At 68.6% G+C, this 97,891-nt stretch carries 103 protein-coding genes and 2 pseudogenes; 30 read left to right on the plus strand and 75 right to left on the minus strand.

Annotated features, from left to right (window positions below):
• Positions 1–613 (minus strand): annotated as a pseudogene (locus tag DQP57_RS08860) (type VII secretion-associated protein); the annotation flags it as partial.
• On the minus strand, positions 610–4,281 hold the full coding sequence (gene eccCa, locus DQP57_RS08865; RefSeq protein WP_112632703.1) for a type VII secretion protein EccCa: 3,672 nt from the start codon (positions 4,279–4,281) through the stop codon (positions 610–612). The pseudogene DQP57_RS08860 and the gene eccCa, both read right to left, overlap by 4 nt.
• A gap of 128 nt (positions 4,282–4,409) precedes the next feature.
• Here eccCa and eccD point away from each other — a divergent pair, with 128 nt between their 5' ends.
• Positions 4,410–5,795 (plus strand): type VII secretion integral membrane protein EccD, encoded by a 1,386-nt coding sequence (gene eccD, locus DQP57_RS08870; RefSeq protein WP_165821783.1) that lies wholly within the window; start codon positions 4,410–4,412, stop codon positions 5,793–5,795.
• Positions 5,789–7,102 carry a type VII secretion-associated serine protease mycosin gene (gene mycP, locus DQP57_RS08875; protein WP_112632627.1) on the plus strand — a complete coding sequence of 438 codons (1,314 nt, stop codon included), beginning with the start codon at positions 5,789–5,791 and terminating at the stop codon, positions 7,100–7,102. The genes eccD and mycP overlap by 7 nt, the downstream gene beginning before the upstream one ends.
• Here the strand turns inward: mycP and eccB are convergent.
• Positions 7,067–8,455, minus strand: coding sequence for a type VII secretion protein EccB (gene eccB / locus DQP57_RS08880; RefSeq protein WP_112632628.1), 1,389 nt, complete (start codon positions 8,453–8,455; stop codon positions 7,067–7,069). The genes mycP and eccB overlap by 36 nt on opposite strands.
• A 181-nt stretch (positions 8,456–8,636) precedes the next feature.
• Here eccB and DQP57_RS08885 point away from each other — a divergent pair, with 181 nt between their 5' ends.
• Both DQP57_RS08885 and DQP57_RS08890 read left to right on the plus strand, forming a co-directional pair.
• On the plus strand, positions 8,637–9,476 hold the full coding sequence (locus DQP57_RS08885) for a cutinase family protein (RefSeq protein ID WP_205869077.1): 840 nt from the start codon (positions 8,637–8,639) through the stop codon (positions 9,474–9,476).
• 42 nt (positions 9,477–9,518) lie between these two features.
• A complete protein-coding gene (locus DQP57_RS08890) occupies positions 9,519–10,154 on the plus strand; it encodes a cutinase family protein (protein ID WP_112632630.1) in 636 nt (211 codons plus the stop codon).
• On the opposite strand, the gene truA is transcribed toward DQP57_RS08890, so the two are convergent.
• The 8 genes from truA to infA form a co-directional block, all read right to left on the minus strand.
• Positions 10,151–11,020 (minus strand): tRNA pseudouridine(38-40) synthase TruA, encoded by an 870-nt coding sequence (truA, locus tag DQP57_RS08895; protein ID WP_112632631.1) that lies wholly within the window; start codon positions 11,018–11,020, stop codon positions 10,151–10,153. The two genes, DQP57_RS08890 and truA, sit on opposite strands and share 4 nt — an antisense overlap.
• Positions 10,998–11,633 (minus strand): 50S ribosomal protein L17, encoded by a 636-nt coding sequence (gene rplQ / locus DQP57_RS08900; RefSeq protein ID WP_112632632.1) that lies wholly within the window; start codon positions 11,631–11,633, stop codon positions 10,998–11,000. Before rplQ ends, truA begins: the two co-directional genes overlap by 23 nt.
• A 119-nt stretch (positions 11,634–11,752) precedes the next feature.
• Complete coding sequence (locus DQP57_RS08905) at positions 11,753–12,796, minus strand: DNA-directed RNA polymerase subunit alpha (protein WP_112632633.1); 1,044 nt, start codon at positions 12,794–12,796, stop codon at positions 11,753–11,755.
• A 129-nt stretch (positions 12,797–12,925) separates the two neighbouring features.
• Positions 12,926–13,531 carry a 30S ribosomal protein S4 gene (gene rpsD, locus DQP57_RS08910; RefSeq protein ID WP_008260255.1) on the minus strand — a complete coding sequence of 202 codons (606 nt, stop codon included), beginning with the start codon at positions 13,529–13,531 and terminating at the stop codon, positions 12,926–12,928.
• Between the two features lie 15 nt (positions 13,532–13,546).
• Positions 13,547–13,963, minus strand: a complete 417-nt coding sequence (rpsK, locus tag DQP57_RS08915) for a 30S ribosomal protein S11 (RefSeq protein WP_007773475.1) — start codon at positions 13,961–13,963, stop codon at positions 13,547–13,549.
• A 6-nt stretch (positions 13,964–13,969) separates the two neighbouring features.
• Positions 13,970–14,344 carry a 30S ribosomal protein S13 gene (gene rpsM, locus DQP57_RS08920; RefSeq protein WP_066880444.1) on the minus strand — a complete coding sequence of 125 codons (375 nt, stop codon included), beginning with the start codon at positions 14,342–14,344 and terminating at the stop codon, positions 13,970–13,972.
• 194 nt (positions 14,345–14,538) lie between these two features.
• On the minus strand, positions 14,539–14,652 hold the full coding sequence (gene rpmJ / locus DQP57_RS08925) for a 50S ribosomal protein L36 (RefSeq protein ID WP_003879483.1): 114 nt from the start codon (positions 14,650–14,652) through the stop codon (positions 14,539–14,541).
• A gap of 52 nt (positions 14,653–14,704) precedes the next feature.
• Positions 14,705–14,926, minus strand: coding sequence for a translation initiation factor IF-1 (gene infA / locus DQP57_RS08930; protein ID WP_003418601.1), 222 nt, complete (start codon positions 14,924–14,926; stop codon positions 14,705–14,707).
• Between the two features lie 252 nt (positions 14,927–15,178).
• Here infA and DQP57_RS08935 point away from each other — a divergent pair, with 252 nt between their 5' ends.
• The 8 genes from DQP57_RS08935 (at position 15,179) to DQP57_RS08970 (ending at position 24,382) form a co-directional block, all read left to right on the plus strand.
• On the plus strand, positions 15,179–16,873 hold the full coding sequence (locus DQP57_RS08935) for an FAD-dependent oxidoreductase (RefSeq protein ID WP_112632634.1): 1,695 nt from the start codon (positions 15,179–15,181) through the stop codon (positions 16,871–16,873).
• A 7-nt stretch (positions 16,874–16,880) separates the two neighbouring features.
• Complete coding sequence (locus DQP57_RS08940; RefSeq protein WP_112632635.1) at positions 16,881–18,419, plus strand: ATP-binding protein; 1,539 nt, start codon at positions 16,881–16,883, stop codon at positions 18,417–18,419.
• A 29-nt stretch (positions 18,420–18,448) separates the two neighbouring features.
• Complete coding sequence (locus DQP57_RS08945) at positions 18,449–19,297, plus strand: LLM class F420-dependent oxidoreductase (RefSeq protein WP_112632636.1); 849 nt, start codon at positions 18,449–18,451, stop codon at positions 19,295–19,297.
• 23 nt (positions 19,298–19,320) lie between these two features.
• Complete coding sequence (locus DQP57_RS08950; protein ID WP_112632637.1) at positions 19,321–20,187, plus strand: LLM class F420-dependent oxidoreductase; 867 nt, start codon at positions 19,321–19,323, stop codon at positions 20,185–20,187.
• Between the two features lie 26 nt (positions 20,188–20,213).
• Positions 20,214–21,209, plus strand: coding sequence for a dTDP-glucose 4,6-dehydratase (gene rfbB, locus DQP57_RS08955; protein ID WP_112632638.1), 996 nt, complete (start codon positions 20,214–20,216; stop codon positions 21,207–21,209).
• A gap of 1 nt (position 21,210) precedes the next feature.
• Positions 21,211–21,816 carry a dTDP-4-dehydrorhamnose 3,5-epimerase gene (gene rfbC / locus DQP57_RS08960; protein WP_112632639.1) on the plus strand — a complete coding sequence of 202 codons (606 nt, stop codon included), beginning with the start codon at positions 21,211–21,213 and terminating at the stop codon, positions 21,814–21,816.
• 146 nt (positions 21,817–21,962) lie between these two features.
• Positions 21,963–23,087, plus strand: a complete 1,125-nt coding sequence (locus DQP57_RS08965) for an acyltransferase family protein (protein WP_112632640.1) — start codon at positions 21,963–21,965, stop codon at positions 23,085–23,087.
• Positions 23,088–23,245: 158 nt separating this feature from the next.
• Positions 23,246–24,382 (plus strand): acyltransferase family protein, encoded by a 1,137-nt coding sequence (locus DQP57_RS08970; protein ID WP_112632641.1) that lies wholly within the window; start codon positions 23,246–23,248, stop codon positions 24,380–24,382.
• 40 nt (positions 24,383–24,422) lie between these two features.
• Here the strand turns inward: DQP57_RS08970 and DQP57_RS08975 are convergent, their stop codons facing one another.
• The 8 genes and pseudogenes from DQP57_RS08975 to DQP57_RS09010 form a co-directional block, all read right to left on the minus strand.
• Positions 24,423–24,815 (minus strand): hypothetical protein, encoded by a 393-nt coding sequence (locus tag DQP57_RS08975; protein WP_112632642.1) that lies wholly within the window; start codon positions 24,813–24,815, stop codon positions 24,423–24,425.
• Entirely contained in the window at positions 24,812–25,741 is a 930-nt protein-coding gene (locus DQP57_RS08980; RefSeq protein WP_112632643.1) for a metallophosphoesterase family protein, read from the minus strand. Before DQP57_RS08980 ends, DQP57_RS08975 begins: the two co-directional genes overlap by 4 nt.
• Positions 25,738–26,124 (minus strand): cupredoxin domain-containing protein, encoded by a 387-nt coding sequence (locus tag DQP57_RS08985; RefSeq protein ID WP_112632705.1) that lies wholly within the window; start codon positions 26,122–26,124, stop codon positions 25,738–25,740. Before DQP57_RS08985 ends, DQP57_RS08980 begins: the two co-directional genes overlap by 4 nt.
• A gap of 42 nt (positions 26,125–26,166) precedes the next feature.
• Positions 26,167–26,874: a ubiquinol-cytochrome c reductase iron-sulfur subunit gene (locus DQP57_RS08990; RefSeq protein ID WP_112632644.1), complete on the minus strand. Its 708-nt coding sequence runs from the start codon at positions 26,872–26,874 to the stop codon at positions 26,167–26,169.
• Positions 26,871–27,422, minus strand: coding sequence for an RNA polymerase sigma factor (locus tag DQP57_RS08995; RefSeq protein WP_112632645.1), 552 nt, complete (start codon positions 27,420–27,422; stop codon positions 26,871–26,873). Before DQP57_RS08995 ends, DQP57_RS08990 begins: the two co-directional genes overlap by 4 nt.
• Before the next feature lie 42 nt (positions 27,423–27,464).
• A complete protein-coding gene (locus tag DQP57_RS09000) occupies positions 27,465–28,880 on the minus strand; it encodes an NAD(P)-binding protein (RefSeq protein WP_112632646.1) in 1,416 nt (471 codons plus the stop codon).
• A gap of 53 nt (positions 28,881–28,933) precedes the next feature.
• Positions 28,934–29,077, minus strand: a pseudogene (locus DQP57_RS27135) (hypothetical protein); the annotation flags it as partial.
• Between the two features lie 413 nt (positions 29,078–29,490).
• Positions 29,491–30,321, minus strand: a complete 831-nt coding sequence (locus DQP57_RS09010) for a DUF4226 domain-containing protein (protein ID WP_112632648.1) — start codon at positions 30,319–30,321, stop codon at positions 29,491–29,493.
• 118 nt (positions 30,322–30,439) lie between these two features.
• Between DQP57_RS09010 and DQP57_RS09015 the strand changes: the two genes are divergently transcribed.
• From DQP57_RS09015 to mmsB, 3 genes are read left to right on the plus strand one after another with little or no spacing between them, the layout of a single operon-like run.
• Positions 30,440–31,972 carry a CoA-acylating methylmalonate-semialdehyde dehydrogenase gene (locus DQP57_RS09015; protein ID WP_112632649.1) on the plus strand — a complete coding sequence of 511 codons (1,533 nt, stop codon included), beginning with the start codon at positions 30,440–30,442 and terminating at the stop codon, positions 31,970–31,972.
• 7 nt (positions 31,973–31,979) lie between these two features.
• Entirely contained in the window at positions 31,980–33,152 is a 1,173-nt protein-coding gene (locus tag DQP57_RS09020) for an acyl-CoA dehydrogenase family protein (protein WP_112632650.1), read from the plus strand.
• Between the two features lie 13 nt (positions 33,153–33,165).
• On the plus strand, positions 33,166–34,053 hold the full coding sequence (gene mmsB / locus DQP57_RS09025; RefSeq protein WP_112632706.1) for a 3-hydroxyisobutyrate dehydrogenase: 888 nt from the start codon (positions 33,166–33,168) through the stop codon (positions 34,051–34,053).
• Between the two features lie 75 nt (positions 34,054–34,128).
• On the opposite strand, the gene DQP57_RS09030 is transcribed toward mmsB, so the two are convergent.
• The 5 genes from DQP57_RS09030 to DQP57_RS09050 are packed head-to-tail and all read right to left on the minus strand — an operon-like array spanning position 34,129 to position 39,090.
• Entirely contained in the window at positions 34,129–34,635 is a 507-nt protein-coding gene (locus DQP57_RS09030; protein ID WP_112632651.1) for a MarR family winged helix-turn-helix transcriptional regulator, read from the minus strand.
• 17 nt (positions 34,636–34,652) lie between these two features.
• Complete coding sequence (locus DQP57_RS09035; RefSeq protein WP_112632652.1) at positions 34,653–35,705, minus strand: pyridoxal phosphate-dependent aminotransferase; 1,053 nt, start codon at positions 35,703–35,705, stop codon at positions 34,653–34,655.
• Positions 35,705–36,715 (minus strand): 3-oxoacyl-ACP synthase III family protein, encoded by a 1,011-nt coding sequence (locus DQP57_RS09040; RefSeq protein WP_112632653.1) that lies wholly within the window; start codon positions 36,713–36,715, stop codon positions 35,705–35,707. Before DQP57_RS09040 ends, DQP57_RS09035 begins: the two co-directional genes overlap by 1 nt.
• A gap of 4 nt (positions 36,716–36,719) precedes the next feature.
• On the minus strand, positions 36,720–37,367 hold the full coding sequence (locus DQP57_RS09045; RefSeq protein ID WP_112632654.1) for an SRPBCC family protein: 648 nt from the start codon (positions 37,365–37,367) through the stop codon (positions 36,720–36,722).
• On the minus strand, positions 37,348–39,090 hold the full coding sequence (locus DQP57_RS09050; RefSeq protein WP_112632655.1) for a thiamine pyrophosphate-binding protein: 1,743 nt from the start codon (positions 39,088–39,090) through the stop codon (positions 37,348–37,350). Before DQP57_RS09050 ends, DQP57_RS09045 begins: the two co-directional genes overlap by 20 nt.
• A gap of 125 nt (positions 39,091–39,215) precedes the next feature.
• Between DQP57_RS09050 and DQP57_RS09055 the strand changes: the two genes are divergently transcribed.
• Entirely contained in the window at positions 39,216–39,911 is a 696-nt protein-coding gene (locus DQP57_RS09055; protein WP_112632656.1) for an ABC transporter ATP-binding protein, read from the plus strand.
• On the plus strand, positions 39,908–42,424 hold the full coding sequence (locus tag DQP57_RS09060) for an ABC transporter permease (protein WP_112632657.1): 2,517 nt from the start codon (positions 39,908–39,910) through the stop codon (positions 42,422–42,424). The genes DQP57_RS09055 and DQP57_RS09060 overlap by 4 nt, the downstream gene beginning before the upstream one ends.
• On the opposite strand, the gene DQP57_RS09065 is transcribed toward DQP57_RS09060, so the two are convergent.
• The 8 genes from DQP57_RS09065 to secY form a co-directional block, all read right to left on the minus strand.
• Complete coding sequence (locus tag DQP57_RS09065; protein ID WP_112632658.1) at positions 42,411–43,037, minus strand: class I SAM-dependent methyltransferase; 627 nt, start codon at positions 43,035–43,037, stop codon at positions 42,411–42,413. The genes DQP57_RS09060 and DQP57_RS09065 overlap by 14 nt on opposite strands.
• Positions 43,034–43,600, minus strand: coding sequence for a DUF4389 domain-containing protein (locus tag DQP57_RS09070; RefSeq protein WP_112632707.1), 567 nt, complete (start codon positions 43,598–43,600; stop codon positions 43,034–43,036). The genes DQP57_RS09065 and DQP57_RS09070 overlap by 4 nt, the downstream gene beginning before the upstream one ends.
• 23 nt (positions 43,601–43,623) lie before the next feature.
• Positions 43,624–44,841, minus strand: coding sequence for an FAD-dependent oxidoreductase (locus DQP57_RS09075; RefSeq protein ID WP_112632659.1), 1,218 nt, complete (start codon positions 44,839–44,841; stop codon positions 43,624–43,626).
• An 8-nt stretch (positions 44,842–44,849) separates the two neighbouring features.
• Positions 44,850–45,569, minus strand: coding sequence for an anti-sigma factor family protein (locus tag DQP57_RS09080; RefSeq protein WP_112632660.1), 720 nt, complete (start codon positions 45,567–45,569; stop codon positions 44,850–44,852).
• A gap of 30 nt (positions 45,570–45,599) precedes the next feature.
• Positions 45,600–46,145, minus strand: a complete 546-nt coding sequence (locus tag DQP57_RS09085; RefSeq protein ID WP_112632661.1) for a sigma-70 family RNA polymerase sigma factor — start codon at positions 46,143–46,145, stop codon at positions 45,600–45,602.
• A 99-nt stretch (positions 46,146–46,244) separates the two neighbouring features.
• Positions 46,245–47,045: a type I methionyl aminopeptidase gene (map, locus tag DQP57_RS09090; RefSeq protein ID WP_112632662.1), complete on the minus strand. Its 801-nt coding sequence runs from the start codon at positions 47,043–47,045 to the stop codon at positions 46,245–46,247.
• Between the two features lie 2 nt (positions 47,046–47,047).
• Positions 47,048–47,593: an adenylate kinase gene (locus DQP57_RS09095; protein WP_112632663.1), complete on the minus strand. Its 546-nt coding sequence runs from the start codon at positions 47,591–47,593 to the stop codon at positions 47,048–47,050.
• Complete coding sequence (gene secY / locus DQP57_RS09100) at positions 47,590–48,915, minus strand: preprotein translocase subunit SecY (protein WP_112632664.1); 1,326 nt, start codon at positions 48,913–48,915, stop codon at positions 47,590–47,592. The genes DQP57_RS09095 and secY overlap by 4 nt, the downstream gene beginning before the upstream one ends.
• Positions 48,916–49,205: 290 nt before the next feature.
• Between secY and DQP57_RS09105 the strand changes: the two genes are divergently transcribed.
• Complete coding sequence (locus DQP57_RS09105; protein ID WP_112632665.1) at positions 49,206–50,114, plus strand: class I SAM-dependent methyltransferase; 909 nt, start codon at positions 49,206–49,208, stop codon at positions 50,112–50,114.
• A gap of 2 nt (positions 50,115–50,116) precedes the next feature.
• Positions 50,117–51,064, plus strand: a complete 948-nt coding sequence (locus DQP57_RS09110; protein WP_112632666.1) for a class I SAM-dependent methyltransferase — start codon at positions 50,117–50,119, stop codon at positions 51,062–51,064.
• Between the two features lie 3 nt (positions 51,065–51,067).
• On the opposite strand, the gene DQP57_RS09115 is transcribed toward DQP57_RS09110, so the two are convergent.
• Together DQP57_RS09115 and DQP57_RS09120 are read right to left on the minus strand one after the other, a co-directional pair.
• Entirely contained in the window at positions 51,068–51,736 is a 669-nt protein-coding gene (locus tag DQP57_RS09115; RefSeq protein WP_112632667.1) for a GNAT family N-acetyltransferase, read from the minus strand.
• A 9-nt stretch (positions 51,737–51,745) separates the two neighbouring features.
• Positions 51,746–53,107 carry a xylulokinase gene (locus DQP57_RS09120; RefSeq protein ID WP_112632708.1) on the minus strand — a complete coding sequence of 454 codons (1,362 nt, stop codon included), beginning with the start codon at positions 53,105–53,107 and terminating at the stop codon, positions 51,746–51,748.
• 30 nt (positions 53,108–53,137) lie between these two features.
• On the opposite strand from DQP57_RS09120, the gene DQP57_RS09125 reads away from it, so the two are divergent.
• Both DQP57_RS09125 and DQP57_RS09130 read left to right on the plus strand, forming a co-directional pair.
• Positions 53,138–54,118, plus strand: coding sequence for an NAD(P)-dependent oxidoreductase (locus tag DQP57_RS09125; protein ID WP_112632668.1), 981 nt, complete (start codon positions 53,138–53,140; stop codon positions 54,116–54,118).
• Positions 54,115–54,768: an L-fuculose-phosphate aldolase gene (locus tag DQP57_RS09130; protein ID WP_112632669.1), complete on the plus strand. Its 654-nt coding sequence runs from the start codon at positions 54,115–54,117 to the stop codon at positions 54,766–54,768. The genes DQP57_RS09125 and DQP57_RS09130 overlap by 4 nt, the downstream gene beginning before the upstream one ends.
• Here DQP57_RS09130 and DQP57_RS09135 read toward each other — a convergent pair.
• Entirely contained in the window at positions 54,765–55,997 is a 1,233-nt protein-coding gene (locus DQP57_RS09135) for a zinc-dependent alcohol dehydrogenase (RefSeq protein WP_112632670.1), read from the minus strand. The genes DQP57_RS09130 and DQP57_RS09135 overlap by 4 nt on opposite strands.
• A gap of 130 nt (positions 55,998–56,127) precedes the next feature.
• Between DQP57_RS09135 and DQP57_RS09140 the strand changes: the two genes are divergently transcribed.
• The 3 genes from DQP57_RS09140 to DQP57_RS09150 are packed head-to-tail and all read left to right on the plus strand — an operon-like array spanning position 56,128 to position 58,925.
• Positions 56,128–57,078 (plus strand): class I SAM-dependent methyltransferase, encoded by a 951-nt coding sequence (locus DQP57_RS09140; protein WP_112632671.1) that lies wholly within the window; start codon positions 56,128–56,130, stop codon positions 57,076–57,078.
• Positions 57,079–57,089: 11 nt separating this feature from the next.
• Positions 57,090–58,001 carry a class I SAM-dependent methyltransferase gene (locus tag DQP57_RS09145; RefSeq protein WP_112632672.1) on the plus strand — a complete coding sequence of 304 codons (912 nt, stop codon included), beginning with the start codon at positions 57,090–57,092 and terminating at the stop codon, positions 57,999–58,001.
• 9 nt (positions 58,002–58,010) lie between these two features.
• Positions 58,011–58,925, plus strand: coding sequence for a class I SAM-dependent methyltransferase (locus DQP57_RS09150; protein ID WP_112632673.1), 915 nt, complete (start codon positions 58,011–58,013; stop codon positions 58,923–58,925).
• Positions 58,926–58,938: 13 nt separating this feature from the next.
• On the opposite strand, the gene sppA is transcribed toward DQP57_RS09150, so the two are convergent.
• The gene (sppA, locus tag DQP57_RS09155) at positions 58,939–60,714 is read right to left on the minus strand and encodes a signal peptide peptidase SppA (protein WP_112632674.1); all 1,776 of its coding nucleotides are present in this window, start codon (positions 60,712–60,714) and stop codon (positions 58,939–58,941) included.
• Between the two features lie 38 nt (positions 60,715–60,752).
• Between sppA and DQP57_RS09160 the strand changes: the two genes are divergently transcribed.
• Complete coding sequence (locus tag DQP57_RS09160; protein ID WP_112632675.1) at positions 60,753–61,679, plus strand: LLM class flavin-dependent oxidoreductase; 927 nt, start codon at positions 60,753–60,755, stop codon at positions 61,677–61,679.
• On the opposite strand, the gene rplO is transcribed toward DQP57_RS09160, so the two are convergent.
• From rplO to DQP57_RS09230, 14 genes are all read right to left on the minus strand, one after another.
• Positions 61,680–62,123, minus strand: coding sequence for a 50S ribosomal protein L15 (gene rplO, locus DQP57_RS09165; protein WP_066869416.1), 444 nt, complete (start codon positions 62,121–62,123; stop codon positions 61,680–61,682).
• The gene (gene rpmD, locus DQP57_RS09170) at positions 62,120–62,338 is read right to left on the minus strand and encodes a 50S ribosomal protein L30 (protein ID WP_112632676.1); all 219 of its coding nucleotides are present in this window, start codon (positions 62,336–62,338) and stop codon (positions 62,120–62,122) included. Before rpmD ends, rplO begins: the two co-directional genes overlap by 4 nt.
• Positions 62,335–63,018 (minus strand): 30S ribosomal protein S5, encoded by a 684-nt coding sequence (gene rpsE / locus DQP57_RS09175; protein WP_112632677.1) that lies wholly within the window; start codon positions 63,016–63,018, stop codon positions 62,335–62,337. Before rpsE ends, rpmD begins: the two co-directional genes overlap by 4 nt.
• A 37-nt stretch (positions 63,019–63,055) precedes the next feature.
• Positions 63,056–63,424: a 50S ribosomal protein L18 gene (gene rplR, locus DQP57_RS09180; RefSeq protein ID WP_112632709.1), complete on the minus strand. Its 369-nt coding sequence runs from the start codon at positions 63,422–63,424 to the stop codon at positions 63,056–63,058.
• A gap of 41 nt (positions 63,425–63,465) precedes the next feature.
• Positions 63,466–64,005 (minus strand): 50S ribosomal protein L6, encoded by a 540-nt coding sequence (gene rplF, locus DQP57_RS09185; RefSeq protein ID WP_112632678.1) that lies wholly within the window; start codon positions 64,003–64,005, stop codon positions 63,466–63,468.
• A 21-nt stretch (positions 64,006–64,026) separates the two neighbouring features.
• A complete protein-coding gene (gene rpsH / locus DQP57_RS09190) occupies positions 64,027–64,425 on the minus strand; it encodes a 30S ribosomal protein S8 (protein WP_065056829.1) in 399 nt (132 codons plus the stop codon).
• Positions 64,426–64,510: 85 nt separating this feature from the next.
• Positions 64,511–64,696, minus strand: a complete 186-nt coding sequence (locus DQP57_RS09195; protein WP_003873499.1) for a type Z 30S ribosomal protein S14 — start codon at positions 64,694–64,696, stop codon at positions 64,511–64,513.
• Positions 64,697–64,699: 3 nt separating this feature from the next.
• Positions 64,700–65,278: a 50S ribosomal protein L5 gene (gene rplE / locus DQP57_RS09200; protein WP_112632679.1), complete on the minus strand. Its 579-nt coding sequence runs from the start codon at positions 65,276–65,278 to the stop codon at positions 64,700–64,702.
• On the minus strand, positions 65,278–65,595 hold the full coding sequence (gene rplX / locus DQP57_RS09205) for a 50S ribosomal protein L24 (protein ID WP_066999320.1): 318 nt from the start codon (positions 65,593–65,595) through the stop codon (positions 65,278–65,280). The genes rplE and rplX overlap by 1 nt, the downstream gene beginning before the upstream one ends.
• Complete coding sequence (rplN, locus tag DQP57_RS09210; protein WP_003403649.1) at positions 65,596–65,964, minus strand: 50S ribosomal protein L14; 369 nt, start codon at positions 65,962–65,964, stop codon at positions 65,596–65,598.
• Between the two features lie 230 nt (positions 65,965–66,194).
• Positions 66,195–67,655, minus strand: coding sequence for an HNH endonuclease signature motif containing protein (locus tag DQP57_RS09215; RefSeq protein ID WP_112632680.1), 1,461 nt, complete (start codon positions 67,653–67,655; stop codon positions 66,195–66,197).
• A gap of 36 nt (positions 67,656–67,691) precedes the next feature.
• Positions 67,692–68,594: a DUF4436 domain-containing protein gene (locus tag DQP57_RS09220; RefSeq protein ID WP_112632681.1), complete on the minus strand. Its 903-nt coding sequence runs from the start codon at positions 68,592–68,594 to the stop codon at positions 67,692–67,694.
• A gap of 253 nt (positions 68,595–68,847) precedes the next feature.
• On the minus strand, positions 68,848–69,738 hold the full coding sequence (locus DQP57_RS09225; protein WP_112632682.1) for a formylglycine-generating enzyme family protein: 891 nt from the start codon (positions 69,736–69,738) through the stop codon (positions 68,848–68,850).
• A gap of 27 nt (positions 69,739–69,765) precedes the next feature.
• Positions 69,766–70,710 carry a DUF4436 domain-containing protein gene (locus DQP57_RS09230; RefSeq protein ID WP_112632683.1) on the minus strand — a complete coding sequence of 315 codons (945 nt, stop codon included), beginning with the start codon at positions 70,708–70,710 and terminating at the stop codon, positions 69,766–69,768.
• A 257-nt stretch (positions 70,711–70,967) separates the two neighbouring features.
• Between DQP57_RS09230 and pstS the strand changes: the two genes are divergently transcribed.
• On the plus strand, positions 70,968–72,101 hold the full coding sequence (pstS, locus tag DQP57_RS09235) for a phosphate ABC transporter substrate-binding protein PstS (protein ID WP_112632684.1): 1,134 nt from the start codon (positions 70,968–70,970) through the stop codon (positions 72,099–72,101).
• Positions 72,102–72,107: 6 nt separating this feature from the next.
• Here the strand turns inward: pstS and DQP57_RS09240 are convergent, their stop codons facing one another.
• The 14 genes from DQP57_RS09240 to DQP57_RS09310 all read right to left on the minus strand — a co-directional run bounded on the left by DQP57_RS09240 (position 72,108) and on the right by DQP57_RS09310 (position 82,010).
• On the minus strand, positions 72,108–73,034 hold the full coding sequence (locus DQP57_RS09240; RefSeq protein WP_112632710.1) for a DUF4436 domain-containing protein: 927 nt from the start codon (positions 73,032–73,034) through the stop codon (positions 72,108–72,110).
• Positions 73,035–73,045: 11 nt separating this feature from the next.
• On the minus strand, positions 73,046–75,397 hold the full coding sequence (locus tag DQP57_RS09245) for an arylsulfatase (protein WP_112632685.1): 2,352 nt from the start codon (positions 75,395–75,397) through the stop codon (positions 73,046–73,048).
• Between the two features lie 83 nt (positions 75,398–75,480).
• Positions 75,481–75,828, minus strand: coding sequence for a 30S ribosomal protein S17 (gene rpsQ / locus DQP57_RS09250; protein WP_112632686.1), 348 nt, complete (start codon positions 75,826–75,828; stop codon positions 75,481–75,483).
• Positions 75,828–76,061: a 50S ribosomal protein L29 gene (rpmC, locus tag DQP57_RS09255; RefSeq protein WP_055401869.1), complete on the minus strand. Its 234-nt coding sequence runs from the start codon at positions 76,059–76,061 to the stop codon at positions 75,828–75,830. The genes rpsQ and rpmC overlap by 1 nt, the downstream gene beginning before the upstream one ends.
• Positions 76,061–76,477, minus strand: coding sequence for a 50S ribosomal protein L16 (gene rplP, locus DQP57_RS09260; protein WP_007773582.1), 417 nt, complete (start codon positions 76,475–76,477; stop codon positions 76,061–76,063). Before rplP ends, rpmC begins: the two co-directional genes overlap by 1 nt.
• A 3-nt stretch (positions 76,478–76,480) precedes the next feature.
• Positions 76,481–77,320: a 30S ribosomal protein S3 gene (gene rpsC, locus DQP57_RS09265; protein ID WP_112632687.1), complete on the minus strand. Its 840-nt coding sequence runs from the start codon at positions 77,318–77,320 to the stop codon at positions 76,481–76,483.
• The gene (rplV, locus tag DQP57_RS09270) at positions 77,320–77,886 is read right to left on the minus strand and encodes a 50S ribosomal protein L22 (protein WP_112632688.1); all 567 of its coding nucleotides are present in this window, start codon (positions 77,884–77,886) and stop codon (positions 77,320–77,322) included. Before rplV ends, rpsC begins: the two co-directional genes overlap by 1 nt.
• A complete protein-coding gene (rpsS, locus tag DQP57_RS09275; protein WP_007773585.1) occupies positions 77,883–78,164 on the minus strand; it encodes a 30S ribosomal protein S19 in 282 nt (93 codons plus the stop codon). The genes rplV and rpsS overlap by 4 nt, the downstream gene beginning before the upstream one ends.
• Positions 78,165–78,181: 17 nt before the next feature.
• Positions 78,182–79,024, minus strand: coding sequence for a 50S ribosomal protein L2 (gene rplB, locus DQP57_RS09280; protein ID WP_007773586.1), 843 nt, complete (start codon positions 79,022–79,024; stop codon positions 78,182–78,184).
• A gap of 28 nt (positions 79,025–79,052) precedes the next feature.
• Complete coding sequence (gene rplW, locus DQP57_RS09285) at positions 79,053–79,355, minus strand: 50S ribosomal protein L23 (RefSeq protein WP_007773589.1); 303 nt, start codon at positions 79,353–79,355, stop codon at positions 79,053–79,055.
• Complete coding sequence (rplD, locus tag DQP57_RS09290) at positions 79,356–80,021, minus strand: 50S ribosomal protein L4 (protein WP_112632689.1); 666 nt, start codon at positions 80,019–80,021, stop codon at positions 79,356–79,358. It abuts the gene before it with no gap.
• Positions 80,021–80,674, minus strand: coding sequence for a 50S ribosomal protein L3 (gene rplC, locus DQP57_RS09295; RefSeq protein ID WP_066869357.1), 654 nt, complete (start codon positions 80,672–80,674; stop codon positions 80,021–80,023). The genes rplD and rplC overlap by 1 nt, the downstream gene beginning before the upstream one ends.
• A gap of 13 nt (positions 80,675–80,687) precedes the next feature.
• Positions 80,688–80,993: a 30S ribosomal protein S10 gene (rpsJ, locus tag DQP57_RS09300; protein WP_003873519.1), complete on the minus strand. Its 306-nt coding sequence runs from the start codon at positions 80,991–80,993 to the stop codon at positions 80,688–80,690.
• 417 nt (positions 80,994–81,410) lie between these two features.
• Positions 81,411–82,010, minus strand: a complete 600-nt coding sequence (locus tag DQP57_RS09310) for a TetR/AcrR family transcriptional regulator (RefSeq protein WP_205869080.1) — start codon at positions 82,008–82,010, stop codon at positions 81,411–81,413.
• Between the two features lie 140 nt (positions 82,011–82,150).
• On the opposite strand from DQP57_RS09310, the gene DQP57_RS09315 reads away from it, so the two are divergent.
• Positions 82,151–83,740: an MFS transporter gene (locus DQP57_RS09315; RefSeq protein ID WP_112632691.1), complete on the plus strand. Its 1,590-nt coding sequence runs from the start codon at positions 82,151–82,153 to the stop codon at positions 83,738–83,740.
• A 679-nt stretch (positions 83,741–84,419) separates the two neighbouring features.
• On the opposite strand, the gene mftG is transcribed toward DQP57_RS09315, so the two are convergent.
• The 7 genes from mftG to mftA all read right to left on the minus strand — a co-directional run bounded on the left by mftG (position 84,420) and on the right by mftA (position 90,984).
• Positions 84,420–85,859, minus strand: coding sequence for a mycofactocin dehydrogenase MftG (gene mftG, locus DQP57_RS09320; RefSeq protein WP_112632692.1), 1,440 nt, complete (start codon positions 85,857–85,859; stop codon positions 84,420–84,422).
• Between the two features lie 18 nt (positions 85,860–85,877).
• Positions 85,878–87,290 carry a mycofactocin biosynthesis glycosyltransferase MftF gene (gene mftF / locus DQP57_RS09325; protein ID WP_112632693.1) on the minus strand — a complete coding sequence of 471 codons (1,413 nt, stop codon included), beginning with the start codon at positions 87,288–87,290 and terminating at the stop codon, positions 85,878–85,880.
• Entirely contained in the window at positions 87,287–88,018 is a 732-nt protein-coding gene (gene mftE / locus DQP57_RS09330) for a mycofactocin biosynthesis peptidyl-dipeptidase MftE (RefSeq protein ID WP_112632694.1), read from the minus strand. Before mftE ends, mftF begins: the two co-directional genes overlap by 4 nt.
• 164 nt (positions 88,019–88,182) lie before the next feature.
• Complete coding sequence (gene mftD / locus DQP57_RS09335) at positions 88,183–89,373, minus strand: pre-mycofactocin synthase MftD (protein ID WP_067180967.1); 1,191 nt, start codon at positions 89,371–89,373, stop codon at positions 88,183–88,185.
• A 2-nt stretch (positions 89,374–89,375) separates the two neighbouring features.
• Positions 89,376–90,587, minus strand: a complete 1,212-nt coding sequence (gene mftC / locus DQP57_RS09340; protein WP_112632695.1) for a mycofactocin radical SAM maturase — start codon at positions 90,585–90,587, stop codon at positions 89,376–89,378.
• Positions 90,584–90,910 (minus strand): mycofactocin biosynthesis chaperone MftB, encoded by a 327-nt coding sequence (gene mftB, locus DQP57_RS09345; protein ID WP_205869075.1) that lies wholly within the window; start codon positions 90,908–90,910, stop codon positions 90,584–90,586. The genes mftC and mftB overlap by 4 nt, the downstream gene beginning before the upstream one ends.
• Positions 90,895–90,984: a mycofactocin precursor MftA gene (mftA, locus tag DQP57_RS09350; protein WP_007773607.1), complete on the minus strand. Its 90-nt coding sequence runs from the start codon at positions 90,982–90,984 to the stop codon at positions 90,895–90,897. The genes mftB and mftA overlap by 16 nt, the downstream gene beginning before the upstream one ends.
• 99 nt (positions 90,985–91,083) lie before the next feature.
• Here mftA and mftR point away from each other — a divergent pair, with 99 nt between their 5' ends.
• Both mftR and DQP57_RS09360 read left to right on the plus strand, forming a co-directional pair.
• On the plus strand, positions 91,084–91,680 hold the full coding sequence (mftR, locus tag DQP57_RS09355; protein ID WP_165821786.1) for a mycofactocin system transcriptional regulator: 597 nt from the start codon (positions 91,084–91,086) through the stop codon (positions 91,678–91,680).
• A complete protein-coding gene (locus tag DQP57_RS09360) occupies positions 91,677–92,657 on the plus strand; it encodes a DUF2332 domain-containing protein (RefSeq protein WP_112632697.1) in 981 nt (326 codons plus the stop codon). Before mftR ends, DQP57_RS09360 begins: the two co-directional genes overlap by 4 nt.
• Here DQP57_RS09360 and DQP57_RS09365 read toward each other — a convergent pair.
• Positions 92,644–93,504 (minus strand): aldo/keto reductase, encoded by an 861-nt coding sequence (locus tag DQP57_RS09365; RefSeq protein WP_205869076.1) that lies wholly within the window; start codon positions 93,502–93,504, stop codon positions 92,644–92,646. The genes DQP57_RS09360 and DQP57_RS09365 overlap by 14 nt on opposite strands.
• A gap of 460 nt (positions 93,505–93,964) precedes the next feature.
• Between DQP57_RS09365 and DQP57_RS09370 the strand changes: the two genes are divergently transcribed.
• Positions 93,965–94,792, plus strand: a complete 828-nt coding sequence (locus tag DQP57_RS09370) for an inositol monophosphatase family protein (RefSeq protein ID WP_112632699.1) — start codon at positions 93,965–93,967, stop codon at positions 94,790–94,792.
• A gap of 7 nt (positions 94,793–94,799) precedes the next feature.
• Here the strand turns inward: DQP57_RS09370 and DQP57_RS09375 are convergent, their stop codons facing one another.
• The 3 genes from DQP57_RS09375 to DQP57_RS09385 form a co-directional block, all read right to left on the minus strand.
• Positions 94,800–95,987: an NAD(P)/FAD-dependent oxidoreductase gene (locus tag DQP57_RS09375; RefSeq protein ID WP_112632700.1), complete on the minus strand. Its 1,188-nt coding sequence runs from the start codon at positions 95,985–95,987 to the stop codon at positions 94,800–94,802.
• 25 nt (positions 95,988–96,012) lie between these two features.
• Positions 96,013–96,840, minus strand: coding sequence for a mycofactocin-coupled SDR family oxidoreductase (locus DQP57_RS09380; protein WP_112632701.1), 828 nt, complete (start codon positions 96,838–96,840; stop codon positions 96,013–96,015).
• 90 nt (positions 96,841–96,930) lie between these two features.
• Complete coding sequence (locus tag DQP57_RS09385; protein ID WP_112632702.1) at positions 96,931–97,770, minus strand: SHOCT domain-containing protein; 840 nt, start codon at positions 97,768–97,770, stop codon at positions 96,931–96,933.
• Positions 97,771–97,891: the final 121 nt, after the last annotated feature.

Below are 97,891 nucleotides of genomic sequence, written 5' to 3' on the forward strand. Positions count from 1 at the left end.
GGATGTCGTTGAGCTCGAGCGTATTTGGGCTGCTCTGTCCGCAGCCGCGCACCGCGGCGGCGATCAGCGTCGCCAGCGCCGACGCGCCGGGGACGGTGCTCGGCGTGTCGATCAGCACCGAGGCGGGAGACATCCCGGCGACGATGCCCGCGACGTCGCGGGCCACGGATCGCGGTTCGGCGTTACGCGGCACGGCGGTGACCTCGCCCGTGGTGATCGCCACCAGTCGCTCGGCGATTTCAATCACCGCGGTCGCGTCCCGTGCGGCACTGGACGCCCGCATCAGCAGCGCCGTTCGCGTCCGCGTCCGCACCTCGCCCGCGACGGCGGCACCGGCCGCGCGCAGCACAGCCACGCGCGCGGCCGACCACCACGACGGATGAACGACGACCAACGCCCCGCAGTGCCCGCGGATTGCCGATCGCAGCGCCGTTTCCCACAGCGCCTCGACGGCTACCGGGCGCTCCCCCACCAGCGCCACCTGGTCGTCTATCGCATCCAGCGCGGCCTGGACGGTGTCGGCCAGCTCAGTGTCGGCGACCGTGTTTGTGGCGCAACACAATCGGCGGATCACTCCGGGGCCGGCTTCGACGATTGCTGCGTGCCCGCTCACGGTGGGGTCCAGGCAACCTGGATGAGCTCTTCGTCACCGGCCCGCGTGGTCAGCACGCCGCGGCCCGGCGGCAATCGCAGCGGCTGGGTGGAACCGAACGATCCACCGTCCGCCGGGCATCCGCTCATCATCAGCGACATGCAGCCGAGGTCGCGTAGGGTCGCCAGTAGCGGCTCGAACATCGCGCGCTCGACGCCACCGCTGCGGCGGGCAATGACCAGATGCAATCCCAGATCTGCTGCGTAGGGCAAGAATTCGACGATCGGCCCGAGGAGATTGCCCGCCGGCGTGGCGACCAGGTCGTAGTCGTCGACGACGACGTAGAGGTCCGGTCCCGACCACCAGGCGCCACTGCGCAATTGGGCCTGGCTGGCGCCGGGCGGCGGCATCCGCGCCTGCAGCGACTCGAGCAACTCGGGCAGCACCACGGCCAGGGCGGCGGGCGACATGGCATAGCCGCTGAGATGCTCCGACTCGACGACACCAAGCAGGGTACGGCGAAAGTCGACGACCAATAGCCGGGCTTGCGTGGGCGTCGTCGTTCGCACGATTTCTCGGCACAACGTCCGAAGCGTCGCGGTCTTGCCGCACTCGTTGTCGCCGAGCACGAGCAGATGCAGTCGCTGCGCGAAATCCATTGGCACTGGGTCCAATCCCCGCTCCCGCAGGCCGAGCAGCATGGGCATCCCCGACTCGGGATTCGATCCGCGCACCATATCCTCGTAATTCACGCCCTGGGGCAGCAGCGGAATGGACGGGGCGGCCGATTCACCGGCGGGAACCTCGGCAACAGGCGTGGCTATCACCATGTGCAGGCCCTCCGGGGAAAGGCCACGACCGGGCCTGTCGCGCGGCACATGCTGCGCGGCCTTGCGATCGATTTCGGAGTCCGCCGGGTCGCCCAGCCGTAGCTCGATGCGAGTGCCGATCTGGTCCCGCAACGAAGGCCGCAGTTCCGCCCACCGCGTCGCCGACAACACCAGGTGCACCCCGAACGACAGCCCTTGAGCCGCAATCGCGGTGATCGACTCCTCGAGCGCGTCGAATTCTTGGCGCGCGCTCCCCCAGCCGTCGATGACGAGGAACACGTCACCGAACCGATCTTCGTTCATTCGCCCCTGGCGGTATTGGGCGATCGAGGCGATGCCATCCTCCCGGAACACCGCTTCCCGGTGACGAATGACCGCCTCGCATTCGGCGACGATCCGGCCGGCCAGACGGGGTTCCGCGCGTCCGGCGACCGCGCCCACATGCGCCAGGGTATGCACCGTCGACAGCGCCCCCCCACCGAAATCCAGGCAGTAGAACTGCACCTGGCCGGGGTCGTGCGTGGCCGCGAGGGCCGTGATGAGGGTGCGCAGCGCCGTCGACTTTCCGGCCTGGGGCGCGCCGACGACCGCCACATGGCCTGCGGCCCCGGACAAGTCGACCATCAGCGGTGTCCGGCATTGATCGAAGGGACGGTCGACGGTGCCGATGGGCACCGTCAGGCCTGCAGGGAGGCACTCGGCGTCGGCCAGCACGGTCTGCAGCGCCGGTGCCGGTCCCAGCGGGGGCAGCCAAACCCGGTGGGCGAGCGGACCGCGGCCGGACAGCCGGTCCAGGACGGCGTGCGAGACGCTCCGCTCGGGCCTCCCGGGTGTCTCGACGTTCCGGCTGACGGCACCGGTGACCCTGGTGCTGAACACGCGCACCGTGCCGGCCGCGGCGGGAATGCGGGATGGCCTGTGCGCGGGCAGCGGCGCCGAAACCGAGGCGGCCTGGAAGCGAACCGGTTCGCCGCCGCCTGCCCGTAAAAAGCCGCCGCCGGGGTCGCTCGGCAACCGGTATGCGTCGAGATTGCCCAGCAGGGTTTGGGATTCGGCGGCCGACAGCGTCTTGAGGCAGAGTCGATACGAGAGGTGGGCGTCCAGTCCGCGTAGCCGGCCCTCATCGAGGCGCTGGCTGGCCAGCAGCAGGTGTATGCCCAGCGACCGGCCGACACGGCCGATCGCGACGAACGTGTCGGCGAAATCGGGTTGTTGGCTGAGCAATTCGGAGAACTCGTCGACGATGATGAACAGTGCGGGCAGCGGGGTCAACGCCGCGCCGGCCGCCCGCGCGCGTTCGTATGTCGTGACGCTGTCGCAGCCCGCGGCGCGCAGCGATTGCTGACGACGGTTCATCTCACCGGCCAGGGCGTCGCGCATCCGGGCCACCAGCGGCGCGTCGTCGGCCAGGTTGGTGATCACCGCCGACACGTGGGGGGCGTTCGCATAGTCGAGAAAGGTTGCGCCGCCCTTGAAGTCGACGAGCAGTAGGTTGAGCGCCTCCGGCGAATTGTGGGCCATCATGCCCAGCGCGATGGTGCGCAACAGCTCCGACTTGCCCGACCCGGTGGCGCCGATGCACAGCCCGTGTGGGCCCATCCCACCTTCGGCCGGTTCCTTGATGTCCAGCTCGATGGCGGCGCCCTGCACAGTGGTTCCGATCGGTACGCGAAGGCGGTCGCGGTGTCGCTGGCGGCGCCACAGCGCGGCCGGGTCGAAACGGTCAAGGTCCGAAAGCCCCGCCAGCTCCGCCCATGTGGGGTGCGAACCCCTCGTCCCGGCCGTGCTCGGGTGGTATCCGGCCAGCCGGCGGGCGCAAACCAGCGCCTCGATGGGCGACATTTGGTCGGGGCACAGTCCCGGAGGGGCTGGCGTCGAGATGACTAGCGGTGCGCCCTCGCAGGTGTTGCCCACGCCGAGGGTGGTCGCGCCGCTGATCGGGTCGATGGCGTCGGCCAGATCGGTGACCACCACCACGTTGGGGCCCTGCACCGCGGCCAGCGCGCGCCGCGCCGATGCCGGGTCGGGATAGACCATCCGCACCGGACCCAGCGCATCGGCATCAACCGGATGCCGGTTGTGCGGCAGCCATTTCAACCACTCCCACTGATCGCGGTTCTGCTCGTCGACGGCGGCGGCGATCAGCACTTGATCGGGTGCATGCAGCACCGCGAGCTGGCAGACCATGGCTCGCAGGAGCCCGCGTACTTCGCCCTGGTCGCCGTCGATCCGCAGGGGTGACCCGCCCAGCAGGTCGATCGTGGCAGGCGCCCGGATGGTCGCGTGCGCATCCAGGAAGCGCCGAAGTGCGACGGCGGTGACCGGATCGCGGCGATCCTGCGGGGGCAGGGGCGGGGCGACCAATCGGCGAGCGAGTGGCTGAGGGCCGACGCCCACCCGCACGAGGCCGAAGCCGGCGCCGGCCGGGCGGCGTTCCCACATGCGCGGACCGCCGATCAAGGTCCACAGCGTGTCGGGGTCCGGATGGTCCCGAATGGCCGAATTGTGCTGCGCCAGGGCGACTTCGAACAGGTCCTGACTCAGACCGCTCAGGTAGTCGAGGTAGTGGTCGCGGTCGGCGTCGATCCCACCGCCGCGCCGGCGGGCGCCACCGGTCAGCCCGGTCACCACGGTCGAAACCAGCATCATCGCGGGAAATGCCAGAAACATGGGGTTGCGCGCCAGCCCATTCCCGGCGCCGGACACCGCGGCCATGAGACCGATGCACACCAGCGAGAGCACCACCGGAATCAGCCGCAGCGCCAGGCCCGACGATGGCGGGGACGGCAGGTCCGGCGGCGCGTCGACAACGATCTGCGCACCGGGCGGCTGTGGCACCGCCGCCAAACTCTGGGCCATCTCGTCCCCTTCCGGTGCGACGACGGTAGGTAGCACGGACATCGACGACAAGTCACCTGTGGACAGCCGCACACCGGTCCCTTCGAATCTGGTTATGTTCTCCGTCAATCCGACCGAAGGGTCCGCTGTTGCCTGCAATCGATACCGGGCTGCGGCGCGTCCGCGTGCACTGGGACACCACCGCCGTCGACGTCGCCCTGCCCGCCGGAATCCCTGTCGCCGTGTTGCTTCCGTCGGTCGTCGACATCCTCGGTGTCGGCTGCCCCGACGGTGACGGCGCGCGCTACCGGCTGTCGGCGCCCGGCGCGTCCGCGTTGGATCCGTCGATGACGCTGGCCCAGCATGGCATCGGTGACGGCGCGATCCTGGTGCTGACCCGCAGCGCCTCGCCGTTGCCCGGCCCCCGTTACGTCGACGTCGCGGACGCGGTCGCGGCCACACTCGACGCGGCCACCGAGCCGCGCGGGGGGACTTCGCGCCGGCGCGCGGTCCGGTCGATCGGCGCGGCGGGGGCAATGCTCTCAACGGGAGTCGGAGCGTTGACAATCCTGCGTAATGCGTTCGGCACGAACGTGCCCCGGGATTCGGCCACCACCGTCGCGTTGCTGTCGTCGGGCGCGCTCGCCCTGGGACTGGCGGCCCTCGCGCACCGCGGCTATGGAGACCGGACCGCCGGACTGGTGCTGAGCGCGATCGCGACCGCGTTCGCCGGGATCGCCGGCTTTGTGGCGGTGCCGGGCGCACCCGGCATTCCCAATGTCTTGCTGGCCGCAGCGGCGGCCGGGGTCGTCTCTGTTGTGGCGATGCGTGTATCGGGTTGCGGTGCGGTCACTTTGACGTCGGTCTCGTGCTGCGCCGTAATGATCGCGGTGGCGGCATTGGCGGGTGTGATCAGCGGGGTGCCATTGGGCGCCGTCGCTTCGGCGGCGGGGCTGGTGTCCCTCGGCCTGCTTCCGGTGGCGCCGCGCGCAGCGATCGCAGTGGCGGGGTTATCGCCGCGGCTGGGGACATCGGAGGAGACACAGGCCGATCCGAGCCGAGCCGCGGTCCATCGCCAAGCGGTTCGCGCCGATACCTGGCTGACGGGCCTGCTGGCCGGATTGTCGGTATCGGCCGCCGCCGCCGCGGTCGTCACCGTGCTTGCCGGGCCGCCGCGCCCATCGTGCACCGCGTTCGGCGCGCTCACCGCCGCGCTGTTGCTGTCCCGCTCGCGGTCCACCGACATCGGAAGGATGCTCGTCTTTGCGATCAGCGGACTAGTCGTTGCCGCAACGACCTTCGGTATGGCCGCCGCGCGCGCAGCGGTGCACGGCCCCTGGCTCACGACCGCAACGACGGCCTCCGTCGTCGCGGCGATGTATGTCGGTTTCGTCGGGCCCAGGCGGCCCGCCTCGCCCATCCTGCGCCGGAGTGCCGCCCTAGCGGAATGGCTGGGAATGGCCGCGATGGTTCCGTTGACCTGTTGGATATGTGGAATCTACGGCGCGGCCCGCGGTGTGAGCCTGCCATGGTGAGCCGCCGGGCCGGCCGCCTGGTTGCGGTGTCAGCCCTGACGCTGGCCATCGCGTGCGGAACCCCGACGGCGCAAGCCGTTTCGCCCCCCGACGTCGACGACAGGTGGTTGCCCAAGCCGGCGCGCCCGGCGTCTCCGTGGCCGACCACGCAACGCGAGGTTTGCGCCACGATGACCACCGACTCGGGACCGGCCCGCGACCGGCCATCCAATCTTGGCGACCTGTCGGCGGTGTGGCAGCTCAGCCGCGGCGCCGGACAGCGGATCGCGGTCATCGACACCGGGATCTCGCGACATCGGCGGCTGCCGGATGTGGTCCCCGGGGGTGATTACGTGTCCACCGGCGACGGCACCCAGGATTGCGACGCGCATGGCACACTGGTGGCCGGAATCATCGCGGCCACACCCGATTCCAAGTCCGACAGATTCAGCGGGGTGGCGCCCGAGGCCACATTGATCAGCATTCGGCAGTCCAGTGCGAAATTCGCCCCGACCGGTGACCGATCCCGAATCGGGGTGGGTGACGTCGACACCATGGCGAAGGCCGTCCGGACGGCCGCCGACCTGGGCGCCTCGGTGATCAACATCTCGTCCGTCGCATGCACACCGGCGGCGTCGGCACCCGACGACCGCGCGCTGGGTGCCGCACTGGCGTACGCCGTCGACGTCAAAAATGCCGTCGTCGTCGCCGCGGCGGGCAACACCGGTGGCGCCGGACAGTGCCCACCCCAACGTGGCGACGCCACCTGGCAGACGCTCACGGTCACCGTCAGCCCCGCCTGGTACGACGACTACGTGCTGACCGTCGGGTCGGTGAGTGCCGACGGAACCGCCTCGCCGTTCACCCTTGCCGGTCCCTGGGTCGATGTCGCCGCGCCGGGCGAGGCGGTGGCGTCACTCGCTCCGGAGCCGGTGTCCGGCACCAGCTATGCCGCGCCGGTGGTCAGTGGGGTGGCCGCGCTGATCCGCGCCCGCTTTCCGGCGCTGACTGCGCGCCAGGTGATGCAGCGCATCAAGACGACGGCGCACCATCCGGCCGCCGGGTGGGATCCTCTCGTCGGTAACGGCACCGTTGACCCGCTCGCCGCGGTCACCGCCGGCACCGCTGCTCCCGCCGACGGTCCCCACCCATCCGCGGCGCCCGTGCCGATCACCGCGCGCCCGCCGCTCCCGCCGCGCGATTCCCGCGCCCGGGACACGGCGCTGCGTGGCGCCGCGATCTGCCTGGGCGCGCTGGCGGTCGCGGTGGCCGCCGGGGCCGCGAGGGCTCGCCTACGGCGAGCCCGTGACCGCGTCCCGGGCGATTGATGCGCTCTGTCGGCTCAGCTCCGGACCGGCCGGCAACAGCGTGAGCAGCGGCCACGGCGCCGGGGACGCGTCCGTGAGACCGAGGTCGCGGGCGGCGTCGTCGTCGTGAACGGCGAACCGGACTCCGGTGTCGGTGATCAGGTAGCGGGTGCCGGCGTTGCCGCCCGCCCGCACGTAGGCGCTTCGGACGGCCGGAACGTACGCGGCGTCCAGCGCGGGGCCGTTGCCGTCGGCCTGCGCCAAGGCCACCGGTGCCCGGCCGGTCGGGACCGGTAGCCGGCTTTCTGCCAGGAACATGACGTCGGCTTGGCCGGTCTTCGCCTCCTCCCAGCCGGCGCACAGCGTGCCGGCGGGTGCTGCGAGCGAGGGCGCCCGGTCGGGAAAGAGGGCAACCGGGAGCTCGGCGGCGACGGGAGCGGCCCGGATCGCGTCGGGGGCGACCGAGACGGCGTTGGTCGTTCCCTGTGGGTTGCCGAAGCGCAGCAGGTCGGCGGCGACCTGGCCGATGCGTTGCACCCCGGTGGCCAGCACCGCGTAGTACTCGTCGCCGTCGGCGCGTGTGATGCGAAGCACACTGCCGACGGGAAATCCGGGCATTCCGGGCGTCGCGGCGCCACCGCCGCGGATTCGCGGAAGCGTGATCGGGGGCGCTTCGGGCACGGCGTTCAGCAACGCTTGCGAGACGATCACCGGCGCCCGCCGCTCGAGGCGCAGCGCGCGCAAAACAGCAGCGTCGTCGAGGTCCACCAACGCGCGGTGGCCGTGGTAGAGCAAGTAGGCCGGCGAATCCGCAGCGGCAGCCACCAGGAGGGCATCTCCGCCGGGCACCCGATGCACCGGCGGCGCCTGGGAGCGCAGCGTGATGACGACGGTCGTGGCGGTGCTAGCGCCGGTGCTAGCGCAGATCAACCAATCCGTATCGTCCGGGGACAGCGGCCTGCCGAGAAATTGCGGCGCGCCCGGAATGCCCAGCAGCGGACCGCGTTTGGTGGCGCTCAGGTCGGATTCGGTAACCGGCCGGGGGTCGGCGGCCGTCGCCGCGATGAGCCGGGCCGAGGCCAGGTTGAGCACCGGATGCCAGACGTCGCCCACACGGACAAACAGCGCCCCGGATTCTCGGCTCACCACGATCTGTTCGCGGTCGAGCGCGATGTGTGGTCGCAGGACGGCCAGCAGCGCGCAGCCGGCCACGGCGACGGCGGTCACCACGCAACCGGACAGCAGCGAGGCCCGGTACGCGCGAGAGCCGGACCCGGCCGCCGCAATGTCCTCGCCCACCAACGCGCTTTCGACGCGACGCAGCAAATACCGGTAAGCGCTGACGTGTAGCCACGTGGCGGGCGGACGCGGCACGAGTTCTCCTCATCCTGGGAATCGGTCGACGCCCACGCTAGGCCGCCGTTTCCCGCCGTCAGCGCGGTTATCCACAGGTCGCCGGGGTTTCGACGCACCAGAAATTGGGTAAAATCGCCCGGTGAAAACTCGCCGCACACGTACCCCTCGGGCGGGCACCGCGCGGTCAGCGGGCCGGTTGATCGGCCTGGGCGCGTCCGCCCTGGTTATCGCCGCTGGCCTGCTCGCAAACCCCGCCGTGGCGCCTAAGGCCGCCGCCTTCGACTGCCCTGACGTCGAAGTCATCTTCGCCCGGGGCACCAACGAACCCACCGGCCTGGGCCGGGTCGGCGACGCCTTGGTGGACTCGCTGCGCCAGCAGACGGGCTTGAACATCCTGCCCTATGGGGTGAACTACGCCGCCAGCAAGCTGCAGCTGCACGGCGGCGACGGCGCCAACGACACCATCGATCGCGTCAAGAAGAGCGTGGAAACCTGCCCGAACACCAAGATCGTGCTGGGCGGCTACTCCCAAGGCGCGTCGGTGATGGACATCGTGGCCGGCGTCCCGATCGGCGGCATCAGCTGGGGCAGCACCCTGCCCGCGCAATACGCCAACAACGTCGCCGCCGTCGTGACCTTCGGTGACGTGGCCGACCGCGCCGGAGGGTCGCTGCCCACCAAGAGCGCGCTGCTGGGCTCCAAGGCCGCCGACTACTGCAACCCCAACGACCCGATCTGTCACGCGGGCGAGGGCAACGAGTGGAGCGGGCACACCGAGGGCTACGTCCCCGTCTACACCACGCAGGCGGCGTCGTTCGTCGCGCAGAAGCTGGCGGCCGCCGGCCTCGGCCAGCAGTCGCCCGCCTTCGGTCCGCCGCTCGGCCCCGGCTACGGCCCGCAGCAGCCGGGCTACGGCCAGCAGTCACCGGTTAACGGGCAGACCCCCGGTTCGGGCCCGTCGATTCACGACGGTGGTCCGGGGCCCGCAACCGGTCCGGTCGTCCCGACCACGACCGCACCGCAAGCACCTCTCGTCTAAATCGTTACCGTCGGGTTATCAACGCCCCCTTAACATCGCTGTGTGAAGCTTATCCCGTTAGGGCTGGGCATCGGAATTGGCGCGACGGGCGCGTTATTGATTGCCCCCCAATTGATTCCGCATGCGTCGGCGTCATGCCCCGGCGTTGAAGTGGTGTTCGCCCGCGGCACCGATGAACCGCCCGGTGTGGGCAAGGTAGGCGGTGCGTTCGTCAGCTCGTTGCGCGAGCAGACTCGCAAAAGCGTTGGTGCATATGGGGTGAACTACCCGGCAAGCAAGGACTTTCTGGCCGCCGCCAACGGCGCCAATGACGCCAGCACCCACATCCAGCAGATGGCCGCCAACTGTCCCGGCACCAAACTGGTGCTGGGCGGGTACTCGCAGGGCGCCGCCGTCGTCGACATCGTCACGGCGGCACCGGTGTCCGGCCTCGGCTACCGCCAGCCGCTGCCGCCCGCGGCCGCCGATCACGTCGCCGCGGTCGCCCTGTTCGGCAATCCGTCCGGCCGGGCGGGCCAACTGATGAGCGCCCTGTCCCCCAACTTCGAGGGCAAGACCATCGACCTGTGCAACCCCGGCGACCCGATCTGCTCGTCGGGCCTGCAGTGGAGCTCGCACCTGAGCTACGTGCCCGGATTGACCAACAAGGCGGCGACTTTCGTGGCGGCCCGGGTCTAGCGCGAACGAATGTCGCGGGTGATCAGATTGCGCGCCGCCAGCTGGTCATCCGGCGGGTAGTCGACGGCGACCAGCGACAACCCGTGCGCGGGCGCGGCGGCGAAGTCGCTGGATCGCTCTGTCGCGCTCAGCAATTCGCGGCAATACGAAACGGGCCGGCGGTGCTCGCCGACGGCCAGCAACGCACCGACCAGCGAGCGCACCATCGACCAGCAGAACGCGTCGGCGCTGACCTGCGCGGTGATCAGGTCGCCGTCGCGGGTCCACTCCAGGCGCTGCAGTTCGCGAATGGTGGTGGCGTTCTCGCGATGACGGCAGAACGCGGCAAAGTCGTGTAGCCCCAGCAGGTCTCGTGACGCGGTCGCCATCGCCTCGACGTCCAGCGGACGCGGCCAGGCGGTGACGTAGCGGGCCTGCAGCGGCTGCACGCCCCAGGGCGCCGTCGAGAGCCGGTACACGTAGTGCCGGCGCAGCGCCGAGAACCGGGCGTCGAAACCCGCCGGGGCGCGGGTGATGTCGACGACGCGGACGTCGGTCGGCAGGAACCGGCCCAGCCGGCGCAGCAGCGGCAAAAACTCGGGCTCACCGATCTGCGGTGCGCGCGCGTAGGCGTTGGGCAGCGCGGCCAGCGGCACGTCGACGTGGGCCACCTGCCCGGTGGCATGCACGCCGGCGTCGGTGCGTCCCGCCGCGCGCAGGCGCACCGGCGTGCGAAACACCGTCGTCAGCGCCTCGTCGAGGATCCCAGCCACGGTCCGCTGGCCGGCCTGAGTGGCCCAGCCCGCGAAACCTGTTCCGTCGTAGGCGATATCGAGCCGCAGACGGACCTGAGAGTCCGGGTCGCTAACTCTCGTCAGCCTCGTCAGCCTCTTCGGCCTTCTCGGCCTCGGCCCGCGCCTCGATGGCCTCGTCGTGCTTTTCCTCGGCGGCGGCCTCGGCCTCCGTGGCCTCCGAAACCTCGGGTGTCTCCGTGGCCTCGGTCTCGGTCGCCTCCTCGGCCGTCGGGCCGACGGCTTCCTCGGGTTCGACGGCCGCCTGAGGCGCCGCCGCGGCGGCGACCGGGGCGTCGGACTTCTTGGAAGCCTTCACCCGACGGGCCCGGTCGGCCTCGGAGGTGACGGTCTTCTCCCGCACCAGCTCGATCACGGCCATGGGCGCGTTGTCGCCCCTGCGCGGCTCGACCTTGATGATGCGGGTGTAGCCGCCGTTGCGGTCGGCGTAGAACGGGCCGATCTCCGCGAACAGGGCGTGCACCACGTCCTTGTCGCGGATCTTCTTCATCACCTCACGACGGTTGTGCAGCGCACCCTTTTTCGCGTGCGTGATCAGCTTCTCCGCGTAGGGCCGCAGCGCCCGCGCCTTGGGCTCGGTCGTCTTGATCCGGCCGTGCTCGAACAGGGAGGTGGCCAGGTTGGCGAGAAGCGCCTTCTGGTGCGAAGACGACCCGCCGAGGCGAGGTCCCTTGGTGGGCTTGGGCATTGCGACTATCTCCTCATCGGGGGCCGGCCCCCGTATCAGGTAGGGCCGGGACGGACTTTCGTCGGTTGTGTCCGGTTCCTCAGCGGCCGCTGCACGGCCGCATTGTCACCGGACGGCTCTTAGAGCTGTTCGGTTTCGGCGTAGTCCTGGTCGTCGTAGGACGCCTCGGACGACCAGGTGCCGGTGGCGACGTCGTAACCCGCGACCTGCGAGGGGTCGAAGCTCGGCGGGCTGTCCTTGAGCGACAGGCCCAGCTGGTGCAGCTTGACCTTCACCTCGTCGATGGACTTCTGCCCGAAGTTACGGATGTCGAGCAGGTCGGACTCGGTGCGGCTGACCAGCTCGCCGACGGTGTGCACACCCTCGCGCTTGAGGCAGTTGTAGGACCGCACGGTCAGGTCCAGGTCGTCGATCGGCAGGGCGAACGACGCGATGTGGTCGGCCTCGGCCGGCGACGGCCCGATCTCGATGCCCTCGGCTTCGACGTTGAGTTCGCGTGCCAGACCGAACAATTCGACCAGGGTCTTACCCGCCGACGCCAGCGCGTCGCGGGGGTTGATCGAGCTCTTGGTCTCGACGTCCAGGATCAGCTTGTCGAAGTCGGTGCGCTGCTCGACACGGGTGGCGTCCACCTTGTAGGTGACCTTGAGCACCGGCGAGTAGATGGAATCGACTGGGATACGGCCGATTTCGGCACCCGAGGCGCGGTTCTGCACGGCCGGCACGTAGCCACGGCCGCGCTCGACGACCAGCTCGACCTCGAGCTTGCCCTTGTCGTTCAGCGTCGCGATGTGCAGGTCGGGGTTGTGCACGGTGACACCGGCGGGCGGCACGATGTCTCCCGCGGTGACCTCACCCGGGCCCTGCTTGCGCAGGTACATGGTGACCGGCTCGTCCTCCTCGGACGACACCACCAGGCCCTTGAGGTTCAAGATGATCGCGGTGACGTCTTCCTTGACGCCCGGCACGGTGGTGAACTCGTGCAGCACGCCGTCGATGCGGATGCTGGTGACGGCCGCACCCGGAATCGAGGACAGCAGCGTCCGGCGCAACGAATTGCCCAGGGTGTAACCGAATCCCGGCTCCAGCGGTTCGATGACGAACTGGGAGCGGCTGTCGGTGAGGACTTCCTCCGACAAGGTGGGTCGCTGAGAGATCAGCATGGTGTTTCTTCTTCTCCTTCTCGGCACCCGCTATTTGATGCCGCTGTGTTGTCCGCTCCGACCCGCTGCACCCGGCTTCGCCGCGCTTGCGATCGTCGCAGACCTGAACCAGGTTGGCCCAGGGGGTCTTTACTTCGAGTAGAACTCGACGATGAGCTGCTCGGTGAGCGGCACGTCGATCTGCGCCCGCTCGGGCAGCTGGTGGACGAGGATGCGCTGACGCTCCCCCACCACCTGCAGCCAGCTCGGGATCGGGCGGTCGCCCGCGGTCTCCCGCGCGATCTGGAACGGCACGGTGTTCAGCGAGCCGTCCCGCACGTCGATGATGTCGTACTGCGACACCCGGTAGCTGGGGACGTTGACGTGCACGCCGTTGACGCTGAAGTGTCCGTGGCTGACCAGCTGACGCGCCATCCGGCGGGTGCGGGCCAGGCCGGCGCGGTACACGACGTTGTCCAGCCGGCTTTCCAGGATGCGCAGCAGCTCTTCACCCGTCTTGCCGGGCTGGCGCACGGCCTCTTCGTAGTAGCGACGGAACTGCTTTTCCATCACGCCGTAGGTGAAGCGGGCCTTCTGCTTCTCCTGCAGCTGCAGCAGGTATTCGCTTTCCTTGATCCGCGCGCGGCCGTGCTGGCCGGGCGGGTAGGGGCGCTTCTCGAACGCCTGGTCGCCGCCGACGAGGTCGGTGCGCAGCCGGCGTGATTTGCGGGTGACGGGTCCGGTGTAACGAGCCATTGGGTTCTTTTCCTCCTAGACCCTGCGTCGCTTCGGGGGGCGAACGCCGTTGTGCGGCTGGGGGGTGACGTCGGAGATCGCACCGACCTCCAGACCGGCGGCCTGCAGCGACCGGATCGCCGTCTCCCGGCCCGAGCCCGGGCCCTTCACGAACACGTCGACCTTCTTCACGCCGTGTTCCTGCGCCTTGCGGGCCGCGTTCTCGGCGGCCAACTGCGCGGCGAACGGCGTCGACTTGCGCGAGCCCTTGAACCCGACGTGACCCGACGACGCCCAGGCGATGACGTTGCCCTGCGGGTCGGTGATGGTCACGATCGTGTTGTTGAACGTGCTCTTGATGTGGGCGGCACCGTGCGGGACGTTCTTCTTTTCCCGGCGACGGGTCTTCTGCCCCTTCTTGGGGGCAGCGGCTGCCTTCTTGGCTGGTGGCATGGGGGGTTACCTGGCCTTCTTCTTGCCGGCGATGGTGCGCTTGGGGCCCTTGCGGGTGCGCGCGTTGGTCTTCGTCCGCTGGCCGCGCACCGGCAGGCCGCGGCGGTGCCGCAGGCCCTGGTAGCAGCCGATCTCGATCTTGCGACGGATGTCGGCCTGAACCTCGCGGCGCAGGTCACCCTCCACCTTGAGGTTGGCTTCGATGTAGTCGCGTAGGTGGGTCAGCTGGTCATCGGTCAGGTCCCGGGTGCGCAGGTTCCGGTCGATGCCGGTGGCTTCCAGGATCTCGTTCGACCGGGTGCGGCCGACGCCGAAGATGTAGGTCAGGGCGATCTCCATCCGCTTGTCGCGCGGAAGGTCGACGCCTACTAGTCGAGCCATAGGTGGCGTTTCCTCTTTTTTCTAGGCGGAGGTCTGATCCCAGCCCGTTCCCGATCCCACGTGGGTGTTATCGGGGCCCGGCCTCCGACCGGGCGTGGATGAGCGACGCTGATTCGTCTTTTTTGGCGCTTGACGCGCCAGGCAGCTCAGTGGTGCTGGGAGGTCTGCATTCAGTTGTGTTGGTGCCGGGGCGATCAGCCCTGGCGCTGCTTGTGGCGCGGATCGGAGCAGATCACCATGACCCGCCCATGCCGACGGATCACCCTGCACTTGTCACAGATTGGCTTGACGCTCGGGTTCACCTTCACGGCTGTTCGATCCTGTTCTGTCTGTTCGTAGGTTGTTGGAGCTCAGGCGCTGCTACTTGTACCGGTACACGATGCGGCCACGGGACAGGTCGTAGGGAGACAACTCCACCACCACCCGGTCCTCCGGCAGGATGCGGATGTAGTGCTGCCGCATCTTGCCGCTGATGTGGGCAAGCACCTTGTGGCCGTTCTCCAGCTCAATGCGGAACATCGCATTGGGCAGCGGCTCGACCACCCGGCCTTCCACCTCGATGGCGCCGTCCTTCTTGGCCATAACTAGTTAAGAATCCTCGTCGTATAGTTTCGTTCTCGTCTGCGCCTAGTCGACGCGACAGTGCACCGACTTGGAACGTGAGCCGGTGACAGGAAATTCCTAGGGACTTGGCACACAAAAAGTCGGCGCGGATGCCGCACCGTTGTTCCACGATACCTGGTTGTTCCGCTGCACCAAAATCGCTGTCGGCGGAACGCGGCCGGCCTCCCTCGACCTCCCGCACGGCCGCTGACGAGCGCATACTTAACGCCGATGACTAATCCCTCGGCCCCCTCCGGCCCGCCCGAGGCCGCAGCGCACCAGCGCAAGCCCGTCATGCTGACCGTCGACGACGATCCCTCGGTGTCTCGCGCCGTCGCCCGCGACCTGCGCCGCCACTACGGCGAGGACCACCGGATCGTGCGCGCGGAATCCGGGCCCGACGCGCTGGGCACGCTCAAGGAGCTCAAGCTGCGCGGCGAGACCGTCGCGCTGCTCATCGCCGACTACCGGATGCCGCAGATGAGCGGCATCGACTTCCTCGAGCAGGCGATGGACTTGTATCCCGCGGCGCGCCGGGTGCTGCTGACCGCCTACGCCGACACCCACGCCGCCATCGACGCGATCAACGTCGTCGACCTGGACCACTACCTGCTCAAGCCGTGGGATCCCCCGGAGGAGAAGTTCTACCCCGTCATCGACGGGCTGCTGGACGCCTGGCGGGCCGCACCCGAGCACCCCATCCCGCACACCAAGGTGATCGGTCACCGCTGGTCGGCGCGGTCATGGCAGGTCCGCGACTTCTTGGCCCGCAACGGCCTCTACTACACGTGGTTCATGGCCGACGAGCCCGCCGGCGAGCGGCTGCTCACCGCGGCCGGCGAGGACGGCCTGCGGCTGCCGGTGGTCATCACCCAGCGCGGCGACACCCTGGTCGAGCCCACCGATGCGCGGCTGGCCGAGACCCTGGGCCTGACCACCACGCCGTCGCAGGAGTTCTACGACCTGATCGTGGTCGGCGGTGGGCCCGCGGGCCTGGCCGCGGCCGTGTACGGCGCCTCCGAGGGGCTACGCACCGTGCTCATCGAGCACACCGCCACCGGCGGGCAGGCCGGGCAGAGCTCGCGCATCGAGAACTACCTGGGCTTCCCGGACGGGGTGTCCGGCGGCCAGTTGGCCGACCGGGCGCGGCGGCAGGCGGAGAAGTTCGGCGCCGAACTGATCACCGCCCGCAAGGCGATCGCCCTCGAGGTGAACGGGTCCAAGCGCACCGTGCGGTTCGCCGACGGCGGCTCGGTCGACGCGCACGCGGTCATCCTGGCCACCGGCGTCGCCTATCGCCAACTGCAGGCCGAGGGCTGCACCGAGCTCACCGGCTGCGGCATCTACTACGGCGCGGCCATCTCCGTGGCCTCGGAATGCGAGGGCGAAGAGGTCTACGTGATCGGCGGGGCCAACTCGGCCGGGCAGGCGGCCATGTACCTGTCGCGGACGGCCAAGACGGTCAACATCGTGGTGCGCGCCCCGTCGCTGGAGGCCTCGATGTCCTACTACCTCATCCAGCAGATCGAAGCGAACCCCAAGATCAACGTGCTGACCTGCACCGAGGTTCAGCGCGCCACCGGCGACGGCCACCTGGAGCAGCTGAGGCTGGTCAACAACCGCACCGGCCAGGTCGAGGACGTCACCTGCGGCCGGATGTTCATCTTCATCGGCGCCGCCCCGCGTACCGACTGGCTCGACGGGGTGCTGGCCCGCGACGACCACGGCTTCATCCTGACCGGGCCGGACCTGCGCAACGTGTGCGGCTGGACGCTGGAACGCCCGCCGCATCACCTGGAAACCAGCGTGCCCGGGGTGTTCGCCACCGGCGACGTCCGCTCGACCTCCGCCAAGCGGGTCGCCGCCGCCGTCGGTGAAGGGTCGATGGCCGTCATGCTGGTCCACCGCTACCTGGCCGAGAACTAGGAGAAGCATGACCGGCCCCGAATCGGCGAAGGTGCCCTGCCAACCCGACGAGCTGCGCAGCCTGTTCCTGTTCGAGGCGCTGACCGACGACCAGCTCGCGGTGCTGTGCGCCAACGGGCACATCCAGCAGTACGAACCGGGTCCCATCTGTGTCGAGGGCGAGCCGGCGACCTGCTTCTACGTCCTGCTCGACGGGGAGCTGACCATGACCAAGCTCTCCGGCGGCCAGGACATCGAGACCAACCGCACCTCGCAGCGCGGCGTGTACTGCGGGGCCTGGCGGGCGTTCACCGGCGGCAAGCAGAAGAGCTACGACGCCTCGGTGCACGTGACCAAGCCGTCGCGCTTCTTCGTGATGGACGCGCCGGTGTTCGCCCAGTTCATGAAGGACCAGTTCCCGATGGCGGTGCATCTGCTCGACGGCATCGCTGTCGGCACCGACCGGACCCGCCGGATCATCGACAACCGGGAGAAGCTGCTGGCGCTGGGCCGGTTGTCGGCCGGGCTGACCCACCAGCTGAACAACCCCGCGGCGGCGATCTCGCGGTCCGCGGCGGATCTGCGCGAACGGGTGGCCAACATGCGCCACAAGTTGGCGATGCTGGCCGACGGGACCATCACCCCGGAGGCGCTCAGCGCCCTGGTGCGGCTGCAGGAGAGGGTGGCCGAGCAGGTCGCCAAGTCGGCCTCGCAGCATTTGACCGCGCTGGAAACCTCCGACCGCGAGGACGCCGTCGGCGACTGGCTGGCAGAGCACGGCATCGACGGCGGGTGGGACATCGCGCCGACGTTCGTCGAGGGCGGTGTCGACACCGATTGGCTGGAGCGGATCTCCGCGGTCACCGAGGAGCTCGCGTCGACATCGCTGGAGCAGGCGATCCGATGGATCAACTACACCATCGAGAGCGAGCTGCTGATGAATCAGATCCTGGAAGCCAGCAAACGGATTTCGGCGCTGGTCGCCGACGCCAAGCAGTATTCGCAGATGGATCGGGCCCCGTTCCAGGTGACCAACGTGCACGATCTGCTGCGCAGCACGCTGGTGATGTTCGCCGACCGGCTGACCAAGGACGCGGCCAAGGGCGCCGAGGGCGACCGCGTCGTCACGGTGGTCAAGGACTTCGACCAAACCCTTCCCGAGATCCCTTGCTACCCAGGCGATCTCAATCAGGTGTGGACCAACATCATCGACAACGCGATCGCCGCGATGCGCGACACCGGGGGCACCCTGACCATCCGCACCTGCGCCGACGGCGACAACCTGGCCCGCATCGAAATCTGCGACACCGGACCGGGCATACCCGAGGACGTGCGCGAGCACATCTTCGAGCCGTTCTTCACCACCAAACCCTTCGGCGAGGGCACCGGGCTGGGCCTGGACCTGGCGTTCAACATCGTCGTGAAGAAGCATCGCGGCGACCTGCGGGTGGAGTCGGCGCCCGGCGACACCCGGTTCATCGTGCTGCTCCCGCTCACGGCGCCCGCCGCCGACGTCGCAGCCACCGATCTCGACGACGTCGACGAGGATCTGGCCGTTTCGGAATAGCTTTCGCGGGGCGCAGGTTGGGAACAACCATGACCGATGCAGCGAGCAAGCCCGACCTCGGCCGGTTCGGATCGTTCGGACGCGGCGTCACCCCCGAACAAGCCAAAGACATCGAGGCGCTGGGCTACGGCGCCGTCTGGGTCGGCGGTTCACCGCCCGCCGAGCTGTCCTGGGTCGAACCCCTCCTGGAAGCGACCACGACGTTGCAGGTGGGCACCGGCATCGTCAACATCTGGACCGCCCCCGCCAAGCCAGTGGCCGAATCGTTCCACCGCATCGAGGCGGCCTACCCGGGCCGGTTCCTGCTGGGCATCGGCGTCGGGCATCCCGAGGCGCACACCGAGTACCGCAAGCCCTACGACGCGCTGAGCGACTACCTCAAGCAGCTCGACGACTACGGCGTGCCCGCCCACCGGCGGGTGGTGGCGGCGCTGGGCCCGCGCGTCCTCAAGCTGTCCGCGGAGCGCTCGGCGGGAGCGCACCCGTACCTGACCACCCCCGAACACACCGCGCGGGCGCGGGAGATCATCGGGCCGTCGGCGTTTTTGGCGCCCGAGCACAAGGCGATCCTGACCACCGACGCCGAGAAGGCCCGGGCGGTCGGCCGCAAGGCGCTCGACGTCTATTTCAACCTCGCCAACTACCGAAACAACTGGAAGCGGCTGGGTTTCAGCGAGGACGAGGTCACCCGTCCGGGCAGCGACCGCCTGGTGGACGCGGTGGTGGCGTACGGCACGGTGGACCAGATCGCCGCGCGGCTCAAAGAACACCTCGACGCCGGCGCCGATCACGTCCCCGTGCAGGTCCTGACGAAGGATGAAAACCTGGTCTCGGCGCTGGCCGAACTGGCGGGGCCGCTGGGGTTGAAGCAGTCCTGACCGATCACCGAGGGGGAAGCCGGATGACCGAAGGAGTTCCACTCAAGCCCGAGCTTGGCAGGTTCGGCGTGTGGCTGCCCACCCGCTCCATCTCTCCCGAATTGGCCGCGGGCATCGAATCGCTGGGGTACGGCGCGGCCTGGATCGGTGGCTCACCGGACGCCGAGCTGTCCTGGGCCGAGCCGGCCCTGGCGCGCACGACGTCGCTGCAGCTGGCCACGGGGATCGTCAACATCTGGTCGGCGCCCGCCGGGGCCGTCGCGCAGTCCTTCCGGCGGATCGAAACCGCCCACCCCGGAAGGTTTTTGCTGGGCATCGGGGTGGGCCACCCCGAGCACACCGCGCAATACGTGAAACCGTACGACGCCCTGGTCTCCTACCTCGACGAACTCGATGCCGCCCCGGTGCCGACCAGCCGGAGGGTGCTCGCCGCGCTGGGCCCGCGAGTGCTGCGGCTCGCGGCGCAGCGCAGCGCCGGCGCGCATCCCTATCTGACGACGCCCGAACACACGGCCAAGGCGCGCGATTTGCTCGGCGGGGCAGTGTATTTGGCGCCCGAACACAAGGTGGTGCTCACCACCGACGCGGAGCGGGCGCGGGCGATCGGCCGCCAGACGGTCGAGTTCTACCTGGGCCTGAGCAACTACGTGAACAACTGGCTGCGGCTCGGGTTCACCGAGGCCGACGTGCGCAAGCCCGGCAGCGACAGGCTGATCGACGCGGTGGTCGCCTACGGGACACCGCAGGACATCGCGGCGCGGCTGGGTGAGCACCTCGAGGCCGGGGCCGACCACGTGGCGATCCAGGTGCTCGGCGCCCACGCCGAGGAAACGCTGCTACCTGCGCTAAGCGAATTGGCCGGAGCTCTGGGGCTAACTCGCGCAAACTGACCGATCGGCTCGGTTAGGGTTTGGGCATGCGGTTACTGGTCACCGGCGGCGCTGGATTCATCGGCGCCAACTTCGTGCACAGCACGGTCCGCGAACACCCCGAAGATTCCGTCACGGTGCTCGACGCCCTGACCTATGCGGGTCGGCGCGAGTCACTGGCCGACGTCGAGGACTCCATCGAGCTGGTGGTCGGCGACATCACCGACGCCGAGCTGGTGTCGCGGTTGGTCGCCGAATCCGACGCGGTCGTGCACTTCGCCGCGGAAAGCCACGTCGACAACGCGCTGGAGGGCCCCGAGCCGTTCCTGCACACCAACGTCGTCGGCACCTTCACCATCCTCGAGGCCGTGCGGCGTTACGGCGTGCGGCTGCACCACATCTCGACCGACGAGGTCTACGGCGACCTGGAGCTCGACGACCCCCAGCGCTTCACCGAGGCGACCCCCTACAACCCGTCCAGCCCGTATTCGGCGACCAAAGCCGCCGCCGACATGCTGGTGCGGGCCTGGGTGCGCTCCTATCGCGTGCGCGCGACGATCTCGAACTGCTCCAACAATTACGGGCCGTATCAGCACGTCGAGAAGTTCATCCCGCGCCAGATCACCAACGTGCTCACCGGCCGGCGGCCCAAGCTGTACGGCGCCGGCGCCAACGTCCGCGACTGGATCCACGTCGACGACCACAACAGCGCCGTCCGGCGGATCCTGGACAAGGGCGAGATCGGGCGCACCTACCTGATCAGTTCCGAAGGCGAGCGCGACAACCTGACCGTGCTGCGCACGCTGCTGCAGATGATGGGCCGCGAGCCCGACGACTTCGACCACGTCACCGACCGCGCCGGCCACGACTTGCGTTACGCCATCGACCCGTCCACCCTGTACGACGAATTATGTTGGGCGCCAAAGCATACCGACTTCGAGGAGGGTCTGCGTGCCACCATTGACTGGTATCGCGCGAACGAATCGTGGTGGCGCCCGTTGAAAGACGCCTCGGAGGCCCGCTACGAAGAGCGTGGGCAGTAGCGTGCAGATTCGCGAACTGAAGATCCCCGGCGCCTGGGAGATCACCCCGACCGTGCATGGCGATTCGCGCGGGCATTTCTTCGAATGGCTCACCGACAAGGGCTTCTGCGGCTTCGCCGGTCACCGCCTCGACGTCCGGCAGGCCAACTGCTCGGTGTCCTCGGCGGGCGTCTTGCGCGGATTGCACTACGCCCAGGTGCCGCCGAGCCAGGCCAAGTACGTGACCTGCGTGCGCGGTTCGGTGTTCGACGTGGTCGTCGACATCCGGGAGGGCTCGCCGACCTTCGGGCAGTGGGACTCCGTGCTGCTCGACGACACCGATCACCGGACGATCTACATTTCCGAAGGCCTCGGCCACGGCTTCCTGGCGCTGCAAGACAATTCGACGGTGATGTATTTGTGCTCGGCGGAATACAACCCGCAGCGCGAACACACCATTTGCGCGACGGATCCGGCGCTGGCCATCGACTGGCCGCTGGTGGATGGCGCGCCGCCCAATCTGTCCGACCGCGACGCCGCCGCGCCCAGCTTCGACGAGGCGCGCGCCTCCGGCCTGCTGCCCACCTGGGAAGAGACGAAGGCGTTCATCGACGGTCTGCGCGGCTGACCGCGCGGTGGCAGGGGCCTAAGCCCCTGAGGTTGCGGGCACCGAATCGGTGCGAGTACTTTCAACCGCCCATCATGTCTGGCCGGTGACGCTAAGATTGCGCCGATGATTCCGATGATGCCCAGTGCGCGCGCCGGGGGACGCCGATGAAGCTCGGGCAGGTATTCGATCCGCGCAGCAATGCACTGAACGCATGGCGGTTAGCGCTCGCGGCCGAAGTCATCTTCTGGCACACCTACCCGGTTCGCGGTCATCTGCCCTCGTTGCGGGCCGTTCTGCAGCTTCTCCTCTCGGTCGGGGTGGATGGCTTCTTTGCGATCTCGGGATTCCTGATCACGGCGAGCTGGCTGAGCAACCCGAAGCTGCGCGCCTACCTCGCTGCCAGGGCCCTGCGCATCCTGCCCGGCTTCTACGTCTGCATGATCGTGACCGCCTTCGTGTTCGCCCCGCTCAGCGTGGCGATCCAGGGCGGTTCGCCGGCCAAGCTGCTGTTTTCGTTCGCGCCGTTCGAGTACGTCCTGAAAAACATCGGTGTCTTGTGGCTCAAGCCCGACGTCGGTGGCACTCCGCACGACATTCCCAACGCGGGCATCTGGAACGCGTCGCTGTGGTCCCTGTTCTGGGAGATCATGTGCTACCTGGTCGTTGCCGCCATCGGCGTCGCTGGACTGGCCAATCGCCGGTGGGTGTCGCCGGTGATCTTGGTGGTGGCGGCAATCGGGGCGTCCATGATGCCGCCGGTCACCTTCCCCGAAGTGTTCAATCGGCCGACGGGGAACATGGGCATCGTCCTGGTCTTCATGGCGTGCCGGGCCGCGATCATGTTCGCGGCCGGGGCGCTGCTCTATCAGTGGCGGGACGTGATTCCCGCGCGCTGGTGGCTGGTCGCGGTGAGCGTCGTGATCGTCCTGGTGGCCGGCCAACTGCCGGATTACCGCGTGGTCGCCGCCGTTCCGCTGGCCTACGCCGTGATCGTCTCCGGGTCCTTGCTGCACAACCGGCGATTGCGCTTGCGCACGGACCTGTCCTACGGCATGTACATCTATGCGTATCCGACCCAGCAGCTGCTGGCGGTCCTCGGGTTGCTCAGCCTCAATCCGATCGTGTTCTGCCTGACCGTCGCCGTGGCCACCCTGCCGCTGGCCGCTGCGAGCTGGTTCCTGGTCGAAAAGCCGGCGAGGTCGCTCAAGGCGCGGCTCAAACGGAGATCCGTTGGCTCCCGCGAGCAAGCGGCCATGGCGATGCCGCCGGAGGTGCCGGGTGCCGTTTAGCCATCGTCGTTGCAATTCAAGGGCGCAAGCCGCGGCGCCGCGAGCAAAGAATCGCGGGACAACGACCTGATCAAGGCCACCGCGCGCGTCAGCGTCAAAATGTCTTCGGCCCGTACGATGGCGCCGACGGCGAGTGGTGTGGAGGGGGCGGAGGCTGGATGAAGCTAGGGCAGGTATTCGAGCCGCGAAGAAACGCGCTCAACGCACTTCGGTTGGCGTTGGCCGCCGAGGTGATGCTCTTCCACTCCTGGCCGTGCACCGGTCACATGCCCCCGAAGGCGACCCTGCAGCTGTTCTTCTCGGTCGGCGTTGACGGATTCTTCGCGATCTCCGGCTTTCTCATCACTCGCAGTTGGCTCACCGATCCCCGTCTGCGTGACTATCTCACCGCCCGCGCGCTTCGCATCCTGCCCGGCTTCTACGTGTGCTTGGTCGTGACCGCGTTCGTCTTCGCCCCGCTCAGCATGGTGATCCAGGGTGGTTCGGCCGCCAAGCTGCTCGGGTCCACCGCCCCGCTCGAGTACGTCCTGAAAAACAGTGCGATCGCGTACCTGCAGCCGACCATCGACGGAACACTGCATGGCGCGCCGGGTGGACCCGCCTGGAACGGTTCGATGTGGTCGCTGATCTGGGAACTGCTGTGCTACCTCTTCGTTGCCGCCATCGGCGTGGCGGGCCTGGCCAACCGTCGCTGGATTTCCCCCGCGGTTCTGGTACTGGCGACGCTGGCGGCGCTGGTGGTTCCGCCTCTGACGTTTCCCGGGGTGTGGACCATCCCGCAGCTTGCGGTGCGCGCGGCGATCATGTTCTCGGCCGGGGCCCTGCTGTATCAGTGGCGAGACGTCATCCCCGCCCGATGGTCGCTGGTCGCGGTCTGCGTCGTCATCGTGGTGGCGGCCGGATTCCTGCCCGACTACCGGGTGGTCGGCGCCCTGCCGCTGGCCTACGCCGTCGTCGTCACCGGCTCCTTGCTCAAGAGCGAACGGTTGAGGCTGCGCACCGACCTGTCCTACGGCGTCTATATCTACGCATTCCCGGCCCAGCAATTGCTGGCCGTCACCGGGCTCGCGACGCGCCTGCACCCCGTGCTGTTCTTCCTCGCCGCGGTGGCGGCCACCCTGCCGCTGGCCGCGGTGAGCTGGTTCCTCATCGAGAAACCCTCGATGTCCCTCAAGCGCCGGCTTCGGGTCAAATGGTCGGCTCCCGTCACGTCCAGCTCCGACGAGCCCGGACCCGTCGACGCGGCCGACGCCCTCGCCGACCAGCCGGCACCGGAGGCCCCGGGCGCCGCCTAGGCGCGAGCTCACCGGCCGTCGCTGTCACTCAAACGTCGGCTCAAACGGAAGTGGTCTGGCGCCCTCGACGCCACAGCAGGCCGCCAAACCCCCACAGCACCAGCGTGATCGCCTCGGCCGTGACGCTGACGGCCGCATAGGGCGCTGGGTCCCAGCCGCGTTCGGAGAAGCCGGACAGGCCGACGGTGCGCGACAATACGAACGCGACCAGCGAGCCGGCCGCCAGCGCGGCGCCCGCCCAGCGCAGCCAGGCGGGTCCGCCGACCAGGATCAGCAGCGCGAGCGCGAACGAAACGCTGGCCTGGGCCATGAATGCCGTGCCGATCCTCGGAATATGTTGGTAGCCATGGACATAGAGGTAGGCGTGTGCGGCGGCGGCGACGGCCAGCGACGCGGCGAGGCCGAGCCGAACCAGTGCGTGCGTGAAAGTCATTGCAGTGTGCGCTCCTTCAAGGCCAAGGCGGCCTCTCCCCTGGTGTAGCTGACCTCGCGGATGCCCAACGCGTCGCGCAGCTTGCCCGCGGGCAGCGTGACCGGCTTGGGCGCCGGCCCGTCACCCGGGCGTGGTAGCGGGTAAGCGGTGGTGGTTCCGCTGTAGAAGCTCACGTTGCCTTCGGTTTTGGAGAACAGTTGGTGGACATGGCCGTTGAGGCAGGTGACCGACGAAAAGCGGCGCAGGTAGCTCAACGCCTGGGTGGCGTCGTCGGTGCCCCAGCCCCATTGCGGGTACATGGCGAACAGCGGGATGTGGCTGAACACGACGATGGGCGTGTCGCTGGACAGGCGGGCGACGTCCTTCTTGACGAACTCCAATTGATCGGCGCCCAGGTGGCCGAGCTTATGCAGGTTCAGGGTATTCACGAGCGCGATCAGGTGCACGCCGGCGATATCGAGGCTGTACCATCCATCGCCAACAGAACCGGCGCCGAATGCGTTTCGGTACTTCTGCCCCGCGTCGTCGACCGAGTCATGCTCCCCGGGCACGGTGAGCACGTGTGGCGTCTTGAGGCCCGTCATCATCTGCTTGACCTGGTCGAACTGCTCCGGACTGGAGAGATGGGTGAGGTCCCCGGTGTGGATGACGAAATCCGGTGTGTACCCGAGGTTGTTGACCTGATCGATCGCGTGGCCAAACGTCGAGGTGACATCCGGGTTGGGTGCGCCGGTGAAACCGAGGTGGCTGTCGCTGATCTGGGCGAATCGCAGGGCGGGCCGGCCCGCCGTGTGCTGGGCCGCGGCGTCCCCGGCGACGTGGGAGATGACCTCGCCGCCGGCCACGGCGAACCCGACGGCCGCACCGAACCATGCCGTGTGCCGGATGAGCTGGCGGCGGGTCATGCCGTTCGCGTGGTCGCTCATCCCGTCACCACCACCGTGCCGCGCATCATCGGGTGAATCGAGCAGACATAGTCGAAATTCCCTGCGGTGGCAAAGGTATGGGTGAAGGTGGCTCCGGTGCCCATGCCGGGTGAGTGAAACGAGCCGTCGCTTGCGGCCACCGTATGGGGTTCTTCGTCGCGGTTGGTCCACGTGACGGTGGTTCCGGCGGTGACGGTCAGCGAGGCGGGTTGGAACGCAAAACCGTCGATGGTGACCTGGTTTCCGCGCACGGGAGCCGCCGGTGCGGTTATCGACGGCTCGGTCGTGGGCGCGGGGGTGGTCGCGACCGGCCGTGACTGGGAGCAACCGGCCAACAGCAGCGCGGCCACGGCGGGCACGACCACCGAACATCTTCGCAGCATGGGGATATCCATGCCCAGAGATATGGCGGTGGGTTACACCGCTTAGGCCGGCCGCTCGGGCCGCGGCGGGGCGAACACCTCGATGCTCCCGTTGGCCTCACGAACCATCAGGGACGGCAACGGCTTTGGTGCAATCGGCAATTGGTGGGTGAGCACCTGGCCGGCGGGCGAGAACGACGTGGTGTGGCAAGGGCAGCGCAACGTGTCGTCGGGCGCGTCGAACCACAGCTTGCAACCCTGATGCGTGCACACCCCCGAGACCGCCTGAACTTTGCCGTCGACGCGGCGGACGAATCCGGTCACCGAGCCGAGGTCGAAGGCGTGCATGACACCGTCGGGCACCTCCAAGCTGGCCGCCACCCGCTGCCAGCTGCCCTCGTTGGGGGTGAGTTGCCCGGCCGCGGCCTCGGGGGCGTGACCGTCGCCGGATTGGCCGCGGATCAGGGCGCGATCGACGGAAACCGCGGCGACCGCCGCCGTCGCGGCGGCCGACGTGCCGACGATGACCTGGCGGCGGGTGCTGCCGCGGCCCGGCGCCGTTTGCGTTGGCGCGCCGGACATCTGCTCGGCGAGGCGCCGGTGCAGGTCGGTCAGGAACTCTGGACGCGGCGCGTCACCACCCTCGCGCGCCGCGCGCAGCTCGATCGCCGTGCGCAGCTGCGCCGCCTCGAAATCGTCGGGCGCGAACGGCCTGGGCCGGCGCCCCCGCAACAGATCGTCGACATAGCGTCGCAACCCTCGCGCATTCATGGCTGGCCCCCATCATTGACCTGGGCCGCCAGCCGCAGGGCGCGGTGCTGGAGCACTTTGGCGTTGGCCACGCTGATCCCAAGTTCCGCGGCTGACTCCTTGATCGAATTGCCCTGCAGAAAGCGCGATTCCAATATCTGGCGGTAGCGGTCCGGCAGGCTGTCCAGAACGCGGGCAACCCGCTGCGGCGCGGTGCTGATCGCGTCCTGGCTGTCGGCTGGTTGTTCGACGTCCTCGATCGAGGTTATCTCGCGCCCCAGCGTCTCGCGCCAGTGCGCGGCCAGCACCGTCCTGGCCGTAGCCCGCAGATACGCCCGCACCTCGGCGACGCTCGCGGTCAGCCGCAGCGGCCGCAGCGCGGCCAGGAACACCTCGGCGGTGAGGTCCTCGGCGTCGGTGTGGTTTCCGACGCGCGCGAACAGCGTGCGGTACACCCAGGTCGCGTTGTCGGAGTACACGGCTTCCCAGCTCGGGTAGCCGGCGTCATTGCCGTCGTCGGGCACCGCGCGCAGGGGTCGCGGGCCGACGGGTTCATTTCTTGCCGCCACTTGCCTCCTTCACCCGATGAATATCGACTCGGGTTACACGGGTCAGGGCGCAGCGAGTGCGGCTTCGGCGGCCATGAGCTGGTCGAGCTTGGTGGCGGTGGCCGAGAACACGGATTTGGCGATGCTCAGTATCCGCTCGCGCACCCGCGGCTTCGCCGACGCCGCCGGCAGCAGGTGGCCGATCAGATGGCCGAACAGATCCAGGCGCGCCGCGGAGAGCCACGACATCAGCTCCGGGTCGTCGAACCAGCGCAATTGATTGGTGTAGTCGGCCAGCGCCAGCCGCAACCAGTCGAGGTCGGTGTCCGGATGCGGCAGCGGCACACACAGCTCGTTCTTCACCGCGTCGTCGCGGTACGCGGCCTCGACGTGCGCGATCAGCGCAGCGCTGAAGATCTGCTGACAGCCGCGCACGCTTTGCAACGTGATGCCTGCGGCGTCGAAAATGGGTGTGGCGGGACGCTTTTCGGCACCGTCCGCAGTGCAGTCGATGTACAGTTCGTCGCCGCTGACCGCCACGGTGCCGCCGTCGAGAATCAGCCTGCCCGCCTCGACGGCCACCAGGTGACCCATGCGCACCACGTCGGTGACGCGCCGCAGCTGCTCGAGTTCGAGCCGGGTGACGGTCGCGCAGCGATACATCGCGGGCCGGACCGCCGGGTCGACCCGCAACAGCACGCCCGCGTCTTCGAGACGCGCGAACAGATCCTGCGCCGAGGCCGCGTCGTTGATCGCGCGCAGCTGTGCGGTGAAACTGGCCTTGAGCTTGTCGGCGAACAACGTGCCGGGCTGCATCGTCTCGCGGTCCAACAGCCACGAATCCCGGGGCATGATCCAGGTCAGCCGATCCGGTTCGACGCCGTGACCGAGCAGCCACAGGCAGGTGTCGATTCCGGTCTTGCCGGCCCCGACGACGACGTAGCGCTCGTACGGGCCGAGGCGGGGCAGGTCGTTGGGCGGGACGCACGCGATGCCGTCGGCCACCTCGTACGGAGGGCGGCGCATCGCCGGAACCGTGACCCGCATGTAGGTGGCGTCGACGACGCGGCACGCCCCGCCGACGGTGTAATCGGCGCCGCCCAGCGTGCGGAACCGGCCGTCACCGAGGTATTCGCTCATCGGGAAGTAGCTGACCCGCCCGGTCGGCAACCACTCGCGGCGCATGATGCGGTCGTAGTACGCGCAGATTTCGCCGGCGGTTGCCAGTTCGTAAAGGCCCCGGTTCCAACCGACTTGGTCGATGGTGTCGCTGCCGAGCCTGGCGGAGTTGACGCCGTAGAACGCCGAGGGCTGATGCAGTCGCACAAACGGGTAGGCCATGGTCCAGTGCCCGCCGGGGGCGTGGTGGCGGTCGACCACCACGACGCGGGCCTCCGTCTCGGAGACCAGCGTGTCGGTGAACGCCATGCCCATGGCGCCCGCGCCGACCACCAGATAGTCGGCCTCGATGGTGTGCATCAGCTGTCAGGCTAGCCCGCTCCCGACGTTTAGGCAGGCCCGTCTTCCGCGCGCCAGCCGACCGACTGGTCGCGCCACTCGTCAGGAAACTCCGGCAGCGTGAAGTCGTTCTCGTACGGTGAACAGCCCACCGTGCGACCGATGTCGAGCGCCGGATCGGCCAATTCGCTCAACTCGACGCCGGTTCCCATCGGCATGATGTGCACAACGCAGTTGCCCACAACCGCGCGTACGTGTCCGAGGTAGTGGAGGATGAAGACGTACTCGCCGGGTTGTGGCCCGGAAATCTCGTACGCCTCGGGATTCGGCGTATGCAGATCCAAGACGGGTGGGCACTCCTGTCGCATCATGTCCCGGATTTCGCGCGCCCTCTGTTCACCGTCAGCGGCTCGGTATATCGAGATCGTAAGGCTGCGCGTGCGACCCGTTTCGCGGTCTGCCCAACTGCATAAAAGCGAGTTGTCCCAGAACTTTTCGACGCTTTCCGATGTCGGCCTCATGTTACTCGGAAGCATGTTGCTGATGTGGAAGTACGGTTCCAGCTTTTCGGCAATGAGATCGCGGCGCCCCGTGTAGGTGCGCGGCGGTTCAACGCTTTCAGTCAATCTGCCTATCCCCTCGTCTGCGGGAATGCCGTGATGATCTTCCCGTCACTCGCCGAGATGACGACACGGGTCGTAAAGACGTAGGTGCCGTCCGCACTCGAGATCTTGCGGTAGAGAGCGAAGGTGTCGTTGGTTTGGTTGTACTCCACCCGCTCTGGATAGGCCAACGTTTGAGCTATCGAGTAATCGGCGAGGTAGCGCCAATTGCCGGCTGTCGGCCACCGAGTGTTGGCGACTTGGTCCCACTGGTCTCCGTGTTCCTTTTCGATATGCAGCAACCCGTACTTGTCGTTGCCGCAGTACAGAACGGAGTCGCCTCCGGGTAGTGAACGGAATCCCGCGCTGATCGGCGCGCGATTGAAAGTCCGGACAACTTTGCCGGGATCCTGACCACGCAATCGGCACGCCGCCCACACCTTCGGTTGATATGGCGGGAATGGCACGGGTGGCGGAGGCGGCTCCGCCGGCTTGGGGCCATAGCCGACGGCCTGGTAGGACGGCGCGAGCGATCGCAGGGCGGACGCGCCGGTTTGAGAATCAGCGACCGTCCGGGCCACTACTCGGTTGATATCCCGTGTTTTGGCACCGAGGAATCTGGAGAAATTGGCCGCGCCTGCCGGAGTGTCCAAGGCCAGCCCCTGCTGATTGGCGACGGCCGTCTCGATATCCACCCCAATAGCGTCGAGCTGCTGACGCCCCCGTAGCGCGCTTTGATAAGCAGCACGCAGCGCGGGACCGACTGCTCGATCAGCCGCACCGGGGACTCGCGCAGCCTCGGCCAGCTCCGCCTCACGGCCGCGTGCCGCGTCGGCGCCACGTCCGGTCTCGTCCGCCACGTCGAAACGGTAATTACTGCAGGAAAAGGCGACAAGTCACCCACCTTGCCAACGCCCGAACCGAGTTACTAGGATATGCAAGTATCCGCTTAAGCGCTCAACCACACCCGAGGGCCTCATGACCACACAGATTCCGCACTTCATCGACGGGCAGCGCACCGCCGGCCAGTCCGGCCGCAGCGCCGACGTCTTCGACCCGAGCACCGGGAGCGTGCAGGCCACCGTGCCGATGGCCGGCCAGGCCGACATCGACGCCGCGGTGGCATCGGCAGTTGAGGCCCAAAAGGGTTGGGCGGCAACGAATCCGCAGCGGCGAGCCCGGGTGATGATGCGCTTCATCGAGCTGGTCAACCAGTCAGTCGACGAGCTGGCCGAGCTGCTGTCGCGCGAACACGGCAAGACGCTGGCCGACGCCAAGGGCGACATCCAGCGCGGCATCGAGGTCATCGAGTTCTGCATCGGCATCCCCCACCTGCTCAAGGGCGAGTACAGCGAGGGCGCCGGGCCGGGCATCGACGTCTACTCGCTGCGCCAGCCGCTGGGTGTGGTCGCCGGCATCACCCCGTTCAACTTCCCGGCGATGATCCCGCTGTGGAAGGCCGGCCCGGCGCTGGCCTGCGGCAACGCCTTCGTGCTCAAGCCCAGCGAGCGTGACCCGTCGGTCCCGGTCCGGCTCGCCGAGCTGTTCTTGGAGGCCGGGCTGCCGCCGGGCGTGTTCCAGGTCGTGCACGGCGACAAGGAGGCCGTCGACGCCATCCTGAACCACCCCGACATCCAGGCCGTCGGGTTCGTCGGCAGCTCCGACATCGCCCAGTACATCTACGCCGGGGCCGCGGCCACCGGCAAGCGCTCACAGTGCTTCGGTGGCGCCAAGAACCACATGATCGTGATGCCCGACGCCGACCTGGACCAGGCCGTCGACGCGCTGATCGGCGCCGGGTACGGCAGCGCCGGCGAGCGGTGCATGGCCATCAGCGTCGCGGTCCCGGTCGGTGACAAGACCGCCGACCGGCTGCGCGCCCGCCTTATCGAGCGGATCAACAACCTGCGCGTGGGCCACAGCCTGGACCCCAAGGCCGACTACGGCCCGCTGGTGACCGAAGCGGCCGTGGCGCGGGTGCGCGACTACATCTCCCAGGGCGTCGACGCGGGCGCCGAGCTGGTGATCGACGGCCGCGACCGCGCCAGCGACGAGCTGACTTTTGGGCTGACTGACGGCACTGCCAACCTCGAAGGCGGCTTCTTCATCGGCCCCACCCTGTTCGACCACGTGACCCCCGACATGTCGATCTACACCGACGAGATCTTCGGGCCCGTGCTGTGCATCGTGCGCGCGCATGATTACGAGGAGGCCCTGCGGCTGCCGTCGGAGCACGAATACGGCAACGGCGTGGCGGTTTTCACCCGCGACGGCGACGCCGCCCGCGACTTCGTCTCCCGCGTGCAGGTCGGCATGGTCGGTGTCAACGTGCCGATTCCGGTGCCGGTGGCCTACCACACCTTCGGCGGCTGGAAGCGGTCCGGGTTCGGCGACCTCAACCAGCACGGTCCCTCGTCGATCCTCTTCTACACCAAGACCAAGACCGTGACGTCGCGGTGGCCGTCGGGCATCAAGGATGGCGCCGAATTCGTCATTCCCACAATGGATTAGGGAAATCATGTTCACCCTGAACGACGACGAGCGGGTCATCACCGAGACGGCCGCGGCGTTCGCCGCTAAGCGCATCGCGCCGCACGCCCTGGAATGGGATGCGGCCAAACATTTTCCGGTCGATGTGCTGCGCGAGTCCGCCGAACTCGGCATGGCGGCGATCTACTGTCGTGACGACGTCGGCGGCAGCGGGCTGCGCCGGCTCGACGGGGTCCGCATCTTTGAGCAATTGGCCATCGCCGACCCGGTAACGGCCGCTTTTTTGTCCATTCACAACATGTGCGCGTGGATGATCGACAGCTTCGGCACCGAGGAACAACGCAAGGAATGGGTCCCGCGGCTGGCGTCGATGGACGTCATCGCCAGCTACTGCCTCACCGAGCCGGGCGCCGGGTCCGACGCCAGCGCGTTGAGCACCCGCGCCGTCAAACAGGGCCCCGAAAAAAATGCAGACTATGTGCTCGACGGCGTCAAGCAGTTCATCTCCGGCGCGGGCGCCTCGGACGTGTACGTGGTGATGGCCCGCACCGGCAATGAGGGCCCGCGCGGCATTTCCGCCTTCGTCATCGAAAAGGGCACCGCGGGACTGAGTTTCGGATCCCTTGAGGAGAAGATGGGCTGGCATGCCCAACCCACCGCCCAGGTGATCCTGGAGGGGGTCCGGGTGCCGGCCGACGCGATGCTGGGCGGCGCCGACGGCGAGGGCGCCGGGTTCGGCATCGCGATGAACGGGCTCAACGGCGGCCGGCTCAACATCGCCGCGTGTTCGCTCGGTGGCGCCCAAGCCGCCGCCGACAAGGCCGGAGCCTATGTGCGCGATCGGCAGGCGTTCGGGTCGTCCCTGCTCGACGAACCGACCATCCGGTTCACCCTGGCCGACATGGCCACCGGTCTCGAGACATCGCGAATGATGTTGTGGCGGGCGGCCAACGCGCTGGACACGAACGATCCCGACAAGGTCGAGTTGTGCGCGATGGCCAAGCGCTACGTTACCGACACCTGCTTCGAGGTCGCCGACAAAGCCCTGCAGCTGCACGGCGGCTACGGCTACCTGCGCGAGTATGGTCTGGAAAAGATCGTCCGCGACCTGCGGGTGCACCGAATCCTGGAAGGGACCAACGAGATCATGCGGGTGGTCATCGGCCGGGCCGAAGCCGCACGGGTCCGCGCATCCGTATAGAAAGGTCGTGGAGATGACCGAGCACCTGACGGTGGCCTTCCTGGGCCTGGGCCACATGGGCGGCCCCATGGCGGCGAATCTCGTTGCGGCCAAACATGCGGTGCGTGGATTCGATCCGGTGCCCGCGGCGTTGTCCGCGGCGACGGAGGCCGGCGTCACCGCATTCGGCAGCGCCACCGACGCGGTGGCCGGGGCTGACGTCGTCGTCACCATGCTGCCCAACGGGGAGCTGGTCAAGCGCTGCTACGCGGAGATCCTGCCGGCCGCGCGACCCGGCGCCCTGTTCATCGACAGCTCGACGATCTCGGTCAACGACGCCCGCGAGGTGAATGCGCTGGCGGAGTCGAACGGCGTCGCGCAGGTGGACGCGCCCGTCTCGGGCGGGGTCAAGGGTGCCGTCGCCGGGACGCTGGCGTTCATGGTCGGCGGTGACGAGGAGGCCCTGCAACGTGCGAGGCCGGTGCTGGAACCCATGGCGAGCAAGATTATTCACTGCGGCGCGGCCGGGGCCGGGCAGGCCGCGAAGGTGTGCAACAACATGGTGCTGGCGGTGCAGCAGATCGCGATCGGCGAGGCGTTCATCCTGGCGGAGAAGCTGGGGTTGTCCGCGCAGTCGCTGTTCGACGTCATCACCGGGGCCACCGGCAACTGTTGGGCCGTGCACACCAATTGCCCTGTGCCCGGCCCGGTTCCGACGTCGCCGGCCAACAACGACTTCAAGCCGGGTTTTGCCGCCGCGCTGATGAACAAGGACCTGGGCCTGGCGATGGATGCGGTGTCCTCCACCGGATCGGCGGCGCCGCTGGGCTCCCACGCCGCCGAGATCTACGCGAAATTCGCCGCCGCCCACGCCGACAAGGATTTCAGCGCGGTCATCGAGATGCTGCGGGCGCCTGAATAGCGTCCACCGTCGACTTGTTGCGAGAAGTCGGCCGATTCGGCGCAACAACGCGACGTTGGGCGCGGGGGGCTAGGGCTAGAAGTCACCGGCGTTGCGCCGCAACGTTTCAATGCTCGCCGCCAGGTTCTGCGATTCGGTGTCGGTCATCCCGATGTCGGCGAACACCTGCTTGTTGAGGGTGACGGTGGCGTCCTCGACCATGGAGCGGCCCAGGTCGGTGATCTGCACCAGCGTGGTGCGCCCGTCGGTGGGGTGCGGTACCCGTTGCACCAGTCCGTCGGCCTCCAGCCGCCGGATGGCGTGCGTCACGCTGGTGACATGGACCTGCAACCGGTCGGAGGCCTTGGTGATGGGCAGCGCCCCGGTCCGGCTGAACGCCAACAGCCGCAGCAGTTCGTACCGCGAGAAGCTCAGGTCGTAGGGGCGCAGCGCGGTCTCGACCCGCGCCAGCAGGATCTGGTGCGCGCGCATCACCGAGGTCACCGCCACCATGCCCGGTGCCACGTCACCCCACCCGGAGCGCTCCCAATTGGCTCGCGCCGCGGCGATCGGATCGCGCTTGTCCGGTTGTGATTGCGCCACGCCCCTTCTTACCGCACTTAGCGCCCGGGTGTGGCCTTTCCCAGCGCCGACAGCACCGCCGTCGTCGACGCTCGGCTGCCCACGGTGATCCGCGCACCACCGTCGGCGTAATACCGCACCCGGGGGCCGCTGTCGCCGAAAACCTCACGCCACGGCCGACACTGCCCACCGCGGCAGGGCAGATACATGAAATTCGCATGCGCGTCGGTGGTGTCGATCCCCATCGCGCTGAGGCGCTTCCGCAGATGGCGGCGTTCGGCGGTGATCAACCGGATGCGGCGCAGCAGTTCGTCTTCCGCGTGATAGGACGCCGCCACCGCAAGCAAACTGGTGATCGCGATGCCGAACGGCAACTGCTGGGACCACAGCATCCGGGCCAGCTCGGCCGACGCCACCGCGTAACCGATCCGCAGCCCCGCGAGGCCGTAGGCCTTGGAAAAGGTCCGCACCACCACCACGTTGGGAAAGCGCGCGACCAGCGCCGCCACGTCGAAACGGTGCTCGGCCGCGGTGAACTCGATATAGGCCTCGTCGAGCAGCACGACGGTGTCGCGCGGCACCCGGCGGAGAAACCGGAACACGGCGGCCGTGGGCTCGATGGTGCCAGTCGGGTTGTGCGGCCGGCACACCACCACCACCCGCGCCTGCCCGGCCGCGTCGGCCAGCGCGCCGAGGTCGTTGTGGCCGCGCTCGTCGAGCGGGACGAGCGACGGATTCAGCCGCGCCATCTGCGCGACGATCGGATAGCCGTCGAACGTCGGCGATGACATCGCCATCGTGTCACCCGGCGACGTCAGCGCACGCAACGCCTGCAACACGACACCCGTCGCCCCCGCACCCAGCACCACCCGGTCCGCGGACACACCGATGTGGGCGGCGATCACGTCGCGCAACCGTTCCGGCAGGAACTCCGGATACCGGTTCGCCGCGCCAACGGACCGGATCAGCGCCGAACGGACCGCCGGCAGCGGGGGAAACGGATTCTCGTTGAGCGACAGGGCAAACGGATCCACCGCGCTGGGCAGCGCTTCGCAGATCCCGCCGTCCATCAGGCCCGGGACGCGGTGCATCAGCCCCGCCCACCCCAGCGCACCGCGGCGGCGGCGGCGAAGTCGCCGGCATGCGCGAAGGCCGCCATCAGCACCACGTCCCCGGCCGCGAGCCGACCGTCGGATATGGCGCGGTCCAGATTGATCGGGATGCCGGCGCCGAACAGGTTGCCGCACTCATCGAAGGTGTCGAGGTGTCTCGACTGCGGCACCTCGAGCGCGTCGCGCCAGTTGCGCAGAAACGCCCGGTTCGGCTGGTTGGTGACCAGCAGGTCGATGTTCTTGGCGGCCAACCCGATTCGATCGCACACCGCCAGCGCCACCTCGGGGACCTGCCGGTTGCCGCGGGCCAGCACCTTGGTGATCTTGCTTTCGGTGAAGCCGATGCTGCCCTCGCCGGGCCCGGCCTGCCACCACTTGCGGGGCGGGTCGTAGGAGAGCGTCATCTCGCCCGCGTACTCGCCGTAGTTGCGGCACTCGATATCCAAGATGGGCGATTGGTCGCCCACCGTGACCAGTCCCACCGCGGCCCCGTCGCCGGGCACCGCGGACTGCGCCTTGCGCCGGATCGTGGGCTGGTCGAAGAATTGACCGGCCGCGTTCTGCGCGATCGCAATCAGCGCGGTGTGCCCTTCGCCCGCGGCCAGCAGTTTGCGGGCGACGTTGAGCGCCAAGACAAATGCGCCGCAGCCGCCGTTGTTCAGGTCGAGCACCCACGACGGTCGCATGCCCAGCCGGTGCGCGATGCCACCGCCTTGGCCGTAGAACGCCATGTCGGGCACCTGGGTGTGGGTGATCAGCACGTCGGCGCCTTCGATGACGTCGTGACCATGCCGCTCGATCAGGCCCTGGGTCGCACGTTCGATCATGTCGATGGAACTCTCGTCCGCGCCGACGTGATGGCGGAACTTGGGCGCGCGGAACATCACGTTCTCACGCAGGTCGTCGGATTCGGCGAACCGCGCATAGTAGTCGGCGGGGATCCGCTCGCCCGGCAGGTACGTGGAGACATCGATCAGGCTGACGCTCATGGTGTCACCTCATCCATACCGGCGTCACCGGCAGCCCGTTGCGGTGGCGGTACTCGGCGATCGCCTTGAGGTTGCGCAGCTCCAGGTAATGCCCGGCGCCGAACATGTCCCAGAAGTCGCCGACCCACACCGGGCGCTGGGCGGGCGCGGTCTCCGGATAGGGGTTGTGGTCGTAGAACGGGTGGTGGCAATTCGTCCACAGCACAACCGATCCCGGTTTATCGAGGACCACCGCCGCGTCGACGACGCGCATCAGATAGATCATCCACAGGTGCTTGCCCTGATCCCAGGCGCAGTGGTAGTCCACGGTCCGGGCCTGCGCGTTGGCGACCGTGCGGGTGTAGATCTCGGTCTCCGAGCCGAGCCGATCGTGGGCCAGCCACAGCCCGGGTTCGTCGGTGGGCGTGAATCCGCGCAGGCTGTAGGTCCACTCCTCGAGGCTGCGGGTGTCGGCCATGTACTCATACAACTCGTCGGGTGGACAGTCGACGTAATCGTTGACGGTGCAGTACTGCCCGAAGACCTGATCGTGCGGGTATACCGACCGCATCATGTCCATGATGATGGGCGTGGCCTTCTCCCTGGGACTGGTTTCGATGCGGGTGACCCCGTCGATCAGGTCGGGGATGTCCTCAAGCGCTGGCAGCGACATTGGTCTGGTTCTCCTTAGCAAGCGAAATATGGTTCGCGACAGCACCTTTGATGGGTGCCGCCGCGAGAAACGGCGCAAAAGGCGGGATCTCGTCAGCGTTGCACTCGACACTGACCACCGCCGGACCGTCGATGCCGAGGGCGGCGCCCATGGCCGCCGCGAACCCATCGACGTCGTTGACGTCCACCGACGTCAAGCCCGGGAACATCGCCGCCAGCCCGGCACCCAGCCGGCTGGGGCGAAAACGGTTGTAGCTGTACAGGTTGTCATAGAACAACTGCTCGCGGGTCACACACATCGCGTGCGCGTTGTTGTTGAACAGGACGAACGTCACCGGTAGCCGATACTGCACCGCGGTGTGCACCTCCATGCCGTGCATGAAGAACGCGCCGTCCCCGGCGATCACGACGGTGCGGCCGCCGGGCCGGCCACTGCTGGCACGCCCGAAAGTCATTCCGATCCCCGCCCCGAAGCTGTAGCCCATCCCGCCCATCCCGAGCGCGACGGCAAACCTGCCGCCGCGGCGCGCCGGCAGGTAGTGGATGGCGGCGGCGCCGGTGTTGCCGGCGTCGACCACGATGTCGGCCCCGTCGGGCAGGACGCCGTCCAGCACGGCCATGGCGTCGCGGTACCGCACGCCCGGCCCGGCGAAGGGCGGCGGCGCCAGCTCGTTGGGCCGCAGCGCGCCCGGCACCCGCACCTTCGCGGGCCGTCCCGGACCCGAGAGCGCCAGGGTCAGCATGCGCAGCGAGCCGCGCAGGTCGTCGGTGTGCACGTGCGGGCATGCGACATACGGCGGCGCAGACCCGAGCGACACCGTCGGCACCGCCGCCAGAGCGCCGTCCAACCCGGTGCGCGCGGTGACCGCCAGGCGCGTGCCCACGATCAGGCATACGGCGCTGCTGGCCACCGCTTCAGCCACACCCGGGTGGCCCATGACGCCCGTCACCCCGAGCGCGGACGACGATCCGAGGCCGGGTGTGCCGGCGACGTCTTTGGCGTCGGGCACGGTGGCCACCCGCGCGCGCAACACCGCGCGCAGGGCTTCGAGCTCGACGCGGGCGTCGTCGCGGGCGACCTGCTCACCGACGATGATGGTCACCGGGCCGCTGGCGTCGCGCAGCATTTCGGCGATCGAGTCCGGATTGCCGATGGGGCGCTGACCCTCGACCGGCCTGCCGCCCTGGCCGCACTCCAGGGTTGCTTGCTGAATGTCCTTGGGCAGCAACAGGACCGCGGGGCCGCCGGTGCGTGCCGCGGCGATCGCGCGAGGCAGCGACGCGACGATGTCGGCGGGTGTCCGCAGCCGCTGACAGAACAGCGACACCGCCGAGAACAGCGCCTCGGCGTTCAGCGATCCGTTTGCGCCGCTGGTGTCCTGGAAGCTGCCCTGGCCGTCCATGGCGGTGGCGGGCTGACCGACCAACGCCAGCACCGGCACCCGGCTGGCGAGCGACTCGCCCAGCCCGGCGACCAGGTTCAGCGCTCCCCCGCCCGAGGTCGCGGCCACCACACCCAGGCCGGCCCCGCCGCGGCTGTACCCGTCGGCCATGGTGGCCGCGGAGAACTCGTGCTTGGCCAGCACGGCGTCGATGCCGGGCCGGAAGTGGGCGGCGTCGTACACGTCCTCGATGTTGGCGCCGTCCACACCGAAGAGGTGGTCGACCCCGATTGCCGCGAGGTGCCCGACGATGTGGTCGGCCACCCGGTACCTGCCGAGCATGCGCTGACGTTCTCCTGACGCCGCAAAGGGCCGTGATATTTGCCCTTTTGCGAAGAAACGAGGTAGATGCCCGGCCGGTTCATTGCCGCCATGAACCGTTCGCCGGTCGCCATCGTGGTGTTGAGATGACCATCGAACTGCGCAACGTGGTGCGCGAGTACCGGGTCGGCGGTCACACGGTGCGGGCACTCGACGAGGTCAGCCTGCGGCTCGCGGACGGGCAGTTCGTGTCGATCGTCGGACCCTCGGGCGCCGGGAAAAGCACGCTGCTGCATCTGCTCGGGGCGCTGGATTCCCCCGATTCCGGGTCGATCACGTTCGACGGCGAAGAGATCGGGCGACTCGGCGACGAGCAACAGTCGCGGTTCCGCCACCACCGGGTGGGCTTCATCTTTCAGTTCTTCAACCTGCTGCCGACGCTGTCGGCGTGGGAGAACGTGGCCATTCCCAAACTGCTCGACGGTGTCCGGCTCGGCAGCGCCAAGCCGGAGGCGATCCGGTTGCTCGAGCGCGTCGGGCTCGGCGACCGGACCCGGCACCGGCCCGCCGAGCTGTCCGGCGGCCAGATGCAGCGGGTCGCGGTGGCGCGCGCGTTGATGATGAATCCCCCGCTGATTCTCGCCGACGAGCCGACGGGCAACCTGGACTCGGCGACGGGAGCGTCCATTTTGGCGCTGCTGGCCGAGGTGGCGCACGAGGACGCTCGCGACCGGCTGGTGGTGATGGTGACCCACAACGCCGACGCGGCCGCGGCCACCGACCGGGTGATCACCCTGCAGGACGGCCGGGTCGGTTCGGACGTGATGGCGGTCGCCGGGTGAAACCCGGAGCGCAGGACCACTTTAAGATCACCGCCACGGCGAGCAGGCTGTGGGTATTCAGCCTGCGCGAGCTCACCGTGCACAGGCGCCGCACGGTCGCATCGATCGCCGTAATGGCCGTGTCTGCAATGTATTTGGTGGCGGTATTCGGCATCTTCGGGTCGATCACCGGGTCGGTCAGCCGGCTGTCCGACGGGATCGCGGGCGTCGCGGCGCTCGAGGTGTCCGGCATTACCGACGCCGGATTCCCCGACAAGATCGCAGCCGAGGTGGCCGCCGTCCCGGGCGTGGCCACCGCGGCGCCGATGATTCGGACGTCGGCAACCACGCCGTCGGGGACCGTGCTGCTGCTGGGCGCGGATGCAAGGACCGCCGCCCTGGGCGGCGCGCTCAAGGACGCGGTCTCCCGGCCCGTGCAGGCGCTGTCCTCGACGCCGTCCGGCGTTCAGGTCGGGCCCGGCGTCGGCTATGCGAAAGGTCAGGAATTCCAACTGGGTTCGGCGTCGGTCACGGTCACCGACGTGCTCGCGGGCAAGCAGTACGCGAACCTCAACGGCGGGCACTACGTGCTGGCCCCACTTGCCTTGGCGCAGAACGCCACCGGCCGCACCGGTCAACTCGACTCGATACTGATCACCACCACCCCCGGCGCCGACCTCGGAGCCGTTCGCGCCGCGGTCACCGGCGCGGTGAACGGTCGCGCAATCGTGGCGGCCCCCAGCTTCCGGGCGGCCCGGGCCGGTGACGGGGTCAGGCTGATGAACTACATGGCCCTGCTGGGCGCCGCGGTCGCGTTGGTGGTCGGCGCGTTTTTGATCTACACCACGATGACGATGGCGATCACCCAGCGACGGCCCGTCATCTCGATGCTGCGGGCCATCGGCGGCCGGCGCGTCGCCATTGTCGGCGACATGCTCGCCGAGGCCGCGATTCTCGGGCTGATCGGCGGGGCCATCGGGTCCGCGATGGGAATCATGGCGGGCCGCATAGCGATTCGCCGACTGCCCCCCGCGATGACCCAAGGGCTCGAAGCCCGCGTCGAATACTGGTTGCCCGGTTATGCGCTGCCGCTGGCGCTGGCCGTGACCGTGCTCACCAGCGTGGCGGCCTCGACGATGGCGGCCCGTCAGGTGTACAAGGTTTCGCCCATCGAGGCGCTGGCGCCGGTCGGGGCTTCGGCGGCCGACGTCGTGCCCCGGTGGTTGCGCATCGGCTGTGGGGTCGGTGCCGTTGCGGTGATCGCGGCGGCGACGGTGCTCGTCACCGGTCAGCGCGGCAGCTACGCCGTCGTCGCGATGACCGCCTTGTTGGGCGCGCAGATCGCCCTGGGATTCGCGCTCACCAGGCCCATCGTCAACGCGGCGGCGGCGACGGCGCGCACGTTCGGATCGTTCGGGGCACTCGCGGCGGCGACGATTCAGCGGGCGCCGCGGCGCGTGTGGGCGACGGTGATGACCGTGCTCATCGGGGTGCTCACCACCGTCGTGATCACCGGTACGAACGCCGACATGATCCGATCCGCCCGGGCCATCTTCTCGCCGGTCGCCGACACCGACGTCTGGGTGAGCGCCGACCCCCCGGACAGTTACCCCACCGACGCGCTGCCACAAGGCCTTTCGGGCAAGATCACCGCCCTCCCGGGCGTGGCACGAGTGACCGAGGGCGCGTTCGGTTTCGCCGTCGTCGGCGGTACCCGGGTGCTGCTCGACGGGTTCTCCACCGGCAGTCACGATGCGCTGTTCCGCGCGCTCGATGAACGAGTGCGTTCCGAGGTGCTCGGTGGCCGGGGCGTGGTGCTCACGCAGAATCTGGGCGCGATCCTGCACGCCCGGGCCGGTGACCAGTTGCGGCTGCAGACGCCGCACGGCCCACGGGAGACGACCGTGCTGGCCCTGGTGCCGTTCTTCTCGACGGTCATCGGCACGGTCGGGATCGACCTGGATCACCTGCGGGCGTGGTTCGATCGCCCGGCGGCAACGACGCTGCAGGTCGACGCGGCGCCCGGCGTGAGCCGGCAGCGCTTGCTGGCCGGCGTTCGCGCGGCGGTGCCGGCGCCGGACCACGTGTACGACGGTGCCGCGGCGTTGGCGGGGCTGCAGGCCCCGCTGCACCAGAGCATGTTCATCGCCAACGCGGTGTGGATCATCGTCGTGGCGGTGGCCGCGGTCGCCCTGCTCAACACGTTGACCCTGTCGGTGATCGAACGCCGCCGCGAAATCGGCGTGCTGCGGGCGATGGGCTCGAGCCGGCGGTTCACCCTGCGGATGGTGCTGGCCGAGGCGGCCGGAATCGGCGTGGTGGGCGGCGTTTTGGGGCTTGCGCTCGGATTGACCGACCAGTGGCTGTTCAGCCGCATCAGCGGGGACATCATGAATTTCGCCGTCGACTTTCGGCTGAGCCCGCTCGCGCTCGCCTTCACCCTCGGGGCGTTGACGATCAGCCTGCTCGGCTCGGTGCCGCCGGCGCGCCGCGCGGCGCGCCTGTCCATCATCGAGGCGGTCACCGTCGAGTGAGGACGGCGAATCCCTGCAGATGGGGTTTGCACGGGAAGGGCACCGGCGTTCGCGGAATGCTGCGCAGCGCGGTGGTGTCGAACCCGGCCGCGGCAATCGCGTCGAGGGTTCGCCGGTTCGGCTCGCAGCCGCCGGCCAGCCACGACCAGGGCCTGGCGATCAGGTCTTGGAACCGGCCCGTCGCGCCGTCCCCGCGCACGTGCTCGAGGACCACCAGCCTGCCCCCGGGGACCAGGACCCGCCGGATCTCGCGGAGGGTGGCCGCCACATCGTCGACCGAGCACAACACCAGCCCGATGTGTACGGAATCGAAAGAGTTGTCCGGGAAGGGAATTGACTCACCCACCCCCTCTACGATGTCGACAGCGACGCCACAGCGTTCGGCGAGCCGGCGTGCCATCCGCCGAAACGGCGCGCCGGGTTCCACGGCGGCGACCGACGTCACCGCCGCGGGCAGAAACCTCAGGTCGTTTCCCGGCCCCAGGCCGAGCATCAACAGCCGACCGGTCGCGTTGCTCAGGGCGGCCCGCCGATACCGGTGGTAGAACAACCGGTCGAAAACCGGCTGGCCGAATCGATAGACGTATGGGAACAGACATCGCCGAAGCGTCATCGGCCACCCAGATCCATTCGGAACGGCGGATATTCGTCGCGCATCAACGACACGTACACCGCCACCCGATAGCGCCAGCGCACCATGCCCATCAGCAGATCGAAGATGCCCTGCGGGATCGTTCCGGTGCACAACAACGTCACCGCGCCGATGACGCAGAGCACCTGTAGCGGCGCCTCCATCGACCAGCACAGCAGAACCTGAGGGATCGCCAGCAGCCACTTCACCAGCACCGCCCAGTTTTTCAGGCGTTCCGGATAGTCGACCGCAAGATCACCCGGGTAGTCGGGCCGGGGCGCGAGCGTGAACGGCGGGTACCTGTCGGTGCTGTTCATCGGGAACCGGTAGTTCATCACGCGCCACGACCAGCGCAACACCCCGACGTTGAAGTCGAAGAGCGGCCGCGGATACCGCCCGGTGCACAGGATGACCACGCCCGCGGCGACGGTCGAGAACGGGTACACCAGGTAGAGCAGAATCAGGATGGGGTAGTGCGGCAGGGCCAGCACGCACCACTTGAACGACCAGAGCCAGCGCGAGGGCGCATCGAAATCGCCCCGCACCCTTACGGATTCGGCCTTTTCCGTCACGGGCTTGACGGGATCTTCGCCATTGCCCCCAAGTTTCGGCTGATGTGAGCGGACATCCGGCGATGACTCGTGCAGCGCAGAAACGTCGTCAGCGCCGAGGTCTGTAGCCGGTCCGAGATCAGTGCGGCCGGCCTGAGCACGCGCTCACCGTGCGACACCGGCAGCGACGCCGCCCACGACACGGCCATGACCCTGCGCCGCCGGGTCTTCTCGTAGCACCGCAGGGCGCGCGAAACATCGTCGCCGCGAAGATTTGTCGCACCTCGGAGGTCCGCCAGCGCGTTGCACAGCACCATGGTGTCGAGCAACGCCTGGTTGGTGCCCTGCGCCAGGGTGGGCGGCATCGTGTGCGCGGCGTCGCCGAGGAGCGTGACCGGGCCCTGACCCGCGTGCGGGATCGGATGCCGGAAATGCGGGAAGGGCGAGCGGGCCAGATCGTCGTCGGTCAGGGTGGCGAGCACCCGATCGACCGAGTCGGACCATCCGGAGAAGTGCGACCGCATCATCTCGATCGGACGCTGCGGCCTGACGAAGTCGGACGACCAGGGCAGGTCGAACCACCACTGCACGTCGGAGCCGCCGGCCGGCCACAGGCCGAGGTTCCCGCGCCCGCCGATGATCATCAGTGCGGCATCGGAATCCGCGATCTCCGGCAGCGTGGCCAGCCCCTGCCAACTGCACCAGCCGGTGGGCGTTGCGCCTTGGGCGCCAACATGTTCGCGCACCAGCGAGTGCAGACCGTCGGCACCGATCAGCACGTCCCCCTCGGCGACCGTGCCGTCGTCGAACTCGACGCTGACCCCGTCCACCGTCGTCGCCAACCCGATCGCGCGGGAGTCACACCGGATGCGCTCGACCGGAAACCCCTCGAGGAGCCGATCCAGCAGGACGCGACGCGGAACCATCCGGATGGGCGCACCCAGTCGCCGCACCATCGCGGTCACGTCGAGGGTGCCGACCCTGCGACCCGCGGGCGTCACCGCCCGCACGGTGGCCAGTGGCCGGCCGGCACCGTCCATGTCGACGCCCAGCTGACGCAGGACGGTCTCGCCGTGGGACCAGATCGTCACCGCACCGCCGGCCGCGCGCACATCGGGCCGCTGCTCGAAGACGGTGACGTCATGTCCGTCGCGCAGCAAGCCCCGGGCGACGGAGATGCCGGCGACACCGGCGCCCACCACGAGCACCCGTAGCGAACGCGCGGCGCCGAACACGCGATCCCCTATAGCGAGCGTTGCAGGAGCACTTGGCCGCTGTCGGCGGCAACCACCTGGACGGCGGCGATCTGGTCGACCGGGGTCGAGATGGCGCCCGCCGGTGACGCGGTATGGCCGGGCACGGCCACCCATGTCGCCAACCGCGTGTGGCTGCCGTCGCGACCCACCACGACCATGGCGAGCGTGTCGTGGTGCGCGTTGAGCGGTGCCAGGCACACGCAACGGAGGTTGATGGACGTCCCCCAGTGCTGGCTGCTGACCGCGACCGTCGACGTGAGCAGGGTGGTGCCCACCTGAGCCATCGGCTCCGACGAAGCGGTCACCTGCTGGGACGGAGTCGACGACCACCCCTCGAGACCGACGAACACCCCGATGGCCAGCACCGCGGCCGCCGCCGCCGACGCCACCCAGGTCACCACCCGGGTGCGGCGCCGCCGCCAACGAACCGTCGCCAGCAGGGACGGCAGCAACTGTGGAGACATCTCCGGGGCCGGACCGGATTCGTCGATCGCGGCCACCTCGGCACGGTCAAGCTGTGACAGCAGGGCCGGCACGCCACTGAGATCGGCGACGGCCTCCCGGCAAGCCGGGCAGCGCGCCATATGCGTCTCGAATTCGCGGCGTTCCGCGGCCGACAACGATCCCAACACGTATGCGGCATCCCACATCGCGTAGCGGTCTTCGGGAGGGCCGACATCCTGCACCGGCGTCCTCATTTCATCCATCTCCGTCACCCCTCAAGCATTCGGAGCCCCTCATCGGGTAACTCCAAGTTCCTGCAGAGTGAGTCGCAACGCCCGCACGGCATAGTGTAGTCGCGACTTCACTGTTCCCTCGGCGATGCCGAGGTCCGCAGCGATCTGCGTGGTGGTCCATCCGCGGTAGTAGGACCGTTCGATCACTGCTCGGTGCTCGGCGGACAACTGGGCCATCCCGTCCGCTATCAGCAACCGGTCCAGCGCCGCATTGACCTCATCCGGCGTGGACTGTTCGGGCGCACCCGATACGTCTGTGGAACCGACGACGTTGCGAAACCGCGCGCTGCGCCGGTCGTCGATGATCATGTTGCGGGCCACCGTGAACAACCAGGCCCGCGCCGAGCGCTCGGTGTCCCCGACGACCTCGGGGTGCTGCCATGCCCGCAGCAGCGTCTCCTGGACCACATCCTCGGACTGGCTCGCGTCCCCCGTCAGCCGCAGCGCATAACGCCACAGAACTGCGGCGTGTTCGTCATAGAGCGCCTTCATCAGGGCGGCCTCGGCAGCCCCGGAAGCGCGCCACGTGCCAGCCACACGAGCCACTCGATCACCTCCTGCCGGGGAAACGAGCGGAGCAGGGGCTCGGTTCAATGGCCCCGACCCGCCACGCCCGGCTTCGCCGCGCTGGCGATCGCGGCTAGTTCATGCGAGGGTCAGGATGCGCGGCCCCGCGTCGGTCACCGCGACGGTGTGTTCCCAGTGTGCCGCGCGCGACCCGTCGGTGGTGGTAACCGTCCACTGGTCGTCGAGCACCACCGTCTTGCCGGTCCCCAGCGTCAGCATCGGTTCGATGGCCAGCACCGACCCGGCCGCCAGCACCGGGCCCCGGCCGGGCGAACCCTCGTTGGGCAGAAACGGGTCCATGTGCATCTGCCGGCCGATCCCATGGCCGCCGTAGCCCTCGACGATCCCGAAGGCGCGCGAATACCGGGCCTCGGCGTCGCGCGTGCCCATCTCGATGGCGTGCGAGACGTCGGTCAGCCGGTTACCGGGGACCATCGCCGCGATCCCGGCCTCCAGCGATTCCCTGGTCGCCTGAGACAGCGCTTCGTCGGCGGCGTCCAGCGTCCCGACGCCGAAGGTGATCGCGGCGTCCCCGTGCCAGCCGTCGAGCACCGCGCCGCAGTCGATGGACACCAGGTCACCGGACGCCAGGATCTCGGCGGCCGACGGTATGCCGTGGACGACCCGCTCGTTGACCGAGGAGCAGATCGACGCGGGATAGCCGTGATAACCCAGGAACGACGGCACTGCGCCGGCGTCCCTGATCACCGATTCGGCGATCTCGTCCAGGCTCAGCGTGGAGACCCCGGCAACCGCTGCCGCCCGCACCGCCTGCAGCGCCGCCGCGACCACCGCGCCGGCCGCGGCCATGGCGTCGAGCTCACCGGCGCTGCGCTGCGGCACCACCTTGCGGCTGCGCAGCCGCGCCAGCGGGTTCATCCCTACTTGCCCAGCGCCTGCAGCGCGCGGGCGAACACTTCGTCCTGGGTGCCGACGGCGTCGACCGTCTTGAGCTCGTCGCTGTAGTACTCCAGCAGCGGTGCGGTCTCGTCGCGGTAGACCTTCATCCGGTTCAGGATGATGTCGTCGGTGTCGTCGGCCCGGCCACGCGCCTTGAGCCGTTCCAGCAACTCCTCCTGCGAGACCCGGAATTCCAGCACCGCGTCGATGTCGGTGCCCCGCCGCCCCAGCATGTCGTGCAGCGCTTTGGCCTGCTCGGTCGACCGCGGGAAGCCGTCCAGGATGAACCCTTTGGCCGCGTCGGGATCGCTCAGGCGGTCGTCGACGAGCTGGTTGGTCAACTCGGAGGGCACCAGGTCACCGGCGTCCAGGTAGCGCTTGGCCTCCAGGCCCAGTTTGGTTCCGTTCTCGATGTTGCTGCGGAACAGCTCACCGGTGGAGATGTGCGGGATTCCCAGCTTTTCGGAGAGCTTCTGGGCCTGCGTTCCCTTGCCCGCCCCCGGCGGTCCGAGCAAAACCACTCTCACTTGAGGAACCCTTCATAGTTGCGCTGCATGAGCTGACTCTCGATCTGCTTGACCGTATCCAAGCCCACGCCGATCATGATCAACACCGCGGTACCGCCGAACGGCAGATTCTGAACCGCTCCGCCGTTGCCGATCTGCAAGAACAAGTTGGGCAACACCGAGATTGCGCCGAGGTAGATCGAACCCGGCAGGGTGATGCGGCTCAGCACGAAACGCAGGTAATCGGCGGTCGGCTTGCCCGGCCGGATGCCGGGGATGAACCCGCCGAACTTCTTCATCTCGTCGGCACGCTCGTCGGGATTGAAGGTGATCGACACGTAGAAGTACGTGAAGAAGATGATGAGGCCGAAGTAGATGCCGATGTACACCGGGTCGCTGGGGTCGGACAGGTAGCTGCCGACGAACTTGTCCCACCAGCTGTTGCCCACACCGCCGCTGCCGCTGCGGATCAGCTGGGTGATCAGGTGCGGGATGTAGATCAGCGAGGACGCGAAGATCACCGGGATAACGCCGGCCTGGTTGACCTTGAGCGGCAGATATGTCGAGGTTCCGCCGTACATGCGCCGGCCGACCATGCGCTTGGCGTACTGGACCGGGATCCGGCGCTGCCCCTGCTCGACGAACACGACGCCGACGATGATGACCAGCGCAGCGACCAGGACGGCGGCGAAGATCATCCCGCCGCGGCTGTCCAGGATCGTCTTGCCCTCGGCGGGGATACGTGCCGCGATGCCGACGAAGATCAGCAGCGACATGCCGTTGCCGATGCCGCGCTCGGTGATCAGCTCACCCATCCACATGACCAGCGCCGCGCCGCTGGTCATCACGAGCACGATCACGACCAGCGTGAAGATGCTCTGGTCGGCGATGATGTCCAGCGAGCAGCCCTGCAGCAGCCCGCCGTTGGCGGCCAGGGCCACGATGCTGGTGGCCTGCAGGATGGCCAGCGCAATGGCCAGGTAACGCGTGTACTGCGTCATCTTGGCCTGGCCGGATTGGCCTTCCTTGCGCAGTTCCTCGAACCGCGGGATGACCACCGTGAGCAGCTGCACGATGATGCTGGCCGTGATGTAGGGCATCACCCCCACCGCGAACACGGTGAGTTTGAGCAGCGCACCACCGGAGAACAGGTTGATCAGCGAGTAGATCTGTCCGGCCGCGCCACCGCTGGCCTCTTTGATGCACTGCTGGACGTTCGGATAGTTGACGCCAGGGGACGGTAATGCGGCGCCGACCCGATACAAGACGACGATGCCAAGCGTGAAGAGGATCTTCCGTCTCAGGTCGACTGTCCGCAGCGATGAGATGAAAGCGGAAAGCAACTCTTCCTCCTGCGCAGCCGGGGGTTTCCTGCATCACGCGCCCAACACCCGCAGGCCAGGACGTACGGCCGACTAATCTACAGCGCGTCAAACCGTGTACGAGACTAACAGCTGGTACGGGCAGGTCTGGTCAGGGCCTTTACTGCGCCCCCCTGAACGACCGCTCGCGACGCGGTTAACCGGGCGTTTGCGCCGCCGCCGCCACGCGGGAGAAAAACACAGGAAGCCGTAAGCCGTGAGGCGTAGAGTTCCCCTGACTCGTTGCATTTGCTAAATAACTTGGGAGCAGCATGACACGCACTGACCAAGACAGCTGGGACTTGGCCTCGAGCGTCGGTGCCACGGCCACCATGGTCGCCGCGGCCCGCGCACTGGCCAGCGAGGGTTCCAATCCGATCATCAACGACCCCTTCGCCGCGCCCCTGGTGCGCGCGGTCGGGCTGGATTTCTTCCGGCGCCTGGTCGACGGCGAGCTCACCGCGTCCGAGGGCGACGAGGGCAAGGACCTGGGGCTCGAGACCGACTCGATCGCCGTGCGCACCCGCTTCTTCGACGACTTCTTCCTCGACGCCGCCCGCGACGGGGTCCGCCAGGCGGTGATCCTGGCCGCCGGCCTCGACTCCCGCGCCTACCGGCTGAGCTGGCCGTCCGGGAGCGTGGTCTACGAGGTCGATCAGCCTGCCGTCGTGCAGTTCAAGAGCACGACGATGGCCGAGCTGGGTGCCGCCCCGGCCGCGGAGCGGCGCACGGTCAGCATCGATCTGCGCGAGGACTGGCCGGCCGCGTTGCGCGACAACGGCTTTGACGTGACACAGCCGACGTCGTGGAGCGCCGAGGGACTGCTGATGTACCTGCCGCCCGACGCCCAGGACCGGCTCTTCGACAACATCACCGAGCTCAGCGCCCCCGGCAGCAGGCTGGCCACCGAATATCACCCGGACACCGCAGGCACGACGATGTCGCAACGCGCCCAAGAGTTCAACGACCGCTGGGCCAAGGTCGGCTGCGACATCGACCTGTCGGGACTGTTCTTCGACGGCGAGCGCAGCAACGTCGTCGACTACCTCACCGGTAAGGGCTGGGAGGTGACCGCCCGGCCGCGCCGCGAGCTGTTCGGCGACTACGGACTGAAATTCCGCGACGACGAGGCGATGGCGCAGTTCCGCAACATCGTCGCCGTGACCGCCACCCTGCGCTAGCGATGGCCGAGACCGACAGCAAGCGATCAGACGGCGACAGTTGGGATCTCGCGTCCAGCGTGGGCGCCACGGCCACCTGGGTCGCCGCTTGCCGGGCGTTGGCCGGTCGGCGGGCCGACGCGCTGATCGACGATCCGTTCGCCGACCCGCTGGTCCGCGCGGTGGGTGCGGAGTTCTTCATCCGGGTGCTCGACGGTGACATCACCGACGAGACCGGCGGTATCGACGCCGACGCCGACCTGGAGGCCGAATTCAACCTGGAACGCATGGTCAACATGATGGCCGTGCGCACCCGCCACTTCGACGACTTCTTCACCGACGCAACGGCTTCCGGCATCCGCCAGGCCGTCATCCTGGCTTCCGGCCTGGATTCCCGCCCGTACCGCCTGGCCTGGCCGGCGGGCACCGTCGTCTACGAAGTCGACCAGCCCGCCGTCATCGAGTTCAAGTCCACGACGCTGGCCGCATTGGGCGTCCGGCCCACCGCGGAACGGCGCACCGTGTCGGCCGACCTGCGCGAGGACTGGCTGAGCGCGTTGCGGGACAAGGGTTTCGACGAGTCACGGTCCAGCGCCTGGAGCGCCGAGGGGTTGTTGATGTATCTGCCGCCCCACGCGCAGGACAGCCTGTTCGACGCCATCACCACGCTCAGCGCGCCGGGCAGCCGGCTGGCGACCGAATACCACGACGGCGGCACACGGGACCTGCTGGAAAGGCGCGCGAAGGCGATGGCCAGGCGCTGGGGGCAATACGGCTTCGACGTCGACGTGTCGACGCTGGTCTACCGCGGCGAGCGCACCCCGGCGGCACAGTATCTGAGCGACCTCGGCTGGCGGGTGTCGACGCGCACCCGCGCCGACATGTTCGCCGAGGCCGGCCTGCCCGTCGCACCGGGCGACAGCCTCGAGTCGCTGCAGCACAGCATCGCGGTCGACGCCGTCCTGCCCTGACGCTCAGCCGGGGTTGGCCGCCGGTGCCCGCACCACCATCGGCACCGCCGGGAAACACCAGGCCATCTCCGAGCGCGACTTGCGCAGCGCGGCAGTGCCGTAACCCCGCTTGCGGTGATCCGGGTGAATCCAGATCCGCACGTCGACCTCGCCGCGGACCAGCTCGCCGAACACCATGCCGACCTTCTCGCCGTTGTCGATGGCCACGAACCAGGCGGCCTCTTCGTCGTCGACCCGGCGCAGCGCGGCACCGATCTCGTCGTCGAGGTTGCCCGCCTGCCCGCCGGATCCGTCACCCGAGGCACCACCCATGTCCTGGGTGCGGACGCCGAAGATGTCGCGGTCCTCGCTCGCGGAGAACGGCCGGAGTTCGAGGGTGTCCCCCGAGCTCGCCGGTCGCTCGCCCAGGGTGAAGCTCAGCTGCTTGTTCAGGTCCTCGAGTTCGGCCTGGATCGTCCTGCGCGAGTCCTTGGTGAGCCGGTCGAAGGACAAGCCAAATACCGCTTCGGCGCCCGTGTTCGACGTGCCGAGCAATCCGGCGATGGCCTTGACCGCCTCGGAGTTGTTGTCGGCCTCGACGATCAGGTCGAGTACTTCGTGCCGTCGTTCGAGGGCTTTCAACAATGCGTCGGCGATTTCGCGGCGGGCGGCTTTGCGGTCCTGGTCGGTCATTGCACCAGCCTAGATCGCCGGTGGTACCACCGCGCTACATCTTCGGTTTCCCAACTCCAGGAAGCGCTGGTAGCGATCCCCGACCGGGTCCGCCCAGGCGGGGTCGGGCTCGACGATGCGCTCGGTGCGCACCCATCGGGCGGCATCGGCGATCGTCGTCTCCAGGCCGGCCGCCATCCGCGCCAAGAAGGCCGCCCCCAGCGCGGCCCCTTCCGGCACCCCGGACACCTCGACCGGTCGCCCGGTGGCGTCGGCGATGGCCTGCAGCCACGCGCCCACCCGGGTGCCGCCGCCGGTGGCCACGATGCGCGCCACCGGCGCCCCGGACAGTTCGATGAGCTGGCGGACCACGAAGCCGGACGCCTCGTAGGCGGCCCGCCGCAGCGCGGCGGCGTCGTGGGTCAGATCGAGGGCCTCGAGCACGCCCCGGCGGTCCGGGTCGTGGAACGGGGTGCGCTCACCCCGCAGGTAGGGCGACCACACCGGGACGCGTCCGGGTTGCACGTCCGCCGGGTCGGCCGGCGCCACAATGCGATCCACCCAGCCCAGGAATAGCCCCCCGGCGTTGCTGGCCCCGCCGATCTGGCTCTTGCCGGGCGTGGTGTGCGGGATGGTCCACAGCCCGGGCATCTGGCGGGCCTCGGGAATGGTCGTCCAGACGATCAGCGTGGTGCCACACATCACCAGCACGTCGCCGTCGTGGTCGGCGCCGGCGACCATCTGTTCGCACAGCGCGTCGACGGCGCCGGTGGCCAGCGCGGAATCCGTGCCGTGCACCTGCCCGACGACGGCGCCCATGCTCTCCACCCGGGGCAGCTGCCCGACGTCCGCGCCCCGCTCGGCGCACGCCTGCCGATTCCAGCCGGTCCCGTCGAACAAGGGAAACGCCGTGGCGGCGGTGGCGATGTCGATGACCGCCTCGCCCGACAGCGCGTGGTTGGTCACCGCCGGCGCGGGCCAGTAGCCGGCGGCGCCCGGAGCCTGGGCGGCCGTCCAGCGCAAGAACTCGGCGGCCTCGCCGAGCGCGGGCAGCGGCTGCGCGGCACCGCCGGGCGCGCGGCCGCGTGCGTCGCCGTACAGCAGTCCCGGGGTGATCGGTGTGCCGGTGCCGTCGACGGCCGTCATCGACGGGACCATCGCCGAGACGGCCACCGCCGCGAGGTCGGGCTGGCCGACCAGTTCGTCCAGTGCCGCCGAGGGCCCACGCCGCCACGCCGCCTCGGCGTCGTGCTCGAGCCGGTCGGGTGCCGGTACCCGCAGCTCGTGCGGGATGCGCACGCGCGCCGTCACGTTGCCGTCGGCGTCGGCGGCTATCGCCTTGACCGCGGTGCTACCGACGTCGATGCCGATTGTGACGTCTTTGCGTGACACGGGCGTCACCGTACGCCAGCATTGGCACTCGTGACGTCCAAACCGCGCGCCTTGGTGACCGCCCCGATGCGGGGGCCGGGCTTCGCCACACTGCGCGAGCTGGCCGACGTCGTCTACGACCCCTGGATCGAGCAGACCCCGGTGCGCATCTACAGCGCCGAGCAGCTGGCCGAGCGGATCACCGACGAGGGCGCCGAAATCGTGGTGGTGGAAAGCGATTCGGTGCGCGGCCCGGTGTTCGACCTTGGTGTGCGGGTGATCGCGTCCACCCGCGGCGACCCCAACAATGTCGACATCGCCGGTGCCACCGCGGCCGGCATTCCCGTGCTGAACACCCCGGCCCGCAACGCCGATGCCGTCGCGGAGATGACGGTCGCCCTGTTGCTGGCCGTCACCCGCCATGTGCTCACCGCGGACGCGGATGTGCGCGGCGGCAACATCTTTCGCGACGGCAGCATCCCCTACCAACGCTTCCGCGCCGCGGAGATCGCCGGGCTCACCGCCGGGCTGGTGGGCCTGGGCGCCGTCGGCCGCGCCACGCAGTGGCGGCTGTCCGGACTGGGTCTGCGCGTCATCGCGCACGACCCCTACAACCCCGAGGCCCGGCACAGCCTCGACGAGTTGCTGGCGGAGGCCGACGTGGTGTCGCTACACGCCCCGGTCACCGACGACACGGCCGGCATGATCGGCGCGCGGGAGTTCGCGGCCATGCGCGACGGCGTGGTCTTCCTCAACACCGCCCGCGCCCAGCTGCACGACACCGATGCGCTGGTCGACGCCCTGATCGCGGGCAAGGTGGGCGCCGCGGGGCTCGACCACTTCGCCGGCGAATGGCTGCCCACCGATCACCCGTTGGTCGGCATGGGAAACGTCGTGCTGACGCCGCACATCGGGGGCGCCACCTTCGACACCGAGGCGCGGCAGGCGCAGATGGTGGCCGACGACCTCGAAGCGCTGCTGGCCGGCAACGCACCCACCCACATCGTCAACCCGGAGGTGCTGGGGGCATGAAGTTCGTCGACAATCCGGAAACCGCGGTGCTGGACGCCGCCAAAGACATGCTGCGCCGCGGCCTGGTCGAGGGGACGGCGGGCAACATCTCCGCGCGCCGCGCCGACGGCCACATCGTCATCACCCCGTCGTCGGTGGACTACCGCGACATGACCCTCGACGACCTGGTGCTGGTCGACGCGGACGGCTCGGTCCTGCAGGCGGCGCAGGGCCGCGCACCGTCGTCGGAGATGCAGCTGCACCTGGCCTGCTATCGCGCCTTCGACGACATCGGCAGCGTCATCCACAGCCATCCGGTGTGGGCCACGATGTTCGCAATCGCCCACGAGCCGATCCCGGCGTGTATCGACGAGTTCGCGGTGTATTGCGGCGGCGACGTCCGGTGCACCGACTACGCCGCGTCCGGCACGCCCGACGTCGGCGTCAACGCCGTGAAGGCGCTCGAGGGCCGCGGCGCAGCGTTGATCGCCAACCACGGCCTGGTGGCGGTGGGGCCGCGACCCGACAAGGCGTTGCATATCACCGCGCTGGTCGAACGCACGGCTCAAATCGTTTGGGGTGCAAGGGCTCTCGGCGGTCCGGTGGCTATCCCCGAGGACGTCAACCGCAATTTCGCGTCCGTGTACAGCTATCTGCGCGCCAACACCTAACGCTGATCGATCGCGACCTTCACCGCGCCGCTCTCGCCCTGGTTTGCGATCGCGTGGAAAGCCTCGCGCCACTGCCCCAACCCGAAGGTGTGGGTGAGCATGGGACGCAGGTCCACCCGCCCCGCGGCGGCCAGGGCGAGGTAGTGCGCGATGGCGTGCCTGCGGTGCCCGTCCACCTCCTCGACGCCGAAGGCGTTGGAGCCGACGAACGAGATCTCCTTGAAGTAAAGCGGGCTATCCTCCCAGCGGCCGGGGGCGTGGACGCCGGCCTTGACCAGCGTCCCGCGCGATCGCAGCACCCGGACCCCGACCTCGAACGTCTCGGGCTTGCCCACCGTGTCGTAGACGACGTCGACCGCGCCGGGGTGCGCCATCGGCAAACCCCGCAACGGCTGGCGTAGCCGGCCACCACCCCAGGCGGCGATCTCCTCGATGAGGACCGAACGCGGCTCGTGCGCAAGGACTTTCGCGGCACCGAACCGGCGCGCCAGTTCGGCCTGCGCGGCGAAGCGCGCCACCACCGCGATGGCCACGTCGGGATACAGCGTGCGCAGGATCGCGACCGCACACAATCCCAGCGAACCCGCCCCGTACACCAGCGCGGCGCCCGAGCGGGGTGGCGGGTGGCGGGTGATGGCGTGCAGCGAGACCGAGAACGGGTCGGCGAAGACGGCCATCTCGTCGGGAATCGAGTCCGGGACCGCGAACAGCATGCTGTCGTGGGCGGGCATCAATTCGGCGTAGCCGCCGGTCACGTCGGCCGAGACCCCGGTGTGGATGCCGGGCTTGATGTCGCCGTCGGCGAAGCTCCAGCACAGGCTGTAGTCGCCGGCTTCGCATGCGGGACAGGGCGGTTGGATGCCACGCGGCCCGCAGGACAACCACGGGTTGAGCACCACCCGCTGGCCGACCTGCAATCCCCGGGCCCCGGGGCCCAGCGCGACCACGTCGGCGACCACCTCGTGACCCATGACTTGCGGGAATGAGCAGAACACGGCCATGGCGTTGTCACCGTCGCCCTCGCCGAAATCCATCAGGATCTGCTTGGAGTCCGACCCACAGATCCCCGTCAGCCGCGGCCGGGTGATCACCCAGTCTTCGTGCGGCGGTCGGGGATCCGGCACGTCGCGCAGGGCCGTCGGGGTGCGGGCCAGGTTCTGGGTCAGCGGGTTGGCGTCACGGGGCACCTCGAAGGGCTCCGGTTCCACACCGTAGACGAGCGCCTTCATCGGGCCCGATGACCGGCCGCCGCGTACGTCATCGCTCAAGGTTGCCGCGAATCCGGGGAAGCGTACAGTGGGAGAAGCTTGTTATATCGGCTAAATATTAGATTGACTACCTCCGATAGGGGCACACAATATGACCTCCACCAGGTACGAAGGCGACACGTGGGATCTGGCGTCCAGCGTCGGCGTGACCGCGACCATGGTCGCGGCGGCCCGCGCCATGGCCACCCGCGCCGAGCGCCCGCTGATCAACGACCCCTTCGCCGAGCCACTGGTGAAGCTGGTCGGCGTGGACCTGCTCTCCCGGCTGGCCAGCGGCGAGCTGGACCCCGCCGAGTTGAACGACGTCCACGACGGCGCCGCCGGATCCGCCGGGGCGATGTCGCGGATGGCCGACAACATGGCCGTGCGCACCAAGTTCTTCGACGAGTTCTTCCTGGACGCGACGAACGCCGGCATCAAGCAGGCGGTGATCCTGGCGTCCGGGCTGGACGCGCGCCCGTACCGGTTGGCGTGGCCGGCCGGGACGGTGGTCTACGAGGTGGACCAGCCCCAGGTGATCGAATTCAAAACCCGCTCGCTGGCCGAGCTGGGCGCGCAGCCCACCGCCGAGCGGCGGGTGGTGGCCGTCGATCTGCGCGACGACTGGCCCACCGCGCTGCGCAACGCCGGATTCGACCCGGCCCAGCCGACCGCGTGGAGCGCCGAGGGCCTGCTCGGCTACCTGCCGCCCGAGGCGCAGGATCGCCTGCTGGACACCATCACCGAACTCAGCGCCCCGGGCAGCCGGCTGGCCACCGAGAGCGCGCCCAACCCCGAGCCCGGTCACGAAGAGAAGATGAAGGAACGCATGCAGACGATCTCCGAGCGTTGGCGTGCGCACGGTTTCGAGCTGGACATGGCGGGACTGGTGTACTTCGGCGACCGCAACGAGGCGGCCGGATACCTGGCCGACCGCGGCTGGCGGCTGAACAGCGCCAGCATCACGGAACTTTTCGCGGCCAACGGGCTCGACCCGCTCACCGACGACGACACGCGCATGGGCGAGATGCTGTACACCAGCGGCACGCTCGGCGAGAAATAGGAGGCGAGACGATGACCACCGACGCCGGAAGAACCGAGGGCGACAGCTGGGACCTGGCGTCCAGCGTGGGGGCGACGGCCACGATGGTCGCCGCTTCCCGCGCCGTGGCTTCGCAGGGGCCGAACCCCCTGCTCGACGATAAATTCGCCGATCCCCTGGTCCGCGCCGTCGGGCTCGACCCCTTCATCCGCATACTCGACGGAGACGTTGATTTCGCCGACGACCCGCTGATGAACCGCAAAACCAGGGCCGAGCAGATGACCGTGCGGACACGGTTTTTCGACGACTTCTTCATCAAATCCACCGAAGACGGTGTGCGCCAGGCGGTGATCCTGGCCTCCGGCCTGGACACCAGGGCATACCGCCTGCCGTGGCCCGCGGGCACCGTGGTCTACGAGATCGACCAGCCACAGGTCATCGCGTTCAAGACCGACACCCTGACAGGCCTCGGCGCGGTCCCCACCGCCGAGCGGCGAACCGTCGCCATCGACCTGCGCGAGGACTGGCCCGCAGCGTTGCGGCAGAGCGGATTTGACGTCACCCAACCGACCGCGTGGAGCGCCGAAGGGCTGCTGCCCTACCTGCCGCCCGAGGCGCAGGACCGGCTGTTCGACGACATCACCGAGCTCAGCGCGCCCGGCAGCCGGCTGGCGACCGAACACGTGCCTGACCCCAATGCGTTCACCGACGAACGCATGCAGCGCATCACCGAGCGATGGCGGCGCGCCGGGTTCGACCTCGACGCGGGTGACCTGTTCTACCGGGGTGAGCGCAGCGTCGTCGTCGACTACCTGACCGGGCACGGCTGGGATGTGACGGCCCACCCCGTCCGGGACCTCTACGCCCACAACGGCTTCGAGTTTCCCGAAGAGGTGGTCGCGGCCTTCGGCGACCTGAATTACGTCGCCGCCAGGCTCAAGTAGGCTGCTGCCATGTCACGCACTCACGATGACGAGTGGGATCTGGCCTCCAGCGTCGGCGCGACCGCGACCATGGTCGCGGCCGGGCGGGCCATGGCGTCCAAGGATCCCCGCGGTCTGATCAACGATCCGTTCGCCGAGCCGCTGGTGCGCGCGGTCGGGGTGGATTTCTTCACCAAGATGATGGACGGCGACCTCGACCTGGATGCGATCGAGAACGCCACGCCCGTGCGCTTCCAGTCCATGGTCGACGGAATGGCCGTACGCACCAAGTACTTTGACGATTACTTCGTCGACGCAACCGGCGGCGGAGTGCGTCAGGTGGTGATCTTGGCCTCCGGGTTGGACTCGCGCGCCTACCGGTTGCCCTGGCCGGCCGGCACGGTGGTCTACGAGATCGACCAGCCGAGGGTGATCGAATTCAAGAGCAGCACGCTGGCCGATGTGGGCGCCGAGCCGACCGCGCCCCGGCGCACCGTTCCCATCGATCTGCGCGCGGACTGGCCGACCGCGCTGAAGGCGGCGGGGTTCGACACCGCGGCGCCGACGGCCTGGCTGGCCGAGGGCCTGCTGATCTACCTGCCGCCCGACGCCCAGGACCGGCTGTTCGACAACATCACCGCGCTCAGCGCACCCGGCAGCACCATTGCCACCGAATTCGTGCCCGGCATCGTCGATTTCGATGCGGAACGGGTGCGGGAGATGTCCGGTTCGTTCCGGGAGCACGGCGTCGACATCGACATGGCGTCGCTGGTCTACGCCGGCGAGCGTAACCACGTCATCGACTATCTGTCCGGCATCGGATGGAAGGCCGAGGGCGTCACCCGGACGGAACTGTTCCGGCGCAACGGCATCGAACCGCCCGCGCCCGAGAACGACGATCCGCTCGGCGAGATCGTCTTCATCAGCGCCAGGCTGGCGGGCTAGACCGGCCCGACCTCTAGAGGCGCCAGGGACCCAGCCACAGCGCGCTGGCGCCGCTGCAGGACCGTTCCACGTTGTCCAGGATGCCGCCGATGGTGCGGCCCAGCAGCGCCCCCAGCGCGTCGGGCAGCGACGCGGCGGCCGGCTGCGAGGAGGCTCGCGGCCGCAGCATGTCCAGCAGCGAGCCGCCCGGGAAGGTGACCAGGCGCACGTCGGCGTCCTCGTCCAGTCCCGCAAGCACTTTCGCCCGGCGCAAAGCGGTTCGGAAACCGCCCAGTTCGTCGACCAGACCCCGCTCGCGCGCGTCGGCACCGGTCCACACCCGGCCCCGGGCCACGCGATCGACCGCCTCGGTGGTCAGATTGCGACCGTCGGCGACCCGCTCCAGGAAGTCGGCGTACACCAGGTCGGCCTCGGCCTCGCGGTGGGCGCGCTGCTCGGGGGTGAACGGCGTCTCGATCGACCAGGCATCGGCATTGGCGTTGGTGCGCACGGTATCCAGCCCGACGCCCAGGCGCTGCAGCAGATCGCGGATCACCAGCTTGCCGGTGATCACGCCGATCGAACCGGTGATGGTCGCGGGGCTGGCCACGATCGCGTCGGCGGCGGCCGCGATGTAGTAGCCGCCGGATGCGGCGACCGCACCCATCGACGCCACCACCGGCTTGCCGCGCTTGCGCGCCATTTTCACCTCTCGCCACAGCGTTTCCGACGCCGTGACCGAGCCGCCGGGGCTGTTCACCCGCAGCACGATCGCGGACACCGAATCGTCGGCGGCGGCTTCCCGCAGCGCCGGGGCGATGGTGTCGCTGCCCACGGTGGAGGCACCGAACGGCAGGAACTGCGGTCCCCCACGCCCGTCCACGATCGTGCCGTCCACGTTGATCACGGCGACCGTCGGTTTGGTGCGCCGCCCGGGAACCGGGGGGACCGGCGGCGTCAGCCGCGACCGGGCCGCGCCGGCGTAGCGCGACACGTACAGCCGCGGGGGCGCGTCGTCCTCCGAAACATCTTTCACGCCAACCATTTCCGCGATGCGGTCGTAGGCTTCGTCCCGGAAACCGATCCGGTCGACCAGGCCCGAGGACACGGCGTCCTCGCGCAACAGCGGGGCGCGGTCGGCCAGCGCGTCCAGCGCGGCGGCGTCGAGTTTGCGCGATTTGCCGACCGCTTCCCACACCTGCTCCTGCAGGCTCTCCAGCATCCGGGTGACGGCCTCGCGGTGGGCCTCGGTGAAGCCGTGCTCGGTGAAACGGTTTGCCGCCGACTTGTATTCGCCGCGGGCGACGAATTGTGCTTCGATGCCGGCCTTGTCCAACGCGTCGCGCAGGAAGGTGGCATTGCTGGCAAAGCCGATCAGCCCGACGCTCCCCGCCGGCTGCATCCACACCTCGCCGAACGCCGACGCCAGGTAGTACGACAGGGTGCCCGGGTAGGTCTCGGCCCAGGCCAGTGACGGCTTGGCGGCGGTGAAAGCGACGACGGCCTCGCGCAGTTCCTGCACCGCCGCCGCCGGCGACGCCGTCAGTTGCACACGGGCGATCAGCCCGGCCACCCGCGGATCCTCGGCCGCCCGGTAGATGGCGGCCACCACGTCGCGCAGCGCGACCTGCCGGCTGCCCCCGCTGATGAGGCCCAGCGGGTCGAAGCCCGACGTCTCCGGCGGCATCGAGCGCAGGTCCAATTCGAGCACGCAGCCGTTGGGCACGCCGTGATGGCGGGCGGTGTCGACCCGCCCGGCCAGCGCCCGAACATCGTCGACGCCGGGAATCGAAGGCAGGAAAGCGAACATGTCTGCAGACTACCGATGCGCGCCCGTACGGTGGTCGGGTGAGGTTTTCCATCGCGATTCCGCAGTTCGACTACGACGACTTCGACGCGGCGGGGCTGCGCGCTTTCCTGGCGCGCGCCGAGGACCTCGGGTTCGAGGGCGGTTGGCTGCTCGAACAGATCATCGGGCCCGCGCCGCTGCTGGCTCCGCTGGAACTGCTGGCCTACTGCGCCGCCTGCACCGAGCGGCTGCGCCTGGGCGTCGGCGTCCTGGTGACGTCGCTGAACGACCCGCTGCAGCTGGCCTCGGCCGCCACCGCGGTCGACCGACTCAGCCACGGCCGCTTGGACATTGGTGTCGCGCCCGGGGGTGGTCGACGGAAATTCGCAGCCTTCGGCGTCGACGGGGACACCTTCGTCTCGTATTTCACCGAGGGCCTGGAGCTGATGAAGGCGGCCTGGTCCGACGAGCCGCGGGTGACGTTTCACGGTCGGTTCCGCGACGTCGACGACCTGCCGATATCGCCCAAGCCGGTGCAGCGCCCGCACCCGCCGATCTGGTTCGGGGGCCTGGCGCCCAAGGCCCTGGCCCGCGCGGTGCGACACGGCGACTCATTTTTGGGCGCCGGCTCGTCGACCACCGAGGCGTTCGCCGGCGCCGTGAACGTCGTGCGGCGCGAACTCGACGAGCAACACAAGGACCCCGCGACCTTCACCATCGGCAAACGGGTCTATTTGATGATCGACGACGACGCCGCCACAGCCCGCGAACGCGTGCTCGCCGGCCTGGACCGCATCTATGGGCGGATGCCCGGCGTGGCGGACGTGCCGGTGTCCGGCACACCCGACGACGTGGTGCGCGGGCTGCGCGAGGTCATCGACGCCGGGGCGCAGATGGTGTTACTCAATCCCGTCGGCATCGACGCCGGCGAGAACCGCGAGCAGATGGAACGCCTTGCCGCAGAACTGATTCCGCAGCTGAGCTAGCTAGGACAGCTCGGTGGCCGAACCGCCCGCTGCGGTGATCTTCTCGCGCGCGCTGCCGCTGAACTTGTGCGCGGACACCTCGACCTTGACCGTCAGCTTGCCGTCGCCGAGGACCTTGACCAACGAGTTGCGGCGAACCGCGCCCTTGGCCACCAGCTCGTCCACGCCGATCGAACCACCCTGCGGGAAAAGCCGGTTGAGGTCGCCGACGTTGACGATCTCGTACTCGGTGCGGAACCGGTTGCGGAATCCCTTGAGCTTGGGCAGCCGCATGTGGATCGGCATCTGGCCACCCTCGAAGGTGGCCGGCACGTTCTTGCGTGCCTTGGTGCCCTTGGTACCGCGACCGGCGGTCTTGCCCTTGGAGCCCTCACCGCGACCGACCCGGGTGCGCGCGGTCTTCGACCCGCGCGCCGGCTTGAGATCGTGCAGCTTGATCGTCATTTCTTGCTACCTCCGGTACCCGCGGTCGACGCCTCGGCGGGCTCCACCTCGACGAGGTGGCTGACCACCGCGATCAGTCCGCGGGTCTGCGCGTTGTCCTCGCGGATCACCGAGTGGCGGATCCGCCGCAGGCCCAGGGTGCGCAGGGACTCACGCTGCTTCCAGCGGGCCCCGATGGTGCTGCGCACCTGGGTGATCTTCAGTTGACTGCTCATGGTTGTGCCCCCGAGGTCTGGGCCTCGCGAGCCGCCGCGCTGGCCATCGCGTCACTTTCCCGACGGGCTTTGAGCATTCCGGCCGGCGCAACGTCCTCGATGGGCAGGCCACGGCGAGCGGCGACCTCCTCGGGGCGCTGCAGCAGTTTGAGGGCGGTGACCGTCGCGTGAACTACGTTGATCGCGTTGTCGCTGCCCAGCGACTTGGCCAGGATGTCGTGTACGCCGGCGCATTCCAGCACCGCGCGCGCGGCGCCACCGGCGATCACCCCGGTACCCGGGCTGGCCGGGCGCAGCAGCACCACGCCGGCCGCCGCCTCACCCTGAACCGGGTGGGTGATGGTCCCGCGGATCAGCGGCACCCGGAAGAAGCCCTTGCGGGCCTCCTCGACGCCCTTGGCGATGGCCGCGGGAACTTCCTTGGCCTTGCCGTAGCCGACACCGACCATGCCGTTGCCGTCACCGACGATCACCAGTGCGGTGAAGCTGAATCGCCGTCCACCCTTGACCACCTTGGAGACGCGGTTGATCGCGACAACCCGCTCCAGGTAGTTGCTCTTGTCGCCGTCGCGGTCGCGGCCACCACGACCGCCGTCGCCGCGTCGACCGCGGCTGTCGCGGTCGCCGCGCGAGTCACGGCTGTCGCCGGCGCCTTGTCCGCCGGTCGGCTGCTCCGCCATTATGCGGTCCTTCCAATCGTGTTCAAGCTCTTCGTCATCAGAATTGCAATCCGTTCTCGCGTGCGGCATCGGCCAGCGCCGCGATCCGTCCGCCGTAGGTGTATCCGCCACGGTCGAAGACCACGCTGTCGATGCCGGCGGCCTTGGCGCGCTCGGCGATCAGCTGGCCCACCCGCACGCTGCGGGCTTTCTTGTCTCCCTGCAGGCTGCGCACGTCGTCCTCGATCGACGACGCGGCCGCCACCGTGGTGCCGTTCTCGTCGTTGACCAGTTGCACGTGAATGTGTCGCGAGGACCGGTTGATCACCAGCCGCGGCCGCTGGCCGGTGCCGGCGATCTTCTTGCGCAGCCGTGCGTGCCTGCGCAGCCGAGAGACGCGCCGAGTCGCGGATACGCTCTGCCCCACCGGCTTTCGCGCGGCGGTGCCAGCTTGTGTTTGCGCCATGATTACTTACCTGTCTTTCCGACCTTGCGGCGGATCTGCTCACCCTCGTAGCGCACGCCCTTGCCCTTGTACGGGTCGGGGCGGCGCAGACGGCGGATGTTCGCCGAGATCTGGCCGACCTTTTGCTTGTCGATCCCGGTGATGGTGAATTTCGTCGGCGACTGGACGGCGAACGTGATGCCGTCCGGAGCCTCGATCACCACGGGGTGGCTGTAGCCCAGCGCGAACTCGAGGTTGGCACCCTTGAGCTGCACGCGGTAACCCACACCGAAGATCTCCATCTTGGTGGTGTATCCCTGCGTCACGCCGGTGACCAGGTTGGACACCAGGGTCCGCGACAGGCCGTGCAACGAGCGGTTGCGCCGCTCGTCGTTGGGACGGGTGACCACGATCGCGCCATCGTCGTTGCGCGACACGGTGATCGGCTCGGCCACCGTCAGATCCAGGGCGCCCTTGGGCCCCTTCACCGACACCTTCTGGCCATCGATCGTCACGTCGACTCCCGACGGGACCGGAACCGGCTGCTTACCAATGCGAGACATAGTCTTTCGTTACCTCCGCCCTTACCAGACGTACGCGAGGACTTCGCCGCCCACGCCCTGTCGGGCTGCCTGGCGGTCGGTCAGCAGGCCCGAGGAGGTGGAGATGATCGCCACACCCAGGCCACCGAGCACGCGCGGCAGATTGGTGGATTTCGCATACACCCGCAAACCGGGCTTGGACACGCGGCGCAAGCCGGCGATGCTGCGCTCCCGGCTCGGCCCGTACTTGAGCTGAACGATCAGCGACTTGCCGACCCGAGCATCCTCGGTCCGGTAATCGGTGATGTAGCCCTCGCTCTTGAGGATCTGGGCGATGTTCGCCTTGATCTTGGAGTGCGGCAGCGTCACCTCGTCGTGATACGCCGAATTGGCGTTGCGCAGACGTGTCAAGAAGTCTGCGATCGGGTCCGTCATCGTCATGACAGCGTTGGTACCTTCCTCGCGATGGTTCCCGGTCCGGGCCTGTCGCGCACCTTTTCTGGGTTGGTCTTAGTGGTTGGGGCTGTTACCAGCTGCTCTTCTGCACGCCGGGCAGTTCGCCCGCGTGCGCCATCTCGCGCAGGCAGATCCGGCACAGGCCGAATTTGCGGAAGACCGCGCGCGGGCGGCCGCACTTGTTGCAACGGGTGTAGCCGCGCACCGCGAACTTCGGCTTGCGAGCGGCCTTGTTGACCAGTGCCTTCTTTGCCATCGCTCAATTTCCCCTTTGAGGTTCTTCCTTGAACGGAAAGCCGAGGGCCCGCAACAGCGCTCGTCCTTCGTCGTCGGTCGTCGCCGAGGTGACGACGTTGATGTCCATGCCGCGGACCCGGTCGATCTTGTCCACGTCGATCTCGTGGAACACCGACTGCTCGGCGAGCCCGAAGGTGTAGTTGCCGACACCGTCGAACTGCTTGGGCGACAGCCCACGGAAGTCGCGGATACGGGGCAGCGCGATCGAGGTGAGGCGGTCCAGGAACTCCCACATCCGGTCGCCGCGCAGGGTGACCCGCGCACCGATCGGCATGCCCTCACGCAGCTTGAACTGCGCGATGGACTTGCGCGCGCGACGAATCTCGGGGCGCTGCCCGGTGATCAGGCTCAGGTCGCTGACCGCGCCGTTGATCAGCTTCGCGTCGCGCGCCGCATCGCCGACGCCCATGTTGACGACGACCTTGGTCACCGTCGGGATCTGCATGACGTTGCCGTAGCCGAACTGCTGCTGCAGCGAATCGCGAATCTCGCTGCGGTAGCGCTCTTTCAGGCGCGGCTGAACCTTTTCTGCAGTACTCATCAGATGTCCTTGCCGTTGCGCTTGGAGATACGAACCCGCTTGCCGGTCTCCTCGTCGACCCGGTAACCGACGCGGGCGGGCTTACCGTCCGAGTCGACGACCATCACGTTGGAGACGTGGATGGGGGCTTCCTGCGTGACGATGCCGCCCGACTGCGCTCCGCGCTGGTTGGTCGAAATCGCGGTGTGCTTCTTGATCCGGTTGACGCCCTCGACCAGCACTCGGTCGCGTTCCGGGTAAGCCTGCAGCACCTTGCCTTTGGCGCCCTTGTCCTTGCCGGCGATGACCAGGACGGTGTCGCCTTTGCGGACCTTCATTTACAAAACCTCCGGGGCAAGCGAGATGATCTTCATGAACCGCTTCTCGCGCAGCTCGCGGCCCACCGGCCCGAAGATGCGCGTCCCGCGCGGGTCGTTGTCGGGCTTGATGATCACCGCGGCGTTCTCGTCGAACTTGATGTAGCTGCCGTCGGGACGGCGGCGCTCCTTGACCGTGCGCACCACGACGGCCTTGACGACGTCTCCGCGCTTGACGTTGCCGCCGGGGATGGCGTCCTTGACGGTGGCGACGATGACATCACCGATGCCGGCGTAGCGTCGCGACGAGCCGCCGAGCACACGGATGCACAAGATCTCCTTGGCGCCGGTGTTGTCGGCGACCTTCAGTCGCGATTCCTGCTGAATCACTCGATCTCCTGACCTGGTTGCGTGTGCACGGCAGGAGAACCCACCTGGGCGGGCATTCGGCGGGCATGACCCACCAAAAAACCTGACGTGCGCGGTCTTTGTCACCGAAGGGCACGCGGGGCCGATTCGCACCGGCCGAGGTCTGCCCAAGGCAACCCCTAGAGTCTAGGGGACGACCAGCTCAGAGCCAAATTCTGCGCCAAGGCGGTCGAGATGGGTCGATTCTGCACCTAAAAGGGTGGCGGGTCCTCGTCGAACCCGTGGGTGGTGGGCCAGGCGTGGCCGGCCGGCGGGGTGGTCCGGGCCAGGCGGGCGTCGCGGTTGTGCCGCCGTTCGGCGGCGACGCGATGGGCGCGGTCTTGGGCCCGGGTGCGGCAACGTCTGGGCATCATGGCGGCGCGTTCGGTGCAGTAGTCGGGCGGCGGTGCCGCCGTCACTCGAACGTCACCGGTGGGGGCGCACAGCTGGGGAAACAGCAGCGCGCTGCCCGGGGTGGTGACGTAGGTGTGCCCGCCGGGCAGCGTCCAGATGACCGTGCCGTCGGGCAGTTGGCGGTCGCGCCAGCCCCAAAACGTCTTCATCAAATGGTGGCCGCGGCACAGCGCCTTGAGGTTGGAGGCGTGCGTCGCGCCGCCGTCGGCGTACGGGACCGTATGGTCGAGATCGCACTCGCCGGCCGGCCGGTCGCAGCCCGGGGCCCGACACGTCAGATCCCGGCAGCGCACGAAATCGGCCAGCGCGGCCGAGGGGGTGTAACGGGTTTCGGCGCCGCTCGGGGCGATCAGCGGCATCAGCCGCGCCGAGGTGGCCAGCTGCGCGATTACTTCGGCCGGGATGAGCCCTTCCACCCCCGGCACCACCGCCGGCGTCGGCGCCGTGCCCTCGAGGCTGGCCTGCTCGGCGATCACGTGGATCACCACGTTGCTCTTGACCCCGTTCGGCGCAGCCGCCGCGCAGTCGGCACTCCCGCAACCACACATCAAACGCGAAGCGCCGGCGGCCAACGCCCCCAACGCATCCGCGCGCCGCTGCGTGACCGTGCGCGGATCCGCCTCACACACCGTGGCGGCCAGCGCATCGAGGCGCCGATCCAGGGCCAGCCCGTCGGTGGCCAGGACGCTGCCGGTCACATATGCCATCCCCGACTCGTTGGACAGCACATCCACGTAGCGATCGCGCAGTGCGTCCTTGGCCCGGCGCACCGCGTCGGCATCGACCACGGCGACCAGCCGGTCCACCGCGGCGCCCAGCGCTCCCCGGGTCAGCGACGGCCGCCGCGACACCAGTGCGGCAACCTGCGCGTCGACGCGGGCCAGCACCTCCTCATCGGTGATCAAGTCGGTGCGAAACACGACCGTCTGAAACGCCCGGTAATCGATGTGCCCGGCCCGAAAGACCGCACCGACCCGCGGCAACCGATCCCGCATCGCCATCGCATACCGCACATAGCTATGGCCCATCGCCACGCTGCACCCCAACGCCGCACCCACCTGCGCGGCCACCGCCTCCCACGCGTCCGCCGCCCAATCCGCGCGCTCCCCCGACTCGCGGCAGCGCAACACCAGCAGCTCACCGACGGCCACCAACCGCTCCGCGGCCGCCCGCGCCTCCGCGCACCCCGCCTCGCGCACCCGAGCCAGCAGCGCCGCCGACTCCGGCGTCTCCCGCGAGGCATACCACCACTCGAACATACGTTCGATTATGCCATCGGGCCCCGACACGTATGGTCAGTCGCCCTGCCGGATCCACGCGACGATGTACAGCGTCATGGCCGTGACCAGCGCGATGAGCACCCACTGCACGATCGCCTGGTCGGTCCACGACCCGGGCGGCGGCGCCCCGGGCAGGATGTTGCGCAGCGGGACGATGGCGAACAGGTTCGCGGCGTACCAGGTGGCGAACGGCGGCAGGAACTTCCTTCTCCCCAGCGCCATCGGAATGGCGACCAGCAGGGCCAGGGTGGGCAGGCTGACCAACACCAGGCAGATGCCCAGGTCGAAGATCAGCGGCCCCTTGGCCCGTTTCAGGGTGATCACCACGTTGCCGCTGTCGGTCGCGCGCGAGGTGGGCAGCGCGCTGGGGTCGTGCATGCGGTTGACGCTCACCTGCCAGCCGTCCAGCGCGCCGGTCACCTCGACGCGGGCGGGGACCTTCCTGCGGCCCTCGCCGGTGCCCACGAACGCGTCGGCGGCGATCGGCTCGGTCTGGTAGGAGTCGAACGGCCAGTTTCCGGGATCGCCGTGCGCCTCGATCGTGGTGCTCAGTTGGTCCGGCGCTTTGCCCTTGGGGTATTGCAGATCCCCCAGATCGCTTGTGGGATAAAGACGCACCGCGACGTCGTTGGCCAGTACGTCAAAGCGGTTGTCGTACTGGGCAACTCCGGGATAGGCGAGCACCTCGACGGACAGGCGGTTGGCCACCGGCTTCAGCTCTTCGAGGCGCAGCTGCACGATCGTGGCGTCCCCGCCGCCCTGGCTCAGGTCCAGTGGCGGCAGCGGCCCCTCGGATCGCTGCAAAAAATGCACGCCGAAAAGCGACAGGACATAGACGATGATGACGCCCGCGAGAATGCACACACCGATCGCGATCCGCGGCGCCTCGCGCTTCTTCGTGGGGGCCTCGGTGGTCATTGCCGGCCGCCGCGAGCAACACGACGGCGGACACCCCACGAGGCTTGCTGGCGCCGCGGCGACGCCGCGGGCGGCGTCCGGTCGGACATGGGCGACACGCCGTCAGATGCTAGCGGAATGATGCGGGCAACCGCGCGGCGAAAGCGCCTGTCCAGAAACGCATCAGGCGCCTGTCACCCCACGGCCACGCACCGTTCATTTCGCCCGTTGAGTGGGCCAGGCCGCGACCGGCCAACCAAGAGTTGCCGATTTGCTAACTAGGCGACGAGTCGGCCACGCAGCGAAACCCGATGTGCGTCGTCGCGGAGTCCTGCGATTGCGGTGACCGGGCGGCCGGACGGTACCGGTGGCAGTACTCCGGTGCGCACAGGTGGCTGCCGCCCTTCAGCGTCTGGTTGACGGACGGATCGGCGGGCCCCGACGGGGTGCAGCAGGACTTGGGCGGCAGGTCGAGCCGGTGATGCGCGGAGTATTCGGTGGCCGTCCACTCCCACACGTTGCCGATCATGTCGACGAGACCAAAAGCGTTGGGGGCGAAGGCCCCTACCGGTGACGTCCCCACCCAGCCGAGCGCCCCGTCGTTGCGGTACGGGAAGCTGCCCTGCCAGGTGTTGGCCATCAGCCGGCCCCCGCTGGTGGCCTCCTCACCCCACGAGTAGGTGGTCGCCGACCCGGCCCGGGCCGCGTACTCCCATTCGGCCTCGGTCGGCAGGCGCCGGCCGGCCCAGCGCGCATAGGCCGTCGCGTCCGGATACGCCACCTGCACCACCGGGTGATCGCCGCGGTCCGCGACATCGCTGTCGGGGCCGAACGGGTGACGCCAACTCGCCCCCGGCACCCACTGCCACCACTGCCGCCAGTCGCGCAGGTCGACCGGGCCAGCGGTGGGACGGAAAACCATTGCGCCCGGGACTAACTCGCCGGGGTCCGCTCCCGGATACAGCGCCGGGTCGATCGGCTGCTCGGCCACCGTCACATACCCGGTGGCGGCGACGAATTCGGCGAACTGCGCGTTGGTCACCGGGTGCCGTTCCACCGCGACGGGAGCCACCGTCACGGTGTGGATTGGCGCCTCTTCGGGGTAGAAGTTGGTCGATCCCATGCGGAATGACCCGCCCGGGAGGTCGACCAGCTCGGTGAGCACCCCGCCAGGCTACGCCGGCGAGGCGCGTCAGTCGGATTGCCGGTACCAGGTGAGCATGTAGAGGGCCATCGCCGCGACCAGCGCGATCAACACCCAGATCACCAGGACTTGGTCGATCCACGCTCCCGGCGGGGGCGCCCCCGGCAAGAAGTTGCGGATAGGTATGACGGCGAACAACATGGCGGCAAACCACGTGACGAACGGGGGCACGAATTTCCTTCTGCCCAAGGCGATCTGGATGACCACGGCGAACGCCAACGCGGGCAGCGCGAACAGGACCAGGCAGATGCCGAGGTCGAAGATCAGCGGCCCCTTGGCCCGATGCAGCGTGATGACGACGTTGTCGGCGCGATCGGAGTCCTGGCTGGCCTCGCCGACGCGCTGGACGATGACGTCCCAGCCGTCCAAGCCGCCGGTGACCTCCACCCGAGCGGGAATGTAGCGGCGCGCATCGCCCTGGCCGACAAGCACATCGGCGGACAGGGCGTCGGTGCGGTAGGAATCGAACGGCCAGTTGTTCGGGTCGCCGCGCGCCTCGATGGTGGTCGCCACCTGCGCCGGTGACTTGCCGGCCGGATACTGCAGGTCGCCGAGGTCGTTCGGGGGATCCATGCGCACCGCGGTGTCGGTCTTGAGCACCTCGAGGCGCTTGTCGAACATCGACTCCTCGGGGATCACCAGGACCTTCACCGTCAGTCGGTTCGCGGTGGTGTCCAGCTTTTCGAGGCGCACCAGCACGACGGTGTCATTGGTGGCGTTGAGGTCCGGGGGCTTGAGCGGGCCCCCCGATTTCGCGAGCAGGTGCACCCCGAACAGCGACAGCACGTAGACGGCGAGGAAGCCCGCGACGGCCGCCACGGCGACGATCCTGCGCCGCTTCCGCCGATCGGGCGCGGACGCCGGCGGGGGCGCCGCGGGTGGTTGCTCCGAGGGCGCCGGAGGCGGTGGCGAGGGCGGTGCGTGGTGGGTCATCGGTCAACACCTCCGTGGCGAATTCGGACACTCGAGGACGGATGCTAGCGAACTCGCGCTCGGCGCGGGGGAAGTTAGAAAATTCGTCACGTTTAGGTAATTTCCCCAAGCATCCGCGGCGGCGCGCACAGCTCAGCGAAACGGATGCGGGGGCCTCGGTGCTCGTCGCGGCCCGCACCGCGCCCACTAGCGGTACGCGGCCGGCCGGCGCACCAGTTCATCCGGAGTTTGTTTGCCTGTTAAGCCGGTGGCGGTAAATGTCGGGTGTGAAGCGCAAGCGTTGGGCACCGGCCACCGGTGTTCTGGTGGCCGCCACCGTGGTCGCGGCATGCAGCAACTCCCCCGCAAGCCTGCCGTCTACCGCCGGGGCCAAGGTCGACTGCGGCGGCAAGCAGGCCCTGGCGGCCAGCGGCTCGACCGCCCAAGCCAACGCGATGACCCGGTTCGTCGATGCCTATCGCCAGGCCTGCTCCGGGCAGACCCTGAACTACACCGCCAACGGATCGGGCAATGGGATCTCCGACTTCCTTTCCGGCAGAACGGATTTCGCTGGATCGGACACCCCGCTGTCGGGTGACCAGTACGCCGCCGCCAGACAGCGGTGCGGCGGTGCCGACGCCTGGAACCTGCCGGTGGTGTTCGGCCCGCTGGCCATCACCTACAACCTCGCCGCCGTCGACTCGCTGGTGCTCGACGCGCCCACGCTGGCCAAGATATTCAACGGCACCATCACGCGCTGGGACGACCCCGCCCTGACCTTGCTCAACGCCTCCATGCCGGCCGAGGACATCCACGTCATCTACCGCAGCGACGGTTCGGGCACCACCGACAACTTCCAGGCCTACCTGCAGTCCGCGTCCGGCGGGGTCTGGGCCAAGGGCGCGGGCAAGGCCTTCAACGGCGGCGTCGGCTCCGGCGCCGTCGGCAACACCGGCATCGCGGCCGCCGTGAAGAGCACCGAGGGGGCGATCGGCTACAACGAACTGTCGTTCGCGCTCCAGCAGGGGCTGTTCGCGGCCGAGATCAAGACGCCGGCCAGCCGCAGGTCGTTGCGCCCCGTCCGGATCGGCACCGACACCGTCGGCAAAACCATCAAGGGCGCCAAGATCACCGGCGCCGGCAACGATCTGGTGCTCGACCTGTCGTCGTTCTACAACCCCGCCCAGCCCGACGTCTACCCGATCGTGTTGGCGACCTACGAGATCGTCTGCTCCAAGTACCCCACCTTCGATGTGGCCAAGGCGGTCAAGGCTTTTCTGCAGGCGGCCATCGGACCCGGCCAGACCGAACTGGCCAAGAGCGGCTACATCCCGCTCTCGCCCGATTTCCAGGCGAGGGTGTCCGGCGCGGTCGACGCGATCACCTCGGTGGACGCACCCAGGCCCGAATGAGCGAAACTAGGTCCGGGTGGGCGTTTTTCGATCGCGCTGTCGCCACCAGCCGACCAGGAACAGCGTCAGCGCGGTGACCAGCCCGATCAATACCCACAGCACGATCGCCTGGTCCACCCACGAACCGTAGGGCGGGCTGCCGGGCAGGATGTTGCGCAGCGGGACGATCGCGAAAAGCATTGCGCCGTACCACGTGGTGAGCGGCGGCAGGAACGACGTCCGGCCCAGCGCCACCGGGATGGCGACCCACAACGCCAACACGGGCAACGAGATCAGGACCAGGCAGATCCCTACATCGAAGATCAGCTGCCCCTTGGCCCGGTGCAGCGTGATGACCACGTCATCCTTGAGATCCGGGTTGTTGTCTTCGGCGTCGTGGACGCGGGTGACGGTGGCATCCCACCCGTCCAACCCCCCGGTCGCTTCGACGCGCGCGGCGGTCTTCTCCTTGTTCGCGCCCGACCCGGTGAACACGTCGGCCGAGATGACCCCGGTCCGGTACGAGTCGAACGGCCAGTTCGCGGGATCGCCGTGCGCCTCGATGGTGGTGGTCACCTGCGCGGGCGCCTTGCCGACCGGGTACTGCAGGTCGCCGAGGTCGTTGTCGGGATACAGCCGCACCGCCGCGTCGGTCGTCAGCACCCCGAAGTTCTTGTCGTACAACGTGTCTTTGGGGTAGACCAGCACATTGACCGTCAGCCGGTTCGCGACGGTGTCCAGCTTCTCCAGCCGCACCTGCACGACGCTGTCCTCGGCCTCGACCTTGCTCAGGTCCACCGCGGGCAGCGCGGGCGCCGATTTGGCCAGCAGGTGCACGGCGATCAGCGAGAGCACATAGATGACGACGAGGGAGGCGACGATCCCGAACGCAATGGCGATTTGCCGTCCTCGGGCACCGGCCGGTGCCTGCGGCCCCGTCGGCCCGGCGGTCATCGGGGTACCCATCAGTCCCGCGAAAACGCAAGTGCGATTTCGGCTTCCACGTCCACGTAGGGCCGCCCCGACAGGTCGACGGTGACCTGGGTGATGGTGCCGCCGGTGAAGGTGAACGGCGCCTTGTAACGGCTGGACACTCCCGACCCGCCGTTGCGCCCGACCGTAATGCCGGCGCCCGCCAGCCCGAAGGTGCCCGGATGGGTGGTCACCCCGGGCAGCGTGCCGACGACATTGTCGTCGATGAACAAGGTGACATCGCCCAGCGGCGTATGACTGTTCTCGACCGTCCCGGTGCGTGAATAGCTGGCCCCGAACAGATGTCGGCCCAGCGGCACGGCGTCCGACGACGACACCTCCTGGTGGCGCTCGCCGAGGAAGTTGTACACGTAGTGCAGCCGGCCGTCCTGGATGAACAGCACGTGCCCGCCATGCGCGCCGCCCTGCTTGAACAGCACGCCCTCGGCGCCGGTGGTGTCGACGGTCACCTCGGCGAGCACCGAGAACGACCGCCCGCGGATTTCGGCGGCGGCACCGATGCCCACGTCGGCGCAGTCGGGATAGTAGATGTAGCTGTTGCGGTCGCTGACCAGGTACGGCCGCGAGCGCCCCAGCGTCTCGAGAATATTCAGATCCGCCAGCGGCAGCCCGTTGTATTTGTCCGCCTCCGAGAACCACAGCGCCTTGAGTTCTTCGAGTTTGTCCGGGTTTTCGGCGGCCAGATCGTGGCACTGGCTGCGGTCGGCCTCGATGTGGAACAGTTCCCAGCGGTCGGCGTCGAAATGCGACCAGCCCGCCGGCGTCGCCGCATGTATGGTGTTGGCGAACCAGCCCCGGTGCCAGATCCCGCGGGTGCCCAGCATGGTGTAGAACTGGGTGCTTTTGCCCGTGTCGGCGCCCGGATCGGCAAGGGCCGCCTTGAAACTCACGCCGTCCAGCGGTTTCTGGGCGATGCCCTTGACGGTCTGCGGCGGCGCCATGCCCAGCAGGTCGTAGACGGTCGGGGTGATGTCGCAGACGTTGACGTAGTTGTCGCGGACCTCTCCGTGCGCGGCAATTCCGTTGGGCCACGAGATGATTGCCGTGTCGGCGATGCCGCCCTCATGGGAGGCGTACCGCTTGTAGAGCTTGTAGGGGGTGTTGAAGGCCATCGCCCAGCCGATCGGGTAATGGTTGTAGGTCTCGGGGCCGCCGAGGTGGTCGAACAGCTTCATGCTCTCTTCGACCGTGTCGATGTAGCCGTTGAAGAACTTGCCCTCGTTGACCGACCCGTTCGGGCCACCTTCGCCGCTGGCGCCGTTGTCGGAGATGACCACGATGATGGTGTTGTCCAGCTGGCCCGAATCCTCGAGATAGTCCAGGATGCGGCCGATCTGGGCGTCGGTGTAGCTGAGGAACCCGGCGAACACCTCGGCCATCCGGGCGAACAGCTTCTTCTCTTCGTCATTCAGCGATTCCCAGGGCCGCACCGTGTCCTGCAGCGGCCACGGCTCACCGCCCGGCCCCTTCACGTCCAGATACGGGTTGACCGGTGACAGTTCGGTGTCTTGCGGCACGATTCCGAGCGCCTTCTGCCGCTCCAGCACGACCTCGCGGTAGCGCTCGTAGCCCATGTCGAAGCGGCCGGCGTAACGGTCCGCCCATTCTTTGAAGACGTGGTGCGGCGCATGCCCGGCGCCGGGGCACACGTAGGAGAACCAAGGCTTCTCGGGCGCAATCACTTTGGCGTCGCGGATGAATTCGATGGTCTTGTCGGCCAGGTCCTTGGAGAGGTGGTAGCCGTCCTCCGGGGTGCCCGGGGGGCTCACCGGGTGGTTGTCGTACACCAGGTCGGGATACCACTGGTCGGTTTCACCGCCGAGGAATCCGTAGAACCGTTCGAAGCCACGCGACGTCGGCCAGTGCCGCTTGGTCGCGGCGAGATTGGATTCCTCGAGCGGCGTCAGGTGCCACTTGCCCACGCAGTACGTGTTGTAGCCCTGCTCCGCGAGCGCCTCGGAGAGCAGCCCCGTCTCAAAGGGTATGCGGCCGTTGGCGTTGGGGAAGCCCTCGGTGAACTCCTCGATGGTGGCCATGCCGACGGTGGTGGCATTGCGCCCGGTGAGCAGCGACGCCCGGGTCGGCGAGCACAGCGCGGTGGTGTGGAACTGCGAGAGCCGGACGCCGCGCTCGGCGATGCGTGACATGGCCGGCATCTCCACCAGGCCGCCGAAGCAGTCCCAGGTCGCGATGCCCGTGTCGTCCCACACCAGGTACAGCACGTTGGGCGCGTCGGCCGGCGCCGTCGGAGCGGCGTAGGGCCCCCAGTCCGGTTCGGAATCCCGGATGTCGAGCTCGATCTTGCCGCTGAAGTCACCAGACATGCGCCGAGCGTAACGCCACTGCGAAAATTCCGGCGTTCTTTCGCAGTGAGGTTACGCTCGGCGAACGCGAATACGCCGGCGGGTTACTTAGCCTTTTCCAGAATTTCGACGAGACGCCAGCGCTTGGTCGCCGACGTCGGGCGCGTCTCCATCAACGAGACGCGGTCACCGATTCCGGCCGTGCTGTTCTCGTCGTGCGCCTTGACCTTCGTGGTGGTCCGGATGATCTTGCCGTACAGCGGGTGACGCACGCGGTCCTCGAGCTCGACCACGATGGTCTTCTGCATCTTGTCGCTCACCACGTAGCCGATGCGCACCTTGCGCCGTCCCCGCACCTTCGGGTTGGCCGGAGTGTGCTTGGGGCCCTTGTCCTTCGACGCGGCCTCGATTGCGGCGGCCTTCTTGGGGGCAGCCTTCTTGGCTTCTGCCATCACGATTCCTTACCGTCGGGCCCGGATGCCAGGCCCAGTTCTCGTTCGCGCAGCACGGTGTAGACGCGCGCGATCTCCTGACGCACCGTGCGGAGCCGGCGGTTGTTGGTGAGCTGTCCGGTCGCCATCTGGAAACGCAGATTGAACAGCTCTTCCTTGGATTCGCGCAACCGCTCGGTCAGCTCCTCTTCGGTGAGCTCACGCAGTTCGCCAGGCGAAATTCCCACTGCCATCAGAACTGATCCTCTCGAGTCACGATGCGGGCCTTGATCGGCAACTTGTGGATCGCGCGGGTCAGCGCCGCCCGGGCGGTCTGCTCGTTGGGGTAGCTGAGTTCGAACAGCACCCGGCCCGGCTTGACGTTGACGACCCACCACTCCGGCGAACCCTTACCCGAACCCATGCGGGTTTCGGCGGGCTTCTTGGTCAGCGGCCGGTCCGGGAAGACGTTGATCCACACCTTGCCGCCACGCTTGATGTGCCGGTTGATGGCGATACGAGCGGACTCGATCTGCCGGTTGGTGACGTAGGCGTGCTCGAGGGCCTGGATGCCGTAGTCACCGAAGTTCACCGCGGTGCCGCCACTGGCGATGCCGCGCTGGCGGGGGTGGTGCTGCTTGCGGTGTTTAACCCTGCGGGGAATCAACATGATTCAGCTCTCCGTGCTTTGTGGTTCTGCAGCGGGTGCGGACTGGGCCGCCGCGGCCGCAGTGCCCTCTTCGGCGCTGGCGGCCGCGCGGCCGGCCTCGGTGCTGGTCGCCGTGGTGCCCGAAGCGCCGCTGCGACGCGGACGGGTGCCCGACGGACGCTCGCGGCGCGAACGCTCGGCGCCTGCCGGAGCGGCCGCGGCCAATTCGCGCTTGCCACCGACGATGTCGCCCTTGTAGATCCACACCTTCACGCCGATCCGGCCGAAGGTGGTCTTGGCTTCGTACAGGCCGTAGTCGATGTCGGCGCGCAGCGTGTGCAGCGGCACCCGGCCCTCGCGGTAGAACTCCGAGCGGCTCATCTCGGCGCCGCCGAGACGGCCCGAGCACTGCACCCGGATGCCCTTGACGTTGGGCTGGCGCATCGCCGACTGGATCGCCTTACGCATCGCCCGGCGGAACGCCACGCGGTTGCTCAGCTGCTCGGCGACGCCCTGGGCCACCAGCTGCGCCTGCGACTCCGGGTTGCGCACCTCGAGGATGTTGAGCTGAACCTGCTTGCCGGTCAGCTTCTCCAGGTCGGCACGGATCCGGTCGGCCTCGGTGCCGCGGCGGCCGATGACGATGCCGGGGCGCGCGGTGTGGATGTCGACCCGGACCCGGTCGCGGGTGCGCTCGATCTCCACGTCGGCGATCCCGGCCCGCTCGAGGCCGGTCGAGAGCAGCCGCCGGATGGCGACGTCTTCCTTGACGTAGTCGGCGTACTGCTTGTCGGCGTACCAGCGCGACTTCCAGTCGGTGGTGATGCCCAGCCGGAAACCGTGCGGATTGATCTTCTGGCCCACTAGTCTGAGCCTCCCTTCGCGTCAGAGGTCTCAGACGTCTTGGCTTCGGCTTTCTCGGTGGCTTTCTTGGCGGCCTTCTTCGCGGGCGCTTTGGCGGCCGCCTTCTTGGCGGGTGCCTTGTTGGCCGGTGCTTTCTTGGCGGGGGCCTTCGCGGCGGCCTTGCTGGCCTCGGCGCGACGGGCCCGGGTCGACTTCGCCGACCCCTGGTCCTTGCCCGGCCGGCTTTCCACCACGACGGTGATGTGGCTGGTGCGCTTGCGGATCCGGAACGCACGGCCCTGGGCGCGCGGGCGGATGCGCTTGGCGGTGGGGCCCTCGTCGGCGTAGACGGTGGCGACCACCAGGGTCGCCGGGTCCAGCCCGTTGTTGTTCTGCGCGTTGGCCGCGGCACTGGCGATCACCTTGGCCACCGGCTCACTGGCCGCCTGCGGCGCCCAGCGCAAGATGTCCAGCGCGTCGGCCACCGAGCGGCCGCGCACCAGGTCGATCACCCGGCGCGCCTTTCTCGGCGACACCCGCACGAACCGTGCTTTGGCCACCGCCGATGGGAATTCCGTTGTGGTCATCGCCGTTTGGCCTTCCGGTCGTCCTTGATGTGTCCCTTGAAGGTGCGGGTGGGCGCGAATTCACCAAGCTTGTGGCCGACCATCGCCTCGGTGACGAACACCGGGACGTGCTTGCGTCCGTCGTGGACGGCGAAGGTGTGGCCGATGAAGTCAGGAATGATCGTCGAACGCCGCGACCATGTCTTGATCACCTGTTTGGTGTTCTTCTCGTTCTGCGTGTCCACCTTCTTGAGCAGGTGGCCATCGACGAACGGGCCCTTCTTCAGGCTGCGTGGCATGTGCTACTCCTGACTTCCTAGCGACCGTGCTTCTTGCCGGTGCGCCGGCGTCGGACAATGAGCTTGTTACTGGCCTTGTTCGGGTGACGGGTGCGGCCCTCGGGCTTGCCCCACGGGCTCACCGGGTGGCGACCACCGGAGGTCTTGCCCTCGCCACCACCGTGCGGGTGGTCCACCGGGTTCATGACCACACCACGGACGGAGGGGCGCTTGCCCTTCCACCGCATCCGGCCGGCCTTGCCCCAGTTGATGTTCGCCTGTTCGGCGTTGCCGACCTCGCCGACGGTGGCGCGGCAGCGCACGTCGACGCGGCGGATCTCGCCGCTGGGCATACGCAGCGACGCGTAGGTGCCCTCTTTACCGAGCAACTGGATGCTCGACCCGGCCGACCGCGCCAGCTTGGCACCGCCGCCCGGCCGCAGCTCCACGGCGTGGATGACGGTACCGGCCGGGATGTTGCGCAGCGGCAGGTTGTTGCCCGGCTTGATGTCGGCGTTCGGCCCGCACTCCACCACGTCGCCCTGCGAAAGGCCCTGCGGCGCAATGATGTAGCGCTTCTCGCCGTCCAGGAAGTGCAGCAACGCGATGTTGGCGGTGCGGTTGGGGTCGTACTCGATGTGCGCGACCTTGGCGTTCACGCCGTCTTTGTCGTTGCGGCGGAAGTCGATCACCCGGTAGGCGCGCTTGTGGCCGCCACCCTTGTGGCGGGTGGTGATGCGGCCGTGCGCGTTCCGGCCACCGTGACCGTGCAGCGGGCGCACCAGCGACTTCTCCGGGGTGGAACGAGTGACCTCGGAGAAATCGGACACGCTCGAGCCGCGGCGGCCTGGGCTCGTCGGCTTGTACTTACGAATTGCCATGTCTAATCCGGTCTTCCTCTCGCGGCGGCTACGCCGGTGCCCCGAACAGATCGATCGGCTTGCTACCCGGCGCCAGCGTGACGATGGCCCGCTTGGTGCTCTTGCGCTTGCCGAAGCCGGTCCTGGTGCGCTTGCGCTTACCTTGCCGGTTCGCGGTGTTCACCGATGCGACCTTGACGGAGAAGATCTTCTCGATAGCGATCTTGATCTGCGTCTTGTTCGAATCGGGGTGCACCACAAACGTGTACACGTTGTCGTCGAGCAACGAATAGGACTTCTCCGAGATGACCGGGCCCAGAATGATGTCGCGGGGGTCAGTGATGGTCGCCATCTACGCCGTTACCTCCACATCCTTGTCGGCACCGCCGGTGGCCCCGGCGATATAGGCGCGCAGCGCCTCAACGCTGAACACCACGTCGTCGGAGCGCAGCACGTCATAGGTGTTGAGCTGGTCGGGAGTCAGCAGGTGCACACCGGGCAGGTTGCGCACGCTCTTGGCGCCGGCCTCGTCGCTGCGGCCGATCACGACCAGCACCTGCTTGCGGTCGGTCAGCGTGCCCAGAAACGCCCTGGCGTTCTTGGTCGACGGCGTCTGACCCGACACCAGCTCGGTGATCGCGTGGATGCGGCCGTTGCGCGCCCGGTCGGACAGGGCGCCGCGCAACGCCGCGGCGATCATCTTCTTGGGCGTGCGCTGGCTGTAGTCGCGGGGCTTGGGGCCGTGCACGATGCCACCACCGGTGAACTGCGGGGCGCGCGTCGAACCCTGACGGGCCCTACCGGTTCCCTTCTGCCGGTACGGCTTACGGCCGCCGCCGCTGACGTCGCCGCGGGTCTTGGTCGAGTGCGTGCCCTGACGCGCCGCCGCCCGCTGTGCGGTGACGACCTGGTGCATCAGCGCGATGTTGGCGGGCGCATCGAACAATTCGGCCGGCAACTCCATCGAGCCCTCGACCTTGCCGTCCGGCGTCTTGACGTCAATCTTCAACGATGCCATTACTTCTCACCTCGCTTGACCGCGCTGCGGACCACCACGAGTCCACCGGTGCGGCCGGGGACCGCGCCCTTGATCAACAGCACGCCGTTCTCGGTATCGACCTTGTGCACCAACAGGTTCTGGACGGTCACCCGGTCGCTACCCATCCGGCCCGCCATCCGGGTGCCCTTGAACACCCGGGCGGGGGTGGCGCAGCCGCCGATGGAGCCGGGCCGCCGGTGCACCGCCTGGGCACCGTGGCTGGCGCCCTGACCGCGGAAGCCGTGGCGCTTCATGGTGCCGGCGAAGCCCTTGCCCTTGGAGGTGCCCGTAACGTCGACGTAGGCGCCGTCGGCGAAGATCTCCGCCGTCAGCTCCTGGCCGACTTCGTATTCGGCGGCCGCCTCGGGGTTTTCCAGTCGCAGCTCGGCCAAAAACCGGCGCGGGTTGACGCCAGCGGCGGCGTACTGACCGGTCACCGGCTTGTTGACCTTGCGGGGACTGATCTCGCCGTAGGCCAGCTGCACGGCGCTGTAGCCGTCGCGCTCGGGGGTACGGATCCGGGTCACCACGTTCGGGCCGGCCTTGACGACCGTCACCGGCACGACCCTGTTGTTCTCGTCGAACACCTGCGTCATGCCCAGCTTGGTACCCAGAATGCCTTTTCTTGCCATGAGTCTGGATCTCCTACTGGATGTTGACGTCGACACTGGCCGGAAGGTCGATGCGCATCAGCGCGTCGACGGTCTTCGGCGTCGGGTCGAGGATGTCGATCAGCCGCTTGTGCGTGCGCATCTCGAAGTGCTCCCGCGAGTCCTTGTACTTGTGCGGTGAGCGGATGACGCAATACACGTTCTTCTCAGTCGGCAGCGGCACCGGACCTACAACACTGGCACCCGTGCGGACGACGGTCTCGACGATCTTGCGCGCCGACGCGTCAATAGCCTCATGGTCGTAGGCCTTAAGCCTGATGCGGATCTTCTGTCCCGCCACGCTTCTCCTACCCTCACTCCTGTTGAGGCCCGAAACCCGGGCCTGGTGCCACCGGCGCGCCGATCGGGCCGGCCAACTCTGGGCCGATCGAGCGTTGCGCCGGATATTGCGCCGCTGTTTACCTGTCGTGGTCCACCGGCCCCCGCGGTCGGGCGTGTCACCCTCACGCAGCCTCATCCGCGACCGAAATTCGTCGCTCTCAAAGGATGGGACCGGACGCGCCCGTTTGGACGCTGGTCGTATGCCCGACCAGGCGCAAACCCGGCTCAAGGCAACCTGAACAGTATGCCTGAAGATCGGGCCCGAACAAAATTCGGCCGGGATCCCGGTCCGAATCCGCCGCACCCGCCTGGCAGACGGTAGCACCGTAGCATAAACGCACTGGTCAGAGGCGTTGAGCCGGCGGGACGCCGGGCCTCAGGCCCCCGCCGATTCGATGTTCGCCGCGCCGGATCGGGCGCACTGGACGTGCAGGAAGCCGTCGACGGCCTCCAGCGCGCATTGCCGGTAGTCGAAGTCGGGCAGGGTGGACAGCCGGCCCAGCACCAGCGGCCCGATCAGCAGGGCGATCGCCCGCGACCGGTCCACCTCCCCCAGTTGGGCGGCCTCGGGGCTGTCGAAGATGGCGTCGAAGGGCTCCGCGTACTGCTGGGCGATGCGCTCGCGCAGGGTGGTGATGGCCGCGCTGTCGGCGTTGTGGGCGCGCCGCGGCTCGGGCATGCCTTCCAGGTCGCGACCCAGCGCGAGCCAGGACATGGCGGTCATCATGGTGGGCGCCAGGGCAACGGCCTCGGCCTGGGCCAGCACCACCGCGACAAGCCGGTCGCGCAGCGAACCCTCGGCCGGTGGGGTGGGTGATGCCGGTATCAGGCTGTTGAAAGCCGCTGCCAGTAAATCGTTTCCGCTCGGGAAGTGACGATACAGGGTTGCCCGGGCCACGTTGGCGGTGCGGGTGACCGCGTCGACCGTCACCGCGCTGGGACCCCCGGCGCGCAGCAGCGCGACGGCGGCTTCCAGCAGCCTGGCTCGTGACCGAGCCGGGCGCGGATCGGACGTCCCGGTGGTAATTGCGGCCTCCTGTTTGAAAACAAGACTATCGGTCTATCTACAAGACTATTGGTCTCGAAACTTGGCCCACCCTTAAGGAGGCGCGCCGCATGGTCGAAACCCTCGTCCGGAATGACCAGCGTACTGACGGGATCGCCATCGGCGGTAGCTTCCGGGCCCGAAACTGGACGCTGGCCGTCGCCTGCATGGGTGTCGCCCTGGTCGTGGCGTCGATGACGGCCTTGAACACCGCGCTCGGCGACCTGGCGGTGGCCACGTCGGCCACCGCGTCGCAACTGAACTGGGTCGTCGACGGCTACACCGTGGCGCTGGCCTGCCTGCTGCTGCCGGCCGGCGCGATCGGTGACCGCTACGGCCGGCGCGGCGCGCTGCTGATCGGCCTGCTGGTGTTCTCGATCGGCTCGATGGCACCGGCGCTGCTGCACAACCCGTCCCAGATCATCGCGGGCCGGGCGGTGGCCGGGATCGGCGCCGCGTTCGTCATGCCTGCCACGCTGTCGCTGCTGACGGTGGCCTATCCAAAAGACGAGCGCACCAAGGCCGTTGGCATCTGGGCGGGGACGGCCGGTTCCGGTGGCGTGCTGGGCATGCTCGGTTCTGGCCTGCTGCTTCGCTTTTGGGACTGGCATGCCATCTTCTGGTCCCTGGGCATCGCCGGCCTGGTGATTTTCGCGCTGGCCTGGACCGTGGCATCGTCGCGCGACGCGGGGGCGCCCCGGGTCGACGCGCCGGGCGCGGTCCTGATCGGCGTGGCGGTCGCCGTCGCGGTAGCCGCCATCCTGGAGGCGCCCGGGCGCGGGTGGAGCGACCCACTGGTGTGGGGCGGGTTGGCCGTCGGCGCGGTCATGGCCGCGGCATTCGGCGCCCTTGAGTTGCGCCTGGCGGCCCGCGGCCGGCAACCACTGCTGGATGTCCGCTTGTTCGCCGACCCGAACTTCACCACCGGGGTGACCGCGATCGTCATCCTGTTCGGCGCCACCTTCGGGTTCTTCTACATCGGCATGCAGTACGTGCAGCAGATCATGGGTTACTCCGCGCTGGCGACGGCGACCGCGTTCGGGCCGTTCATGGCGCCGCTGGGCATCTTCTCGGCCCTGTCGTTCTGGTATGTGCCCAAGCTGGGTCTGCGGCTGGTGTTGTTCGTCGGCACCTTGCTGATGGCGGTCGGGTTCGGGTGCATGTACTGGCTGGACCTGCACTCCACCTACCTCGAATTCGCCTGGCCCACCCTCATTCTCGCGACCGGTATCGGAATCTGCACGGCACCGACGACCTCGGCGATCATGGGTGCGGTTCCCGACGAGAAGCAGGGCGTCGCCTCCGCGGTCAACGACACGTCCCGCGAGATGGGCGGCGCGCTGGGCATCGCGGTGGCCGGTTCCATCCTGGCCGGTCGCTACTCGCACGAGCTCGCACCGCGGCTGTCGGGGTTTCCCGCACCGGTCCGGGGTCAGGCCACCGACTCGCTGGCCAAGGCGGTCGAGATCGCCGGGCGGCTCGGACCGCAGGGCCGGCAGCTGGCCGACATCAGCAAGTCCGCGTTCCTGGCGGCCCTGCACGCCTCCACCATCACGATGGCCGCGATCGTCGCCGTCGCCGCGCTGGCGATCGGGGTGTGGGCTCCCGGCCGCGACGGCCGTCAGCTGCGGCCGGTGCGGCGATTGCTGTCACGTCACTGAGCCCCCTTTCGGGCACGGCCAATGCCGTTGTCCGACAGCGGTTTCAACGTGCGTGGCGGCGCCCCGAAAGCCTTGCAACGGCCCGCCGATTCTGGTATCAGGGATGTATATCGACAGATACAAGTCATCTCTGTACTCCCGAGGTGGATGTGGTGTTGATGGGCGTTACCAGCGGGGTCGAGCCGGCATGTGCGGCGATCCGTGAGGCGGCGGCGATCGTGGAGGCCGAATGGATGCGCCTGCGGCGACCGAGCGTGCCGGTTCGATACCGCAACTGCGAGTTGCCCGCGGCGCGCCGTGAGCGGCGCCGCACGTCCACCCTGGTCTCCATCGCGCCGACGCGCGTCAGGCGCTCGACGTGCCCGCGTGCCGCCGATGGCCGATGGCCGGCCTCCCCGGTGTGGGCGCGGCAGCGTTCCCCTCCGCCGTGCCAACGTCGTTCGCAGTCCGGCGAAAGGAGGTAACTGACAACAGACACGCACGGGCTATCGAAGAATGAGATGGCGGTCGTGCCGTCCACGAATATTGCGACGCATTGTTCGCGCGACGCACACCTGCGCGCGCACAGCCACTTGTCGTGGCCATCTACGTGGACCGCACGAGAGTCGCCGCCTCTTCGGGCGGGCCGCCGTGGTGCCGAGGATTCGGTTACCGCGTCGCGGCCCGCCCACCCGGGTCTTCACTGTACGAACTGCGCGGCCCGATGCCCGATCATCACGATCGTGGCGTGCGGCCCGCGGCTGGTGATCGCCGGCAGGATCGAGCCGTCGATCACCCACAGGTTGTCGATGCCGAGGACTCGGCACCGCGGGTCGACGACGGCCCGCGGGTCGCCGTCGGCACCCATCGGTGCGGTGCCGCAGAGATGTTGCGAGGTCGACCAGACCACCGCCGTGGCATCGACTGTGCCACCGGCCAATTCGCGGGCCAGCTCGCTGCCCCGGCGCAGCACCGCGACGTCGTCGGGCTCGCTGTCGTAGCGGTGTTCGATGCGCGGCGACACCTCGGGATCGGCCGAGACCAGCGTCATGCGCCCCCGCGCGCGTGGTTGCATCAGCGCCACGCCGAGGTGTGGCCAGTCGGCATGTCCGGCGGTGCCGTCACCGGTCATCGCCACGAATCCACCGGTGTACGGCCGGATCTCGAGACCGTCGGCGGTGCACAGCACCACCTCGAGCACCGGCCGGCCGGGGGCCACCGTCCAATCCGTGGGCAGCACCCATTCGGCGTGGTCGCTGAACGACGTCCCCACCGGCAGCGGCGCCAGCACCGGCACGCTGGCGGCGGTCAGCATGGCCTCGTCACCGATGCCCGAGAGCATCAGCAGGTGCGCCGTTTCGATCGCGCCCGCGCACAACACCACCCGGTCGGCGGTGAAGGTCACCCGGCCGTGCGGGCCGATCGCGTCCACGCCCACCGCGGCGGTGCCGGAAAAACGCAGGCGGGCCGCCCGGGTCCGCGCATGCACGGTCAGGTTCGGCCGGCGCAGCGCCGGGATGAGGTATTCCGACCCGGAACCCCGTCGCACGCCGTCGACGATGTTGAGCGGGACGGCGCCGATTCCCGAAACCCGTTCTGTTGCAGCGTCATTGAGGTCGGCGATCCAGCCGAACCCCCCGCGCTGGGCGGCGCCGATGAAACGCTCGGTGGTCCCGGTCATGTCGCGCGTGCGGCGCACCCGGATGGGGCCGCTGCGCCCATGCGCGGGACCGTCGAAGTCCAGGTCGGTCTCGATGGCGCGGAAGCTGTCCAGCACCTCGGGCCAGCCCCAGCCCGGTATGGCCATGCGCTCGAAGTCGCGCGGTAACCCCCGGCAGAAGTAGCCGCCGTTGATCGCGCCCGATCCGCCCACGGTCGCCCCGCGCACGATGGGGTGCTGGCGGGCGGGTTCGTCGGTGAGCCGGGTCTGGTACCGCCGGACCAGCGGGCTGCCGACGCCTATCGGCAATTGCAAGCCGTTGGTGGTCTGGGCGAGCAGCCCCGGGTCGTCGAGCGCCGGGCCCGCCTCCAGGACGCTCACCGAACATTGCGGATCGGCGGAAAGACGTTCCGCAACAACCGATCCTGCGCTGCCCGCGCCGACGATCAGCACATCGCTGTGCGAGACGGCGTTACTCAAGGGCGGGTCAAGGTGCGATTAATTCCGGATCTGGGGTTTTAGGGCTCGCACGTTGCGTTCCCGCAGCACACCCCACCACAATCCGAGCCCGTACGCGAGGTCGTCGACGCGCTTGAGCAACAGGTAGGTGGGCAGCCCGATCGGTTCGACATCGTCGCCGATGGCGTCGCGGCGGCGAAGCCAGTCGACCACCCCGTCCATGACGGCCGCGACCAGGACCACCCGCCGGAAATGACGCGACATGGTGGCGGCCACCAGTGCCAGTGGCCAGTAGTGCCGGCACAGCGCCGACGCCAGCTGCAGCGCCGCCGACCACAGGCCGCGGCCCGCGATCATCGCGACGTCGGTCATCGACGTCTCGGCGGTGCGCATCGCCCGCGCGATCCGCCGACCGGTCACCACGGCGAGCAGGATGGACGCCAGCCGCGACAGGGTGGACCCGAAGGCCATCAGGATCCAGGTCATCAGCGCCCAGCCGGAGATCACCACCGGCGCCGTCTTGTCCGGGTGGCGCACCGACAGCGGGGCCGCCGAGCCGCCGTAAAAGGCTTTGCGCGCCAGCCAATCCCGCAATTCGGTGCGGTGGTCGTGGGCGACCAGGGCGATCGGTTCGTAGCGCAGCCGAGCGCCCGCCTCGATGAGCCGCCAGCACAGGTCGACGTCCTCACCGGACTGCAGGGTCTCGTCGAACCCGCCGACCTCCCGGATCGCCGAGCACCGGCAGATGATCGCCGCGCTGGGCACATACGACACCGTGCTGTGCGGCAGCACGGGCGCTTCGCGCTCACCGAGGTCGAGCGAGGAGTGCACCGCCTCGTAGCGTGCCACCACGTTCTCGCTGTGCGACAGGCCGACGATGCGGGGCGCGACGAGGCCGACCGTGGGATCGCAGAAGTGCCCGAGCAGGGCCTCCAGCCAGCCCCGGCGCGGGGCGACGTCGGAGTCCAAGAAGGCGACGAAGTCCGTCCGGCACGCCCTGAGCCCGGTGTTGCGGGCCGCCGCCGGGCCCCTGCTGCGGTCGTGTCGCAGCACCTCGATGTCGCAATGCGCGCCGACGAAGTCGTCGGGGACAATCGGGGGAAACGAGCCGTCGTCCACCACGACGACGCGCAGGCCGCGCAGTGAACTCACCAGGCGTCGCACACCAGATGGGTTGTCCCGCACGGGAATTACCACCGTGACGTCATGGTGCGACGGGCCGCCCGCGGGCCGGGGATGCGCCACCGTCGCGTCCAGCAGGGTGCGGGCCAGCTGGGCGGACAGCTCATCGCGCACCTTCAGCCGGCCGTCCGAGAGCATGTCCTGGGCGGCGGGAGCGAGCTTGAGCAGCCGGGTGGGCGAACCGCCGAGCAGCGCCGAGCCGTCGCCGAGCACCCGCACCCGGCGATCGACCTGAACGGCGAACCCGTTGGGCAGCCGGGGCGCGGTCACGCCAGCATCCCGTCGGGCCCGGGGCGCCAGCGGGCGACTCGCCGGACACAGCCGTCGACCATCTCGGTGAGGATCCGCTCGCCCTCGGCGGCGGTGGCGGTGGTCGGGTCACCGAGGACGCCGACCGGGCTGACCGCCGCCACTCCCCCGCGGCGCATCGACCCGAGCAACTCGGGCAGCGGTGCGGTGTTGCCGGCCACCCGCCGATCGGTCCGGACATCGGCCGGCGAGATGTGCAGCAGCACCGATGTTTCGGTATGGCCGGCGTGGGCGTCGCCGCCGGTGGCCAGGCAGGGGCACCAGCCGGCGTCGCGGCCCTCGGTGCGCAACAGGGCCACCGCGCTGCGCAGCGCGGTGACATTGCCGCCGTGGCCGTTGACGAACACGATCCGCCGGGCCCATTCGGCCGCTGACCTGCCGTACTCGACCAGCAGGGTGGTCAGCGCCTCGGTGCCCAGCGAGATCGTTCCGGCGAAGCTCTGGTGCTCGCCGCTGGCTCCGTAGGCCAGGGGCGGCGCCACCAGCCACTCGTGGCCGAGACGGCCTCGAGCGCCGCGGGCGACCGCCGTTGCGATCCGGGTGTCGGTGTCCAGCGGCAGGTGGGGACCGTGTTGTTCGGTCGACCCCAGCGGAACCATTACCGAGGCCGCCTTGTCTGATAGCTGGCTCGACGTCGCGGTTCCCAAGTCGCCGAGTACGGGCACTCGGTGATGGTAGGACGAATTCACCTGGCGTGCACCGATTGTTGAAGCTTCAAAATGACTTTTTTTCTTCGGTCGTTCATCGGGCGTTCGAATCGTGGGCTCGTCCGTCACGGTTACCCCGCCCGTATCACGATTTGCGCGAGCGTCACTTAATCCGGATATATCCGCCCTGGATAACCGGGCTTCCGCTAAGCGCCGCCGCCCGAGGGCACGCCCAGCGCCCGGGTGAACCCGGGCGGGACCAGGATGTGGTCCGGTCCGAGGTCGTGCACCGAGGACAGGCCCAGACCCATCAGCGCCGAGTCGATGCCACCGCGCAGGATGTCGAGCACGTTCTCCACACCCGGTTGCCCGGCCGCGGCCAGCCCCCACAGGTAGGCCCGGCCGATCATCACCGCGCGCGCCCCCAGCGCCACCGCCTTGACGACGTCGCTGCCGCGCCGGATACCGCCGTCGAGAACCACCTCGATCTGGTCGCCGACGGCCGCGGCCACCGCGGGCAGGGCGCGAATCGAGGCCGGGGTGCCGTCCAGATTGTTGCCGCCGTGGTTCGACACCGAAATGGCCGAAACCCCCGCGTCCACCGCCCTTTTGGCGTCGTCGACGCGCATCACGCCCTTGAGCATGAAGGGCCCGCCCCACAGCTCCCGCAGCCAGGCGATGTCCTCCCAGGTCGGCGGCGGCGTACCCATCCATTCCCCGTAGGCCTGAAAGAACGGGGGGCCGGGCTCGCCGCGACGGCCCTGGTTGGGCACGCGCAGCTCCGGCGGTCGCATGGTCTTCGCCCACTGCAGCAGCCACCGCGGCTTGGTGATGACCTCCGGGCTCATCTTGACGATGGTCTTGAAGTCCATCTTCTCCGGGATCGACGGGCTGCCCCAGTCCCGGCCGTGCGAGAAGCTCCAGTCGGTGGTCACGATCAGTCCCACGGCCCCGGCCGCCCGGGCGCGCTCGACCCGCGCGGCGATCGCGTCGCGATCACCCAGCCAGTACACCTGGAAGAACACCTTGGGGTTCGCCGCGATGACCTCTTCGATCGGCTTGCTGGCGAACGAGGACAGCCCCATGGCGGTGCCGCGGGCGGCGGCGGCCCGCGCGACGGCGACCTCACCGTCGGGGTGCACCGCCTGCACGCCGGTCGGCGAGATCAGCACCGGCAGCGAAATGTCTTGTCCCATAACACTGGTCGACAGGTCGCGCTTCTCCTGCGCGCCGATGACGTGTGGGGCGAATCCGAGTTCGCTGAAGGCTGCCACGTTGTCGGAGACCGTGACTCCCTTTTCGCTGGCCGAGATCAACGACGAATACGCCGATTTCGGCAACCGGCGCTTGGCGCGTTGCTGCGCGATGGCGACGGTTTCAAACCATGCGTCGGCCATGGTTACACCGGACTTTCGTTACACATGCGGGCCGGCGGTGTCGCCGGCGTGATGGCCGGCGGCCGCAGCGACAGGGTGAGCGGCACCGGTTGGCGGATGCGCTTGCCGCGGGAGTGGTCGGCCCGGGGGCGCGGCGTCTCGCGGTCGTGCGCCAGCGCCGCCGCGCTGTGCCCCTGGACGCATTCGGGGTCCGGCCCGTCCAGCGGCAGCCCGGTGAAGAACTTGGCGGCCATGCATCCACCCCGGCAGCTGTCGTAGTGCCCGCAGCTGCCGCAGGCGCCGGCCGACTGCGGCTCGCGCAGCTCGCGGAACAACGGGGCGTTCTTCCAGACGTTGTCAAATCCCCCGTCGGACACCACGTTTCCGGCCAGGAAGCGGTCGTGGATGGCGAACGGGCAGGCGTAGACGTCGCCGACCGGGTCGATCAGGCACACGACGCGCCCGGCTCCGCACATGTTCAGGCCGGCCAGGGCGCCGGACCCGCCGAGCGGGGCCAGGTGGAAGAAGGAGTCGCCCGTGAGCACCCGCTCGCCCTTGGCGACCAGCCAGTCATACAGCTGGACCTGCTGGTCGGCGGTGGGGTGCAGTTCTTCCCAGACATCGGCGCCGCGCCCGGACGGGCGCAGCCGGGTGATCCGCAGCGTGGCGCCGTAACGGCTTGCCAGCGCGGCGAATTCGTCGAGCTGGTCGACGTTGTGCCGGGTGACGACCACGGAGATCTTGGCGTCGGAGAAACCGGCGTCGGCAAGGTTTTGCAGGGCCCGCACCGCCATGTCGAACGACCCGGGTCCGCGCACGGCGTCGTTGACCTCGGCGGTGGCACCGTCCAGCGAGATCTGGACGTCGACGTAGTCGCTGGCGGCCAGCCGCGCGGCCACCTCGGGTGTGATCCGCACGCCGTTGGTGGAGAACTTCACCCCGACGTGGTGGGCGGTCGCGTAGTCGACCAGCTCCCAAAAGTCCGGGCGCACAGTGGGTTCCCCGCCACCGATGTTGACGTAGAACACCTGCATGCGTTCCAGCTCATCGATGATGTCCATGCACTGACGGGTGGACAGCTCGCGCGGGTCCCGCTTGCCCGACGAGGACAGGCAGTGCACGCAGGCCAGGTTGCAGGCGTACGTGAGCTCCCAGGTGAGGCAGATGGGTGCGTCGAGCCCGTGCTCGAACTGCTCGATCAGTCGCGGCACGGGTGCCTGCGATGGCGCGGTCATTGGTTGTCCTCCCGGGGCACCAGCATGTTGGAATCGACGAGCACACCGAGCGCATGCAGGTACGGCGCCTGCGCGGCGTCCTGAACTCCCGCCGCGCGGCAGGCGGACCGGATGTCGGGGTGGTCGGCCAGCGACTGCACCACCGTGAGGATGGTGCGGTTCTTCAGGAACGACAGCTTGCGGGTACCGAAGTGGTAGAGCAGCGCGCCGAACGGTTCCGGCCGAACCGCCACCTGCGGGTGCAGTCGCCAGCCGCGATCAGGATCGAACGGGGGGGCCGTCCGGGCCTGCGCGGGCGCGGGCACGGTCAGTAGACCCCGCACATGCCGTCGATCGATACCTCTTCGACCAGGGTTTCGGTGACGAGCTGGGTGTCAGTTTCGGTCTCGTGGTCCACGGGGCCTTGCCTTTCGTGCGGTCTTGACAACGATGGGATCTGAGTCACACTCGCCGTCAGAATATGGCATCGAGTGCCGAAATGGAAGGGCGGGGTCCGATGATGCCGCAGCCGCGGGTGGGCAGGCGCCGCTCGACCACCCCGCACCACATCACCGACGTCGCCATCGACATGTTCAGCGCGCGCGGTTTCGCCGACGTGAGCGTCGACGATGTCGCCCAGGCCGCCGGCATCTCCCGCCGGACGCTGTTCCGGTATTACGCGTCCAAGAACGCCATCCCCTGGGGCGACTTCGACAACCACCTTGCGCACCTGCGTGATCTGCTCGACAACGTCGATTCCGACGTGCGCCTGGGCGATGCGCTACGCGCTGCGCTGTTGGCGTTCAACACCTTTGATGAATCCGAGACGGCCCGGCACCGCCAGCGCATGCGGGTGATCCTGCAAACCGCTGAGCTGCAAGCGTATTCGATGACGATGTACGCGGGCTGGCGAGAGGTGATCGCCGGGTTCGTGGCCCGCCGCCTGGATTGCAAGACGACCGATCTGCTGCCCCAGACCGTCGCCTGGACGATGCTCGGCGTGGCACTGTCGGCCTACGAGCACTGGCTGAGCGACGAATCCGTCCCGCTGCCGGTCGCCCTGGGCAACGCCTTCGACGCCGTCGGCGCCGGGCTGGACGGGCTGGACAGGTGACGGCCGAGCACCTGGTGCACACCTTGCGGTCTCAGGGCAAATTCTGCGCGTCGTCGGGTTCGAGGATGTACGGCGAGCTGTTCGAACTGGTGGCCGGCGACGTGGAAGCCGGCGGCGTGTTCGCGACCGTCCTGTCCGGGCGCGAGGACGCCCCGTCGCGCGACGCGGTGCCGCTGCGGTTGCTCGGCGGGTTGCACCGGTTGGTGCTCGACGGCCGGGCGGCGCGGTTGCGCCGCTTCTATCCCAGCACCGGCGGCGTGTGGGATGCCGACCGCGCGTGGCGTGAAATCCTGGACACCGCGGCCGGTCACGTCGCGGCGTTGCGCGCGGCGCTGGCCCACCCACCGCAGACCAACGAGGTGGGCAGATCAGCCGCGCTGATCGGCGGACTGCTGCGCATCAATCACGAATTCGGCTTACCGATAAGGCTTTTCGAGATCGGCTCGAGCGCGGGACTGAACCTGCGTGCCGACCGCTACCGCTACCTCTTCGCCGGCGGCCAGTGGGGACCGGCCGGCTCGCCGGTGACCATCGACGACGCGTGGCGCGGCGCGCTGCCGCCCCGCCGCGACGTGCCGATCGTGGCGCGCCATGGGTATGACATCGCGCCCATCGACGTCGCGACCACCGACGGGGAGATGACGGTGCTGAGCTACGTGTGGCCCGACCAGGACGCCCGACTGGCCCGGCTGCGCGGCGCCATCGACATCGCCCGCCGGGTCCCGGCGGCGCTCGAGCGCAAGACGGCGTCGGCCGCCGAGGAACGCGGCGCGGTGCGGGCCCACGTTCACGCCCTGGCCGCGCGGGCCGACGCGCGCGCGCCGTTCGCCCACCTCACGATGGAGCCCACGCGCGCCGGCCCGGGCGCACCGATCAAGTTCGTGGTGCGCGCCCGCGTCTGGCCGGACGGCGATCCGCAGCTGCTCGGCCAATGCCATCCGCACGGCCCGCCGGTGGACTGGCTCAGGTCCCCATGAAGGTCATCGGGTCGTGCAGCACGCGGGTGCCGTCGTGCAATCCCTCGATGGCCGCCATGTGCTCGGGGTCCAGGGTGAAGTCGAACACGTCCAGGTTCTGGGCGACGCGTTCGGGCCTGGACGACCGCGACACGACGACGTTGTCCAACTGCAGGTTCCAGCGCACCAGCACCTGCGCGGGGGTGCGGCCGTACTCGGCGGCGATGGACGTCACCACCGGCTCCTCGATCAGCCGGCCGACGCCCAGCGGGCTGTAGGACTGCGTCGTCACGTCGTGCTGGGCGTGCGCCTGGCGCAGCTCGGCCTGGTTGAGGCGCGGGTGCAGCTCGACCTGGTTCACCGCGGGCACCTCGTCGGTTTCCTCGATGACGGTTGCCAGCAGGTCCTCGGTGAAGTTGCATACGCCGATCGAGCGCACGTGTCCCTCGTCGCGGGCCACCTTCATGCCCTCGAAGCTCTCCACGTACTTGCCCAATTTCGGTGCCGGCCAGTGGATCAGGTAGAGGTCGAGGTAGTCCAGCCCGAGCCGGTCCAGGCTCTGCTTGCACGATTCCTGCGCGGTGTCGAAGCCCTGCCTGGAGGTGCCCAGCTTGGTGGCGACGAACAGCTCCTCGCGGGGAACGCCCGAGGCGGCTATCGCGCGCCCGACGGCTTCCTCGTTTCCGTAGGAGGCGGCGGTGTCGATGAGGCGGCAGCCGGCCTGAAGCGCCGCGAGCACCGAGCTTTCCGTCTCCTCGTCGGACAGCTTGGCTACCCCCAAGCCGAGCACGGGCATCTTCGCCTCGTCGTTGAGAGCGACGGTCGGAATCACGCTGGGCGAGCTGAATGTCTCATCAATCACTGTCACTTGCCAATCACCTGCCTGCCAATGTGGATTACTGGATTTACTGGTAAGGAACGACGATTCGGCGGCGGCCATCGAGCCGGGCGATTGCGCCGGCCCGCCGCATCGTGCGAGGCCGCCACATCGTTCGCCTGCAGACAGTAACCGAGCCCCGCAAGCGGTGCACCGCACACCGCGAGGCATGACGACACAGCAAAATTCGCGCCGCCGCGCAGTTACGTATTTCCAGCACAATGGCTTTGGTGCCGCCGTGATGGCAATTATGTGACACCGGCTACAGTGCCGCCGCAGCAACCATCGAAGTGCTGCAAACGGCGGTGATCAAGCCCAAAAACTCGATGTGCTAAGTGCTTTCGATTTCGCGTCGCGGCACCCGGGGTGCGCGCGACACGAAATCGCCGATCCCTTATGCTCGAAAAACGCCGACCGCACGCCAACACCGGAAGCGAGGCAGACCCGTCCCGTGAAGACAATGCAGGAGCTTTTCGAAATAGCCTGGCAGGCAACACAAATCGGTGCCGGAACGCTCAAGAAATCTCAGCCGAGTTCGGTGCAGCACAAGGGTGATCGCGACACGGTCACCGACGTCGACCTGACGATCCAGCGCGACATCGCCGCCTACCTTGCCCAGACCACACCCGACATCGCGCTGCTGGCCGAAGAGTCCGAACAACAACCGGACATCGAAAGTTCCGAGTGGCTTTGGGTTCTTGACCCCATCGACGGGACGTCGAACTTCGCTCACGGACTGCCGTTGTGCGCAGTCTCGCTGGCCCTGCTGCGCGCCGGGCGCACCGTGGTGGCGGTCACCCACGCTCCCCTGATCGGCAAGACCTACCACGCCGTCGAGGGCAAGGGCGCGTTCGTCAACGGGCAGCGGATCACCGCCAGCGCCACCGACAGCCTCAGCGCGGCGATCGTGTCCCTCGGCGACTACGCCGTCGGCCACGACGCCGGCCGGCTCAACGAGCACCGGCTGGCGATCACCACCGAGCTGGTCCCCCGCGTCGAGCGGATCCGGATGATCGGGGCGGCGACGCTGGACCTCGCCTTCGTCGCCGAGGGCGCACTGGACGCCTGCGTGATGATGTCCAACAAGCCGTGGGACACGGCCGCGGGGACCCTGATCGCCCGCGAAGCCGGGGCGCGGCTCACCGATGCGCACGGCAACCCGCACACGCACCAGTCCGCGTCGACGATCGTCACCGCGCCGGGCATCGCCGAGCAACTCGCCGCGGTGCTGCTCAACACCGAGGTCCCCAGCGACCGGTACGCGGGCGCCGTGGGCTAGTGGCGGCTCAGCCCAGTATTTCGGCGATGGGCACGGCCGCGGCGATCTTGGCGCGCACCTTCATCACCTTGCCGGGCATCCCGCCGCCGACCACCCCGACCAGGGCCCCGTCGCGTTCGTAGTAGGCCAAAAACTTGCGGCCGTCATCCTCGACGATGTGGACGATGTCGCCGGCCTCCGGCTCGCCCAGACACTGGATCTTGACGTCGTACTGGTCGCTCCAGAAGTACGGGACGACCACCACCGCCGGCACATCCTGCCCCAGCATCGCGGGCACCACGGCGCGGGCCTGATCGGCGACGTTGCTCCAATGTTCAACGCGCCCTTGGTGTCCCGTCGCATCGCGCCACGACGCGACGTCACCGAGCGCCCACACATTCGGCGCGCTGGTGCGTCCGGCTTCATCACAGATGACGCCGTTGTCGACCTGCACGCCGCTGCCCTCGAGCCATTCGGTCGCCGGGCGCGACCCGATGCCGACCACCACGATGTCGGCCGGCAGCTCGGTGCCGTCGCTCAACACCACCGCCTCGACGCGGGAGTCACCACGCACCTCGGCGACCCCGACGCCGAGGCGCACGTCGACACCTTCGGTGCGGTGCAGCCGGGCCACCAGCTCGCCGATCTGCTCGCCGAGGACCGCGGCCAGCGGGGTCGGCTGCGGCTCCACCAGCACCACGTCCACGCCCAGGCTGCGCAGGCTGGCCGCCACCTCGCAGCCGATGAAGCCGGCACCGATGACGACGGCGCGCTGCGCGGCCGACGCGTGCTCGCGCAGCGCCAGGCTTTCGTCGAACGACCGCAGCACGCGGATGCCCTCGAGGTCCGGGATCGCCGGAATGCGCCGGGGCACCAGCCCGGTGGCGATGACGAGTTCGTCGTAGCCAAGCGTCGTTCCGTCGGCGAGCGTCACCGTCTGCGCCGCGGTGTCCAGACCGGTAGCGGCCGAGCCCAGTCGCAGGGTGATGTCGTTCTCGTCGTACCACTCGCGCGGCTTGAGCGCGGTGTCGTCGACCTCTTTGCGCAGCACCTCCTTGGACAGCGGCGGCCGGTCGTAGGGCAGGTGCACCTCGTCGCTGACGATCGTGATGGGCCCGGAATACTCCGAGCGCCGCAGCTGCTCGGCGGTGCGGGCGGCGGCCAATCCGCCCCCGACGATCACGATTCCGTTGGCGGCGCTTGCGTCACTACTCACGTGGAGTTCTTAGCACGATGGCCGCTCAGTACTTTAGGGCACCCTTATCCACCGGGATCTGGGTGCCGGTGAGGGTGCCGGAGCCGTCGCCGGCGAGCCAGGCCACCACGTCGGCCACTTCGTCGGCCCCCATGAAGCCGTTGGGCTGCACCGGCATTGGCGGGAAGCTGTGCACGAAGCTGGGATGCTTGGCGAAAATCTCCATCATCGCTTCGGGTTCGATCATCGGGGTGTCCACCGAGTACGGGTGAATGGAGTTGACCCGGATGCCGAACTCGCCGAGCTCGATGGCCAGCGTGTTGGTCAGCGCGGTGAGCCCGTGTTTGCTGGCCGAATAGTGGCCGTTGCCCGGGGTGGCCTTGATTCCCGCCGACGAGCTGACCACCACGATGGAGCCGCCGTTTCCCGCCTCGATCATGGCGGGGACGGTGGCGCGCAGCGTGCGCCACGTGCCGGTCAGGTTGACGCCGATGACCGTGTCCCACTGCTCGTCGGTGAGCTCCCAGATGCGGCCCCAGCTCAGCACGCCGGCGTTGGCCACCACGATGTCGAGCCGGCCGAACTGCTCGATGCCGTCGGCCACCAGTTGCCGCAGCGCGGCGTCGTCGCGGACGTCGACCTCACGGGCGAGGATCTTGCGGCCCTCGCCCTCCACGAGGCGGGCCGTCTCGTCGAGGTCCTCGCGGGTGGCCGGCGTGTAGGTCACGCTGGCCGACGCCGGAGCGCAGATGTCCAACGCGATGATGTCGGCGCCCTCACGGGCCAGCCGCACCGCGTGCGAGCGTCCCTGCCCGCGGGCGGCCCCCGTGATGAATGCGACCCGCCCCTGCAGTGATCCGCCCTGTCCGGCCACGCGTAATCCCTTCGACCGCCGATAGATCAAGCCAGGCTAGCAGCGGAACTGAAACGTGTTCTAATTCACCCGGCCTTGCCGGGCGGGCGCCTAGATTTCGGAGATGATCGCGGCGCGCCGGCTGCTGTATTCGGCGTCGGTCAGGGCCCCGCTGGCGTGCAGATCCTTCAGCTCTTGCAGCCGCGCGGCGATCGTCGGTTCGGGCGGCGTGACGACGGCCGACGCCGCGGGCGCCGCGGCGGCCGGCGCCGGTCGGGCGGCCGGCGCCTGTTGCTCGACCGCGCGACGCACCACCGCCTGGATCTGGGCGCGCAGCGCCGGGTTCGACCGAATGTCGACCATCTGGTTGAGCGCAACGTTGTTGGCCTTGAGGATCTGCAAAATCTCCATCAGCGGCCCGGCCTGCCCGCTCAGGTCATACGTCGTGTTGTCTTCGGCGACGGTGAACTGCGCGGGCACCAGGCCGTTGACCAAAGCGCTTCGCTCCCAGTCGATCCGGTATTCGCTGGTGGTGGGGTTCACCAGGACCACCACCTTGCGGGCGTTGAGGTTGCCGAGCCGCGTCACGCTGGCGATCACCCGGTCCTCGCTGTCGAACGGCACCAGCCCGGGTCCCGCGATGTGCAGGTGCACCTTGACGACCTGCTGGTTGTTGACCCACGTCCCGGTCTCGGTGATCCCGGTGATCTGGGCGAGCGCCAGCACCCCGTTCTGCTCGAGTGCGGCCACCTTGGCCGACGACTTGGCCCCGTAGTTCGCCAACGCGAGCGCGACCAACACGTCGGCCACGGTGATGAGCAGGCCGACGTAGAACATCCACTGCAGCAGGTTGTCCAACCCGAGCGTGAAGTACACGATCAAGAAGATCGGTCCGACCAGCCCACCGCACAGCAAAACGATCAACTGTGCCTTCAGGTAGCGCGCTAACACATGCCCCTCCTCGGCTTACTGGGGAATCCGTGTCAGATTAGCGCCGCCGCGGTCGCGGCGAACGCGATACGCGCAAACCGCTTCCGGTCGCCTACACCGGTTCGGGCGGCACGATCGGCAC

The sequence above is a fragment of the Mycobacterium colombiense genome (genome assembly GCF_003284935.1).
Lineage (GTDB): Bacteria > Actinomycetota > Actinomycetes > Mycobacteriales > Mycobacteriaceae > Mycobacterium > Mycobacterium arosiense_A.

Excerpts from the sequence above, each read along its gene's own strand:
- eccCa (WP_112632703.1), bottom strand. The coding sequence starts at position 4,281 with ATGGCCCAGAGTTTGGCGGCGGTGCCACAGCCGCCCGGTGCGCAGATC.
- mycP (WP_112632627.1), top strand. The coding sequence starts at position 5,789 with ATGGTGAGCCGCCGGGCCGGCCGCCTGGTTGCGGTGTCAGCCCTGACG.
- rplQ (WP_112632632.1), bottom strand. The coding sequence starts at position 11,633 with ATGCCCAAGCCCACCAAGGGACCTCGCCTCGGCGGGTCGTCTTCGCAC.
- DQP57_RS08905 (WP_112632633.1), bottom strand. The coding sequence starts at position 12,796 with ATGCTGATCTCTCAGCGACCCACCTTGTCGGAGGAAGTCCTCACCGAC.
- rpsD (WP_008260255.1), bottom strand. The coding sequence starts at position 13,531 with ATGGCTCGTTACACCGGACCCGTCACCCGCAAATCACGCCGGCTGCGC.
- rpsK (WP_007773475.1), bottom strand. The coding sequence starts at position 13,963 with ATGCCACCAGCCAAGAAGGCAGCCGCTGCCCCCAAGAAGGGGCAGAAG.
- rpsM (WP_066880444.1), bottom strand. The coding sequence starts at position 14,344 with ATGGCTCGACTAGTAGGCGTCGACCTTCCGCGCGACAAGCGGATGGAG.
- infA (WP_003418601.1), bottom strand. The coding sequence starts at position 14,926 with ATGGCCAAGAAGGACGGCGCCATCGAGGTGGAAGGCCGGGTGGTCGAG.
- DQP57_RS08935 (WP_112632634.1), top strand. The coding sequence starts at position 15,179 with ATGACTAATCCCTCGGCCCCCTCCGGCCCGCCCGAGGCCGCAGCGCAC.
- DQP57_RS08940 (WP_112632635.1), top strand. The coding sequence starts at position 16,881 with ATGACCGGCCCCGAATCGGCGAAGGTGCCCTGCCAACCCGACGAGCTG.
- DQP57_RS08945 (WP_112632636.1), top strand. The coding sequence starts at position 18,449 with ATGACCGATGCAGCGAGCAAGCCCGACCTCGGCCGGTTCGGATCGTTC.
- DQP57_RS08950 (WP_112632637.1), top strand. The coding sequence starts at position 19,321 with ATGACCGAAGGAGTTCCACTCAAGCCCGAGCTTGGCAGGTTCGGCGTG.
- rfbB (WP_112632638.1), top strand. The coding sequence starts at position 20,214 with ATGCGGTTACTGGTCACCGGCGGCGCTGGATTCATCGGCGCCAACTTC.
- DQP57_RS08965 (WP_112632640.1), top strand. The coding sequence starts at position 21,963 with ATGAAGCTCGGGCAGGTATTCGATCCGCGCAGCAATGCACTGAACGCA.
- DQP57_RS08970 (WP_112632641.1), top strand. The coding sequence starts at position 23,246 with ATGAAGCTAGGGCAGGTATTCGAGCCGCGAAGAAACGCGCTCAACGCA.
- DQP57_RS08975 (WP_112632642.1), bottom strand. The coding sequence starts at position 24,815 with ATGACTTTCACGCACGCACTGGTTCGGCTCGGCCTCGCCGCGTCGCTG.
- DQP57_RS08980 (WP_112632643.1), bottom strand. The coding sequence starts at position 25,741 with ATGAGCGACCACGCGAACGGCATGACCCGCCGCCAGCTCATCCGGCAC.
- DQP57_RS08985 (WP_112632705.1), bottom strand. The coding sequence starts at position 26,124 with ATGCTGCGAAGATGTTCGGTGGTCGTGCCCGCCGTGGCCGCGCTGCTG.
- DQP57_RS08990 (WP_112632644.1), bottom strand. The coding sequence starts at position 26,874 with ATGAATGCGCGAGGGTTGCGACGCTATGTCGACGATCTGTTGCGGGGG.
- DQP57_RS09000 (WP_112632646.1), bottom strand. The coding sequence starts at position 28,880 with ATGCACACCATCGAGGCCGACTATCTGGTGGTCGGCGCGGGCGCCATG.
- DQP57_RS09015 (WP_112632649.1), top strand. The coding sequence starts at position 30,440 with ATGACCACACAGATTCCGCACTTCATCGACGGGCAGCGCACCGCCGGC.
- DQP57_RS09020 (WP_112632650.1), top strand. The coding sequence starts at position 31,980 with ATGTTCACCCTGAACGACGACGAGCGGGTCATCACCGAGACGGCCGCG.
- mmsB (WP_112632706.1), top strand. The coding sequence starts at position 33,166 with ATGACCGAGCACCTGACGGTGGCCTTCCTGGGCCTGGGCCACATGGGC.
- DQP57_RS09035 (WP_112632652.1), bottom strand. The coding sequence starts at position 35,705 with ATGCACCGCGTCCCGGGCCTGATGGACGGCGGGATCTGCGAAGCGCTG.
- DQP57_RS09040 (WP_112632653.1), bottom strand. The coding sequence starts at position 36,715 with ATGAGCGTCAGCCTGATCGATGTCTCCACGTACCTGCCGGGCGAGCGG.
- DQP57_RS09045 (WP_112632654.1), bottom strand. The coding sequence starts at position 37,367 with ATGTCGCTGCCAGCGCTTGAGGACATCCCCGACCTGATCGACGGGGTC.
- DQP57_RS09050 (WP_112632655.1), bottom strand. The coding sequence starts at position 39,090 with ATGCTCGGCAGGTACCGGGTGGCCGACCACATCGTCGGGCACCTCGCG.
- DQP57_RS09055 (WP_112632656.1), top strand. The coding sequence starts at position 39,216 with ATGACCATCGAACTGCGCAACGTGGTGCGCGAGTACCGGGTCGGCGGT.
- DQP57_RS09065 (WP_112632658.1), bottom strand. The coding sequence starts at position 43,037 with ATGACGCTTCGGCGATGTCTGTTCCCATACGTCTATCGATTCGGCCAG.
- DQP57_RS09080 (WP_112632660.1), bottom strand. The coding sequence starts at position 45,569 with ATGGATGAAATGAGGACGCCGGTGCAGGATGTCGGCCCTCCCGAAGAC.
- map (WP_112632662.1), bottom strand. The coding sequence starts at position 47,045 with ATGAACCCGCTGGCGCGGCTGCGCAGCCGCAAGGTGGTGCCGCAGCGC.
- DQP57_RS09105 (WP_112632665.1), top strand. The coding sequence starts at position 49,206 with ATGACACGCACTGACCAAGACAGCTGGGACTTGGCCTCGAGCGTCGGT.
- DQP57_RS09110 (WP_112632666.1), top strand. The coding sequence starts at position 50,117 with ATGGCCGAGACCGACAGCAAGCGATCAGACGGCGACAGTTGGGATCTC.
- DQP57_RS09115 (WP_112632667.1), bottom strand. The coding sequence starts at position 51,736 with ATGACCGACCAGGACCGCAAAGCCGCCCGCCGCGAAATCGCCGACGCA.
- DQP57_RS09130 (WP_112632669.1), top strand. The coding sequence starts at position 54,115 with ATGAAGTTCGTCGACAATCCGGAAACCGCGGTGCTGGACGCCGCCAAA.
- DQP57_RS09135 (WP_112632670.1), bottom strand. The coding sequence starts at position 55,997 with ATGAAGGCGCTCGTCTACGGTGTGGAACCGGAGCCCTTCGAGGTGCCC.
- DQP57_RS09140 (WP_112632671.1), top strand. The coding sequence starts at position 56,128 with ATGACCTCCACCAGGTACGAAGGCGACACGTGGGATCTGGCGTCCAGC.
- DQP57_RS09145 (WP_112632672.1), top strand. The coding sequence starts at position 57,090 with ATGACCACCGACGCCGGAAGAACCGAGGGCGACAGCTGGGACCTGGCG.
- DQP57_RS09150 (WP_112632673.1), top strand. The coding sequence starts at position 58,011 with ATGTCACGCACTCACGATGACGAGTGGGATCTGGCCTCCAGCGTCGGC.
- sppA (WP_112632674.1), bottom strand. The coding sequence starts at position 60,714 with ATGTTCGCTTTCCTGCCTTCGATTCCCGGCGTCGACGATGTTCGGGCG.
- rplO (WP_066869416.1), bottom strand. The coding sequence starts at position 62,123 with ATGACGATCAAGCTGCACGATCTCAAGCCGGCGCGCGGGTCGAAGACC.
- rpmD (WP_112632676.1), bottom strand. The coding sequence starts at position 62,338 with ATGAGCAGTCAACTGAAGATCACCCAGGTGCGCAGCACCATCGGGGCC.
- rpsE (WP_112632677.1), bottom strand. The coding sequence starts at position 63,018 with ATGGCGGAGCAGCCGACCGGCGGACAAGGCGCCGGCGACAGCCGTGAC.
- rplF (WP_112632678.1), bottom strand. The coding sequence starts at position 64,005 with ATGTCTCGCATTGGTAAGCAGCCGGTTCCGGTCCCGTCGGGAGTCGAC.
- rpsH (WP_065056829.1), bottom strand. The coding sequence starts at position 64,425 with ATGACGATGACGGACCCGATCGCAGACTTCTTGACACGTCTGCGCAAC.
- DQP57_RS09195 (WP_003873499.1), bottom strand. The coding sequence starts at position 64,696 with ATGGCAAAGAAGGCACTGGTCAACAAGGCCGCTCGCAAGCCGAAGTTC.
- rplE (WP_112632679.1), bottom strand. The coding sequence starts at position 65,278 with ATGAGTACTGCAGAAAAGGTTCAGCCGCGCCTGAAAGAGCGCTACCGC.
- rplX (WP_066999320.1), bottom strand. The coding sequence starts at position 65,595 with ATGAAGGTCCGCAAAGGCGACACCGTCCTGGTCATCGCCGGCAAGGAC.
- DQP57_RS09215 (WP_112632680.1), bottom strand. The coding sequence starts at position 67,655 with ATGTTCGAGTGGTGGTATGCCTCGCGGGAGACGCCGGAGTCGGCGGCG.
- DQP57_RS09220 (WP_112632681.1), bottom strand. The coding sequence starts at position 68,594 with ATGACCACCGAGGCCCCCACGAAGAAGCGCGAGGCGCCGCGGATCGCG.
- DQP57_RS09230 (WP_112632683.1), bottom strand. The coding sequence starts at position 70,710 with ATGACCCACCACGCACCGCCCTCGCCACCGCCTCCGGCGCCCTCGGAG.
- pstS (WP_112632684.1), top strand. The coding sequence starts at position 70,968 with ATGTCGGGTGTGAAGCGCAAGCGTTGGGCACCGGCCACCGGTGTTCTG.
- DQP57_RS09240 (WP_112632710.1), bottom strand. The coding sequence starts at position 73,034 with ATGACCGCCGGGCCGACGGGGCCGCAGGCACCGGCCGGTGCCCGAGGA.
- DQP57_RS09245 (WP_112632685.1), bottom strand. The coding sequence starts at position 75,397 with ATGTCTGGTGACTTCAGCGGCAAGATCGAGCTCGACATCCGGGATTCC.
- rpsQ (WP_112632686.1), bottom strand. The coding sequence starts at position 75,828 with ATGGCAGAAGCCAAGAAGGCTGCCCCCAAGAAGGCCGCCGCAATCGAG.
- rpmC (WP_055401869.1), bottom strand. The coding sequence starts at position 76,061 with ATGGCAGTGGGAATTTCGCCTGGCGAACTGCGTGAGCTCACCGAAGAG.
- rplP (WP_007773582.1), bottom strand. The coding sequence starts at position 76,477 with ATGTTGATTCCCCGCAGGGTTAAACACCGCAAGCAGCACCACCCCCGC.
- rplV (WP_112632688.1), bottom strand. The coding sequence starts at position 77,886 with ATGACCACAACGGAATTCCCATCGGCGGTGGCCAAAGCACGGTTCGTG.
- rpsS (WP_007773585.1), bottom strand. The coding sequence starts at position 78,164 with ATGCCACGCAGCCTGAAGAAGGGCCCGTTCGTCGATGGCCACCTGCTC.
- rplB (WP_007773586.1), bottom strand. The coding sequence starts at position 79,024 with ATGGCAATTCGTAAGTACAAGCCGACGAGCCCAGGCCGCCGCGGCTCG.
- rplW (WP_007773589.1), bottom strand. The coding sequence starts at position 79,355 with ATGGCGACCATCACTGACCCCCGCGACATCATTCTGGGCCCGGTCATC.
- rplD (WP_112632689.1), bottom strand. The coding sequence starts at position 80,021 with ATGGCATCGTTGAAGATTGACGTCAAGACGCCGGACGGCAAGGTCGAG.
- rplC (WP_066869357.1), bottom strand. The coding sequence starts at position 80,674 with ATGGCAAGAAAAGGCATTCTGGGTACCAAGCTGGGCATGACGCAGGTG.
- DQP57_RS09315 (WP_112632691.1), top strand. The coding sequence starts at position 82,151 with ATGGTCGAAACCCTCGTCCGGAATGACCAGCGTACTGACGGGATCGCC.
- mftD (WP_067180967.1), bottom strand. The coding sequence starts at position 89,373 with ATGGCCGACGCATGGTTTGAAACCGTCGCCATCGCGCAGCAACGCGCC.
- mftC (WP_112632695.1), bottom strand. The coding sequence starts at position 90,587 with ATGACCGCGCCATCGCAGGCACCCGTGCCGCGACTGATCGAGCAGTTC.
- mftR (WP_165821786.1), top strand. The coding sequence starts at position 91,084 with ATGATGCCGCAGCCGCGGGTGGGCAGGCGCCGCTCGACCACCCCGCAC.